Here is a 112,648-nt window from a genome sequence, read left to right on the forward strand (position 1 = left end):
TCGCGCTCCTCGCGCGACAGCTGCTTCTGGTGCACCTCAAGGCCCTCGGCAATGATGTCGGCCACCGACATGCGCGGGCTGAGCGAGCCGAACGGGTCCTGGAACACTATCTGCATGTCGCGGCGGAACGGCCGCATCTGCTTGAAGCGCAGGCCCTGGATGTCGTTGCCGAGGAACACGATCGGACCATCGGACGAAATCAGCCGGAGCAGCGCGAGCCCGAGCGTGGTCTTGCCGGAGCCGGATTCGCCGACCACGCCGAGGGTCTCGCCCTTGCGCACCGCGAGGCTGACGCCATCGACCGCCTTGATGTGGCCGACGGTCGAGCGCAACAGCCCGCGCTTGATCGGAAACCAGACCTTGAGATTGTCCGCCGACATCACGACCGCTGCGCCCGGCTGCGGCGGCGCCGGATCGGGCTTCGGCTCGGCCGCGAGCAGCGCTTGGGTATAGGCGTGCTTCGGCGCGGTGAAGACCTGCTCGACCGGCCCCTGCTCGACGATCTTGCCGTTGTTCATCACGCAGACCGTGTCGGCGATGCGGCGGACGATGCCGAGATCGTGGGTGATGAACAACAGGCTCATGCCGAGCCGCGCGCGGATCTCGGCCAGCAGCGCCAGGATCTGCGCCTGCACGGTGACGTCGAGCGCGGTGGTCGGCTCGTCCGCGATCAAAAGATCGGGCTCGTTGGCGAGCGCCATCGCGATCATCACGCGCTGGCGCTGGCCGCCGGACAATTGATGCGGATAGCTCTTGAGCCGGGTCTCCGGCTCGGGGATGCCGACCTGGCCCAGCAATTCCAGCGTTCGCGCCTGCGCCGCCTGGCCCCCGATGCCCCTGTGCAGCGACAGGATCTCGCCGATCTGGGTCTCGATGGTATGGAGCGGATTGAGCGAGGTCATCGGCTCCTGGAAGATGATCGAGATGTCGTTGCCGCGAACCTTGCGCATCTCCTGGTCGGACGCGGTCAGGAGGTCGCGGCCGCGGAAACGGATCGCGCCTGACGGATGCGATGCCGTCGGATAGGGCAGCAGCTTCAGCACCGACAGCGCGCTGACGGATTTTCCCGAACCGGATTCGCCGACCAGCGCGACGCATTCGCCGCGCTTGATCGAGAACGAGATGCCGTCGACCGCAAGCGCGCGGCCGAAGGCGACCGAGAGATCGCGGACATCGAGCAAAGGCTGGTTGATCGCGTCCATGCCTCAGCCCTTCGAGAACGTCTTGCGTGGATCGAAGGCGTCGCGCGCGGCTTCGCCGATGAAGATCAGGAGCGACAGCATGATCGCGACCGAGAAGAATCCGGTGAGGCCGAGCCACGGCGCTTGCACGTTGGCCTTGCCCTGCGACAGCAACTCGCCGAGCGAGGGCGAGCCGGGCGGCAGGCCGAAGCCGAGGAAATCCAGCGCCGTCAGCGTCATCACCGAGGACGAGACGATGAAGGGCAGGAATGTCATGGTGGCGACCATCGCGTTCGGCAGCAGATGGCGGAACATGATGACGCCGTTGGAGACGCCGAGCGCACGCGCCGCCTGGATGTATTCGAAATTGCGGCCGCGCAGGAACTCGGCGCGCACCAGCCCGACCAGCGACACCCACGAGAATAGCAGGAGGATGCCGAGCAGGATGAAGAAGCCCGGCGGCAGCACCGCCGAGATGATCAACAGCAGATAGAGCGAGGGGATCGCGGTCCAGATCTCGATCAGCCGCTGGAAGATGAGATCGGTCCAGCCGCCGAAATAGCCCTGCACGCCGCCGGCGGCGATGCCGATGATCGAGGACAGGATGGTCAGCGTCAGTCCGAACAGCACCGAGATGCGGAAGCCGTAGATCAGCCGCGCGACCACGTCGCGGCCCTGATCGTCGGTGCCGAGCCAATTGTATTCGAGGTCGCGGCAGCCGGTCAGGCCCTTCCGCTTGACCACGTCCTTGCACTGCTCTTCGGTCAACAGCCAGGTCGGCTTCGACGGCACCGCCGTCGGCGGGTCGAGGTTGCGGCTGTCGTAGGAGTAACGGATCGGCGGCCAGATCATGCTGCCGCCCTTGGCGGCGATCTGCTTCTGCAAATAGGGGTCGCGATAATCGGCCGCGGTCTCGAAGTCGCCGCCGAAGGTGGTCTCGGCATAGGTGAACACCACCGGCCAGTAGAGCCGGCCGTCATATTTGACGACCAGCGGCTTGTCGTTGGCGATGAAATTGGCAAACAGCGACGCCACGAACAGCACGAGGAAGATCCAGAACGACCAGTAGCCGCGGCGATTGGCCTTGAAGTTCTGCCAGCGTCGCTTGTTCAGCGGCGACGGCGAAAAGGCGTGGTGCGTGGCGGGCACCGTTTCGCCGAGCGGCGATTGCGTCGTGGTCTCGACCGGCTGGGGCGCGAGCATCGTCATCAGACCTCCCGCGCTTCGAAGTCGATCCTGGGATCGATCCACATATAGGCGAGATCGGAGAGCAGATTGACCACCAGTCCGACCAGCGAGAAGATGAACAACGTCCCGAACACCACCGGATAGTCGCGGTTCAACACGCTCTCGAAGCCAAGCAGGCCGAGCCCGTCGAGCGAGAAGATGGTTTCGATCAAGAGCGAGCCGGAGAAGAACGCGTGAATGAACGCGCCCGGGAAGCCTGCGATCACGATCAGCATGGCGTTGCGGAAGATGTGGCCGTACAGCACCTGGCGCTCGCTGCAACCCTTGGCGCGCGCGGTCATCACATATTGCTTGCGTATCTCGTCGAGAAACGAATTCTTGGTCAGCAGGGTCATGGTGGCGAAGGCGCCGAGCGCCATCGACACCAGCGGCAGCGTCAGGTGCCAGAAATAGTCGATAATCTTCCAGTACCAGGGGAATTGCGACCAGCCGTCCGAGGTCAGGCCGCGCAGCGGGAAGATGTTGAGGAACGAGCCGCCGGCAAACAGCACGATCAGGAGGATCGCGAACAGGAAGCCCGGGATCGCAAAGCCGATGATGATCACCGCCGAGGTCCAGGTATCGAACCGCGAGCCGTCCTGCACCGCCTTGCGGATGCCGAGCGGGATCGAGATAAGATAGGTCAGCAGCGTCATCCAGATGCCGAGCGACATCGAGACCGGCAGCTTCTCCTTGATCAACTGCAGCACGCTGACACTGCGGAAATAGCTGTTGCCGAAATCGAACCGCGCGAAATTCCAGACCATCAACGCGAACCGCTCGGGCGCCGGCTTGTCGAAGCCGAACTGCACCTCGAGCTTCTTGATGAAATCCGGGTCGAGCCCCTGCGCGCCGCGGTATTTCGAATTGATGGCCGCGCCTGCGCCCGCGCCCTGGCCGCGCTGCGCGCCGAAATCGCCGCCGCCTCCCGACACGCGCGATGTGCCGCCGGTGTCGGCGCCGTTGATCTGCGCGATGACGCGCTCGACCGGACCGCCGGGAGCAAACTGCACGACCACGAAGGAGACGAACAGGATGCCAAGCAGCGTCGGCAGCATCAGGAAGATACGTCGGGCGATATAGGCGCTCATCGGCTACTTCGCCTGCTCGAGCTTCGCGGCCTTGGCCGCATCATACCACCAGTTCTCCGGGGCGCCGACGCCCGCATATTTCGCCGGCTTCTCCGGATGCCCGAACTGGTCCCAATAGGCGACACGGTGCTTGTTAGAATACCATTGTGGCACCCAATAGCGGCCGGCACGGAAGACGCGATCGAGCGCGCGGCAGGCAAAGGTTAAGTCCGCCCGCGTCTCGGCAGCGATAGCTTTTTCGATCAATGCGTCGATCGCCGGGTTGGCAACGCCCGCCAGATTGTAGGAGCCCCTGGTGGTCGCAGCCTGGGACGAGAAGTAAGGCCTCAGGCTGTCACCCGGCGTCGCCGACATGGATATACGCTGGGTCGTCACCTCAAAATCGAAAGCCTCAACACGCGCACGATACTGCACTGCGTCGATCTGCCTGATGTTGGCATCGATGCCAAGCGGCTTGAGATTCTTGATGAAGCTGGCGTGATGCGGCTGGAAAGTCGGCTCATCTAGCAGGAACTCGATCGTAAGCGGGTCGCCGTTAGGCAATCGCCGCTTGCCATCCTTGACGACGCATCCTGCATCGTTGAGCAACTGCGTCGCCTTTCGCAGCAGTGCGCGGTCCTGTCCCGATCCATCCGACACCGGCGGCACAAAGGGCTCGCCGAACACCTCATCCGGCACTTGGCCGCGGAATGGTTCGAGCAGTTTCAATTCCTCGGGCGAAGGTAGTCCACTAGCCACCATGTCCGAATTCTGGAAAGGCGAGACGCTGCGCGCGTAAGCGTCGTACATGATGGTCTTGTTGGTCCATTCGAAATCGAAGGCATAGATTAGCGCTTCGCGAACGCGCGGGTCTTTGAACTTGTCGAGACGGGTGTTAATGAACCAACCCTGCCCACCGGACGGTGTTTCGTCCGGCAATGTCTCGCGCTTGACCCGCCCGTCCTTGATAGCCGGGAAATCGTACCGCGTCGCCCAGACACGGGACGTGAATTCCTCGCGAAACAGATAATTTTTGCCTGTGAAGCCTTCGAACGCGACATCGCGATCACGGTAGAACTCGTAGCGCACGGTGTCGAAATTGTAACTGCCGCGATTGACCGGCAAGTCGGCTGCCCACCAATCCTTGAGGCGGTTATACTCGACGTAACGATTGACCTCGAACTTGCCGACCATGTACGGCCCGGAGCCCAGCGGAACTTCGAGCGTGGACTCATCAAACTGCCGCTTCGCGTAATAGGCCTTCGAGAAGATCGGCAGACCCGCAACATAAAGCGGCACGTCGCGCGCGCGATTAGGCGCGAAGGTCACGATCACGGTGCCGTCGTCGGGCGCCTCGGCCTTCACGAAATCGCGCAGTTGCACGACGATCAACGGATGCCCCTTCTCCTTCAGCGTATTGAGCGAGAACGCGACATCCTGCGCAGTCAGCTTCGAGCCGTCGTGAAAGCGAGCCTCGGGCCGCATCGTGAAGCGGTAGGTGAGCTTGTCGGGAGAAATCGAGACCGATCTTGCGGCCAGGCCGTACATCGCGTCAGGTTCATCGCCCGCGCGTGCCATCAACGAATCGAAGGTCATCTCCATGCCCTTCGCGCCTTCACCCTTCAGGATGAACGCGTTGAACGAACTGAACGTAAAGAAGGACTGGTTGTAGGCACGGGTCGAAGGGATCATTGAGAACGCCCCGCCCTTCGGCGCCTTCGGATTGACGTAGTCGAAGATCTTGAAATCCGCCGGATATTTCAGGTCGCCGAACACCGACATGCCGTGCATCTCGGTTCCGTTGTCGGCCACTGCCGGCGCAGCACGCAAGCCTGCAGCACTCAACGCACCGATGCCGAGGCCGAGTGCGTGCCGACGGGAGAATAGCGCCATGCGCGAATCCTTGAGTTTTATGAACGCTTGAGCTTGGCCGCCTTGTCGGCGTCGTACCACCAAATCGCTGGGAACCCCGATTGTCCATATTTGGGCAACTCGGCCGGACGGCCGAAGCGATCCCAGCGGGCTGTACGGACCTTCGGGTAGTTCCATTGCGGGACGACGTAATGGTTCCACAATAACACGCGATCGAGCGCTTTCGTCGCCGCGACGAGATCTTCGCGATCCGTCGCAAAAATCACCCGCTCGATCAGCTTGTCGATTATCGGGTTCTTGATGCCGGCAAGATTGCGCGATCCGGCCGTATCCGCAGCTTTCGATCCCCAGTATTCACGCTGCTCGTTTCCGGGTGACAAGGATTCCCCCCAGGACCCGATGACGACGTCAAAATCCCAATTGCGAATCCGGTTCTCGTATTGGATTGGATCGATCGTGCGTACCGTGACCGAAAATCCGAGCCGCTCGAGTGCTGGCTTGTAAGCCAGCATGATCCTTTCGAAATTCGGATCCTCGCTCAACAATTCGATGGAGAACGGCTCTCCGCTCTTTGGATCCACGAGCTTCCTGTCTCGTACCTCGTACCCAGCCTCCTTGAGCAGACGAGATGCTTCACGGAGATTTTCGCGCACTGCTTCTGGATTGCCGCCGACCGGATTCGCATAGACCGTCGTGAACACTTCGGCAGGCACTTGATCACGCATGGATTCAAGAATCGCGAGTTCCTTGCCTTGCGGCAGCCCAGTCGCCATCAACTCCTCGGCGCCATCAAAGTAGCTAATGATGCGCTTGTATTGGCCGAAGAAGAGCAGCTTGTTGACCTCCTCGAAGTCGAACGCATAGTTCAGGGCGCGGCGAACACGCGGATCCTTGAATTTGGCGCGCCGCTGGTTCGGGACAAAGGCCTGCATGATGCCCGAACTGCGGTTCGGAAACTCTTCCAGCACCACGCGCTTGTCGGTGACAGCCGGAAAATTATAGGCGGTCGCCCATGCCTTCGCGCTGTTCTCCAAACGCCAATCGATCTGATCGCCCTTGAATGCCTCGATCGCAACCGTCGGATCCCTGAAGTATTCGTAGCGAAGTTCGTCGAAGTTATTGCGCCCCACATTGATCGCGAGATCCCGCGCCCAATGGTCCTTGACGCGCTCCAAAGTCACAGTCCGCCCTGCGACAAATTCCTTGATCCGATACGGTCCCGACCCTAGCGGCTGCTCCAGCGTTGTCGCGGAGATATCGCGTTTGCGTCCTTGGCTATCGGTGCCTTCCCACCAATGCTTGGGCAAGATCGTAAGCTGGCCTACGATCTGTGGCAGTTCGCGGTTGCCCGGCATATCGAAGACAAATTTCACTTCGCGATCACTAAGCTTCTCCGCCCTCACGACATGGCTGTAATAGGCGGAAAACATCGGGTGATGCGTCTTGAAGGCGTCGAGCGAGAAGATCACGTCTTCTGGAGTAACCGGTGCTCCGTCATGCCACTTTGCCTGAGGGCGCAGACGGTAAACGACAGAGGAGAAGTCGTCCGGGTAACTTGCTGCCTCCGCCAGCGATCCGTACTCCGTTGAGACTTCGTCGAGCGATGGCGTCGTCAGCGATTCATAAATCAAGGCGACAGCGCCCGCGATGGAGCCTTTCACACCCGAGACAACAATGTTGAAATTATCGAAAGTGCCGATTGCGATTTGCCGAACAAGGCCCCCCTTCGGTGCATCCGGATTGACGTAGTCAAATCGCTTGAAGTCAGCCGGGTATTTGACGTTACCGAAGAGCGACAGGCCGTGCCGCCACTTGAGCCCACTGGGGACGTTATCGGCGAGTACCGGCGTTATCGCTGACACGCCAGAGTTCAATCCGAGTGCCGGAGCCACTGCTGCCAGTGCGCTGCCCTGAAGGAGGTGTCGTCGGGTGATTGCCAAATCCGGAATTCCTGTTGCTGACCCCGCCTAGATGGACCTCAATATACGGCAACGGTTCGACCACTTACGTTGCTTTTTCCTAATGATAGCCGGTCCGGAACCGATCCGCTGCGGCGAAACGTCTCGATAACAACCCCTGCAACCCCAAAAGGGGGACGACCGTTCCCCATGCGAAAACGGCCAGGCATTGCCTGGCCGTTTCATCCGCATGCTTGCGCGAAGCAAATCGTTACTTCGAGGCGGTCGGGAGCGGGGCCGGGTGCTCCGAGTTCGAATTCAGATAGGCGATGATGTCGGCGCGCTCGCTGTCCTTCGGCACGCCGGCAAAGCCCATCGCGGTGCCGGGGATGAAGCCCTTCGGGTTGGTCAGGAACTTGTTGAGGTCGTCGAAGGACCATTCGCCGCCCTTGCCCTTCATCGCGGCCGAGAAATTGAAGCCACGGCCCTCGCCCTTCTTCTCGCCGACGACGCCGAACAGGTTCGGACCGACGCGGTTGGGACCGCCCTTCTCGAAGGTGTGGCAGGCCTGGCACTTCTTGGCGGCCGCGGCGCCCTTCTCGACTGAAGCGGTCTGCAACAGCTTCTCGATCGGCTCGGATGCGGCCGCAGCGGCCTCGCCGCCGCCGCCATGGGACTCTTCCTTCACAGCGATCTCAAAACCCGGCTTCTCCGGCAGCTTCGGCGCGAATTTCGCGCTGGCGGCAAAGCTCATCACCAGGACGACGATGCAGGTGCCGAGAACCGCACCCAGGATTTTGTTGAGTTCGAAGGAGTCCATTTTGGGTCAGGCTCCGGGCCTTGAATGTCGACTTCAGGCCGGGAATACGGCCGCGGGGAAAGACCTGGGAATCGGCCTTATCGCACCGCCCCAAGCAGGGTTGAGATATCGGTTTGCCCGCGCTCTGGCAACCCGTATAAACGCGCCGAATTCAACCTCCTCCCCGGCAATTTCCGCAGGCCGGACGGGCTCCGACACGAATGACCCAACCCCGTACCTTTGTGCTGATTCCGGCCCGCATGGCCGCCACTCGCCTTCCGGGAAAGCCGCTGCTCGAGATCGCCGGCGTGCCGATGATCGTCCATGTGCTGCGGCGGGCCGAGGCGGCGGGCATCGGCCGGGTTGCGGTTGCGACCGACACGGCCGAGATCGCTGCAGCGGTGAAGGCTGCGGGCGGCGAGGTCGTAATGACCCGTCCCGACCATCCGTCCGGCTCGGACCGGATTTATGAAGCGATGACGACCCTCGACCCCGACGGCCATGCCGAGATCGTGGTCAATCTGCAGGGCGATTTCCCGACCATCAGCCCCGAGACCATCCGCAGCGTGATGCCGGCGCTCGACGATCCCGCAGTCGACATCTCGACCCTGGCCTCGCGCATCCATACCGAGGAGGAGGATCAGGCCCCCAGCGTCGTCAAGGCAGTCGGCTCGCCGATCGGGCCGAACCGGTTGCGCGCGCTGTATTTCACCCGCGCCACCGCGCCTTATGGCGACGGGCCGCGCTACCATCATATCGGCCTCTACGCCTACCGCCGCGCCGCGCTGGAGCGGTTCGTGGCGCTGCCGCCCTCGCCGCTGGAGCAGCAGGAAAAGCTCGAGCAACTCCGCGCGTTGGAGGCCGGGATGCGGATCGACGTCACCATCGTCGATACCGTCCCGCGCGGCGTCGACACCCCGGCCGATCTCGAAACCGCCCGCAGAATACTTTCCAAAGCCTGACCGGCTGGTAAAAGGCCACCCATGACCAAGAAGCTGAAAATCGCGTTCCAGGGCGAGCCTGGCGCCAATTCCCATATCGCGATCGTCGAGGCCTATCCCGATGCCGAGCCGATGCCCTGCCCGACCTTCGAGGACGCGCTGGCCGCGATTTCCTCGGGCGAGGCCGATCTCGGCATGATCCCGATCGAGAATTCGGTCGCCGGCCGCGTCGCCGACATCCATCATCTGTTGCCCGCCTCGGGCCTGTTCATCGTCGGCGAATGGTTCTTGCCGATCCGCCACCAGCTGATGGCGATCAAGGGCACCAAGCTCGCCGACATCAAGAGTGTGGAGAGCCATGTCCACGCGCTCGGCCAGTGCCGCCGCGTCATCCGCAAGCTCGGCATCAAGCCGATCGTCGCCGCCGACACCGCCGGCAGCGCCCGCGACATCTCCGAGCGCGGCGACAAGAGCGTGGCGGCGATCGCCTCCCGCCTCGCCGCCGACATCTACGGTCTCGACATTCTCGCCGAGGACATCGAGGACGAGGCCCACAACACCACCCGCTTCGTGGTGCTGGCGCGCGAGGCCAAGTGGGCCACGCAGGGTTCGGGGCCGCTGGTCACGACTTTCGTGTTCCGGGTGCGCAATTTGCCCGCCGCGCTGTACAAGGCGCTGGGCGGCTTTGCCACCAACGGCGTCAACATGACCAAGCTCGAAAGCTACATGGTCGACGGCAATTTCTTCGCCACGCAATTCTATGCCGATGTCGACGGTCACCCCGATGAGCGCGGCCTCGCGTTCGCGATCGAGGAATTGAAATTCTTCTCGCGCGAATTCCGCATCGTCGGCGTCTATCCCGGCCATCCGTTCCGCGCGACTTTCAGCGAGACGCAGGATTGACGCAGTCATTCCGGGGCACGCGAAGCGTGAACCCGGAATCTCGAGATTCCGGGTTCGATGCTGCGCATCGCCCCGGAATGACGGGGTCAAGCCGCCGCCGTCTTGGCAAGCCCGAACGCCTCGGCGAGCAGGCTGTACGACTTCTTCCGCGCGGCATGGTCGTAGACCGCTGATATCACCATCAGCTCGTCGGCCAGGGTCGCCGCGATCAGCGGCTCCAGCTTCGTCATCACGGTTGCGGGGCTGCCGACGAAGAGGCGGGCGCGGTTGCGCGCGATCGAGGCGCGCTCGGCGTCGGTATAGGGATAGGCCTCTGCCTCCTCGACGCTCGGCAGCGGCAGATACTGGCCGCGGTCGCGGCGCAGCCGGTTGAGATCCATCGACAGCGCAAGCCGCTCGGCTCCAGCGTCGGTCTCCGCCGCAACAACCGCAACCGCCAGAATCGCCTGCGGCGTCGCACGCCAGCCCGACGGCTTGAAATCCGCGCGGTAGTTCGTCATCGCCGCAATTGCATCGTGAGTGGCAAAATGATGCGCGAATGCAAAGCCCATCCCGACCTGGGCCGCGAGTTCGGCGGAATAGTCGCTCGAGCCGAGCAACCAGATCGGCGGCAGCGGCGAATCATCCGGCATCGCCACCACATTGTTGTAGGGATGGCCGGGCGGGAAATCGCGCGTCTCCCACAAGGTCAGCTCGTGCAGCCGCTCGAGGAAATCATCGCCTTCGCGGCGATCGAGCCGGCTGCGCAGTGCGTAGGCGGTGGCGCCGTCGGTGCCGGGCGCGCGGCCGAGGCCGAGATCGATGCGGCCGGGAAACAGCGCCTCCAGCATCTTGAAGCGCTCGGCGACGACCAGCGGCGCGTGGTTGGGCAGCATCACGCCGCCGGAACCGACACGGATATGCTCCGTCACCGCCGCGATCTGCCCGATCATCAGATCAGGCGCCGGGCTCGCGACTGAAGCGAGGTTGTGGTGCTCGGCGAGCCAGTAGCGGACGTAGCCAAGGCCATCGACATGGCGCGCCAGATCGATGCTGTTGCGGAGCGCAGCGGCCGGCCTGGTGCCGGTGGTGACGACGGACAGGTCGAGGACGGAGAGCGGAATCATGGCCGTCAACCTAGTGTGGCGCCACGAGGCGACAAAGGCCCCGGCCGCGCAGACCAGTCCCGCGGCGGAACGCCGGCGCCGGCAGCCGTCGGCTTTGGGACGATATGCAATGATTCATCATCGTACCACGCTACCCACAATCGATTTCGCTCTCCAATCAATTGCAAATCATTTCCTTTATTTATACTTTTCAATATGTTAATGTCATTTTCGGCGAAGTCGGCGGACTGCCCACCGAATGTTCCAGATAGTCAATTTTTGCCGGTCTGCGCCACGAATGGGCAATTTCCCATATCCGATGGGCTGTTTGATCCGACGCGTTTGGCTTATCTTGGGGCCTTCATATCCAGGCCGGATGTCTGCCCTCCAGTTGCGGAGCCTTTGCGTATCATGACCGAGACCATTTCCTCCGTGCCGAACGCACCACGTGCGCCCAAAGCGCCGAAAATCTCCTTCGAGTTCTTCCCGCCGAAGACCGAGGAGATGGAGCGCAATCTCTGGGAGACCATCAATCGCCTGGCGCCGCTGACGCCGAACTTCGTCTCGGTCACCTACGGCGCCGGCGGCTCGACCCGCGAGCGCACCCATTCGACCATCACCCGCATCCTGCGCGAGACCGATCTGCTGCCGGCCGCGCATCTGACCTGCGTCAGCGCCTCGCGCGGCGAGATCGACGATATCGTCGACCGCTATCATGAAGTCGGCGTCCGTCACATCGTCGCGCTGCGCGGCGATCCGCCCGGCGGCATCGGCACGCCCTACTTCACCCATCCGGACGGCTACCAGAGTTCGGCCGAACTCGTCACCGGGATCAAGAGGCGCCACGCCGACATCGAGATCTCGGTGTCCGCCTATCCCGAGAAGCATCCGGAAGCGAAGGATTTCGACGCCGACATCGACACGCTGAAGGCCAAGGTCGACGCCGGCGCGACGCGCGCGATCACCCAGGTGTTCTTCGACAACGACCTCTACCACCGCTATGTCGACCGGGTGCGCGCGCGCGGCATCGAGATTCCGATCGTGCCGGGCATCATGCCGATGCACAATTTCAAGCAGGCGCGCAATTTCGTGACGCGCGCTGGCACCAGCGTGCCGGACTGGCTCGCCGAGAAGTTCGAGGGCCTCGACAACGACGCCGAGACTCGCAAGCTGGTTGCCGCCACCGTCGCCGCCGGCCAGGTGCAGAAGCTGTTCAAGCACGGCGTCGACACCTTCCACTTCTACACCATGAACCGCGCGGACCTCGTGTTCGCGATCAGCCACCTGCTCGGCATCCGGCCGAACGGTGCCCAGAAAGCTGCCTGACACATGTCCGTTCCCGTTTCCCCCAAGCGTAACGCTTTGCTCGCGGCTGCCCGCGAGCGCATCCTGGTGCTCGACGGCGCCATGGGCACGATGATCCAGGGCCTGCAGTTCGACGAAGCCGCCTTCCGCGGCGCGCGGTTTGCGGACTTCCACCGCGACATCAAGGGCAACAACGATCTACTGATCCTGACCCAGCCCGATGCGATCACGGACATCCACGCCGCATATCTGCGCGCCGGTGCCGACATCGTCGCGACCAACACCTTCTCCTCGACCTCGATCGCGCAGGCCGACTACGACATGTCGGACCTCGCCTATGAGCTGAACCTGCAGGGCGCCCGGCTGGCGCGCACCGCCGCCGAGCGGGTGAGCGCCGAGGACGGCAAGCCGCGCTTTGTCGCCGGCGCACTCGGCCCGACCAACCGCACCGCCTCGATCTCGCCCGACGTTTCCAATCCCGGCTATCGCGCGGTGACCTTCGACGATCTGCGCAAGGCCTATGGCGAACAGGCCAAGGGCCTGCTCGACGGCGGCGCCGATCTGCTGCTGGTCGAGACCATCTTCGACACGCTGAACGCCAAGGCGGCGCTGTACGCGATTTCCGAGATCATCGAGGAGCGCGGCATCGACGTGCCCGTGATGATTTCCGGCACCATCACTGACAAGTCCGGCCGCCTGCTCTCCGGCCAGTTGCCGGAGGCGTTCTGGCATTCGGTGCGGCACGCAAGGCCGATCACGATCGGCTTCAACTGCGCGCTCGGCGCCGAGGATCTGCGCGCGCATATCGCCGATATCGGCCGCGTCGCCGACACGCTCGTGTGTGCATACCCGAACGCCGGCCTGCCCAACGAATTCGGCCAGTATGACGAGACGCCGGACTACATGGCGCGGCTGATCGGCGAATTCGCGGCCGCCGGCCTCGTCAACATCGTCGGCGGCTGCTGCGGCACCACGCCCGACCATATCGCGGCGATCGCCAAGGCGGTCGCCCCGCACAAGCCGCGCGTGGTGCCCGAGATCGCGCCGCGGCTCAGGCTCTCCGGCCTCGAGCCGTTCACGCTGACCGACGCGATCCCGTTCGTGAATGTCGGCGAGCGCACTAACGTCACCGGCTCGGCGCGCTTCCGCAAGCTGATCACCGCCGGCGACTACACCGCCGCGCTGCAGGTCGCGCGCGACCAGGTCGAGAACGGCGCCCAGGTCATCGACGTCAACATGGACGAGGGCCTGCTCGATTCCGAAGCGGCGATGGTGACGTTCCTCAACCTCGTCGCCGCCGAGCCCGACATCGCGCGCGTGCCCGTGATGGTCGATTCCTCGAAATTCCACGTCATCGAGGCCGGCCTGAAATGCATCCAGGGCAAGCCGATCGTGAACTCGGTCTCGCTTAAGGAAGGCGAGGAGAAGTTCATCCATGAGGCGACCGTCGCCAAGCGCCACGGCGCCGCCGTGGTGGTGATGGCGTTCGACGAGACCGGCCAGGCCGACACGTTCAAGCGCAAGACCGAGATCAGCAAGCGCGCCTACGACATCCTGGTCGGCCGGCTCGACTTCCCGCCCGAGGACATCATCTTCGATCCGAATATTTTTGCGATCGCGACCGGCCTCGAGGAGCACAACAATTACGGCGTCGACTTCATCGAAGCGACGCGCTGGATCCGGGCGAACCTGCCGGGCGCCCACATCTCCGGCGGCGTCTCCAACCTGTCGTTCTCGTTCCGCGGCAACGAGCCGGTGCGAGAGGCGATGCACTCGGTGTTCCTGTATCACGCGATCCATGCCGGCATGGACATGGGCATCGTCAATGCCGGGCAGATGATCGTCTATGACGACATCGACCCCGAGCTGCGCCAGACCTGCGAGGACGTGATCCTCAACCGCGATCCCGGCGCCTCCGAGCGGCTCCTGGCGCTGGCCGAGAAATTCCGCGGCAAGGAGAAGCAGACCAAGGAGCAAGATCTCGCCTGGCGCGAATGGCCGGTCGAGAAGCGGCTGTCCCACGCGTTGGTGCACGGCATCACCGAGTTCATCGAGCAGGATACCGAGGCCGCCCGCCAGAACGCGTCCCGTCCGCTCGACGTCATCGAGGGGCCGCTGATGGCCGGCATGAACGTGGTCGGCGACCTGTTCGGCGACGGCAAGATGTTCCTGCCGCAAGTCGTGAAGTCGGCCCGCGTGATGAAGCAGGCGGTCGCCTATCTGATGCCGTTCATGGAGGAGGAGAAGGCCCGCAATCTCGCCAACGGCATCACCGGCGGCCGCAACGCCGCGGGCAAGATCGTGCTCGCGACGGTGAAGGGCGACGTCCACGACATCGGCAAGAACATCGTCGGCATCGTGCTCCAATGCAACAATTTCGAGGTCATCGACCTCGGCGTCATGGTGCCTGCCAACAAGATCATCGAGACCGCGAAGGCCGAAGGCGCCGACATCATCGGCCTGTCCGGCCTGATCACGCCCTCGCTCGACGAGATGAGCTTCCTCGCCGGCGAGTTGCAACGGCAGGGCATGAACCTGCCGCTTTTGATCGGCGGCGCCACCACGAGCCGCGTGCACACCGCCGTGAAGATCGACCCGAACTATCCGGGCGGCCCGGTCGTGCACGTCAATGACGCGAGCCGTGCCGTCGGCGTTGCCTCCTCGCTGCTGTCGGCCGAGAAGAGGCAGGCCTACGCCGCCGAGGTACGCGCCGAATACGCAAAAATCTCGACGGCGCATTTCCGCGCCCAGGCCGACAAGAAGCGGCTGAAGCTTGGCGAGGCCCGCGCCAACAAGGTCGCGATCGATTTTGCGGCGGCGCCGCCGAAAAAGCCGGCCTTCTTCGGGCTGAAGAGCTTCGACGCCTACGATCTTGCCGAGCTCGCCGACTACATCGACTGGACGCCGTTCTTCCAGACCTGGGAGCTGACCGGCCGCTTCCCGGCGATCCTCGACGACCCCAAGGTCGGCGAGGTCGCGCGCTCGCTCTATGCCGACGCGCGCAAGATGCTGAACACCATCATCAAGGAGAAGTGGTTCACCGCCCGCGCCACCGTCGGCTTCTGGCCGGCGAACGCCGTCGGCGACGACATCGAGGTCTATGCCGACGAGACGCGGAAGCAGAAGATCGCGACCTTCCATACGCTGCGCCAGCAGCTCGAGAAGCGCGAGGGCCGCTTCAACGCAGCGCTGTCCGACTTCATCGCGCCGAAAGAAACCGGCATCGCCGACTATATCGGCGGCTTCGTCGTCACCGCGGGGATCGGCGAGGATGCGGTCGCCGACCGCTTCAAGAACGCCAATGACGACTACTCCTCGATCCTGTGCAAGGCGCTGGCCGATCGCCTGGCCGAAGCCTTCGCCGAACGCATGCACCAGCGCGTGCGCAAGGAGTTCTGGGCCTATGCGCCCGATGAGACCTGGTCGGCGGACGAACTGATCCTCGAGAAATATGACGGCATCCGCCCGGCGCCGGGCTATCCGGCGCAGCCCGACCACACCGAGAAGCGGACGCTGTTCGCGCTGCTCGATGCCGAGAACACCGCCGGCGTGAAGCTGACCGAGAGCTTTGCGATGTGGCCGGGCTCGTCGGTCTCGGGCCTCTACTTCTCGCATCCCGAAAGCTTCTACTTCGGCGTCGGCAAGATCGAGCGCGACCAGGTCGAGGACTACGCCACGCGCAAGGCCATGACGGTCGCCGAGATCGAGCGCTGGCTGGCGCCGGTCTTGAACTACATCCCCTCGCAGGACGGCGCCAAGGGATCGGCGATCGCGCCCGCCGCGACGCCCGCCAACGACGCGGAGCTGGCCTCGCATCCGCAGGGCTGCACCTGCGCCGTGCATCTCGCCTGGCGCAAGAAGAAGGTGGGGGCTGGGTAGGCCTCCTCGACACGTGTCATCGCCGGGGTTGACCCGGCGATCCATCTTCAAAAACACTTCCGAAGATTGATGGATGCCCGGGTCAAGCCCGGGCATGACGTATTGGAGTGCCGTAGCCCGGATGCAGCGAAGCGTAATCCGGGATAGACTGCGACGGAACACGGACCGGCCCTGGATTTCGCTTGCGCTTCATCCGGGCTACGGGTCTGGATAGACCTTTCTTCCCTTCTCCCCTTGTGGGAGAAGGTGTCGCGGACAAAGTCCGCGACGGATGAGGGGTCTCTATCCGCGGAGACAGACCCCTCACCCGTCCGCGATGCCTTGCATCGCGTCCACCCTCTCCCACAAGGGGAGAGGGGAAGAAATGCGGGGTGCACTCCATGCAGTTCTTCTCGTTCTGGCGCTCGCTGGCGAGCTTTCGGGTGCGGATTGCGCTCAGCCTCAAGGGCGTGGCCGCCGACGTCGTCTTCGTCGATCTCGATGCGGACGCGCATCGCACCGATGCCTATCGCAAGATCAATCCGCAGATGGCGCTGCCGGCGCTGGTGACCGACGACGGCACGGTGCTGTTCCAGTCGCTCGCGATCATCAACTGGCTCGACGAGACCTACCCGAGCCCGCCGCTGCTGCCGGCAGATGCGCTCGGCCGCGCCCGGGTGCGCGGGCTGGCGCTGATCGTCGCCTGCGAGGGCCATCCGCTGCTGACGCCGCGGGTGCGGCGCTATCTCGACCGCGAGCTCGATCTGCGCGACAGCCAGCAGAACGCGTGGCGGCGGCACTGGACGGTCGAGACGCTGGCGGCGCTCGAGGGGCACCTCGCCGGCCACAAGGCGACCGGCCGGTTCTGTCACGGCGATGCGCCCACCCTTGCCGACATCTGCCTGGTCGGCCATGTCACGGCGGCGATCAACCAGCAGATCAGCCTGTCGCCCTGGCCGACCGTGAAGCGCATCCACGAGACCGCCATGGCGCTGCCGGCGTTCGCCAAGGCGCATCCGTCCGCGCAACCGGATACACCGGAAGCGATGCGGGCGAAGTAGTTTGCGGACGCGCTGCAAAGGACAGGCAGAGGCGCAAACGTGTGCGCGGTTCTCTCGATCGTCGTCCCGGCGAAGGCCGGGACCCATACTCCGCGGCGGATGTTGTGGATGGGACTCGTCGTTGCAGCACTGCTCAACAATGACCATCGGTGGTTCTGGGTCCCTGCTTTCGCAGTGACGACACCGAATGTCTGGCGTCGTCTGTGACACACTTCCGCGTTCTCGCGACATGATTTGTCCGAGCTTTGTCTTTTGCTCCGCCCTCTCTTGAACGGAGGGCGCAGGGAAAGCCGGGTGCCGATCGCACCCATGGGCCCCGAGCAATGGGTAGAAAGAGGAAGCCTGCAGGGCGTGCTCACCTCCCGCTCGCCATGTTCCGACCGATGCGATCCCTGACCGTCTGCGCGATCGCCGCCGGCGCTTCGTCGGGGATCGCGAAGCACGAGCTCGCGTTGATCTCGCAGAGCACGTAGGTGTCGGCGCCATCAGCATCGCGTGGACCGTAGAGGAAATCGGCATCCCAGATCACCGGCAGCGACGTCTCATCGATCGTCAGCGCGGCCATCATTTGCGGGATCCATTCGTCCTCCATCAACCTTCGCAGTGCCTGGAATTGCGGCGCATCGGGGCCGTGCATGATGCGCGGTCCGGGTTGGGCTTCCGGAGAATCCGGGCCTTGCGGGGGCGGCGGGATCAGGGCCTTGATCAATTGGTGCCCGAAGCCTGCGACCTTCGCTGCGCTGACATAGCAACGGATCATGCCCTCGGGCAGGCGCGGCTGGAAAGCCTGATCGATGATGCAGCCGCCCCAGCCGAAATATTGCTCGCAGCGCGCCATGAAGTCTGCCAGCGGCATCTCCTCCGGCTGGCTGCCGCGCAGCGCATGCAGCACGCGAATCGTCGCGTCGGTCTTTGGCACGGTTTCCACCTTCCAGACGCCCTGCCCGCCATTACCGCGGTTCTGTTTGAGCACGCGCGGACCACCCGCGCGCAAGCGCGAGGGAAATTCGGCGCGGAACGCATCGACCGTCGCGTATCGATGGGTGTCGGCGCCCCAGCCGAGGTGACGCGTCCGGTACAGCACGTCCTTGACGCCCATCTTGAGGATGACGTCGGGATGCGCGCTGACCCATGGTCCCTTCGCCGCGACCTCGCGCAGCAGCGGATCGAGGGCGGCGCGCGTCTTGCCCTGATGGATCGGATCGACCCAGACGAGAACGCCGTCCATCGTCAGCAATTGGTCGCGGACGGCATCGGCGAACGTCTCGTCATAGACAACGGGAACGGCCTCGATGCCCGAAGCGGCGAGCGCTTCGAAGACGCGGACGAAACGGCTGTTTTGTGGGGTCGCCTCCCGGCGCGACGCGGCGTCGCCACGCGACAGGATGGCGATTTTGCAACGACGATTTTCGGAACGAAGACGTGTGTGTGGTTGGGTGTCCATGTGAAAGCTCCACGACGGTGAATGTCGCGCAGAGCTTGGACCGAGGTCTCACGGGGAGTCTGCCTTGTCCCCTTGGGGCAAATCTAGACCACCGCGCGCAGGTTTCAAGATGGAAGTGGGGCGAAGCGGATCAGGCCACGATCCCGGATCACGCCGTGATCCCGGATCAGGCCGTGATCCCGTGCAACCCGAGCCAGCCCGTGTAGAGGCCGACGAGCACGATCAGCGCGGCCGACACGTAGGGGGCGCGATGGGCAAAGCGGCTGAAACCGGCCCAATGACGTTCGACATGACGCAGGCTGAGCGCGGCCGCAACACCGGCAGAGACCATGGTGAGCGCAAGCCCGATGCCGAAGCAAAGCACCAGCACGAAGCCGAGGCTGAACTGCTTGAGCTGGAGACAGAGCAGCAGCACGGTGATCGCCGCCGGACACGGAATCAGCCCGCCGGTCAGGCCGAACAGGATAATCTGCCATGTCGTGACGGTGCGTCCGGCAAAGCGCTTGCGGATGTCGGCGGCGTGCGCGCGCGCATGCGCGTCGTCCTCGTCGCCGAGATTCATGTGCGCATGGTCATGCTCCTCGAACAGGACTTCCACCATGTCCGCGCGCACCGAGACGCGCGCCTTGAAGGCATGCGGCTCCGGAATTTCGTCGATGCTTTCCAGATAGCCGTCCCTGTCGGCGAAGCGAAAGCGTTGCTCGCTGCCGTCGGGGCGGATCGTCACGACGTCAACGTCGCCGGCCGCCGGCAGCGCTCCGGCCTCGCTTCGCAACCGCCAGCGCGGCGGCACGCCGTCCTCGAAGACCTCGAGCGACAGCGATTGTCCGGCCAGGACCAGCTGGCGCGTTTCGTCGTGATGATGGTGATGATCGTGTTCGGCAGCCTGCTCGCGCCAGGTGCGCCAGGCCATCCAGGCCGCGATCGCGATGATGATCACCGCCGAGGCCAGTTGCAGCCAGGCTTCGCTGCGTTCTCCGGACCATTGCTGGCCGAAGTGAAGCCCGGCGAGCGCGACCAGCCAGACGATGGCGGTGTGCGAGATCGTCGCCGCCACGCCGAGCAGCGCCGCCTGCACCACCGTGCCGCGGATCGCGATGATGAAGGCCGCCATCATCGTCTTGGAGTGGCCGGGCTCGAGCCCGTGCAACGCGCCGAGCAGGATCGCACTGGGCACGAACAGCCATGCATGGGCACTGCTCTGCTGGAGCAGCTGAGACAGGTCGGTCATGGCGCTCACTTCAAATAGGTACGAACGACGTCGATCAGGTCCGCGGCGCCCTGCGCCTTCTCCGGATCCTTTTCCCGGGCAGGATCCACGACGTGGTGGCGGATGTGATCCTCGAGCAATTCCGCGGTTAGCCCGTTGATGGCGCCGCGGACCGAGGCCACCAGCATCAGCACGTCGGCACAACCAATCTCGGACTCCAGTGCGCGCTCGACGGCCTCCAGCTGGCCCTTGATGCGGCGAACCCGGCCGACGAGCTTGGACTTGTGCTTGATGGTATGCGACATGAAAGTAATATAGGGGGGTATCCTATATCGGTCAACCATGCTGTCGGCCAACCGGGGCGCGCATCGAGACATGGCGGCGGGATGTCAGCGGCGGGCGTCAGCCCATGCTGCCAGGCATGAAGCAGCGCGCCTTCGGATGACCGTCTATGTAATAGGGCCACACGATGGGTCGGCCGGACAGGTTCGGCCCGGGCACGACGGCTTCGTTGGGTACGTCAACCCACTCGCCATCGATGCGCACCCGATAATGGCCGTTCCTGGTTTCCCAGTCGACGTCGTCGATGTGCTGCGCATCCGTGCCATCGCAGCAGGGACCCTTGCTGCTATGCAAGCCCTCATACCAACCGTTCAATTCGGGGTGCTGGTGATCGTGGGCGAGAGCGCCGCCGGTTGTTGTGATGAGCAGCATAACGAGGGCAACAGGCGTCGCATGCCAACAATGACTGTCCATCAATCGGCATTGCTCCAATGAATGCAGGCGGGAGCGCGACACGTTCGCGGTGTCGGCATCTACCTGAGTTGGTCCCTGCCACCGCGCAACTCGGCAGCGAATTGTATGTTCCTATTCGCAACTCGCCGGAGATGGAGAGGTGACCCCATCGGCCTGATCCACGAACGCTTGTTCCAAGCTGCGCGATGAAGTTTTCGTGACTGTCGATCGGCGGTAGCTGCGGGATTTGGCAAAGTCAGGTTGACAGCCCGGAGATCAGGGTTTTTGATGTGGCTACGGGGATGTGCGATCTCCCCGCGAGGCGACATGCCCAAGAATCGCGTCCTGTCACCAAGGGCGCACCATGTCGTCATACACATCGATCTCATCAGAAAAATTGTCCCGTCTCATCGGCACGGCGAAGGCGCCGACGCTTGTCGACGTTCGTCTCGATGAAGACTTCGCCGCCGATCCGCGCTTGATTCCGGGCGCGGTCCGCTACTCCCATCTCGACGTCCAGGACTGGGCTTCCCGTTTCACCGGGCAGTCCGTGGTCGTGATCTGCCAGAAGGGACAAAAGCTTTCGGAAGGCACCGCCGCCTGGCTCCGCTGCAGCAACATCGCGGCCGAGATTCTCGAGGGCGGCCACCTCGGCTGGCGGGAAGCGGAGCTACCGACCGTTCCCGCCGACAAGATTCCGAAACGCGACGGGCGGGGCCGCACCGTCTGGGTGACGCGATCGCGGCCGAAGATCGACCGCATCGCCTGTCCATGGCTGATCCGCCGCTTCGTCGATCCCGCGGCCGTGTTCCTGTTCGTCACATCGGCGGAGGTCGAGGCGGTCGCCGAACGGTTCGACGCCACGCCGTTCGACATCGAGAACGTGTTCTGGAGCCATCGCGGTGAGCTCTGCACCTTCGACGTGATGGTCAAGGAATTCGGCCTCGCGACGCCGGCGCTGGAGCGGCTCGCGACGATGGTGCGGGCGGCCGATACCGCGCGGCTCGAGCTTTCGCCGGAGGCGCCCGGGCTGCTCGCCGCCTCGCTCGGCCTGTCGCGCATGTTCGACGACGACCTCGAGCAGTTGAGCGCCGGGCTGCTGCTCTACGACGCCTTCTACCGATGGTGCCGCGACGCGACCAAGGAGACGCACAACTGGCCGACCAGCAAGGTGAAGCCATGACCGACGTCGCAACGACAGCGAAAGCGCGCGGGCATGAACCCGCGCACGGCATCTCCTTCAACGAGGCGCTGCTGGTCTGGATACGCGTCGCCATCCTGAGCTTTGGCGGACCGGCCGGCCAGATCGCGGTAATGCATCGCATCCTGGTCGAGGAGAAGAACTGGATATCCGAGGGGCGTTTCCTGCACGCCCTCAATTACTGCATGCTGCTGCCGGGGCCGGAGGCGCAGCAGCTGGCGACCTATATCGGCTGGCTGCTGCATCGGACGCTCGGCGGCATCGTGGCGGGCGGGCTGTTCATCCTGCCCGGCATCTTCGCCATCATGGGCCTCAGCTATATCTACGCGGCGTATGGCAATGTCGGGTTTGTCGAGGCGCTGTTCTTCGGCCTGAAGGCGGCGGTGCTCGCCATCGTGATCCAGGCCGTGGTGCGGGTCGGCAAGCGCGCGCTGCGCAACCGGGTGATGATCGCGCTCGCGGCGATCGCCTTTGTCGCGATCTTCTTCTTCGCCGTGCCGTTTCCGCTGATCATCGGCGCCGCCGCGGTCACAGGGCTGGTCGGCGCACGTCTCGGCCGGAGCGAATTTGCGGCGATCGAGCATGGCGGCAAGAATTCCGCCGTGATCGACAGCATGCTCGGTGAAGCGGTGCCGGACCATGTCCGTCCCAACGCATCGCGCACTTTGCGGGTCGGCGCCATCTGGCTCGCGCTCTGGCTGGTGCCGGTGTTCGCCCTGCTGATTGCGCTCGGGCCCGGCGACGTGTTCACCCAGATCGCGATCTTCTTCAGCAAGATGGCGATGGTGACGTTCGGCGGCGCCTACGCCGTGCTTGCCTATGTCGCGCAACAGGCCGCCGACTATTATCACTGGGTCAGCCCGCGCGAGATGCTGGACGGGCTCGGCATGGCCGAGACCACGCCCGGACCGCTGATCATGGTGGTACAGTTCGTGGGCTTCATGGCCGCGTTCCGCGAGGCAAGCGGGCTGTCGCCGATGTTGGCCGCCACCCTCGGCGGGTTGCTCGCGACCTGGGTGACGTTCACGCCGTGCTTCCTGTGGATCTTCGTCGGGGCGCCCTACATCGAGGCGCTGCGCGGCAACAACGCGCTGGCGGGCGCGCTTTCGGCGATCACCGCCGCCGTGGTCGGCGTGATCCTCAATCTGTCGATCTGGTTCGCGCTGCACACGCTGTTTCGGCAAACATTCCCGGTGCACGGGCTAGGCCTGTCGTTCGACGCGCCGGTGCCTGCCAGCCTCGACTGGCCGGCGATGGCGCTGTCGATCGCCGCCGCGATCGCGATCTTCCGCTTCAATGCGGGGATGATCAGCGTCCTCGCCGCCTCCTGCATCACGGGCGTACTGCTGCGCCTTGTCGGCATCATCTGAGCGGAACGGCGCGCAGCTTGAGAACCTGGGGCAGCACAACACAACCAGGAGAACAACCATGCAGACACGACGACTCTCCCGTTTGATTCTCGTCCTGACGATCGCGGGCGCCGTCATGCCGGCCCATGCCCTGACGCAGGACGAACTCGTCGCAAAACTTCGCGCCGCCGGCTACGCCGAGATCAGCGAGGTCAAGTCGACGGCCGAAGGCACGACGGCGAAGGCGATGAAGAACGGCAAGCCGGTGCGGCTCGTGATCGACAGCAGCGGCCAGGTCAAGGAGCGGGACTGAGTGCCCGCGCGCGCGAAAGCCGTCAACTAATCGATGGAGTGATAATCATGATGAGAGCAATTGTGGCCCTGTGCATGGCGGTGCTGGGGCCGGGCGCAACCCTGGCAGCGCCGGCCGCCCTCGATGAGCGGCAAGACGCGGCCGTTACAATGCAAGCGGCGATGGTCCACCCGCAAGCGAGCGAGACGCTGCGCGGCGTCGTCGATCGCGTCGATGAACGCAACGACACGCTGCTCATCCGGTTATCTCCGGACCGGACCGAACCGTTCAAGGTCCAGGACGGCCTGATCTTCAATGCCGTCCGCTTCGGCGATCCCGTCGAAATCGCGGTGCAGAACATCGCCGGGTTCCGCACCATTGTCGGGCTCTCGAAGCAATAGAGCCACGATCCGAAGCATCGAAAGAGGTTCAAGGGAGCAATCCAATGCGACATACGATTTCGGCGCTGATCGGCGTCGGTGCCTGCCTCTTCGCCACCGGCGGGAGCGCGCAAAAGATCGACTGGCAGGTGTTCACCGAGCCGTTCGTCTCGTCGGCACATGCGCAGGCGATCGATTGGCAGAAGGTCGACGACATGCTGGGCAGAAAGCCCGCGGTCACCGGTGACGTGCATCGCTACGGCTTTCCGCGGAGCGATCTGACGGTGACGCTCGACGGCGTCACCATCAAGCCGGCGCTGGCGCTCGGCGGCTGGGTCGCCTTCAAACCCATGCACGACGACGTCATGGCGATGGGCGACCTGGTGCTGCTCGAATCCGAAATCAACCCCGTCATGCTGAAGATGATCGGCAACGGCCTGCAGATCACGGCCGTGCACAACCATTTGCTCGGCGCGAGCCCGGCCACCTTCTACATGCACGTCGCCGGTCACGGCGACCCGGTCAAGATCGCCGCCGCGATCCGGGATGGCCTCGCCGAAAGCAAGACGCCGCTCAAGGCCGCGGCGCCGGCCGCGCCGCCGCCGGCCATCGATCTCGATACTGCACAGCTCGATCAGATCATCGGCGTCAAGGGCCAGGCCAATGGCGGCGTCTATCAGTTCAACGTGCCCCGTCGCGATCCGATCACCGAACAGGGCATGGCGTTAAGCCCGGTTGGCCCGATGGGCGTCGCCATCGGCATCAACTTCCAACCGACCGGCGGCGGCAAGGCGGCGATCACCGGCGATTTCGTGCTGACAAATGACGAGGTCGACCCCGTCATCATGGCGTTGCGGACGCACGGCATCGACGTCACCGCGCTGCACAGCCACATGCTGGACGAACAGCCGCGCCTGTTCTTCATGCATTTCTGGGCCAATGACGACGCCGTCAAGCTCGCCAAGGGCCTGCGTGCCGCGCTCGATAAGACGGCCACGACAAAAAGTTGACCCTGGTCTCGGAGGGATCAACGATGCGAAGCCTCACGGTCATGTCCATGTGGCGCACGCTGCTCAGGAGTGCCCACGTGATGCTGCGCATTGCCGCCACGGTGCTTGCGATCGCGCTGACATCGGCTCGGCCGGCGCCGGCGGACGATGGCAAGATCGTTGTCTTTGTCTGCCTGCACGGCGTGGTGAACAGCCAGATGGCGGCGGCCTATTTCAACAAGGCTGCCCAGGAGCGCGGATCGCGGATAAGGGCGGTCTCACGCGGCATCGACCTTTATCGGTCGGTGCCGGTCAAGGTGCAGGACGGCCTTGCACTCGATGGTCTGGAGGCGGCCAACACGCCGCAACAGCTGACCATCGACGACATGGCGGCGGCAGACCAGGTGGTGGCGTTCGATCAGATCCCCGCCGAGCGGCACGGATGGGCCGACGTGACCTACTGGTCCGGCATTCCCTTGGGTATCGATGATTATGAGTCGGCCCGGGATCAGATCGTCCGGCGCATCGACGCCCTTATTCCGACGCTGGCAGCGGCAACTGAACCGGCAAGAGACAAGACGCCCCTTCAGCTCGAAACGAAGATCCTGCTCGGCGATGTCCGCGGTCGGATTGATCACCTGGCGGTCGACCTGAAGCGGCAGCGACTGTTCGTGGCCGAGCTCGGCAATGACAGCGTCGGCGTCGTCGATCTGGCTGCGCGCAGTTTGCTTCGAACCATTACCGGATTGAGCGAACCCCAAGGCGTCGGCTATGAGCCGTCGACCGACACCCTCTACGTCGCCAACGCCCGCGACGGATCGGTGCAGCTGTACGAAGCCAACGCGTACAAGGCGGCCGGGCGAATCGAACTCGGCAGCGATGCCGACAATATCCGAGTCGACGCGGCGGCCAAGCGCGTCATCGTCGGCTATGGCGATGGTGGCCTGGCAGTCGTCGACCCATCCACCCGGACCAAGGTTCGGAGCCTACCTCTTAGGGCACATCCGGAAAGCTTCCAGCTTCAGCCCGATAGTGGGCGCATCTTTGTCAATCTGCCTGACGCGCGAGCCGTCGCGGTGGTGGACGTTGCTTCCGGGAAACAACTCACCAGCTGGCCGTTGGACAAGGGCGGTAATTTCGCGATGGCCATCGATCACGAACGAAGTCGCGTTCTCCTGGCGTATCGCAGCCCAGCCGAGCTTGCAGCCTTTTCGACCGACGGCAAGGCGATTGCGGCCACCGGCACTTGCGGCGATGCCGACGACCTCTTTGTAGATGCAAAGCGCGGACGCATCTATGTGAGCTGCGGCGGTGGATATGTCGACGTTTTTGAGATTGATGGAGCGGCCTATCGACTGATCGCGCGCTTGCCGACAGCGACGGGCGCGCGAACGTCGCTCTTTGTGCCGGAGATGGATCGTTTGTTTGTTGCGGTCCGCGCGGGACCCGCGGGACCGGCGGCAATCTGGGTGTTCAAGCCAATGCCTTGAGATCGACTTTGTGGGGAGACGGCGCATGTGCAAACGTAGCCGGGGCTTTCGCAGCTGCTCTATGGGCCTTGCGCCGAGCTTCATGGTCGCCTTGGGACTGATTGCGTGGTGTGCCCCCGCCTCGGCCTATCGCCCCTTCGATGGCACCGATGCCGCCGTTGCCAAGAAGGGGGAGATGGAGGTCGAGCTGCAGCCGGCGGGACGTTTGCGCGACGAGAGCGGAACAAGCCTGATCGCGCCGGCCTGGGTTCTCAACTACGGTCTGAGCGAGGATTGGGAAGCCGTCTTCGAAGGCCAGGGACAAACGTCGCTTTCTCCGCCCGGCCCAACCAGCCTGACCGCAGCCGGGGCGTTCCTCAAACACGTGGTCGTACCCGGTAGCCTGCAGGACAAGACCGGTCCGAGCATTGCGACCGAATTTGGCGTTCTTCTTCCTGACAGTACCGGCAATTCGGGCGTTGGCGTAAGCTTGGCCGGCATTGTCTCGCAGCGCTGGGATTGGGGCACCATTCACTTGAATGCCGAGACCGCCATCACCCGCGACCATCATGGCGACGTGTTCGTGGGTGCCATCGTCGAGGGGCCGATGACGTGGACGGTGCGCCCCGTCGCCGAGATATTCTACGAGAACGAGTTCGGCAAAGAGGAGACGTTCTCGGGGCTGGTCGGGCTGATCTATCGTGTGCGCGACGACCTCAGCTTCGACATCGCGGTTCGGCATGCGCTCACAGGTGGCCATCCGGTGAACGAGACACGTGCGGGTTTGACCTTCGGCTTTCCGCTTTCCTTCTTCGAAGGTCACGCCATGCGCCAGGCGCAGCCAATTCCGCCTCGATAGCTACTGGCGGTCCCGGCTCTCTGGATGGGCGCGCCAATCGCGGCCGACCGTTTGATGTTCGTCGGGGGTGGATGCCTGGCCGGTGTGGTCCTTCTCGCCGCCTTGAGCCTTCCAGTCGCGCCCGATCTTGACGTCCTCGGCGCGACTGCGATCCTGCTCGCGGGTTGACTGCTGAGGCGGCTGGGCCTGTTGGACAGGCGTGGACTGCGCACTTGCATCGCTTCCGGCGAATGCGAAGGTCATTGCCACTACGGAGATGAACGCAACCGATGTAGAATTTTTCATGGTGTTGTCCCTTCCTCTTGCTCTGCACTAACGCTCCGTCATCGCCTTTGTTCGGAAACAACCGGGCTTTTGGCTGCACGTGGCGGTCGGAACCGGATGCTCTGCACGCGAACCGTGACGGTCAATATTTCGGCCGGTGCGAAGTGGCCCATTTGCGCGCATGTTCGATCGGAACGCGCTCAACGGCCGCGCGAACCTTCTGCGTTGCGGGCAGATTGTCCATGCGTTCCCGCCAGCGGCAGAATGCCGGGAATTTCGGATACATCGACTGCCCTTCGGCGGTGAGGCTGAAGGCGAACGTGCTCGGCAGCAGATAGAAATCCGCAATCGAGAGTTCGTCCCCGAGCAAAAAATCCTTGCCGTGCGCAAGCTGGCGCTCGGCCACCGCTAGCCCGGTCTCGACCTTGGGCAGCGCATGTGCCACGACCTTCTCGTCGGGGGCAATGCCGAGCTCCGGGAAAACCAGACGCTCATGCGTCACGTGATAGATCATGTAGGGGTAGCAATAGTTGTTAACAGCGCTGATCCACTGGTTCATGTGCGCCCGCGCCTTGATGTCTTTCGGCGTCAGCGACACGCCGCCAAAGGCTTCGTCGACATAAGCGACAATCGCACTCGTCTCGTAGACGGTGAGATCGCCGTGTTTCAGAATTGGGACACGGTTGAACGGGTGCAGCGCCAGGTGATCGGGCTTGCCCATGACCGGTTCAAGGTCGTGGAATTGGTAAGCTACGTCCTTGTGCGTCAGGATCAAGCGGACGATGTTGACAAAACTGCTGCGTGGGAAACCGTAGACGATCGGATCGGACATCCGTTTTCTCCTTTCTGATTTGGTCTCAGCGCCAGAACGGCTTGGAGACCTCGCGCAGCGCCTGCTCGCGCGTCAAGCCGAGATCGCAAAGCAGATGCGGGTCATCGGCAATCGCGCGAAGCGCGATGCGCTGAAACGGCCGGTCAAGCAAGCTCCACCATACGGGGCGCGGAGCGCCAGGCGACCTTCCTGAGCTGAATTGATGAAGTGGTGTGGCCGGGTCGGCGGCGGGCACCGGCGGGATCGACCGAGATGTATCGGTTAAAAGGACGGACACGACAGGCTCCAAATCGCTTGAAATGCTTCACGGGAGCTGTTCAATAATGGTGCGGGGCGGTTTCCCGCAAAGCATCGTTTCTCGTGCCTGCCCTAATTTTTCTCATGAAGTCGTGCGATGCGCCCACGCCTGCCGCCGCTCAATGCCCTGAAGGCCTTCGAGGCCGCCGCGCGCCACGAGAGTTTTACGCGCGCTGCCGAAGAGCTTTGTGTCACGCAGGGTGCCGTCAGCCATCAAGTGAAAGCACTGGAAGCCGAGCTCGCAATAAAGCTCTTCAACCGCGAGCGCCAGCGCCTGATCATCACAGAAGCCGGGCGCGACTATCTCGCTGTCGTGCGCGACGCGCTCGACCGCATCGCCATCGGCACCGAGCGGCTGTTGCAACGGCAGAATACCGGCGTGCTGACCGTATCGACGTCGCCGGACTTTGCGGCGAAATGGCTCGTGCACCGGCTCGGCCACTTTGTTGAGGCGCATAGCGGCATCGACCTGCGCGTCTCCGCCACGCTGCACCACGTCGACTTCGCGCGCGAGGAAGTGGATCTCGCGGTGCGCCATGGCGACGGCAACTGGCCGGGGCTTGACGCGGTGCGGCTGAGCCCGGAGCGGCTATTTGCGGTGTGCAGCCCAAAGCTGTTGTCCGGCAAGCGGCGCCTCAACAACCCCGCTGACATCCTGAAATTTCCGCTGATCCATATGGACAGTCGCGCCGACTGGAAGAACTGGCTTCAGGATGCGGGACTTGACGATGCTGCCGCCACGCATGGCCCGGTCCTCAATCGCGCCAGCATGGTGATTGATGCCGCCATCAATGGGCAAGGCATTGCGCTCGCGCGCACCACGCTGGCGGCGTGGGACCTCATCAACGGCCATCTGGCGCGGCCGTTTCCGCAGTCGCTGCCATTGTCGAAGACCTACTGGATCCTCTGTCCGAAGGCGACCGCAAACCTGCCGAAAATCGTGACGTTTCGCGATTGGTTGCTCTCGGAGGCCGCAAGCGACCTGCGCCGACTTAGAAAGCTCGGCGGAACCTCTCATCGACTGAAGTGAGTGCCGGCAGGCTTCCAAATACAGGGAACGGCCCTGCGGCCCTCGGGATTGTCGTGGGACGGACCACCCACCATGCATGGAGCCCGATCATTGCTGCAGCTGTACAGGTCGGCGACCCCCGATTGGCGGAGCATCGGCGCCGAAGTGCCGCCCGAGGTCATCTGGATCGATCTGCTCGATCCTACGGAAGACGAAAAGCAGTTCGTCGAGCGCGCGCTCGACATCCGCGTCCCGTCCGAGCGATCGTTGAGCGAGATCGAGGCGTCGAGCCGCCTGATCACCGATCATGACCGGCTCTATCTGAGCTCGCCGGCGGTGCGGCTCGACGACAACAACGAAGCCGAGATCACCAATATCGGCTTCGTGATCGGCCCAAAGGTGCTGGTCACCGTGCGGTTTGCGCAGCTGACCACCTTCGACGACGTCATGAAGCGGATCGGCACCGACAAGAGCCTGCAGAACGGCATGTGCGTGTTCACCGCGCTGCTCGAGGCCATGATCGATCGCGGCGCCGACGTGCTGGAGCATCTCGGCGCCAAGACCGACAGGCTGTCGCGGGGCGTCTTCAAGGGCGGCCTGGTGCGGAGCAAGCGTCCGGTGCGCTCCAGCCGCAGGTTGCGCGAGGCGCTGGAGAACATCGGCGAGCTCGCCGATCGCCTGGCGAAGGCGCGCGACGTGCTGCTCGGCGTCGGCCGGGTCGCGAGCTTCGCCGACGACGTCGGCAATGAATGGATCACGTCGGCATCGAAGCGCCGGCTCGAGGCCGTCACCAAGGACGTCGCCTCGCTCGGCGACTACGAGACCCGGCTGTCGGACAAGATCCAGCTGCTGCTGGACGCCGTGCTCGGCTTCATCAACATCCAGCAGAACGACCTGTTCAAGATCCTGACCATCGTGTCGGTGGTCGGCGTTCCCCCGACCATCCTGGTCGGGGTCTGGGGCATGAATTTCAAGGAGATGCCGGAGTTGAGCTGGACCTTCGGCTATCCCGTGGCCTGGGCCGCGATCATCGCCAGCGGCATCCTGCCGGTGCTCTGGTTCAAGCGGCACGGCTGGTTCGATTAAAACAAGCGAAGTTGAAACGCCGCCGCGTTATCCGCGTTGAGAACCTGCCTGCGCGTCTATAAATCTGAAGCTGCCCCACCCGCCCCTGTGGCGCGGTCATCCCCCACCGAAGAGTTCAGCCTATGCGCCCCCACATCATCTGCCACATGGGCACGTCGATCGACGGCCGGCTTCATCCCAGCCGCTTCACCAAGGCCGCCGCCGGCATCCCGGCCGACGTGCTGCGCGGCCACTACGAACGGATCCATGACGGCTTCGATGCCGATGGATGGATCATCGGCCGCGTCACCATGAACGAGATGGCCAAGGGAGCCGAGCGGCATATCGCCAACCCACTGAGGCTGCCGCGCGAGGCGCATCTCGGCAACCGTAGCGGCCGCAAGCTTGCTGTCGGCATCGATCCGTCGGGCCGCGTGCATTTCGGCAAGGACAATGTCGGCGGCGATCACGCCGTCGCGGTGCTCGGCGAACAGGTATCCGATGCGCATCTCGCCGAACTGCGCGAGGACGGTGCGTCCTACATCTTTGCAGGCACCAAGGGCGACGATCTGCCGGGCGCGATGGCGCAGCTGGCGTCGCTGTTCGGCGCCAGGACGCTGCTGCTCGAAGGCGGCGGCGGGATCAACGGCGCCTTCCTCAAGCATTGGCTGATCGACGAATTCAGCACATTGATCTTTCCGGCGGTCGACGGCGTCGCCGGCTCGCAAAGCATCGTCGACTATCACGGCCCCGACGGCGACCGCCCCGGCGCCGGACAATCGCTCCGGCTCACTCATTGCGAGACACTGGAAGGCGGCATGGTCTGGCTGCGTCACGCGGTGGAGCGCGCGCCGGATTAAGCGCGCCTATGGCTTGGGATTCTCCACCCAGCCGGTCCGGCATGCAGCAACGAAAAACGCGACGCCGCGCGCGACATGGGCGTCGATCTCGGGATCGAGCGCCTTCAGGTCGACCTCAAACAGCGCCCGGAGCAGCATCGGCACCGCGATGATGTCGAGGAACATCCGCGCCGTGGTCGGCAGGTGTTCGGGCGCGAAGGCCGGCAGCTTGCCGAGCTGGTCGGATTGCGTCAGGTCGCGCAGCAGGTGAATGCCGAGCTCGGTGCTGAGCGCGCGCGCCCTGCGGTTGACGTTGGCGGCGAGATCCGGGAAGCGGTGCGCTTCCGCGATGGCGAGCCGCATCAGGCCGATCCGGTCGGCATCGAAGCCCCAATGCAGCAGGGTCGAGGCAACGCTGGTGAGGCGCTCCTCGATGGTCGCGCCGACCGGCGGATCGGCCTTGAACTCGGCGATGCGTGCCAGGATGTCCCGCGTCACCACTTCCGTGAACAGCGCCCGCTTGTCGCGGAAGCGCGCATAAATCGTCCGCTTGCCGGAGCGCGCGACTTCCGCGATCTCGTCGATGCTCGCGCCCTCGAACCCGCGCTGCAGGAAGACCTGGCGCGCGGCATCGAGAATCCGCGCATCAACCTCGCCGGCGAGTTCCTTCGGCGGCCGGCCGGCGCGCACCTCGACCGGCATGGTTTTCGGTACGCGCGGCTTCTTCAGGGTGCTGGTGGTCATCGCATCGACCCGGGTTCGATGGGCCGGTCAGGCCGGCAATATCAGGCAATATAGCCTTATCACATCTGGTTGTAAATAGAACGATACAGTTCCGTTTCTATTGACGACGCACTGCGGCGGGACTATTTGCCGCATAGAACGGAACGGTTTCGTTCCTTTTGGCGAAGGCCTTGCAGACCTCGCCTGACAGCAGGAGCCGCCATCATGTTTGAAGACACTGTTTTGGAGCGCGACCAACCGGGGCATGAGGGTATCGAGGGGGCGTCCTCGGCTCCGGCCTCCCATGAGCCTGACCTGCCCGCGGTCACCGCGCGGGCTCCGGCGCAGGAGCATCCCGCGGGCAAGCAACCCGCCCCGCCGGCAACAATCCCGCCCGAGGTCATCGGCAAGACAACACGGCGCAGCTTTCTCCGCCGCCGTCCGGTCGTCTCCGCGATCGGCGCCGTGCTGCTCGCCGCAGCGATCGGCGGCGGCTATCTCTACATGGACTACAGCGCGCATTTCGAATCCACCGACGACGCCTTCATCGCCGCGCGGCAGTCGGCGCTGGCGCCGAAGGTCTCCGGCTACATCACCGCCGTCCCGGTCACCGACAACCAGCATGTCGCGGCCGGCGACGTGATCGCCCGGCTCGACGACCGCGACTATCGCGTCGCGCTGGCGCAGGCCGAGGCGCAGGTCGCTGCCGCGCGCGCCAGCATCGAGAATGTCGATGCGCAGCTCGACGTGCAGCAGGCGCAGATTGCTGCCAACCAGGCGCAGGTCGACCAGGCGCAGGCGGCGCTGGTGTTCGCCCAGCAGCAGGCGACGCGCTACCAGCATCTGGAGCAATCCGGCTACGGCACCGTGCAGAATTCCGAGCAGTTCACCTCGCAGCTGCATCAGCAGCAGGCTGCGCTGTTGAGCGCGCAGGCGACGCTCAACCTCGCGCAGCGCCAGGTCGAGTCGCTGAAGGCGCAGCGCAAGAGCGCGGTCGCCAACCTCGCCCAGGCCGAGGCGCAACGCGACCAGGCCAAGCTCAATCTGTCCTATACGACGGTCACCGCCGCCCAGCCGGGCCGCGTCGTCAGCCTGTCGGCCGCGGTCGGCCAGTTCGCGCAGGCCGGCACCAACCTCACGATGTTCGTGCCCGACCAGACCTGGGTCACCGCGAACTTCAAGGAGATCCAGCTCGACAAGATGCGGCCGGGCGAGAAGGTGACGATGAAGATCGACGCCTATCCCGGACGCACCATCCAGGGCCATGTCGAGAGCGTGCAGCCGGGCTCCGGCACCGCATTCTCGCTGCTGCCGGCGCAGAACGCCACCGGCAACTACGTCAAGATCGTGCAGCGCGTGCCGGTGAAGATCGTGATGGACAACCCGCCGGCCGACGTCGCGCTCGGCCCGGGCATGTCCGTGGTGCCGACGGTGCGGATCAATCCCGCGCCGTCCCTGTTCGAGCGCCTTGAGAAGTCGAGCCTCGGGAGGCTGTGATGAGTGTCGCCGCCATCGATGCCAAAGGCATTCCGGCTCCGAGCGTCACCGTCAATCCCTGGCTGATCGCCATCGTGGTCGCGCTCGCGAGCTTCATGGAGGTGCTCGACACCACCATCGCCAACGTCGCGCTGCCCTATATCGCCGGCGGCATGGGCGTGAGCGAGGACGAGGCCTCCTGGGTGGTCACCACCTATCTGGTGTCCAACGCCATCATCCTGACCGCCTCCGGCTTTCTCGCCCGCACGCTCGGGCGCAAGACCTTCTTCCTGATCTGCCTCGGCATCTTCACGGTCAGCTCGATCCTGTGCGGTTTTGCACCCAATCTGAACGCGCTGCTGCTGTTCCGTATCCTGCAGGGTCTCGGCGGCGGCGGCATGGTGCCGGTTGCGCAATCGATTCTCGCCGACGCCTTCCCGCCGGCCAAGCGCGGGCAGGCGTTCGCGGTGTTCGGCATTGCCGTCGTGGTGGCGCCGGTGGTCGGGCCGACGCTCGGCGGCTGGCTGTCCGACAACCTCTCCTGGCACTGGTGCTTCCTGATCAACGCGCCGGTCGGCGTGTTCGCGATCGCGCTGATCGCGACCGTGCTGCAGGAGCCCGCGACCGCGAAAGCCAAGGGAGCGCAGCCCCAGGACAACAGGTTCGACTTCATCGGCTTCGGGCTGGTCGCGACCTTCCTCGGCGCGCTCGAGGTGGTGCTCGACCGCGGCCTCGAGGACGACTGGTTCGCCTCGCCCTTCATCATCGCCTTTGCAGCGATCTGCGCCGCGGCGTTCGTGCTGATGATCCCGTGGGAGATGACCCGGCGCAATCCGATGATCGACCTGCGCATGGTCGCAACCCGGCAGTTCGGCGCCTGCTTCCTGGTGATGCTGGCAACCGGCGCCATCCTGCTCGCCACCACGCAATTCTTGCCGCAACTGGTGCAGCAGGATTTCGGCTACACCGCGACCTGGGCCGGCCTCGTGCTCTCGCCCGGCGGCGTCGTCACCATGATGATGATGTTCGCGGTCGGCCGGCTCGCCGCCAGGGTGCAGCCGAAATACCTGATCGTTGCCGGCGCGCTGGTGATCGCCACCTCGATGTACAGCATGACCAACGTCTACGGCGATCTCGGCTTCTGGTTCATGGCGCGCTCGCGCATGCTGATCGGCGTCGGCCTGCCGCTGATCTTCGTGCCGATCATGGCGGCGTCCTATGACGGCATTCCCGCTGGGAAGACCGACCAGGCCTCCGCGCTGATCAACGCGGCGCGCAACACCGGCGGCTCGATCGGCGTCTCGATCGTGTCCAACGTGCTGACGCATCGCCAGCAATTCCACCAGAGCCGGCTGGTCGAGCAGGTGACGCCGTCGAGCCCGCAATACCAGGACACGCTGCACCAGGTCACCGACTTCTTCGTCGCCCAGGGCAGTTCGCTGGCGCAGGCGCACAGTCAGGCGATCCAGTGGATCGGACAGCAGGTGCAGACCCAGGCCTCGTTCCTGTCCTACATGGATGCGTTCTGGGTCCTGATGCTTATCTCGCTGTCGGCGATCCCGCTGGCGCTGACCTTGCGCAAGGTCAAGCTCGGCGGCCCCGCCCCCATGGGTCATTGATCCCGGCGCGGGCATGGATGCGTTACGGCAGAATGCAAGCGTGGCGCGGCCGCGCTATCGACCGGACAGGTTCGCGCGCCACGCGCGGGCCTTCGCGGTCGTCTCCTCGACGAAACGCGTTTTGCCGTTGCGATAGGCCGCGATGTTCTCTCTTGAGGAGGCAGCAAGGGCCTGCTTGATCTCGGCGTAGGCACGGGACACCTCGGGGTGCGCGCGAAGATAGTCGCGAAACACCAGCAGCGTTTCCCAGCGCGGATTGGATGGCTCCATCACATGCAGATGATGGGTCCACGGCCCCGGAGGACCCTTGCGGAAGAACAACTCGCCAGGCAGCCACGCCGCGTATTCCGGTATGTAGGTGCAACCGAGCGCCTCGATCGGCTCGATGCAGCGCTCCCGTGCCTCCGCGAGGCTGGGGACACCGACCATCAGGTCGATGATCGGCTTCGACGGCAAGCCCGGAACCGCGGTGCTGCCGACATGCTCGATGGCCAGGGCCAGCGAGCCGAGCGCGTGCGCGATCCTCGCGCGCTCCGTCTCGAACATGGCTGGCCAGTTGGGGTCATAGTCCAGGACAACGATTGGCCCGGCGCCGTATTTCTCCATGGCACACCCTGATTGCTTGCCGCGAAGTCCCCTTCGCGAGTCAATCAAACCATGATGGGGCTAGGTTCGACCAGAGGCACGCTGCCGGTGGCCGCGCCACCACAGGCCGAAGGCGATCGTGACCGCAGCGGCCAGCGAGAACCAGGTGATGGCGTACTGCATGTGGTCGTCCTTGAGCCGCACCTTGAGCGGTCCGGGCTTCGGCGTGCCGCTGTCGGGCACCGGCGCCTCGAGGTCGATATAGAACGGCGCGACCTGTCCCCAGCCGAGCGCTTGCGCCATCGCGCGATGGTCGCGCACGAACCACAGCCGCTTCGAGATATCTTCCTTCGGCGTCAGCCGGCCCGGTGGCTCGGGAAAGCGGATATAGCCCGTGAGCTCAACCGGCGCGCCGGTGACGAGGCGGCCGACCACGCGATCCTCGAAGGCGCGATCCTGCATCGTGTTCTGGACAAAGCCGGTGTTGATCACGACTGTCTCGCCGCTGGCGAGCGTCGCCGGCAGCAACGCCCAGGTGCCGGGACCCGAAATGTCGTCGCGCACGGCGGAGCCGGAGCTGAACACCATCGCGTCAGGCTGCTTCGCATAGGTCGCGGTCAGGGTCACGCGGCGGAATTCATCCTTGGCGGAGGTCAGCGTCGGCCATGCCGACGGCGGCGGCAGCGCCTCGGTCGGCGCGGCCAGCCGCGCCTCGAGCGCTGCGATCAGCGCGTGCTTCTCGACCCGGCGCTGCAATTGCCAGAAACCGAGGGCGATAAATACCACGATCAGGATCAACGTGAAAATGCCGAAGCCGGCCGCGCTCGGCCGGCGCGTCGTCACATCATTCATTTCGGGTCGCGCTCGATCAATTGGCCTTCGGCGGCCTTGTGGTGGAATTGCAGCGCGATCAGAAGTGCCTTCATCGATCGTAGCGGCAGGATCGTGGTGACCAGGATCAACGGCAGCCACAGCGCGGCATGCACCCAGAACGGCGGCTGGTACTTCACCTCGACGATCAGCGCCGCCGCGACCACGATCGCGCCGGCCAGCATGATGACGAAAATCGCCGGCCCGTCGCCGGAATCGATGAAGGCGAAGTCGAGGCCGCAGGCCTGGCAGCGCGGCGCCAGCGTCAGGAAGCCGGAATAGAGCTTGCCCTTGCCGCAGCGCGGGCAGCGGCAGGCGATGCCGCGCAATGCGCTCTCAGTGACGGTCGGCGGGGTATCGGTCATTTGGCTCCTTCCCCTCTCCCCTTGTGGGAGAGGGTGGCGAAATCGAGCGGAGCGAGATGTAGCCGGGTGAGGGGTCTGTCTCCGCGGATGGAGACCCCTCATCCGGCGCGGATTACATCCGCGCCACCTTCTCCCACAAGGGCAGAAGGGAAACAAAAAGGGGCGGCCATTCGGCCGCCCCTTTTTAGCACGTCGGCCGGCAATTAGTGTGCGCCGTGGGCCATCGTCTCGGCGCCATGGCCCCAGACGTAGATGCAGATGAACAGGAACAGCCAGACCACGTCGACGAAGTGCCAGTACCAGGCGGCAAACTCGAAGCCGAGATGCTGCTTCGGCGTGAAGTGGCCGGCGTAGGCGCGGATCAGGCAGACCAGCAGGAAGATGGTGCCGACCAGCACGTGGAAGCCGTGGAACCCGGTCGCCATGAAGAAGGTCGCGCCATAGACGTTGCCGCCGAACGAGAACGTCGCATGGGCGTACTCATAGGCCTGCACGCAGGTGAAGAGAGCGCCGAGGATAACGGTAAGGATCAGGCCCTGCTTGAGGCCCTGGCGGTCGTTCTCGAGCAGCGCATGGTGCGCCCAGGTGACGGTGGTGCCGGAGGTCAGGAGCAGCAGCGTGTTGAGCAGCGGCAGATGCCAGGGATCGAAGGTCTCGATGCCGTGCGGCGGCCAGGTACCGGGAACGGAGCAGGCGCCCATCGCCGTGCCGGCGCCGCAGCCGAACACCGCATCGCGGGTGGCATGCACCGCGTCAGCCGGGAACAGCGCCGCATTGAAGAAGGCCCAGAACCAGGCGACGAAGAACATCACCTCGGAGGCGATGAACAGGATCATGCCGTAGCGGTGGCTGATCTGCACCACGCGGGTGTGGTCGCCCTTGTACTGGGCTTCCTTGATCACGTCGCCCCACCAGCTCGCCATCGTGTAGAGCACGCCGATGGTGCCGACGCCGAACACGATCGGGGCGGCGGAGAACATGTGGTGCATCCAGCCGATCGCGCCGAACGCCATGATGAAGGCCGAGATCGAGCCGACCACCGGCCATGGGCTCGGGTCGACGAGATGATAGTCGTGATGCTTGACTTGCGCCTCAGCCATTGCCGTCTCTCCATTCGCGTGCCGCAAGGCACGTCTTAAATCTTAAATTCCAAAACTAGCCGCCCTTGCGCTGTTCCGCCTCGCCCGCCGCCACGGGCTTCGGCGCGGCGTCGCGCACGGGGAAGAAGGTGTAGGACAGGGTGATCGTCTTCAGCGTGTCGTTCTCGCTGTCCTTGGCCAGCGCCGGATCGACATAGAACACCACGGCCATCTCGCGCTTTTCGCCCGGCGCCATGGTCTGTTCGGTGAAGCAGAAGCAGTTGATCTTCTGGAAATAGGCGCCGACCGTCAACGGCGCGACATTGTAGGACGCCTGGCCGGTGGTGGTGCGCGCCGACTGGTTGGTGACAGTGTAGTAGACCGTGACCACCTGGCCGATCTTGACGTCGATCGTGTTCTGCTCCGGCTCGAACTTCCAGGGCAGGCCCGGCGCGACGTTGGAATCGAAGCTGACCGAAATAGTGCGCTCGAGCGGCGCATCCGAAGGCACCGAGGTCGCGACCTGGGTGGTGCCGTTGAAGCCGGTGGTGCGGCAGAACCAGTTGTAGAACGGCACGGCTGCGTAGGACGCGCCGACCATCAGCACCACGACGAAGCCGCAGATCGAGGCAACCACGGCGTCGCGCGTCAGCGTGCGGCGCGTGACCTTGGCGCCCTCACCCTGCTGCGGTCCCTGGTTGGCCATCTCACTCACAGCGGCCGCACCAGCACGGCCGGCCCCTTGACGAGGGTGACGGCGAAGAACAGCACGACCAGGATGCCGAGCGCGAGCGCGATGGCGATCGAGCGCTGGCGGCGGCTCTTGAGCTGCGCCTCGGTGAGGACGATGCCTTCTGGTTCGCGTTTCTCGTCCATTGATATCCCATGCGCCCCCATCTCGCCCCCCGGCTCCCTATCCGATGAAGACAGGCGCAATCGCGCGGACCACGACCTCGGCGAGGAGGACGGCAAACAGCGCGAACAGATAGAGGATCGAGAAGGCAAACAGCCGGCGCGTGGCGCGGTTGGCAGCCGTACCCTCGCGGCGGCGATAGACTTCGATGGCCAGCCACAGCATGCCGGCGCCGAGCACCAGCGAGGTGACGCCGTAGATCGCGTCGAAATAGCCGAGCGGCCACGGCGCCAGCGCGATCGCGACCAGCACGATGGTGTAGAGCAGAATCTGCAGCCGGGTCGCGTCGGGACCGGCGACGACCGGCAGCATCGGGATGCCGGCGCGGGCATAGTCGTCGCTGCGGAACAGCGCCAGCGCCCAGAAGTGCGGCGGAGTCCAGAAGAAGATGATCAGGAACAGGAGGATCGGCTCGACCGAGAGCGATCCGGTCGCGGCGGCCCAAGCCACCACCGGCGGCAAGGCACCGGCGGCGCCGCCGATCACGATGTTCTGCGCGGTCCAGCGCTTCAGCCACATCGTGTAGACCACGGCATAGAAGAAGATGGTGAAGGCAAGCAGCGCACCCGCCACCCAGTTGACCAGAATGCCGAGTGTCATTACCGAGAAGAAGGCGAGCGTGATGCCGAACGCGGCCGCCTCGGTCTGCGTGATGCGGCCGCGCGGAATCGGCCGGTTGGCGGTGCGCGTCATCAGCGCGTCGACGTCGCCCTCATAGGCCATGTTGAGCGCGCCGGAGGCGCCGGCGCCAACCGCGATGCACAGGATCGAGGTGAATGCCAGCACCGGATGCACGTGCACCGGCGCGATCATCAGCCCGACCAGCGCGGTGAAGATCACCAGCGACATCACGCGCGGCTTCAACAGCGCGATGTAGTCGCCCACTTCGGCCTCGGAGATCCGGGGCAGCTCGATGGCGTTGTGATCGACAACCGACAAGATCAGGTCTCGCTTCTCTCAAAAGGCGCGGCGCACCCTTAAAGTGCGCCGCGTTGTCGTGGACTTACTGCACGCGGGGCAGCACTTCGAACTGGTGGAATGGCGGCGGCGAGGTCAGCGTCCACTCCAGCGTGGTCGCACCGGCGCCCCACGGATTGTTCGCGGCCTGCTCCTTGCGGACGAAGGCATCGATCACGCCGTAGATGAAGATCAGGACGCCGATGCCGGAGATGTACGAACCCCAGGAGGAGATCAGGTTCCAGCCGGCGAACGCATCCGGATAGTCGACATAACGGCGCGGCATGCCCGACAGGCCGAGGAAGTGCTGCGGGAAGAACACCAGGTTGACGCCGACGAAGGTAAACCAGAAGTGCGCCTTGGCGATCCGCTCCGAGTACATGTAGCCGAACATCTTCGGGAACCAGTAGTACCAGCCGGCGAAGATGCCGAACACGGCGCCGAGCGACAGCACGTAGTGGAAGTGCGCCACCACGTAGTAGGTGTCCTGCAGCACGCGGTCGACGCCGGCATTGGCCAGCACGACGCCGGTGACGCCGCCGACGGTGAACAGGAAGATGAAGCCGATCGCCCAGATCATCGGCGCCTTGAACTCGATCGAGCCGCCCCACATCGTGGCGATCCACGAGAAGATCTTCACGCCGGTCGGCACCGCGATCACCATCGTGGCGGCGACGAAATAGGCCTGCGTCGCCGAGGACATGCCGACGGTGTACATGTGGTGCGCCCACACCACGAAGCCGATGCCGCCGATCGCCACCATGGCGTAGGCCATGCCGAGATAGCCGAACACGGGCTTGCGCGAGAAGGTGGAGACGATCTGGCTGATCATGCCGAAGGCGGGCAGGATCAGGATGTACACTTCGGGGTGACCGAAGAACCAGAACAGATGCTGGAACAGCACCGGGTCGCCGCCGCCGTCAGCCGCAAAGAAGGTGGTGCCGAAATTGCGGTCGGTCAGCAGCATGGTGATCGCACCGGCGAGCACCGGCAGCGACAGCAGCAGCAGGAACACGGTGACCAGGATCGACCACACGAACAGCGGCATCTTGTGCAGGGTCATGCCCGGCGCGCGCATGTTGAAGATCGTGGTGATGAAGTTGATGGCGCCGAGGATCGACGAGGCACCCGCGAGATGGAGCGAGAGAATCGCGAAATCGACCGCCGGTCCCGGATGGCCCGAGGTCGACAGTGGCGCATACATGGTCCAGCCCGCGCCGACGCCGTTGGCGCCCGGCTCACCCTCGACGAAGGTGGACATCACCAGCAGCGCGAACGAGGCCGGCAGCAGCCAGAACGAGATGTTGTTCATGCGCGGGAACGCCATGTCCGGCGCGCCGATCATCAGCGGCACCATCCAGTTGCCGAAGCCGCCGATCATCGCCGGCATGACCATGAAGAAGATCATGATCAGGCCGTGCGAGGTCACGAACACGTTATAGGTGTGCGTCTCGTGGAATATCTGGACGCCCGGATACATCAACTCGGCACGGATCGCGATCGACATCGCCGCGCCGATGATGCCCGCGATCACCGCAAAGATCAGGTACATCGTACCGATGTCCTTGTGGTTCGTGGAGTAGAGATAACGCCGCCATCCGGTCGGATGGTGGGCGTGATCGTCATGGGCGTGATCGTCGTGTGTCGCTGCGCCTGTCGCCATGTTCAAAATCCTGCCTTGCAGTCCCTCTTGGACCTTGCGGTCCCGTCGCCCTTATTCCATCCGCGCCGTAAGCCGTGAGGCTTACTGCGCCGCCTGACCAGCCGAGGCGTAGGAATTCGCCGGGTTGGTCGCAAACTTCTTCTTCGCGCCTTCGACCCAGGTCGCGAATTCCTGGTCGCTCACGACCCTGACCGCGATCGGCATGAAGGCATGGTCCTTGCCGCACAGTTCCGAGCACTGGCCGTAGAACACGCCGGTCTTGGTGGCCTTGAACCAGCTCTCGTTGAGGCGGCCGGGGATCGAGTCGATCTTCACGCCGAAGGCCGGCACCGCGAAGGAGTGGATCACGTCGGCGCCGGTGGTCTGGATCCGCACCACCTTGTTGACCGGGACCACCATCTCGTTGTCGACGCCGAGCAGGCGCGGCTGCTTGTCCTTGTCGAGCAGCGAGTCGAACTCGAACTTGCCGTTATCCGGATAGGCGTAGGACCAGTACCACTGCTTGCCGGTGACCTTCACCGTGAGATCCGGCTTCGGCACGTCGAGCTCCAGGAACAGCAGGCGGAACGACGGCACCGCGATGCCGACCAGGATCAGCACCGGGATCAGCGTCCAGGCCACCTCGATCAGCGTGTTGTGGGTGGTCCTGGAGGGGACCGGGTTGGCCCTGGCGTTGAACTTCACCACCACGATGATGAGCAACGCGAGCACGAACAGCGTGATCAGGGTGATCAGTACCAGCAGGAAATTGTGAAACCAGATGATGTTTTCCATCACCGGGGTCACGCCTTCCTGCAGCGTGTGCTCCCACGGCGCCGGCTGCCCCATTTCGGCGAAGGCCGATCCCGCGGCGACAGACGCCACACCCGCCACCGCCAACCCCAGCAATTGCCTGCCCAACCGGCCAATCGACATCTTCATGCCGCTCGCGCTCCCTTGCATTATTCCCCAAAGCACCCCCGGCATGTGGCCGAAAATGCAGCACGATCCGCCCTGACAAACGGCCTTCCGGACATACCCGTCTCTGAGTCAAGGTGGGTACGGGAGCCAGATCGCTAGAACGCGTCGAAATCCAGCCTCTCAAACCATAATTCTCCGGCGCTCGCAATGCAGTAGTGGGGCCGAAAGCCATGCGCCTGCGATGAAGCTGCCGCTTGCGATTTTTCCCGCAAAATCAAGCGAAAGCACTTGGACCAATTGTCCATGCCGCTTGACAGGGGGATTACCGGATGTACCCACAGACAGGGCAGCGCACAGGAACCTGATTCGCTGCGGGCTGCCCCAATCCGGCGCGAGAATGGCTTCACGATCGCCTTCAAGGCGCCGTCATTGCGGTATCAGTCGACGCCTGAGCATGATCCGGAAAAGTGGAAACCGGTTTTCCGAAAGATCATGCTCAAACAAGAAGATGAGATCATGATTCGCTTCCGGGAAGCGCATCGTGGCGCGCGTGCTACCGGCGGCCGGACGGCCGGACCGACCGAACATCTATAAGGATCGACCCGGATGGGCGCTTCGAACATTCGTTTGACGATGGCCAGCCGGCTCGGCGGCCTCGCGATTCTGGCCCTCTGCCTCGGCCTTTCTCTTGGCCTGACCCAGCCGGCGAACGCGCAAGGCGCGGTGCGCTCGGTCCACGGCGACTGGCAGATCCGCTGCGACACTCCGCCCGGCGCCCAGGCCGAGCAATGCGCGCTGATCCAGAGCGTGGTAGCGGAAGACCGCTCCAATGCCGGCCTGACCGTGATCGTGCTGAAGACCGCCGACCAGAAGAGCCGCCTGATGCGCGTGGTCGCGCCGCTCGGCGTGCTGCTGCCCTCCGGCCTCGGCCTCAAGCTCGACAATCAGGACGTCGGCCGCGCCGGTTTCGTCAGATGCCTGCCCAATGGCTGCGTCGCCGAGGTCGTGATGGACGACAAGCTGCTCGGCCAGCTCAAGAACGCCAAGACCGCGACCTTCATCATCTTCGAGACGCCCGAGGAAGGGATTGGCTTTCCGCTCAGCCTGAATGGCCTGGCGGAGGGGTATGACAAATTGCCCTAGCGGCGCCGAGCGGCACAGGAAAGTGTAGCCCGGATGGAGCGCAGCGCAATCCGGGGCCGCCATCATCGCGGATTGACCAGTCCCGGATTGCGCTGCGCTTCATCCGGGCTACGCCATCTCAACGGACGCCGGCGTAATAGTCGAACAACGCGATCGCCTCCGTGGACAGCCAGTCCGCCTCACCCGTCATGTAGCCTTCGACCTGCCCGGTGATGCCGATCAAAAATGAGATCGGCATGCCGTAGAGCGCGAACGGCGTATCGACCTCGGCGGCGTCGACGCGCGAGACGAGACCACCGGGATCGAAGCCGATCGCGAGGTGGCGCAGCTTGAGCTGCTTGACGTAGGGCGCGACCGGCGCGCGGTTGCGATCGGTGCTGATAGCGACGACCACGAGATCGCGACGGCCGCTGGCGGCAAGGCGGTCCAGCATCGGCAGCTCGGTCCGGCACGCCGCGCACCAGGTGGCCCAGAAGTTCACCAGCACCATCTTGCCTTTGAACGCCGTGAGATCGAGCGCGCCGCCGGCGAGCGCCGGGATGGCGACCGGCGGCACCGGGCGGGCGCCTTCGACCTGCGTGAACTGATGCCGGATGGTGCCGAATTGCGGCGGTCCCGACGCTGCGCGCGCAGCTCCGGTGGGCATTGCGAGCGAGGCGCCGGCGCCAATCATGCCGGCAACGACCGCGCGGCGCGTCGGTGCGAGAGCTGACGTCATGACAAGTTCTCCGCTTGGCTTGATGGCCACATCGCTCAGGACCGGATGTAGGACCAGCCGGCTTCCTGCAATTCGATGATGCGCCCGGGCCCGTTCGGCACCAGGTCGACATGATCGAGCAGCACCAGCGGATGTCCCTCGGCGCGCTCCATGCCGAGCTTGGTGGCTTCGCAGACAACCAAGCGGATGTCGGGCGTGAGCCCCCGCACCACCCGCAGCAGATCCTTCACCGGCGAGGTATCGGCGCGCAGCATGTGGACGCCAGCATTGTAGGCGACGACCTCGATCTCGAACGGCTCGTTGCGCTCCCGATAATATTTCGGGAGGTTGAGCGCGGTCGAGATCAGCGCCCGCATCGTGGTCGGGTCGTCGCTGTTGATCGGCAGCACAACGTGGTGCACGCGCGGCTCGGGCTTCTTCGGCTCGGGCTTCGAGACCGCCGCGACCGAACCGGTGAGCAGCATTGTCGCGGCGAACGGCACCGCGAAGGCCAGCACCAGCCCGGTCACGACCGTCAGCGTGCGGCGAGAGATGCGCATCGCGCTCGCCTCACGGCGCGCTCGCGAGCAGGGCGAACTGGCTACGCTTGGCGTAGGCGACGATCACACTCAATGTCAGCAGCACGAGGGCGGGCACCGGCGAGCCGCCGATCACGAACAGATGCGTGATGGTGGCGCCGACCATGATGCAGCTCAGCAGCACGCCGCCGAACGCCGCGACCGGGGGCAGCAGGATCAGGACCGCGCCGAGCAGCTCCAGCGATCCGGTGAAATAGCGGAACCACTGACCGAGCCCAATATGCTCGAATTCCTCGACCAGCATAGGCACACCGTAGAGCTTGGCGGCGCCAGCGGCGGCAAAGGCCAAAGCGAGCAGTCCCCTGACGACCCAGAGGCTGACGGATTTCCAGCGCGACGGCGCCGCGGCAACTGCAACTGACATTGATGACTCCCGAGTTGTTCGTAAGGCCGGACCGCGGCCACCCGACCGATCGGCGGCTGGCCCGCGGCTTTCGGTGGTCTAAATTCGGGAGTAAGATGAAAAGAACAAGTAGGATGCTTTTTGTGAGGTACTATGAAAAAACTGACTATTGAGCCCGCCGAGCCTCCGATGGCGTCCGAGCCGTGCAACGGCGACCTGTCCGCGCAATTTCATCGCGCGCTGTCGGTGCTGGCCGGGAAATGGAAGGGCGACATCCTCTGGCAATTGGTCGAGCGCAAGCGGCGATTCGGCGAGCTGCGCCAGTCGATCCCCGGCGTAACCCAGCACATGCTGACCACGCAGCTGCGCGATCTCGAGGCCAACGGTCTCGTCAAGCGCACGGTCTATCCCGAGGTGCCGCCTCGGGTTGAGTACGAGATGACGCCGTCCGCCAAGGCGCTCAAGCCGGTGTTCGACGAGCTGTACCGGTGGGCGCAGGAGCATGGCTTTCCGACCTCGGCACAAGGCACCGCGCAGCCGAAGCCGCAATCGGCCGATGCAGCCGAGCGCGAAAGCCAGCCGCGGAAGGCGGATCGGCGCTCAAGGTGATGACGACAAGGTGACGAGCCCGACGGGGCACTGTGATCGACCGCATAGCCGCAGGCACTCCCGGTTTGCCACCCCAACCACTATCTTTGATGATCGCCGTCCGGGCCTGAACCGGGACCGGTACAGGTTTCCGGGTTGTAAGATGAGTTTTCCGCTCGTCTCTGCTTCAATCCCCCGAAATCCTTGGCTTCCGGGTTCCCCACTGGCAATCAGTTGCGCTTCAGGCAAGGATGACGAGGAATCGCCAAGCAATCGCATTGCGTCGGAGTGACCATGACCAATCCCGCCACGACCTCCCTGCTCGACCGCGCCAATCTAGACCGCGATGCTGTCCGCCGCGAGGTGTCCCGCGGCCTTGAAGGCGCCGACGACGGCGAGCTGTTCCTGGAGTTCGGGCAGACCGAGGCGCTGGTGTTCGACAACGGAAGGCTGAAGCAGGCGACCTATGACACCTCGCAGGGCTTCGGCCTGCGCGCGGTCAAGGACGACGCGGTCGGCTATGCGCATTCCTCCGACGTCTCGATCCCGGCGCTGATCCGCGCCGCGGATGCGGTCGCGGCCGTGCGCGGCGGCTATGCCGGCACTTTCGCCGCGGCGCCCGCCCACACCAACATCAAGCTCTATGGCGACGAGAACCCGCTGGACGGCCCGGCGTTCGAGGCCAAGGTCAAGCTGCTCGGCGAGATCGACGCCTATGTCAGGGACAAGGATCCGCGGGTGCGTCAGGTCTCGGCCAGCCTCACCGCGACCTGGCAGGTGGTCGAGATCCTGCGGCCCGACGGCGAGAGCTATCGCGACATCCGCCCGCTGGTGCGCGTCAACATCTCCGTCGTCGCCGGCCAGGGCGACCGCCAGGAGAGCGGCAGCAAGGGCTATGGCGGCCGCGAGGGCTATGCGCGCTTCATCGAGACCAAGGCCTGGCGCGACGCCGCCGACGGCGCGCTGCACGAGGCGCTGGTCAATCTCGAGTCGGTGCCGGCGCCCGCCGGCGAGATGGACGTGGTGCTCGGCGCCGGCTGGCCCGGCGTGATGCTGCATGAGGCCGTCGGCCACGGGCTCGAGGGCGACTTCAACCGCAAGCAGACCTCCGCCTTTGCCGGCCTGATGGGCCAGCAGGTCGCCGCCAAGGGCGTCACCGTGGTCGACGATGGCACCATGGCCTCGCGCCGCGGCTCGCTCTCGATCGACGACGAGGGCACGCCGACCAACCGCACCGTGCTGATCGAGGATGGCATTCTGGTCGGCTACATGCAGGACCGCCAGAACGCCCGGCTGATGGGCATGAAGCCGACCGGCAACGGTCGTCGGCAGAGCTATGCCCATGTGCCGATGCCGCGCATGACCAACACCTACATGCTGTCGGGCGACCGCGACCCGGCCGAGATCATCGCCTCGGTGAAGAACGGCATGTACGCCGCCAATTTCGGCGGCGGCCAGGTCGACATCACCTCGGGCAAATACGTGTTCCAGTGCACCGAGGCCTACAAGATCGAGAACGGCAAGCTCGGCGCGCCGCTGAAGGGCGCCATGCTGATCGGCAACGGACCGACCGATCTCCACAGGATCACCATGATCGGCAACGATCTTGCGCTGGATACGGGAATCGGCACCTGCGGCAAGAACGGCCAGGGCGTGCCGGTCGGCGTCGGCCAACCGACGCTCAGGATGGAACGGATTACGGTCGGAGGAACGGGCGCTAGTGAGCAGCGGAAACGAAGTCGTGACGGCCAAGCCGACCAGCTGGCGCGGGCAGGCCGTGCAACTAGCCGCGATCGTGGCCGTCGTGTTCCTCGCCAAGGGCGCGATCGCCGAGCCGTTCTACGTGCCGTCGGGATCGATGGAGCCGACGCTGCTGATCGGCGACGCGCTGGTCGCCTCGAAATATCCCTATGGCTACGGCGCGGCTTCGCTGCCGATCCAGATCACGCTGCCGGAAACCGGCCGCGTGTTCGGCGAGACGCCGAAGCGCGGCGACGTTGTCGTGTTCCGCTGGCCGGGCGACCGCTCGCAGGCCTGGGTCAAGCGCGTGGTCGGGCTGCCCGGCGACCGCATCCAGATGCGGCAGGGTCAGCTCTTCATCAACGATCATGCGGCGACGCTGAAGCCCGACGGCACCGGCTTCGCCGAAGACGATCGCGGCGGCGGCGAGGAGGCGTATCGCTACATCGAGACGCTGCCGAACGGCGTCAACCACGCGATCTTCAAGATTCGCGACAACGGCCGGCTCGACAACACCCAAGAGGTGACGGTGCCGCCGGGCAAACTGTTCGTGCTCGGCGACAATCGGGACAATTCCGCCGATAGCCGCGTGCCGGTGCGCGACGGCGGCGTCGGCCTCTTGCCGATCGACAATCTGATCGGCCGCGCCGACGCCGTGGTCGGCTCCTGGGACCTCGGCATCCGCAGCCAGCCGGTCTGGACCTGGCTCTCAGGCTTCCGCCTCGCGCGCTTCTTCACCTCGGTGCAGTAGACGCGTAGCCCGGATGGAGCGCTGCGCAATCCGGGATCTCCCACTCGGCAAGATGTCCCGGATTTCGCTTCGCTCCATCCGGGCTACATTCCTTGCGGGATGATAGTCGTGACCTTCGACGACATCAGGCACATCGCGCTGGCATGGCCGGAGGTCGAGGACGGCTCGTCCTATGGCACGCCGGCGCTGAGGGTGCGCAACAAGATGCTGGTGCGGCTCAAGGAGGACGGCGACAGCCTGGTGATGCCGGGCGTGCCGCCGGAGGAGCGCGACGTGCTGGTCGAGCATCAGCCCCAAGTGTTCTACTTCACCGATCACTACCGCGACTACCCGACGGTCCTGATCCGCCTGTCGAAGGCCAAACGTCACACCGTCGAGCCCTTGCGGCGCCGGCACTGGCGCACGCTGGCGTCGAAGAAGGCGGTCCGGGACTACGACGCGACCGCCTCGTCGTGACGCAGGACGAATTCCTCGCAGCCGCGCTGCGCAACCCGGCCAATCAAGCCATCACCGACGAGTTGTACCGCCTCGGCTTGCCCGATGCGTGGCTGGTCGCCGGCTGCCTGGTGCAGACCGTGTGGAACGTGCTGACCAGCCGGCCGCTCGATCATGGCATCAGCGACCACGACATCTTCTATTTCGATCCGGATACCTCATGGGAGGCCGAGGACGCCGTGATTCGCGAACTCAAGGCACGGCTTGGCCATCTCGGTGTCGCGATCGAGGTGCGCAACCAGGCCCGCGTCCATCTCTGGTATCCCGACAAGCACGGCCTGCCCTACCCGGCGCTGTCGCGTTCGATCGACGGCATCGATCGCTTCCTCACCGAAAACACGCAGATCGGCATCCGCCGCACCACGCGCGGCTACGACGTCTATGCGCCGAACGGTTTCGATGATGTCGCCGGCATGATCGTGCGGCCGAACCGAACCGCGAACTTTTCGCCGGCGAACTATGCGACGAAGGCGGCGCGCTGGAAGGCGCTCTGGCCCGAGATCACGGTGCTGGCGGCGGAGTAGCCTGTCGTCGCTTCGTAGCCCGGATGAAGCGCAGCGAAATCCGGGGCAGGCCCGTCCGCGGTGAGCGCGGTCCCGGATTGCGCTTCGCTCCATCCGGGCTACAGAATCAACGCACCACGCCCGACGTGAACCCCGCCTTGCGGCGCGGCGGCTTGATCTCTTTCTTCAGGAAGCAATGCGCGTCGCGGCCGGCATAGCCGGGCCGGGCGTAGGTCCAGGCGCGGCACTTGTTGTCGGCGGTGCAGGCGGCCTGGCAGGCCTCGTCGCCGTCGCTGCTCTTCAGCTCGAAATTCTTGTAGTCGCCGCCGAGCCGGTCGATCGAGGTTTCGATGGCGCCGTTGCGCGGCTCGACCACACCCGCGCCGCGCACCCCGGAGACGCAGCAGACGTTCTGCACCCGTGGCGGCACGGTGCTCTTCAGCCAGCACACCGCCCCATTATTGGCGTCGGTCGGATAGTTGAAGCTCCAGGCGCGGCAACGGCGGTCACGCTCGCAGGTCAGCGCGCAATCGGCCGGATCGCCCGTCGTCACCGGCGCGTTGAGATAGTCGCCGCCGGGGCGGTCGAAATTGGTCTGCGCCAATGCCGGGCGCGCGACGACCGCGGCCGCAAGGACCGCAAACATCACCACACACGCCCTAAAGTGGCGGCCTATCCCCATGAGATTGCTTTCAAATTCGCGCAGCCCCGCGCGTTTAGCGGGGAGTCATTTGAACGCCATGAACCTGTACGGCGGATGAACGGCGGGTGCGACACCACCGCCGTTCGCGCGCGCCTCACGCCCGGATCGGATCCAAGCGGGGACTAAAAGGCGTATTCCTGATAGGCCGGTTCCACCGAGCCCTTCCAGGGACCGTTGAACTTCTCCAGCATCTCCTCGGCCGGCGAGCGGCCGGCCTCGATGATGCGCTCGAGCGGTTCGAGGAAGCGGCTCTCGTCGCGTCCGAGATGATCGATCCGGCCGCGCCGCCGCAATCCGGCATGCGACAGGATCAGGCACTCCTTGGCGATCTCGAACAGATAGCGATCCTTGATCCGCGACTTGAAGCCGAAACGCGGCACGTCGTCACGCAGCGCCTGCCGCTCCGGCGCGGTCCAGTGGCGGACGATGTCCCAGGCGGCGTCGAGGCTGTCATTGTCGTAGAGCAGCCCGACCCAGAACGCCGGCAGCGCCGGCAGCCGGCCCCACGGCACGCCGTCGGCGCCGCGCATTTCGAGGTAACGCTTCAACCGCACCTCGGGGAAGATCGTCGAGAGGTGATTGGCCCAGTCCGACAAGGTCGGGCGCTCGCCCGGGAAGGCGGCATTCTTGCCGGCGAAGAAATCCCGGAACGAGGAGCCGGAGACGTCGATATATTCCTCGCCGCGCTTGACGAAATACATCGGAACGTCGAGCGCGTAATCGACATAGCGCTCGAAGCCCATGCCGTCCTCGAATGCGAACGGCACCATGCCGCTGCGCGCATTGTCGGTGTCACGCCAGATCTCGGAACGGAACGACAGGAAGCCGTTGGGCTTGCCTTCGGTGAACGGCGAGTTGGCGAACAAGGCGGTCGCGATCGGCTGCAGCGCCAGCGACACCCGCAGCTTCTTCACCATGTCGGCTTCGGAGGAGAAGTCGAGATTGGTCTGCACCGTGCAGGTCCGGAACATCATGTCGAGGCCGTATTTGCCGACCTTCGGCATGTAGTTTCGCATGATCTTGTAACGCCCCTTGGGCATCATGGGGATCTGCGCGCGCGACCAGGACGGCGTCATGCCGAGGCCGAGGAAGCCGATGCCGAGCGGGGTTGCGATCTCCCGCACCTGCGCCAGATGCGCCATCAATTCCGACTGCGTCTGATGCACGGTTTCGACCGGCGCGCCCGACAGTTCGAACTGCCCGCCGGGCTCGAGCGAAATCGCGCCGCCGCCGGTGACATCATAGAGGCCGATGATGTTGCCGCGCTCCATGATCGGCTCCCAGCCGAGCAAGAGCTTCATGCCCTCGAGCAGCGCGCCGATGCCCTTGGCGCCTTCATAGGGCACGGGCTGATGGCCCTCCAGCGTGAACGGAGTCTTCTCGTGCTCGGTGCCGATCCGGAATTCGGACTCAGGCTTCACGCCGGCTTCAAGCCACGCCACGAGTTCGTCGCGCGACTGCAGCGGCGTCATGTCGATCTGGTCACGCGCCATAGATAATCCAACTCAAGGGCGCTTCGATCGAAGGCGCGCGGTGGCAGGGACATCCGCGAGCCACAACGGCTGCGGATGATGGAATCAGCAATATCATCGGGCAGGCACGCCGTCTCGCGCAGGCGCAGCCTTGCTGTCAGCCTTGGTCTCGTTCTTGACGTCGCCTTTGGCGTCGCCGCAGGCGCAGCCGAGCCGGTCGAGCAGGCCGCACAGCCTGGTTGCGTCGGCGTCGGATAATTTCGAGCCGACATGCTTGTCGATCGCGGCGGAATAGGCGTTCCACATCCGCTTCTGCAGCTCGCGTCCAGCCTCGGTGATCTCGACGAACTGGCCGCGCTTGTCGATCTTGCATTCGCGGCGGGCGGCGAGCCCCTCGTCGACCAGCTTGTCTATGAGCCGCGAGGTCGAATATTGCGGGATCAGCATCTGGCGCTCGAGCTCGACCGGGCGCAGCTCGCCCGACGGCGCGCGGGACAGCTCGAGCAAAGCGTCATACCAGGCGAGCGGCGGAAAACCGGCCTTCTTCAAATCCTGCTCAACGCAGTCCAGCACCCGGCTCGGCACCCGCATCAGGCGGATCCAGGCGGCCGTCGCCTCGCTCGATAGCTTGCGTTTCATGGTCTAGCTCATAGGGTCCCGGCACCGACTGTACCGCACTGAATGCATCTGCATCAATCTTGACTATTTCATGCAGGCGCATGTAGGCAATCCCTCTCCGGACGCCAAGAACAAGGGAAGGAATACCCCTATGAAGCTTTATTACACCCCCGGTGCCTGCTCCCTCTCCCCCCATATCGCCCTGCTCGAGGCCGGGCTGCCCTACGACCTGGTCAAGGTCGATCTCCGCGCCAAGAAGCTCGAAAACGGCGACGATTTCCTCCAGGTGAACCCCAAGGGCCAGGTGCCGGCGCTGGCGCTGGATACCGGCGAGATGGTCACCGAGGGGCCGATCATCATCCAGATGATCGCCGACAAGGCCGCCGACAAGAAGCTGGCGCCGGCGCGGGACTCCAACGAGCGCTACAAGCTGCTCGAATGGCTGAACTACACCACGACCGAGCTGCACAAGAATCTCGGCCCGATGTTCTCGCCCGTGCTCGCCGACGACGCCAAGGCCTTCTTCAAGGACCGCGCCATGGGCAAGTTCAAATATGTCGAGAGCCAGCTCGCCGGACGCGATTATTTGATGGGCAACCAGTTCACGGTCGCCGACGGCTACCTCTTCACCATGATCATGTGGGCGCAGGATCGGCTCGGCTTCGACTTCTCCGGCCTGCCGAACGTGACCGCCTACAAGGCCCGCGTCGCGGCGCGCCCGAAGGTGCAGGAGGCGCTGAAGAAGGAAGGCCTGCTCAAGGCGGCCTGAGCTCGCTCACAGCGACCGCGATAGAGCCGGGTCGGCCGATCCGGCTCTTTTTTTTGTGGGTTCGCCGATCCTCTCTCTCGACACCGGAGGCGGAACGTCTCAATTTAACCTGCATTAAAGCGATTAATACTAAGTCGGTGTAGTTCCGGCTGAGGGCGTGGCCGTCCTTGTTCGCGCGATCCAACTGACCGACTATGACCTGCGGCGCGCCCTCCGCTCCAACTGGTCTAAAAATGTGACGATCGCCTTTACCCTTTTATTGACCAGCACCCTGGTTGGGCTGGCAACCAGTTTGTACTTTCGGGTTTGGACATTGATGCTGGAGTCGCCGCTGGTCGCGGTGCTCGCGGCGATCGTGCTCCAATCCGACGGCTTCTCCTTTGCCACCGGCGCTCCGATCGTCGTCGCCTGTCTCGCGTTCAACCAGTTCGCCTATCTCGCTGGCGCCTTGCTCTCTCCGGAGACTGACGGCTCAATGGCGGAAGAAATTGACGGCCTGCCAGACCGTCGCGGCGAGCACAATATCCGCGGCCAGAACGAGTAGCGCGAGGCCGGCCCATGACGGGCCTTTGCCCCGCAGACGCAGCGGCTTCCGCCACCGCGATGACCGCAAGAAAAACAAGGAATCCTTCGCCGCGATCTCCGCGGCACCTTCCTTGAACGCAGAACTCATCGCACGACACCCTCACGCTGATCGTCGCCCCGGCGATCGACGAGCAAGAGTGATGCCAGCAGCGTGGTGCCAGTGGGGAACGAGCGTGGCGGGACTTTGACGCGCATGACCGTCGCGCAACAGGATCAAGTCGGATCGATGACCGGCTTGATCCTGCGCGAGTTCGCCCCAGAAGTTTACGCCGCCTGCTTCTTCGGCGGGAAGCGGCCGTAGAAGGTTTCGCCCTTGGCGGCCATCTCCTCGAGCAGCTTCGGCGGCGTGAAGCGCGAGCCGTACTTCTTCTCGAAGCTGTGGCAGAGTGCGACGAAGTTCTTGGTGCCCATGAAGTCGATGTAGGACAGCGCGCCGCCGGTGAACGGCGCGAAGCCGAAGCCGAGGATCGAGCCGACATCGGCCTCGCGCACGTCGGTGATGACGTGATCCTCGACGGTGCGCGCGGCCTCCACCGCCTGCACCACCAGGAAGCGCTGCTTCAACTCCTCGACGCTGAGCGTGTCGGGATCGAGCTGCTTGGGCTGCAGATTGGCGAGCCCCGGCCACAGGCTCTTCTGGCCCTTGCCCTTCTCGGGATAGTCGTAGAAGCCCTTGCCGTTCTTGCGGCCGAAGCGGCCCTGCTTCTCGACCATCTCGACCATCAGCTTCTTCTGCGCCTGGTCGATCGCGTTGGGGCCGAGATCGGCCTCGGTCGCCTTGGTGATCTTCAGGCCGAGATCGAGCGCGACCTCGTCCTGCAGCGACAGCGGCCCGACCGGCATGCCGGCCATCTTGGCGGTGTTCTCGATCATCGCCGGCGGCACGCCCTCGAGCAGCATCTCGTTGCCCTCGGAGATGTAACGCATCACGCAGCGGTTGGCGAAGAAGCCACGGGAGTCGTTCACCACGATGGGCGTCTTGCCGATCGCGCGGACATAGTCGAGTGCGGTCGCCAGCGCGACGTCGCCGGTGTTCTTGCCGAGGATGATCTCGACCAGCATCATCTTCTCGACCGGCGAGAAGAAGTGGATGCCGATGAACTTGCCCTGATCCTTGAACTCCTCGGCCAGCGAATTGATCGGCAGGGTCGAGGTGTTGGAGGCGAAGATCGCGCCCGGCTTCAGCAGCGGCTGGGCCTTGGCATAGGTATCCGCCTTGACCTTGCGATCCTCGAACACCGCCTCGATGACGAGGTCGCAGTCCGAGATCACGTTGTAGTCTGATGTGGCCGAGATCCGCGCCAAGATGGCATCGGCCGCGTCCTGCTTCATCCGTCCCTTGACGATCAGGCCGTCGACCACGGTCTTGGCGTGGCCCTTGCCCTTGTCGGCGCTTTCCTGGTCGCGATCGACCAGCACGACGTCGATGCCGGCCTGCGCCGAGACATAGCCGACACTGGCGCCCATGAAGCCGGCGCCGATCACGGCGAGCTTCTTGACCTTGGTCGGCGGCACGCCCGCCGGGCGGCGGGCGCCCTTGTTCAGTTCCTGCATCGACAGGAACAGCGACCGGATCATCGCCGCCGCTTCCTTCGAGCGCAGCACCTTGGTGAAGTAGCGCGACTCGACCCGCAGCGCGGCGTCGATCGGAAGCTGCAGGCCCTCATAGACGCAGCTCATGATGGCGCGCGCGGCCGGATAATTGTCGTAGGTCTCGCGGCGATAGATCGCGTTGCCGGCCGGGAACATCTGCATGCCCATCTTGGAGAAGACGGGGCCGCCGGGCAGCTTGAAGCCCTTCTCGTCCCACGGCGCGACCGCCTTGCCGCCGCCCTTGATCCAGTCCTTCGCGGCCTTGATCAGGTCGGCTGCCGGCACCACCGCGTGAATCAGGTTGAGTGCCTTGGCGCGGGTGAGATTGACCGCCTCACCCTTGAGCAGCAATTGCATCGCGTCCGCCGGCTGCACAAGACGCGGCACGCGCTGGGTGCCGCCGGCGCCGGGGAACAGGCCGACCTTGATCTCGGGCAGGCCGAGCCGGGTCTTCGGGTTCTCGGCCGCGACGCGGTAGTGGCAGGCCAGCGTGATCTCGAAGCCGCCGCCGAGCGCAAGGCCGTTGATCGCGGCGACCCACGGCTTGCCCGAGGTCTCGATCGCGCGGAACGACTGCGACATCTGGCGGCTCTGCTCGAACAGCATCTGGTTCGCGGCTTCCTCGCCCTTCTCCTTGAAGAGCTGCGCGTAAGAGTGGTTCATGCCCTCGAGCATCGAGAGGTCGGCGCCGGCGCAGAACGCCTCCTTCGCCGAGGTGATCACGACACCCTTGATCGCAGGATCGCTGGTCGTCTGCTTGATGATCTCGCCGATCTCCTGGGTCGAGATCTCGTCGAACACGTTCATCGAACGATCAGGGATGTCCCAGGTGACGAGCGCAATGCCGTCGGCGTCGACGTCGAACTTGAAATTCTTGTAAGCCATGTTGCTCGCTCCCCTCGCCTCAGACGCGCTCGATAATGGTGGCGGTGCCCATGCCGCCGCCGATGCACAGCGTCACGAGCGCGGTTTCCTTGTTGGTGCGCTCGAGCTCGTCGAGCACGGTGCCGAGGATCATCGCGCCGGTCGCCCCTAACGGATGGCCGAGCGCGATCGCGCCGCCATTGACGTTGATCTTGGCGTTGTCGATGTCGAACGCCTGGATGTAGCGCAGCACCACCGAGGCGAAGGCCTCGTTGAGCTCGAACAGGTCGATGTCCGACTTCTTCATGCCGGAGCGCTCGAACAGCTTTTCGGTGACGTCGACCGGGCCGGTCAGCATCATCGCGGGCTCCGAGCCGATATTGGCGAATGCGCGGATCTTCGCCCGCGGCTTCAACCCGTGCTTGGCGCCCGCCTCCTTGCTGCCGAGCAGCACGGCGCCGGCGCCGTCGACGATGCCGGAGGAATTACCGGCGTGATGCACGTAATTGACCTTCTCGACCTCGGGATGCGACTGGATCGCCACCGCGTCGAAGCCGGCCATCGCCGCCATCGCCGCGAAGGACGGCTGCAGCTGCGCCAGCGACTGCATCGTCGTGGTCGGGCGCATGTGCTCGTCCTTGGCGAGGATGGTCAGGCCGTTGACGTCCTTGACCGGCACCACCGACTTGCCGAAGCGGCCCTCGTCCCAGGCCTTGGCCGCGCGCTGCTGGCTCTGCACCGCGTAAGCGTCGACGTCGTCACGCGAGAAACCGTATTTGGTCGCGATCAGATCGGCCGAGATGCCCTGCGGCATGAAATAGGCCGGCACCGCCATCGAGGGATCCATCGGCCAGGCGCCGCCGGAGGCGCCGATGCCGACGCGGCTCATCGATTCCGCGCCGCCACCGATCACGAGCTCATGCTGGCCGCTCATGATCTGGGCTGCGGCGAAGTTCACGGCATCGAGGCCGGAGGCGCAGAAGCGGCTGATCTGCACGCCCGGCACCTTCTCGCCGAGGCCGGCGTTCAGCGCCGCGAAACGGGCGATGTCGGAGCCGGCCTCGCCGACCGGATCGACCACGCCGAGCACGACGTCGTCGACGGAATCCTCGGGAAGATTGTTGCGCTCCTTGAGCGACTTCAGCGGCACCGTGGCGAGCGCCAGCGCGGTGACCTCGTGCAGCGCGCCGTCGGCCTTGCCGCGGCCGCGCGGGGTACGAACGTGATCGTAGATGTATGCCTCAGGCATGACGCCCTCCTTGATATGAGGATCATAATATATACGGAAGGACACGCCGCCGCAGCAGTGCGGCGGCAATTTTTCAAGGCTTTCTTGTTTGACGCGTTTTCTTCACGCGAACCGGTCTCCACTTCGCTGGAAAACGCTTCAGAACGCTTCCGCGGCCAATTCCATCGTGGTGGCGCTGCCGCTCTGGATCCGGGCCAGATGCACGGCGGTCTCCGGCAGCAACTTCTCCATGAAGAAGCGGCCGGTCACGAGCTTGGTGTTGAGGTACGGCGTGGTGCCGGCGGCGGCCTTGTCCTGCGCCACCTTGGCCATCTTCGCCCACATGTAGCCGAGCGCGACGAGGCCGAACAATTTCATGTAGTCGGTCGCCGCGGCGCCGGCATTGTCGGGCTTGGCCAGCGCGTTCTGCATCAGCCAGCCGGTGGCCTGCTGCAGATGGCCGAGCGCGGTGGAGAGCGGGGTGATGAACGGCTTCATAGCCTCGTCGGCACCATGCTCCTTGGCGAAAGCGCCGACCTCGCCGAAGAACGCCATCGCGGCACGGCCGCCGTCGCGCGGCAGCTTGCGGCCGACCAGGTCGAGCGCCTGGATGCCGTTGGCGCCTTCATAGATCATCGCGATGCGCGCATCGCGCACGAACTGCTCCATGCCGTGCTCGGCGATGTAGCCGTGGCCGCCGAACATCTGCTGCGCCGAGACCGTGTTGGCGAACCCGGTGTCGGTCAGGACGCCCTTCAGCACCGGCGTCATCAGGCCCATGTGATCGTCGGCAGCCTGGCGATCCCCAGCGTCGTTGGAGCGGTGCGCGACGTCGCTCTTCAGCGCGGTCCACACCACCATGGCGCGCGCTGCCTCGTTGAAGGCGCGGATGGTGAGCAGCGTGCGGCGCACGTCGGGATGCACGATGATCGGATCGGCCGGCTTCTCGGGTTCCTTCACGCCGGTCAGCGAGCGGCCCTGCAGGCGCTCGCGGGCATAGGCGACCGCGTTCTGATAGGCGACCTCGGACTGCGCGAGGCCCTGCACGGCGACGCCGAGGCGAGCCTCGTTCATCATCACGAACATGCCCTGCATGCCCTTGTTCTCTTCGCCGATCAGCCAGCCGGTGGCGTTGTCGTAGTTCATCACACAGGTGGAATTGCCGTGGATGCCCATCTTGTGCTCGATCGAACCGCAGCTGACGCCGTTGCGAGCCCCGAGCGAGCCGTCGGCATTGACCAGCACCTTCGGCACCACGAACAGCGAGACGCCCTTGATGCCGGCCGGCGCGCCTTCGATGCGCGCCAGCACCAGATGGATGATGTTCTCAGTGAGGTCGTGCTCGCCGGCGGAGATGAATATCTTGGTGCCCGTGATCTTGAAGCTGCCGTCGGCCTGGCGCACCGCCTTGGTGCGGAGCAGGCCGAGATCGGTGCCGCATTGCGGCTCGGTCAGGTTCATGGTGCCGGTCCACTGGCCGGCGACCATCTTCGGCACATAGGTCTGCTTCTGCTCGGGGGTGCCGTGCACCAGCAGCGCCGCGGTCGCGCCCATGGTCAGCCCGCCATACATCGAGAACGCCATGTTGGCGGAGATCTGGAATTCGTTGACCGCCTGCGAGAGCGTCACCGGCAGGCCCTGGCCGCCGAATTCCGTCGGCGCCGAGAGGCCGAGCCAGCCGCCTTCGGCGACCTGCTTGAAGGCGTCCTTGAAGCCCTTCGGCGTGGCGACGCTGCCGTCGTCATTGCGCTTGCAGCCTTCGAGATCGCCTGTGCGATTGAGCGGCTGCAGCACCTCTTCGCTGAGCTTGGCGGCCTCGCCGAGGATCGCCTCGCGTACATCGGCCGAGGCATCGGTGAAGCCGGGAAGATTGCCGTAGCGGTCGATCTGGAAAACGTCGTTGAGCAGGAAGCTGACGTCTTCGACGGGGGCTTTGTAGGTTGGCATGCTGGTCTCCCGGCTGGCACGTGGCCGCATATGCGACGGACGCTGCGCAGCGTGTCCTTGGGTTGTTGGAGCGGACCTTATCCGGTTCCGGAGGTCCGCGGCAGATGCTATCGCGACTGTGATTGCGAAGTTGCGCCGCTTTGCTTCATCAACTCCTCGCCCATCATCCGATGCAGCAGGTTGATCGCCTTGAGCGGACGCACCATCACCTTGAAATGCGTGATCCGGCCGTCACCATCGAATGTGATGATGTCGACGCCGTTGAGCTTGATGCCGTCGATCTCGTTCTCGAATTCGAGCACCGCGCCGGCGTCATTGCGCCACTCGCCGAGATACTTGAAGGTCGGGCCGCCGAGCACCTTGGCGGCGCTGGTGAGATATTTGAAGGTGATGTCGCGGCCGCGCTGCGGCGTGTGCACGACCGGGCTTTCGAACACCGCGTCGGGATGCAGCAGGTCCCACAGGGCGGCGGTGTCGTGGGACTTCATGTAGGCGTACCACTTGTCGAGGCCCGGCTTGCTCATTCGGACGTCTCCTGCGGCGGGGTTAAGAAGCCTGGACATCGGCGCACGCGACAGCGGCACGCCGATCACCATATGCATATTGACGCATATGCACACTAACGCATAAAGTCAAGCGAACTTCAGAATGACCTTTTGGGGAACTGAGATGGAGGTGGGCGTTGGCACTCGGTGACGCAATCCTTGCCTGCCTCACGGAACGTCCGATGACGGGCTATGAGCTCGCCAAGACGTTCGATGCGTCGATCGGCTTCTTCTGGAAGGCCGACCATCAGCAGATCTACCGGGAGCTCTCGCGGCTGCGCGACAAGGGGCACGTCCAGGGCCGCGAGGTGGTGCAGTCCGGCAAGCCCAACAAGCTGGTCTATACCCTGACCGCCGAAGGCCGCGCGGCACTGAAGCACTGGGCAGCGCGCCCGAGCGTGCCGCCCTCGATCAAGGACGACCTTCTGGTCCGGCTCTATGCGCTCGACTGCGTCGACATCGAGCCGCTGCGCAACGACCTGATGGCGCGGCTGGAGCATCATCGCGATCGCTATGAGCGCTACGAGCGCCTGCTCAACAAGCGCTTTCCCGACGGCACCGCGCCGCCGGCCGATGTCGGCAAGATGCTCAGCCTGCGCCTCGGCATGCGCCATGAGCGCATGGTGGTGGAATGGTGCGAGGAGGCGCTCGACGCGCTCTCGGCGATGTCCGGCCGCAGCAACGTGCTGCCGCTCGACGACGGCAAGCGCGAAAGCAACGGCTAGAAACAAATCTCCAACCTCCCCTTGAAAAGGGGAGGTCGCTTTGCTCGCAGAGCAAAGCGGGTGGGGATCATCGCTCTCCACACGCAGCAGTGTGTGCGGCAAACCCCCATCCCGACCTTCCCCTTTCAGGGGGAAGGAGAAGAGGAGCAGCACCGCAGGGCATTGTCCTGATCCGGCGCAACAGGTTCCCGGATTCCCTAACTTTAGCGCCCGTCGGCCGCATTCCTTAACCCGTTATTTACCGTGACGGGAAAAAGTCAGCAGCTGAGGCAGACGCCCGGCGCAGAATTCGATTGTCTCTTAACGAGAATGCGCGGGGAGGCTGCGGGCGCAGGGTGTAGCGCCGGAGTCGGGACCGGACGGAATCATGAATTCGCGCGTATCGTGGAGTGTTGACGGCATCGATCCCTCCGTCCGCGACAGGGCCGAGGCGGCTGCGCGCCGCGCCGGCATGTCGTTGAACGACTGGCTCAACTCCACCGTCGGTGAACCGAGCCCGCCGGATTGGCGCATGGAGCAACGGCAGCCGATGCCGAGCCGGGAAAGCCGCGAGGTCGCCGATATCCACCAGCGGCTCGACGCCATCACCCGGCAGATCGAACAGATTGCAAAGCCTCTGACGCGCGCCGAAGCGGTGCGCGCCGAAGTGCCGCGCGGCCAGCCCGCCGTCGCGCGACAGCTGAACGACGCGATTTCGCGCCTCGATGCCCGGCTGTCGCAAATTTCGCGACCGCAGCCGGCGCGCGAGCCGCAGCCACAGCCGATGCGTGAGTCGCAGATGCAGCGCGAGCCGCAGATGCATGACCGGCAACTGGAGGAGAGGCTGCGCCAGGCGGAGGCGGTCGAGCGCGCCGCAGCCCAGGTCTATCGCCCCTCGCCGCCACTGAGCCCGGCCTCGTTCGATTTCGCGATCGCGGAGATCGCCGCGCGCCAGAACGAGCTCGACGTATCAGCGCAACGCCAGATGCCGCCGCGCGGCGCGCCGCCGATGCCGCAATCGGCGCCGCCGATGGCCGCCTATGCGCCACCGCCACCTGCCGGGCCCGACTTCTCCTCGCTCGAGCGTCAGCTGCTCAAGATCACGAGCCAGATCGAGGCGCTGCAGCGGCCCGACCATATTGAACAGTCGATCGCGGCCTTCCGCGGCGAGCTTGCGGAAATCCGCCAGGCGATCACCGAGGCGATGCCGCGCCGGGCGATCGAGTCGATCGAGAACGAGATCCGCTCGCTGCATCACCGGATCGACGAGCTCCGCCAGGAGGGCCGCAACGGCCAGGGCCAGGCGATCGCCGGCATCGAACGCGCGCTGTCGGAGATCCGCGAGTCGCTGCGCACGCTGACGCCCGCCGAGCAGCTCACCGGCTACGACGAGGCAATCCGCAATCTCGGCGCCAAGCTCGACATGATCCTGCGCGCCAACGACGATCCGTCGACGGTGCATCAGCTCGAGAGCGCGATCGCCGCGCTGCGCGCCATCGTCTCCAACGTCGCCTCCAACGACGCGCTGCTGCAGCTCTCCGGGGACGTGCATGCGCTGGCCGCGAAGGTCGACCAGCTGTCGCAGATGTCGCGCGCCGAGACCCATGGCGATGCCTTCGCCGGGATCGAGCAGCGCATTGCCGCATTGGCCTCGACGCTGGAGACCCGCGAGCGGCCGGCCGGCTACGACAACACCGACGCCATCGAAGGCGCCCTGCGCTCGCTGTCGGAGCGGATCGACCGTCTGCAGGTCGGCAACGACAGTTCGTCGGCATTCACCCATCTCGAGCAGCGCGTCTCGTATCTGCTCGAGCGCCTGGAGTCCGCCGACCAGCGCTCCGGCAATCTCGGCCGGGTCGAGGAAGCGCTGCATGACATCATGCGGCACCTCGAGGCGCAGCACGCCCACATCGCCTCGCTCGCCGACGCCGCCCGCAACGTCAACACCTCCTCGCCGCAGCCGATGATGGACAGCGGCATCGTCGACATGGTGAAGCGCGAGCTGTCCGACATCCGCTTCAGCCAGTCGGAGACCGACCGCCGCACCCAGGATTCGCTGGAGACCGTTCACAACACGCTCGGCCATGTCGTCGATCGTCTCGCGATGATCGAGAACGATCTGCGTACGGTGCGCACCGCGCCGCCTGCTCCCGCGCCGGCCGAACCGCGGATGGAAGCTCCGCGGATGGAAATGCCGCGCGCGGCGATGTCGCAGCCGGTCGCGCAGCCCAAAGCTGAAGCGTACAAGCCTGAATCGTACAGGCCCGAATTGCCCAATCCTGCGCTGGCGCAGGAGCACTTCATGTCCGCGCCGCGCGAATTCCATGCCGCGCAGCCGGTCGAGAGCGCGCCGCCGCCGCCGCCGCTGCCGCCGCGTGCGATCAGCGAGATCCTCGAGCCGCATGCGGCGTCCGCACGCGCCGCGATCGCGCCGGACCTGCCACCGGATCATCCGCTCGAACCGGGTACACGCCCCTCCGGCCGCGGCGCTTCGCCGTCGGAGCGGATCGCGGATTCCGAGCGCGCGATCTCTGATCTTCCCGCCGGCAAGAAGGAGCCGGTCTCGACATCGAGCTTCATCGCCGCCGCACGCCGCGCCGCGCAGGCCGCTGCCGCGCAACCCGTCAACGAGAAGGCGGCGCGCGCCGCGAGCAAGGCTGCAGCCAAGGCCAAGGAGAAGGCCGACAAGGCCGCGAAGGCGGCTGCCGCCAAGGCCGGCACGGCCGCGGCCGGCGCGACGGCGACTGGCGCGCCGGAGGCGCAGCCTTCGACCATCACCTCCAAGATCCGTTCGCTGCTGGTCGGCGCGAGCGTGGTCGTGATCCTGCTCTCGACCGCCAAGATGGCGATGAACCTGCTCGACACCAGCTCCGCGCCGCAGGTGCCGACGATCGAGCACAGCGAGCCGGCCACGCCGCCCATGCAGCCGCCTGCCGAGAATTCCTTCGCGCCCGCCCCGGCTGCGCCGTCCGGCGGACCCGGACCGTCAGTGCCCGGGCCGTCGATGACCTCGCCGACCCCGCTCGGCCGCCAGTCCAACAATACTCCGGCGCCGAACACGCTCGACAGCGCGCAGGTGACGATCCCACCGGCAATCGCGCCCGCACCCGCCGCCGCGCCTGAGCCGACCGCGGCGCCAACAGCCGCCGCCAACGACGTCACCGGCACGATTCCGACCGCGCCGCCGCTCGGCGGCAAGCTCGCCATGGTCCAGATCCCGGCGGGCGAGAAGCTGCCCGATGCGATCGGTGGTCCGGCGCTGCGCAGCGCCGCGATCAAGGGCGATGCGGCCGCGGCCTATGAAGTCGGCGTCCGCTTTGCCGAGGGCAAGGGCGTGACCACCAATGTCGACGAAGCCGCCAAATGGTATGCCCGCGCAGCGCAGGCCGGCGTGGTGCCCGCGATGTTCCGGCTCGGCACCTTCTACGAGAAGGGCCTCAGCGTGAAGCGCGACTTCGATGTGGCACGACGCTACTACGTGCAGGCCGCCGAGCGCGGCAACGCCAAGGCGATGCACAATCTCGCCGTGCTCGACGCCGATGGCGGCGGCAAGGGCGCCGACTACAAGAGCGCCGCGCAATGGTTCCGCAAGGCGGCCGATCGCGGCGTTGCCGACAGCCAGGTCAATCTCGGCATCCTCTATGCCCGCGGCATCGGTGTCGAACAGAACCTCGCCGAGTCCTTCAAGTGGTTCAGCCTCGCGGCCGCGCAGGGCGACGCCGACGCCGGCCACAAGCGCGACGATATTGCCAAGCGGCTCGACCCGCAGTCGCTGGCCGCAGCGAAGCTGGCGATCCAGACCTTCACCGCCGAGCCGCAGCCGAGCGATGCGGTCAACGTGCCGGCGCCTGCCGGCGGCTGGGACGGCGCGGCCGCGCAGCCCGCCGCGGTGAAGTCGGTCAAGCAACCCTCGAAGCGGACCGCGGCGCTCGCCGCTCCAGCTCACTAGGTTCGAGACGGCTGCGGCGCCCTGACGGCGCCGCTGTCCTATACCTCAGGCCTTCGGCCGTGTAGACAGGCGCGCAGTTCCGCGCCGTCGGGGCGCGCGTTCCGGAGGGTCAGGCTTGTCTGTCCACGATCGCCAGGATGATGGAACGGGCCACCGTTCCTCGCCGACCGGTCCCCGCGTGGCGCCGCCGCGGCAGGCGCCGTCTCCATTCGCTCCGCGCCCTTCGGCCTCGCCTCCGCCGACGCCGCAAGGGAACGTGGCATCGCCGCCCCGCGCGTTCCGGTTCTCGCTCTGGTCCATCATCATCTTCGTGCTGCTGCTGTCGAGCGTCGCCATCCAGGCTTACCGGGACCTGTCGACGCCGGGCGCCTGGGACTTCTGGCGCGAGACCTACATCGCGGCCAGCATGACGTCCGCGGTGATTCCCGACGTCGACATCGACGGATCAGGCCGCGGCCGGCGGGCGCTTGCGATCAGCGGCAAGATCGGCTCGGCCAGCGCGAGCTGGTTCCGCGACCGGCTCAGCGAGGCGCGTCTCGCACCGGGCGACGTCGTGCTGCTGTCGTCGCCGGGCGGCGCGCTGAACCAGGCCGCGATCATGGGCGAGGTCATCCGCACGCGCGGGCTCGTCACCGCGGTCGCCACATCAGATGCCTCGGGCAAGCTACGCCCCGCGTCCTGCGCCAGCGCTTGCGTCCTGGTCTATGCCGGCGGCCAGACCCGCTATGGCATCGCGGGCTCGCGGCTCGGCGTGCATCGCTTCACGACGAGCACGCCCGTCAGCGATCCCCTCGCCGAGGCCCAACGCATCCAGGGCATGGTGCTGGGCTACGTGACCAAGATGGGCGTCTCTTCCGGGATCGTCGAGGCGATGTCGCAAACCTCCGATATCCGCTGGCTGAACCCGAAAGAAGCGCTCGCGCTGAACCTGATCACCAAGCCGGTCGATCGGCCGTGAGGCGACACAGGCGTCATTAATCTGAATTATCAACCACGTCCGCAGACGGCGGCCAGGTGCGGCGAAAAATGCCCCCGGGAGCGGATTCTTTAGTCCCTCCCCCCGCCGATTTCAGTTATGCAAGAACGCGGCAATCGACCCGCGTTCGCCTGCGTCTTGCGCGCCGACCGGATTCGTTCAGCCGGAGAATGCCCGACCAGAACGACATCACGCCGTGATGCGGCCTTGTGCTGCCGAACTCGCGGCGAACCGACAAGAAGCGACGCGCGTGCAGCTCTACCTCCCGATCGCCGACATTCCGGTCAATGTCTTCCTCATCCTGGCGATGGGCGCGGCGGTTGGATTCGTCTCCGGCATGTTCGGCATCGGCGGCGGCTTCCTGATGACGCCGCTGCTGATCTTCGTCGGCATCGCGCCCGCTGTCGCGGTCGCCTCCGTCGCCAGCCATATCGCGGCCTCCTCGTTCTCCGGTGCCATTTCCTATTGGCGCAGACGCGCGATCGATCCGCTGCTGGCGGCGGTGCTCCTGGTCGGAGGCACTCTCGGCACCACGTTCGGGGTGTGGACCTTCACCTTCCTGCGCTCGCTCGGCCAGCTCGACCTGATGATTGCGCTGTCCTACGTCATCCTGCTGACGACGGTCGGCGGGCTGATGTTCTGGGAAGGTTTGCGCGCGATGCTGCGCGTCCGCCGCGGCGGTCCGATCGCGCTGCGCAAGCCCGGCAGCCATGGCTGGATCCACGGCCTGCCCCTGAAGCTGCGCTTCAAGCGCTCCAAGATCTATCTCTCCGTCATCCCGGTGGTCGTGGTCGGACTCGCGATCGGCTTCATCGGCGCGGTGATGGGAATCGGCGGCGGCTTCATCCTGGTGCCGCTGATGATCTATGTGCTGCGGGTGCCGACCTCGACCGTGATCGGCACCTCGATGGTGCTCACCCTCGTCACCATGGTGTTCGCAACCATGCTGCACGCGGTGACCAACCATCTGGTCGACGCCGTGCTGGCGCTGATCCTGATGGTCGGCGGCGTCACCGGCGCGCAGTTCGGCGCCCGCGCCGGCCAGAAGATCCGCGGCGAGCATCTGCGCCTGCTGCTCGGCCTGCTGGTGCTCGCGGTCGGCATCCGCTTTGCGGTGGAGCTGGTGATCCGGCCGCAGGACCTCTACAGCATCCGCGAAACCGGCGGAGCCCCGCCATGAGGCTGCGCGCGGCGCTCGCGATCATCGGTCTCGCCGCCGCCAGCCTGGCGGCCGCGCCCGCTCATGCCGAGCGGCTGATCGTGTCGGTCTCCAACCACCGCGTCACAGTGACGCCGAACTATTCCGGCGGCGAGCTCGTGCTGTTCGGCTCGGTCGAGAAGGACGACAAGACGCCGGCCAATCGCAACAATTACGATCTCGTCGTCACGGTGTCCGGCCCGCGCGCCGACATGGTGACGCGGCGCAAGGAGCGCAAATTCGGCATCTGGATCAACACCGACTCGCGCCAATTCCTGCAGGTGCCGGGCTATCTCGCGCTGTTCTCGAATCGCCCGTTCGACCAGATCGCCTCGCCCGAGGTGCAGCGGCGGCAGCAGCTCGGGCTCAACAACGTGCTGCTGATGCAGCGGGTCGGGCCCGACTATGCCGACGTGGTGCCAAACGACCCGTTCCGCAGCGCCTTCGTGCGGCTGCGCTCCGAGCACGGGCTGTACCGTGAGGCGACCTCGGCGGTGACCTTCCTGACCCCGACCCTGTTCCGCACCGGCATTCCGCTGCCGGCGGAGGTGCCGATCGGCACCTATAATGTCGAGATCAAGCTGTTTTCCGACGGCGCGCTGGTGACCAAGGCCGAGACCGCGTTCGAGATCGTCAAGGTCGGCTTCGAGCAATTCGTCGCCACCACCGCGCGGCATAACGGCCTTGTCTACGGCCTGATCACCGCGTTCATGGCGCTGATGACCGGCTGGATGGCCTCGATCGTGTTCCGCAAGGATTGATCTAGCCAGCCCTGCTTTGCAATGCGCTTTCGAACGCGTCGCTGAGGATCGAGAGGCCAAGATCGATCTCGTCGTCGCTGATCGTCAGCGGCGGTGCAATGCGGAATACGCTGCCCATGCCGGGCAACTGAGCGATGTTGGTGCTCAGTCCAAGCTGCATGCAGCGCTGAGAGACACGCGTTCCGAGCGCTTCGTCAGGCTCCTTGCTGTAACGGTCGCGCACGATCTCGATGCCCTGCATCAGCCCCCTGCCGCGCACGTCACCGATGCATTCGAACCGGTTCTGAAGTGCGAGGAGCCCGTCCCTCAGCCGCGCGCCCGCTATCCTGGCGCGCTCGACCAATCTGTCGCGAAGGATGATCTCGATGACCTTCAGCCCGACCGCGGCCGGCATCGGGTCCGACACATGCGTCGTGTAGAACAGGAAACCGCGTTCGTGACACCGCTCTTCGATCTCGCCGGTGGTGATGACCGCAGCCAGAGGCAGCCCGGCACCGAGCGTCTTCGACAAGGTCAGGATATCAGGCACGACGCCGTCGCGCTCGAAAGCGAACATGGCGCCGGTTCTGCCGAGGCCGGTCTGCGCCTCGTCGATGATCAGCAGCATGCCGCGTGCCCGGCACAGCTCCTTCAACTCAGCAAGGTAGCCTTCAGGCAGATCGATCAGCCCGCCGGAGCTGAGGATCGGCTCGGCGATCATGCAGGCAAGCGAGCCGGTCGATTGGCGATCGATCAGATCGAAGGCGTAGGCCAGCTCGGCCCGCCAGTCGGCCGCGTTGCCGAAGCGCGGGCGATAGGGGTTCGGCGTCGGGATCGCGAGCGAGCCGACCGGCGCCGGACCATAGCCCTTGCGGCCGGCCGAATAGGTCGTTCCGGCCGCGCCAGACGTCATTCCGTGCCAGGACTGTGCGAACGCGACGGTCTCGAAGCCGCCGGTGGCGAGCTTGGCCATCTTGATCGCAGCTTCATTCGACTCGCCGCCGGTGCTCAGCAGCATGACGCGATCAAGCCCCGGCGGCAGCAGGCCCGCGAGCTGCTCGGCCAGCGCGACGACCGGGCGCGTCAGCATGCCGCTGCAGAGATGGTCGAGCCGTTCGGCATGCTCGCTGATGGTCTGGACGATCTCCGGGTGACCGTGACCGAGCACGGCGCTCATCTGCCCGGACGTGAAATCCAGGATGGCCCGGCCGTCGGCGTCATAGACGAAGGACCCGGAGGCGCGCTCGATGATGACGGGAGCGAACGTCCCGCCATAGCGAATGAGGTGCCGCCGCGCGCGATCCCAAAAGGATTTGTCGTCATTTCCGGCCATGCCCGCTCCTTGCTGCTCGGTTGCAGCGATCAAAGAACCCTCGCACCACATCTTATGCGCGCGCGAGGGCAATGACATTGCGATTTGAGATGCATTTCAGCCCTTCTTCTGCAAACAATTGCGCAAAAGATGGAGAATGCGAAAGAAATGGGAACCGCGATCGTGATTGACGAGATCGACCGAAAAATCCTCGACGTGCTGCAGGTCGAGGGGCGCATCACGAATCTCGAGCTGGCCGAGCGGATCGGCCTCTCGTCCGCCCCCTGCCTGCGACGCGTCCGCACGCTCGAAGAGGCCGGCGTCATCAATTCCTATGTGGCGCTGGTGGACCCGACGCGGGTTAGACTCGGATTCGACGTGATCGTCGAGGTCCGTCTCAAGCAACAGAACAGGGAATCCTTCACGCGCTTCGAGCGGAAGGTAATCGACCTTCCGGAGGTCGTCGAATGTTGCATGATTGCCGGCGATTGGGATTACTCGCTACGGATCGTGTCCTCGGACCTCGCGCGCTACCAATCGTTCATCCTCGACCGCCTTATGCATCCGGATAGCGACGTCGCGAGCTACCGCACGACGATCATCCTGCGAAAGGTCAAATCGACGACCAAGATCGATAGCTCGCTGTTCGGCGAGGGTTGAGGAGTTCGAACAAGCTACAGCAGGAAGCCGATCCCCATCGCGATCACGCTGAGCGCCATCGCGCCGGTCGAGAGCCAACCGAGCCAGTACAGCCATCCGCGGACCACAAAGCGGTCCATGACGTCCCGGCGGCGGGCCATGAACATCAGCAGCACCATCACGGGCACCGCGAGCACGCCGTTGACGACCGCACTCCAGTACAACGCCGCGATCGGATCGATCGGCGTGAAGTTGAGCGCGATGCCGATGCCGCCCGACAGCGCCAGCACCGAATAGAACGCGATCGCCTCCTTCGGCCTGCGCGTCAGCCCAACCCGCCATCGCCGGCCCTCGCCGACCGCATAAGCCGTCGCACCCGCGAGCACCGGAATCGCCAGAAGGCCGGTGCCGACGATGCCGAGCGCGAAGATCACCTCGGCAAACGGCCCGGCGATCGGGCGCAGCGCCTCGGCGGCCTGCGCCGAGGTCTGGATGTCGGTCTTGCCGGTGGCGTGCAGCGATGCGGCGGCGGTGACGATGATCGACAATGCGATCAGGTTCGAAAACGCCATGCCGGTGATGGTATCGGCGCGGATGCGCGAGAATTCGTGCTGGGCGCCGTAATGCCGTTCGATCAGCGGATGCTTGGTGGCGTCGACCCGCTGCTCCTCCGCCTCCTGCGAGGCCTGCCAGAAGAACAGATAGGGCGAGATCGTGGTGCCGAGGATCGCAACGATGGTCGTGAAATAGTCGGCGCTCCAGCTGATGCGCGGCAGCAGCACGCCGGCCAGGGCCTCCATCCACGACACCTTGGCAAAGGCGAGCGCCGCGACATAGGCGAACAGGCTGAGCGTCAGCCATTTCAGGATCGTGACGTAGCGCCGGTAGTTCATGAAGATCTGCGCGGCCACCGAGGTCACGCCGAACAGCACCACATAGAGAATGGCCGGACCGCCGATCAGAAGCTTTGTGGCATCGGCCATGGCCGAGAGGTCGGCCGCGATATTGATGGTGTTGGCCATCGACAGCAGCGTCACCACGACGGCGAGCAGCCAGCCTGGATAATGCCGGCATACATTGCCCGCGATGCCATGCCCGGTGACGCGGCCGACCCGCGCCGAGATCTCCTGGATCGCGCTCATCAGCGGAAACGTCAGCAGCATGGTCCAGCCAATGCCGTAGCCGAGTTGCGCGCCGGCCTGGCTGTAGGTGCCGATCCCCGAAGGGTCGTCGTCGGAAGCGCCGGTGATCAGCCCGGGTCCGAGCGTCTTCAGGACACGGCTGAAACTGAATGGCTGGCGCCGAGGCTTCGCCGCCGGCGCATCGTCATGTTTGTCGTGTGGTGGGATCGTCCCTTGCCGCGTCATGTCCGGTTCCAGCCGTCTGACAACGAGCCGGATACCGGCAAGGTTCCTGAGGCGAACCTACGGCTCGATGACCGTGGCGATGCCGGGCTCGAGGATGCGCAGACGGCGGCCGAAGCCGAGCGCATCGAAGCTCGCGCGCAGGTCGCTCGCGCTCTGCCGGAAATGCGCCCAGCCGTCGGTATGAACCGGCACGATCACCGCGTCCGCAAAGGCGTGCGCGGTTTCGATCGCGTCATTGGTGTCCATGGTGAGATGGAAGGGGCCGCGGGTTTGCGCCGCGCCTGCGAACGGCAGCACCACGCCGCAGTCGAAGCGCCGCGCGACCTCGGCGACGCCGTCGAACCAGGTGGTGTCGCCGCTGACATAGACCGGACGGCCGGGCTTCGCCGGCTCGACCACGAAACCGATGACGTCGCCGGACAATGGCTCGATCCCCGCCGGCCCGTGCCGCGCCGGCGTCGCAGTGATGGTGAGCGTCCTACCGCCTTTCGTCAGTGTGGTCCTTGCCCAGGGCGCAAAGCCCTCGGCGTTGCCGCCAAGCCGCCTGGCGCCGGCCTCCGTCGTCAGCACGCGCTTCACGCCTTTAAGGAAATCCCGGCCGGAATGGTCGAGATTATCGGAATGCTGGTCGTGGCTCAGCAGCACCGCATCGATCGCGCCGACATCGCGCGCGCCGAGCGCGGGGCCCGTCAGCTTCTCCAGTTTCACATGCGGCAATTGATACTCGCCGGGCGCATCGAAGGTCGGATCGGTGAGCAGGCGGAACCCGTCGATCTCGATCAGGGCGGTGGGACCTCCGATCAGCGTGATGGTGATGCTCACGTCATACTCCTGTTGGCCGCCGCTGCCGCCGGGCGGGTCACCAGGTAAATGCCGAGCGCCACCGGAACGATCCCGAGCAGGTCGCGAAATTCGACATGCTCGCCGAGCACGAGATAGGCGAACAGCATGCCGAGCGGCGGCATCAGGAAGTGATAGGCGCTTGCGGCGGTCGCACCACACACTTTCAGGAGATGAAACCAGAGCAGATACGCAAGGATCGAGCCGCCGAGTACGAGGAAGGCGAAGGCGCCGGCAAGCCGCATGCTGGGCACGATGTCGCTGACGCTGGAGAGCATGAAGGCAAACGGCATCACCGCAAGGCCGCCGGCGATGTTCTGGATGCCGTTGCCGATCCACAGGCTGCCCTTCGGCGCCAGCAGCTTGAACAGCACGGTGCCGGCGACGATCGAGGCGATCGAGGCCAGCGTGAACAGGATGCCATGCGGGCTGTCCGATCCGACCGACATGCGATGCCAGACGATGAAGGCGACGCCGACGATGCCGAGCACGAGACCAATCACCTTGCGCAAGGTCATGCTCTCGCCGAGGAACAGCGCTGCCAGCATGGCGGTGAACACCGGATTGGCCGAGACGATCAGCGCGCCAAGTCCGGCGGAGACCGTCTTCAGGCCGGTATAGCCGAGGCCGAGATAGAGCGCGTTGTTGGCGACGCCGAGCACGGCGAACACCGCCGCATCGCGCCAGGTGAGATCCCATTGGTCGCGGCGCAGCCAGGAGATGGCGAGGATCAAGACCCCTGCGAGCGAAAACCGCGCGGCGAGCAGGATCAGCGGCGGGCAGTCGGTGACGCCGATTTTGCCGGCCACGAACGCGTAGCTCCAGAGCAGGCAGAACAGGGCAATCAGCAGCGGCAGGGTATTGAAGCGGGCGCGGGAGGCGGCCATCGAGGTAGCGGCGGACATGGGCGAATTCTCCTTCGGCCATGATATAGGCCCGCGCCTTGATATTTGGAAATTAAATGATAGACTGACGTGCAGTGGATTTCCAAATGGAGGCTGCCATGCTCGACCTGGAGCTGTTGCGCAGTTTCGTCTCGGTGGTCGATGCCGGCGGCTTCACCCGCGCCGGAGAGCGCGTCCACCGCACGCAGTCGACGGTGAGCCAGCAGATCAAGCGCCTGGAGGAGGATGTCGGCCAGCCGCTGTTGATCCGTAGCGGCAAGGACGTCACCCCGACGGAAGCCGGCGAGCGGCTGTTGACCTATGCGCGGCGGCTATTGTCGCTCGCCGAAGAGGCCCGTGACGTGCTCTCGCGCCCCGGCAGCGAAGGCGCGATCCGGATCGGCATCACCGAGGATTTTGCCGCCTACCGGCTGACAAAGCTGCTCGCCACCTTCGCGCGCAGCCATCCGAATCTGCGGCTCGATGTGCGCTCCGGGCAGAGCCTGTTCCTGTACCGCGATCTCGAACGCGGCGATCTCGATCTGGCGCTGATCAAGCGCGCCGCCAATGAGAAGGGCGGCATCGCGGTCTGGCCTGAACGGGTGCACTGGGTCACCAGCAAGGGCCACCCGCGCGATACGACGGCCGGCTCGGTTCCGCTGATCGGTTTCGCCTCGGGCTGTCTCTACCGCGCCCGCGCCATCCATGCGCTGGAGAGCGCCGGCCGCAACTGGCACATGGCCTACACCTCCTCCAGCCTCGCCGGCATCCAGGCCGCGGTCGCCGCGGGCCTCGGGCTCAGCATTTTGTCTGAGATGTCGATCCAGCCCGAGCATCGCGTGCTGACCGCAAAGGACGGCTTTGCGCCGATCGACCGCACCGAGGTCGCCCTCGTCGCCGCCCCCGAGGCCAGCCCGGCGACATTGCGGCTGGCGGATCGGCTCGCGGAGTATTGCGAGAGCGTGCAGGCGAAGGCGGCTTAGGCGAGGTCGCGCAACAATCTCTGCTGTCGTCCCTGCGAAATCAGGGACCCATAACCACAGGGCTGTGTTGCTGAAGCAAGCTGTGGCCCAATCGTCGCACAACAACGACGATCGGTGGTTATGGGGCCCGGGTCGCGCTTCGCTTGCCCGGGACGACACCGAGAATGATGGCAGCTTGGAATAAGCTGGTCGGCGATCGCTAATAACACCGCGACGCCACGAACGCGTGGACGCGGTTGTCGCCGAGCACATGGGCCATGAAGCCGGGCGATCCGAAAATCCGTGTGAACGCGGCGTCGCGGATGCTCAAGCCGCCGGTGTAGGCGCCGAACGCCGGCATCACCGCGCGCTCGCCGTCACAGGCGAAGCAGCGGCGCTCGATCGAGCGGCCGCGGGTCGGCACCCGCGCCTTGGGGTGCAGGTGTCCGGCGATCTCGCCGGCGGCGCCGGTCGGCTCATGGCGGAACACGATCGGACCGATCGCGACTTCGGTCGCGACCACGCCGCCGAGATCGGACGGCAGCGCCGGATCGTGATTGCCCGAGATCCAGATCCAGTTGCGCCGCAGCTGCAACGCCGCGAGCGCCTCGCGGTCCGGATTCGACAGGCGTTCATGCGCATCGCGATCGTGAAAGCTGTCGCCGAGCGCGATCACCTGCCGCGGATCGTGCCGCGCGATGACAGCAGCGAGCCGGCTCAGTGTCGCGACCGTGTCGTAGGGCGGCAGCAGCACGCCGCGGCTGGCGAAGCTCGAGCCTTTTTCCAGATGCAGGTCGGAGACCACGAGCAGGCGCTGCGCTTCCCAGAACAGCGCGCCGGAGAAATCCGCCACGAAGCCGACATCCGCCACCGTGACCCTCGAAACGCGCATGTCGTCACCGTCTCGCAAAGCTAGCGCGCTTGCCGTCACGTCCTGTTCCCCAGAGTAGCAGCGTTACGTCGTCGCCTCCCGCACGAGTTCCTCGGCCGCCTCGGCCAGGAGCTCGTCGGATGCTTCGCCATAAACTGACTCGCGGCCGATTTCCAGCAGCGCGGGGACGGCAAGCGGAGAAACGTGGTCGAGGTCCTTGTGGGTGATTCGGCCGTGGATGCGCGAAAGCATGTCGCTGAGACGGCGAAGATCGAGCAATCCCGTGGCGGCATCGCCGCGCGCGGCGCGCAGCAGCACATGATCGGCCTGGTGCTTGCGCAGCACGTCGTAGATCAGGTCGGTCGAGAACAGCACCTGGCGGCGCGACTTCTCCTCGTCGGTGAAGCGTCGCGCGATCAGGCCGGAGATGATGGCGCAGTTGCGGAAGGTGCGCTTCATCAGCGCCGATTCCGCAAGCCACGCCTCGAGGTCATCGCCGAGCATGTCGGGATCGAACAGCGCGTTGAGATCGAGCTTGCCGTGCCGGATCATGAAGGAGAGATCGCCGACACCCCAGACCGCAAGCGCATACTCGTTGGCGACGAAGCCGAGCGGACGGGCGCGGGCGCGCTCCAGCCGGCGGGTCAGCAGCATGCCGAGCGTCTGATGCGCGAGCCGGCCCTCGAAGGGATAGCAGACCAGATAATGGCTGCCGCCGCGCGGAAAGGTCTCGACCAAGAGCTCGCGCACCGCCGGCACACGCGAGAATTTTCGCTGCAGCGACAGCCAGTCGTGCACCTGATCCGGCAATCCGTTCCAGGCGCGGCTGTTGTCCAGCAGCTTGCGGACGCGTTCGGCAAGATAGGTCGAGAGCGGGAACTTGCCGCCCATATAGGACGGCACTTTTGCATCTTTATCATTGGTGCGGGAGACATAGACCTGGTCTTCAACCAAGGCCTCGTAGCGCACCACCTCACCGCCAAAGACAAAAGTGTCGCCGGGCACGAGGCCCTCGATGAAGACCTCCTCGATCTCGCCGAGCATCCGGCCGCCGCGCGCGATCGCGCCGGTCGATCCGCTACCGCCGGCGCGCGAGCGCACCAGCCGCACCTTCAGCATGGTCTCCTCGACAATGGTGCCGACGTTGAGACGATAGCTCTGCCGCACCTTGGGATTGGTGACGCGCCAGCGGCCCTGCTTGTCCTGCTTGATGCGCGCGAAACGCTCATAGGTCTTCAGTGCGTAGCCGCCGGTGGCGACGAAATCGACGACATCGTCGAAATCGGTGCGTGCGAGCGATGCATAGGGCGCTGCGGTCCGGACCTCATCATAGAGCTCATCGGACAGAAACGGCTTGCCGCAGGCGCAGCCGAGCACGTGCTGGGCCAGCACGTCGAGCGCGCCCGAGCGCAGCGGCGGCGTGTCCTGCGCATTCTCGGCGATGGCGTCGATCGCGACACGGCATTCCAGCACCTCGAAGCGGTTGGCCGGCACCAGCACGGCGCGGGAGGCCTCGTCGAAGCGGTGGTTGGCGCGGCCGATCCGCTGCATCAGCCGCGAGGAGCCTTTCGGCGCGCCGATATTGATGACGAGGTCGACATCGCCCCAATCGACGCCGAGATCGAGCGAGGAGGTGCAGACCACGCCGCGCAGCTTTCCGGCGGCCATCGCGTCCTCGACCTTGCGGCGCTGCGCGACGTCGAGCGAGCCGTGATGCAGCGCGATCGCCAGCCCATCGTCATTCATGCGCCAGAGATCCTGGAACAGCATCTCGGCCTGGCTGCGGGTGTTGACGAACACCAGCGTGGTCTTGTTGCGCTTGATCAGCTCGTAGACCTCGGGCAGCGCGTGGCGCGCGCTGTGGCCGGACCACGGCAACCGTTCCCGCGTGTCGAGCATCTCGACCACCGGCGGTGCGGCGCCGCTGGCGGTGACGACGTCGGCGGATGCATTCTGGCCACCGGGCTGCGGCACCAGGAAGCGCGCGAGCTGCTCCGGCTCGGCGACCGTCGCCGAGAGGCCAATAGCGCGTGTCTGCGGCGCGATGGTCCAGAGCCGCGCAAGTCCGAGCGACAGCAGATCGCCGCGCTTGGAGGTGACGAGCGCATGCAGTTCGTCGAGCACGATGCGCTTCAGCGAAGAGAACAGGAACGGCGCGTCGTCGGACGCCAGCAGCAGCGCCAGCTGCTCCGGCGTGGTGAGCAGGATGTCCGGCGGATAGCGCCGCTGCCGCTGCCGCCGCGACACCGGCGTGTCGCCGGTGCGGGTCTCGATCCTGATCGGCAGCCCCATCTCGGCGACCGGCGTCTCCAGATTGCGCGCGATGTCGACCGCGAGCGCTTTCAGCGGCGAGATGTAGAGCGTGTGCAGCCCGCCACTGCGGCGAACGCCGCGACCGGTGGAGATGAGGGCTGGGCGAACCGTCTTCGATTCAATTTCGTCGCTTGCGAGATCGTCGGGCTCCCTCCCCCTGAAAGGGGGAGGGCTGGGGTGGGGGTCAGCCGCTTGCTCCGTGCCCGCGGCTGACCCCCACCCGTCCCGCTCGGTTGCGCTAGTGCGCCCCCGAGCGTGCCGACCTCCCCCTTTCAGGGGGAGGTAAGAGTTCTTGCCCTGCCCCTCTCCACTCAACTCCACCAGCGTCGGCAAGAACCCCGCCAGCGTCTTGCCCGCTCCGGTGGGCGCGATCAGCAGCGCGGAGCACTGCTCGCGCGCTTTCGCCAGCAGCGCGAGCTGATGCTCGCGCGGCGACCAGCCGCGTGAGGCAAACCAGTCGCGAAACCGGCGCGGCAGGAGATCGGCCGTTTCCGACGGCGGAACGGAAAAGAGATCGAGCGTCGACACGCCCAAGAGGTAGGTGGTTCAGGCGGTTTCGTCGAGGGCGGAGCGGAAATGGCGGCAGGTGGCAGGACTACCAGCGCGCTCCGTGCGCTGCGAAGCGCCTGGATGTCACCTCGTCCCGCCTGTGGGGAGAGGCATAGGCCGCCCTTGGCGGCCGTTCAAAGAAACGCCGAAGCGAAGCTTCGGCTATGTCGCATCGCCAGATGCGATCCGGGTGAGGGGGTACAGGTCTTACAACTCGCACCGCCTCGCGGAGGGAAGCCCCTCACCCCGCCCTCTCCCCGCAAGAGCGGGGCGAGGGGGACGAGAGAGCGAGGCTTACCCAACTACTCCGTCATCGGCTGGTCGGAAAGGTCCCAATCCTTGCCGTTGAAGATCGAGACATAGAGCGTCTTCATCGGCGTGTAGTCGTCGGGCGTGTAGCTGTAATTGATGCCATCAAGGAAATAGGGCGAGTGGAAACCGGCGAGCGTGGTGGCGTGCTTCAGCACGTTGGCGCGGGTCAGGTCGTCGCCGCAGCGGCGCAGGATTTCGCCCATCGTTGCCGCCTGGCCGTAGCCGGCGAAGGCGATGGTGTTGTCAGGGTCGATGTTCGGCAGGTACTTCTTGCGCAGCTCCTCGAACGCGATCACGTCCGGATCCTTCTCGTAGCGGGGTACGCCGACTTCCTTGTTGTAGCGAATCGCGACGATGTCCTTGGCGTTCTCGAGGCCCGCGGCGCTCAGGATCGAGCGACCGGTCGAGCCCGCCGACAGCAATTGCAGCGGCTTCCAGCCGAGTTCGGTCACCTTGCGGATCGACTGCGACGTCGCCTTGCCGGTGGTGATGTTGTAGAAGACGTCGGCGCCCGACTTCGAAAGATTGATGAGCTGCGAATCGACCGTCGGATCGGTGAGATCATAGGTCTGCTCCATGATCACCTGTGCCTTGCCGCCGGCATCGGCCAGCACCTTCTTGAACGGCCCGAGGAAGTCGCGGCCGAAATCATCGTTCTGGTAGAGGATACCGACCTTGGCGTTCGGCTTCACGCTGACGACGTGCTTGGCGAGAACGCGTGCCTCGGTCGGATAGAGCGGCAGGCCCGCCATGGTCCATTTGAAATTCTTCGGGTCGTTCCACTTCGAGGCGCCGGTGTTCAACAGCAGTTGGGGAACGCCCTTGGAATTGAGGTATTTATGCACGGAGGTCTGCGGCGCGGTGCCGAGCGAGCCATACAGCGCCAGCACCTCCTCCTGCTCGACCAGGCGGCGCGTCGCCTCGACGCATTTCGGCGCGCTGTAGGCGTCGTCCATGGTGAGGAATTTCACCTTGCGGCCGTTGATGCCGCCCTTGTCGTTCAGCATCTGGAAATAGGCTTCGCCGACGCGGCCGAGCACACCATAGAGCGAGCCGGGGCCGGAATGCGGCACGGTCTGGCCGAGCTTGATCTCGGTGTCGCTCGCACCCGGATCGTACTTCTTGTCGGCGGCCCGGACGAAAGGCGCGGGCAGCACGGACACGGCGATCACAGACAATGCGGTGGCGCCGAACTCGCGCCGTGTATGCTTTTTCATTATTTCTCTCCCTGAGGCGAAAAGCTCTCGCATTCCGCCCTGCGCCGGGCAAGCGCGAAGTCACAGCTTTGCGGCGCAATGCCGCGTCACGGCAAATGCGTAGCGTGTAGACTCAAGTTTGAGTGCGAGGCGGTGCTCTCTTCCCTTCTCCCCTTGTGGGAGAAGGTGGCTCGCATCGAAGATGCGAGCCGGATGAGGGATCTCTATCCGCGGAGAGAGACCCCTCACCCCGCTTCGCTGCGCGAAGCGACCCTCTCCCACAGGGGGAGAGGGTGAAAAGCGTCACGGCTTCACAGCCACGGCGACGAGTCCGGGTGCCGGGATATTGTCTTCATTGCGCGCCGAGAGATCGTCGAGCTGGGCCAGCGTCAGCCCCGCGGCAGCGATGGAGTCGCGCACGTAAGCTGCGCTGTGGGCGTAGCGCAGTCCCTCGCCGATGATGACGCCTTCGCCGTCATGGGTCTCGGCCGTGAAGGCGAGCACGCCGCCCGCCACCAGGACGCGGCTGGCCTCGGCGAGCACCGGCGCGAGATCGGCGACATAGACCATCGCATCGGCGGCCAGGATCAATTCGGCGCTGGCCTCGCGTTTGGCCGAAACGGCCTTCAACATGTCGTCGACCTCGAGCTCGGCATAGAGGCCGGTGGCGCGCGCCTTGTCGATCATGCGCGGCGACAGGTCGATGCCGATGAAGCGATCGACATGCCGGGCGAATGCGCCGGCCGCCAGCCCGGTGCCGCAGCCGAGATCGATCGCACGCTTGAAGAAGGCCGGTTTCTTTGCGCCCGCACGCACCGACAGAACCGCCTTGAACAGCAGTGCCGGGCCGCGATAGCCGAGATCGCCGACCAGCGCGGCCTCGAAGCGCGGCGCATATTGATCGAACAGCGTCTGGACATAGCCCGGCGGCATCGCGCTGACGGCCTCGACGCCGAGCTGCATCAGACGAAGGCCGGCGCCATGCCGGTCTTCGGGATCGGCGTCGCGCGCGCCGCGGAACGCTGCGATCGCGGCCTCGCGCTGACCGAGCTCCAGGCGGATCTTGCCCAGCGTGTACCAGGCCGACGGGAATTTCGGCACAAGCTCGATCGCCTGTTCGAGCAGCTCGGCGGCGGCCGGCAGATCGCCCTTCAATTGCAGGTCGCGCGCGAACTCGTAGCGGCGGTCGGCGACGAGGTCGCCGGAGGACAGAAACAGGCGGGGGGCCATTCGCTTTAAGGAACCAATCTCGGCCGGGTCCGGCCATCCATCAAAGCACGGACTTTTTCCGGAGATGGATGCACGGGTCAAGCCCGCGGATCCGGCTAAACATCGCAGATCGAGCGCCTATATAGGGACGATGCGTCCGCAAGACATCCTGATGCCCGTCCCGGCCGGGCTTTGCTGCAAGCCCGGCGGCTTCCACATCGATCCTGTCAGGCCGGTCGAGCGGGCACTGATCACCCATGGCCATTCCGACCATGCGCGGGCGGGCCACGGCGCTGTGCTCGCGACCCAGGAAACGCTCGACATGATGCGGCTGCGCTACGGCGAGAACTTCGCCGGCTCTGTGCAGGCGATCGCCTATGGCGAGGAGATCAGGCTCGGCGACGTCACGGTGACGTTTCATCCCGCCGGTCATGTGCTGGGCTCCGCCCAGATATCGGTCACCTGCAAGGACACCCGCATCGTCGCCTCCGGCGACTACAAGGATGCGCGCGACCCGACCTGCGCGCCGTTCGAGCTGGTGCCCTGCGACGTCTTCATATCAGAGGCGACGTTTGGATTGCCGGTGTTCCGCCATGGCGATGCCGCCGGCGAAGTAAACAAGCTGCTGGCCTCGGTCAAACTGTTCCCGGAGCGCGCGCATCTGGTCGGCGCCTATTCGCTCGGCAAGGCGCAGCGCGTGATCGCGCTGCTGCGCGAGGCCGGCTACGACGCGCCGATCTACCTGCATGGCGCGATGGAGAAGATCACTTATTACTATCAGGAGCGCGGCATTGCGCTCGGCGAGCTCCGGCCCGCGCGCGGCATGAAGAAAGCCGAGCTTGCCGGCACCATCACGCTGGCGCCGCCAAGCGCGACATCCGATGTCTGGACGCGCCGCTTTCCCGATCCAGTCACCGCATTCGCCTCGGGCTGGATGCGCGTGCGCGCCCGGGCCAGGCAAGGCGGCGTCGAGCTGCCGCTGGTGATCTCGGATCATGCCGATTGGGACGGGCTGACGGCGACGATCGCCGCCACTGGTGCAGGCGAGATCTGGGTCACCCACGGCCAGGAAGATGCGCTGGTGCATTGGTGCAAGACCAGGGGCCTTGCCGCGCGGCCGCTCGATCTGGTCGGCTATGGCGACGAGGATGAAGGCGAGACGGCCGCACTGACCGGCGAGGCCCAGCCCGCCGGCGAGGCGGAAACATGAACCGTTTTGCCGAGCTGCTCGACCGCCTCGCCTACGAGCCCGGCCGCAACAACAAGATCAAGCTGCTGGTCGCCTATTTCCGCGAGACCGAGGACCCCGACCGCGGCTACGCGCTGGCGGCGCTGACCGGCGCGCTGTCGTTCAAGCACGCCAAGCCGGGCCTGATCCGCGACCTGATCACCGAACGCGCCGATCCGGTGCTGTTCGGCTACTCCTATGATTACGTCGGCGACCTCTCGGAGACGGTCGCGCTAATGTGGCCGAAGGCGGAGCTGCCGGGCCACAACAACCCGCCTCCCCCGACGCTGACTGATGTCGTCATCACGCTGCGCACGCTCGGCAAGGCCGAGCTGCCGGCGCAGCTGGCGCGCTGGCTGGACGAGCTCGACGAGACCGGGCGCTGGGCGCTCTTGAAGCTCGTCACCGGCGCGATGCGGATCGGGATCTCGGCGCGGCTGGCGAAGACCGCGGCGGCGGCGCTCGGCGACAAAGACCCGCACGAGATCGAGCTGCTGTGGCCGGGCCTGTCGCCGCCCTATCTCGACCTGTTCGCCTGGCTCGAGGGCCGCGGAGACAAACCGGTCAACCGCGACCCTGCGCCGTTCCGCCCGGTGATGCTGGCGCACGCGATCGAGGATAGCGATTTCGCCAATCTCGACGCCGCCGATTTCAGCGCGGAATGGAAATGGGACGGCATCCGAGTGCAGGCGGTGTCCGGCCGCGATGCGCGCGGGCACGTCCAGGCGCGGCTCTATTCGCGAACCGGCGAGGATATCACCGGCAGCTTTCCGGATCTGGTGCCGTCGCTGTATCTGCCCGGCGCGATCGACGGCGAGTTGCTGGTGCTGCGCGACGGCCGCGTGCAGACCTTCAACGTGTTGCAACAGCGGCTGAACCGCAAGGTCGTTTCGCCGAAGCTGATCAAGGAATTTCCGATCCACCTGCGCGCCTACGACCTGCTCGGCGACGACGAGAACGATCTGCGCGAGCTGCCCTTCACCGAACGCCGCGCGCATCTCGAAGGCTTCATCGCCAAGCTGAATGATCCGCGCATCGATCTGTCGCCGACCGTCCCGTTCGCGAGCTGGGAAGAGCTGGCCGCGGCGCGTGCCGATCCCAAGAGCGCCGGCGCCGGCGACGATGCCGACGCGGTCGAAGGCGTGATGCTGAAGCGGCGCGACGCGCCCTATCTGCCTGGACGGCCGAAAGGTCCGTGGTGGAAGTGGAAGCGCGATCCGCACATCATCGACGCGGTGCTGATGTATGCCCAGCGCGGCCACGGCAAGCGCTCGTCCTATTACTCCGACTATACGTTCGGGGTCTGGACCCATGGCGATGATGGCGACGAGCTGGTGCCGGTCGGCAAGGCCTATTTCGGCTTCACCGACGAAGAGCTGTTGCAGATCGACCGCTTCGTCCGCCGCAACACCACCGAGAAGTTCGGCCCGGTGCGCCATGTCGTGCATGAGCCTGATCAGGGGCTGGTGTTGGAGGTCGCCTTCGAGGGCTTGCAGCGCTCGCCGCGGCACAAATCCGGCGTCGCGATGCGCTTTCCCCGGATCAGCCGCCTGCGCTGGGACAAGCCGCCGCGCGAAGCCGACCGGCTGGAGACGCTTGAACGGATGTTAAACTCCATGACAGGAAGTTAAATCCCAAGCGTGCATGGCAGCCATTGATCGCGGCGCGCGGGTTTCCCATGTGCACCGCCGTGACCTATAATGCGGGCGATTCCGTTAGACCTCGGTTCTGATGGGATCAGAATCGAGGTCTAGGTTTTGTTTTGACGCGTTTTCTTCACGCGAACCGGTGCCCACTTCGCGCGAAAACGCTATTGGAGGCAGCAATGCCAAACGACATCCGGGACTTGCCGGCCGGCCGGAGTGACGGCCTGTACCGCTTTCTCGGCGGATCGCCGCTCTCTGTGGCGTTCCGGTTGATTTTGCTGTCGATTCTGGTCGGTGTCGTGCTCGCCGCGATCGGCCTCGATCCATGGAACATCCTCAACAGCATCCGCAGGCTGTTCCAGAGCATCTGGGATTTCGGCTTCGATGCGATCAACTGGGCCTGGCGCTACTTCCTGCTCGGCGCCGTCATCGTGATTCCGATCTGGCTGTTGTCGCGGCTGTTCGGCGCGCCGCGCGGCCGCTGATCTCAGGGAGTTCGCAGCCGATGCAATTGCGATTTGTCGGCTGCGGCGATGCATTCGGCTCCGGCGGCCGCTTCAACACCTGTTTCCACGTCAGCAGTGCGCGCAGCAATTTCCTGATCGATTGCGGTGCCTCATCGCTGCCGGCGATGAAGCGGCTCGAGATCGACCGCGACGCGATCGACCTGATCCTGATCACGCATTTCCATGGCGACCATTTTGCCGGCCTGCCGTTCTTCCTGCTCGACGCGCAGTTCTCCCGCCGCACCCGGCCGCTGGTGATCGCAGGGCCCGAAGGCATCGAAACGAAACTGCCTGCGGTGATGGAGGTGATGTTCGAGCATTCCTCCAAAACCAAACAACGCTTCGATCTATCCGTCGTTACGCTGGCGCCGCGCGAAACGCGCAGCTTCGGCGAGGTGACCGTGACGCCCTACCCTGTCGTGCATGGCGAGTCCGGCGGGCCGTTCCTCGCGTACCGCGTCGAGGCGGAAGGCCGCATCATCAGCTACAGCGCCGACACCGAATGGACCGACGCGCTGATCCCGGCGGCGCGGGACGCCGACCTCTTCATCGCCGAGGCCTATACCTACGACAAGATGGTCAAGAACCATCTCAGCCTGAAGACGCTGGAAGCGCATCTGCCGGCCATCAACGCCAGGCGCGTGGTCCTGACCCATATGAGCGACGACATGCTCGGCCGCGTCGACCACCTGCCCTACACGGCGGCAAGCGACGGCATGGTCGTGGTGTTCTGACCATGCACGCCTTGTCGGCTGCCCCTCCGCCATCGCATTGCTCTGAGAACAATTCCGGCATGGCCGCGCGACGGATGTCGCGATAGAAGCGTATATTCCTTGCAACTGTAGCCATGCACGCACCCGTCCACCCCAAGATCACGACGCGCCAGGTGTTCACCATCGCCGGCCCCGCGATGGTCGCCAACCTGACCACGCCGCTGATCGGCATCGTCTCGACCACCGCGATCGGCCGCCTCGACGATGCCGCGCTGCTCGGCGGCGTGGCGATGGCCTCGGTGATCTTCGACTGCCTGTTCTGGCTGTTCGCCTTCCTGCGCATGAGCACGCTGGCCTTCACCGCGCAGGCGCAAGGCGCCGGCGAGATCAAGGAATATGCCGCCATCCTGGTGCGCGGCTTCATCGTCGCCGGCCTGATCGGCGCGGCGCTGATCGCGCTGCAGGTGCCGCTCGCCGCGGTCACGTTCCAGCTGATGGGCGGCAGCGACGGCGTCACGCGCGCGGCCAAAGCCTATTTCATGATCCGGATCTGGTCGGCGCCGCTGGCGCTCGCCAATTACGTCATCCTCGGCTGGCTGGTCGGCCAGGCCCGCGCCAATCTGGCGCTGGCGCTGCAGATCGTGATCAATTTGATCAACATGGCCGCGACCGTGCTGCTGGTGCAGGTCTACGGCGCCGGCATTGCCGGTGCCGCGATCGCCGCCGTGCTCGCCGAGACCGCCGGTTTCGCCGCCGGCATCGTGGTGGCGTGGCGGATCTCGCAAGGCGGCTTCGCCGTTCCCGCGGCGACGCTGTTCGACCGCGCCAAGCTGATGCGCATGCTGGCGGTCAATCGCGACATCATGGTCCGCACCGCGGCGCTGATCGTCGTGTTCCTGTTTTTCACCGCCAAGGGCGCGCGCGAAGGCGACGTGACGCTGGCGGCGAATTCGGTGCTGAACAATTTCCTGCTGGTCAGCGCCTTCTTCCTCGACGGTCTCGCCAATGCCGCCCAACAGCTGTGCGGCCGCGCCTTCGGCGCGCGCGATCCACGCGGCTTTTCCGATTCGACCCGGCTGGTGTTGCTGTGGGGCATCGGCTTTGCGCTGGCGGTGTCGGTGCTGTTCGCGCTGTTCGGACCGGCGCTGATCGATCTGATGACGACCAGCGACGACGTGCGCCGCTATGCGCGCGAGTTCCTGCCGTTCGTGATCCTGGCACCCCTGCCCGGCGTGTTCGCGTTCGGCTTCGACGGCATCTATGTCGGCGCCACCTGGGCGCGCGAGATGCGCAATCTGATGCTGGCCTCGCTTGCGATCTTCCTCGCCACCTGGTGGGCGCTCAGCTCGTTCGGCAACACCGGCCTGTGGATCGCGCTGCTCGGCTTCTACGTCGCGCGCGGCGGCCTGCAGGGCCTGCGCTATCCGGCGCTGCTCAGGAAGACGTTCAAGACGGCGTAAGTCCGTAACCCGGATGCAGCGAAGCGAAATCCGGGGTCTGCATCCGCGGGAAGTCCGTCCCGGATTGCGCTTCGCTTCATCCGGGCAAGGTCGGGATGGGGGTCAGCCGCAGGCGACGCAGCTCATGGAGAGAGCTGATCCCCACCCGCTTTGCTCTGGCGAGCAAAGCGACCTCCCCTTTTCAAGGGGAGGTTAGGGCGCAGCCGGATTTCGCTTCATCCGGGCGACGGACAACTACCTCACCGGCCAGTCCTCGGCCGTAATCGTCGCAGCATCGGCGCCGACGATTTCCGACAGCGAGTCGCGGCCGGTGCGCAGCAGGGTCGAGGACAGATCGCGCTTGATGTCGTCGACGAGGCCGAGGCCCTTGTAGACCAGCGAGGAATAGAGCTGGATCAGGCTGGCCCCGGCGCGGATCTTGGTCAGTGCCGCGCCGCCGCTATCGATGCCGCCGACGCCGATCAGCGGAAACGCGCCTTCGACACGGACATACGTCTCGGCCACCATCCGCGTCGACAGCCGAAACAGCGGACGGCCCGATAGGCCACCCTGCTCCTTGGCGCGATTCTCCTCGCGCAAGGTCGAGGGACGCGCCAGCGTGGTGTTGGCGACGATCATGCCGTCGACGCGCCGCGAGCGGGCGATGTGCACGACGTCGTCGAGCTCGGCCAGACTCAGATCCGGCGCGATCTTGAGCAGGACCGGCGAGTCGCCGGCGTTCTTGCGCACGCGCTCGCGGGTGTCGATGACCCGCGCCAGCAGATCGTCGAGCGCCGCCGATTGCTGCAGATTGCGCAGGCCCGGCGTGTTCGGCGAGGAGACATTGACGGTGAAATAGCTGGCGACCGGCGCAAACGTCTCGATCAGCTTCACATAATCGGTGGCGCGGTCGGGCGAATCCTTGTTGGCCCCGACATTGACCCCGACGATGCCGCCGACGCTGGCGCGCGCGGCGAGCCGCCGCAGCACGACCTCCGCGCCGTCATTGTTGAAGCCCATGCGGTTGATGACGGCCTCGTCGCGCTCCAGGCGAAACAGCCGCGGCCGCGGGTTGCCGCCTTGCGGCTTCGGCGTCACCGAGCCGATCTCGACAAAGCCGAAGCCGAGCCGCAGCAGCGCGTCGGGCACCTCCGCGCTCTTGTCAAAGCCCGCCGCCATGCCGATCGGATTTGGAAAGTTGAGTCCGAAGGCGCGCACCGCGAGCTTGGGATCATCCGGCCGCTGCCGGATCGGCGGCAGCAGCTTCAGGCCCTGGATCGCCATGCGATGGGCATCCTCGGGATCGAACCAACGCAGCAGCGGCAGCGAAAAGGCGTCGAAGGCACGGATCACGGCTTGAGCTCCGGAACGTCGTGGCCACCGTCGGAGCGCGCGCGCAGGTCGAGGATCTCGGTGACGGCGCCGAGGTCGAGCTCGCCATAGAGATGCGGGAACAGCTCGTCATTGCGCGACCGCTCCCAGCGCAGGGCATCGCCCAGCGCATCGGCATCGACCGCGACCAGGAACAGGCCGGTTTGCCCGTGGTAGTGCTTGCGCGCGGTCTCGGCCACCTGGGAGGCGGTGGAAAAATGGATGAAGCCGTCGCGTTTGTCGTCGGCACTGCCCCGGTACACGCCCTGCCGCTCAGCCTCGCGCCAGGCCGAAGCGGGGGTGATTTTGTAGATCATCGGCACGGGCCGGCCTTCCCTTTTGTCCTTGAGTCCCTTGGGGTTTTATCCGGATTTGAGGGGAAATGCCCCAGACGCCATCTGGCGAGCGAGGGACCGTATCGGCGGCGCCGGCGCAACTCAAGCGGTGCCGGGGCACATCGGCCGACAGATTTGCGAAAACGCCAAGTTTCAGGCAATAATTCCTACCATCCGGGATACCCTCGATGGCCAAACAGCCCAAAGCCACCCGACCGCTGACCCACGCGCAGGTCTGGGCCGCGCTCGACCGGCTCGCCGAACGCTCCGGCCTGTCGCCGTCGGGCCTTGCCAAACAGTCCGGCCTCGACCCCACCACCTTCAACAAATCCAAGCGCGTGACCGGCGACGGGCGCGAGCGCTGGCCTTCGACCGAATCGCTCTCCAAGGCGCTGGCCGCGAGCAATGCCAGCATGGAGACCTTCGTGCAGTTGCTCGGCGATGGCGCGCGCGGCGGACAGTCGGTGCCGCTGATCGGCTTCGCGCAGGCCGGAGCCGGCGGCTATTTCGACGACAGCGGCTTTCCCGCCGGCAAGGGCTGGGACGAAGTGGCGCTACCGGCGACATCAGACGAACACGCCTATGCGCTGGAGATCGAGGGCGACTCGATGAAGCCGGCCTATCGCGAAGGTGACATCATCGTGGTGTCACCCGCGACCGCGATCCGCCGCGGCGACCGCGTGGTGGTGCGCACGACCGGCGGCGAGGTGATGGTGAAAGAATTGAGACGCCGCACCGCCAAGATGCTCGAACTCGCATCGCTCAATCCGGAGCACCCCGACCGCATGCTCGATGCCGAGGAAGTCGCGTGGATCGCACGCGTGGTGTGGGCGAGCCAGTAGCCGCGGCGATTCAGTCGCCACCATCGTCGTCCCGGCGTAGGCCGGGACCCATAACCACCGCTGATTGCGCTTACGCACGCTGGGGCCACAGCCTGCCCTAACAACCCAACCCTGTGGTAATGGGTCCCGGCCTTCGCCGGGACGACAGCGAATATGTTGCACGATCTGTTTCGCAGGGGCGACGGTGGAGTTTGACACGAATTACGTCGCGTAGTCCGGTTCCTTGCGATCCAGCATCCGCTTCAGCGCATCGAAATGCCGCTGCGCCGGGGACGGGCCGTTGTAGAGATGGTCGTCGCGGAAATCGCGCTTGGTCTTCTCCACCACATGCTGCGGCAATTGCTTGAGCGGCTGCTGGGTCCACATCGCGTAGATCTGCACCTGTGCGGCGCGCTCGATGTAATAGAGCCGGTCATAGGCATCGGCGACCGTCTCGCCGACGGTCGAGATGCCGTGATTGGCCATGAACAGGATGGTCTTGTTGCCGATCACCCTGGCGAGCCGCGCGCCTTCCTCTGGATCAAGCGCGGGGCCGGTGTAGAGATCGTCATAGGCAATCGCCTCCGACAGCCCGACCTCGGTCTGGCCGATCTCCTTGATCCGCGGATCCTCGAGCCGCGTCAGCGCGCTCGCATAGGGCATGTGGGTGTGGAACACCGCCTTGGCCTGCGGCAGCGCCTTGTGGATCGGCGCATGGATGCAATAGCAGGAGCGCTCGACCTCACCCTCGCCGCGCTTCACCTCGGCATCGTCGATGCCGACCTCCATGAAGGAGGATGCTGTCACCTCCGACCAGTGCATGCCGAACGGGATCTGGTAGTAGCGGTCGGTGCGGCCGGGCACCACCAAGGTGAGGTGGTTGAAGATACCTTCCGAAAAGCCGTGGATGTAGGCGAGCCGATGCGCCGCCGCGAGATCGACCCGCGCCTGCCATTCCTCGGCGCTCGAACTGTCCTGCAGCGATGTCGGCGAAACCCTGAACTGCATGCGCATGCTCCCGTCTGTGCCGGCCTCTCGGCGGAGGCCGTGCTGATTTTATGGATACAAGTGTAGCGCAATCCGGCGCCAGGCTCCGGTGAAATTGCCGATGCCTGCTATCCGAATTTTGCGGGCTCGGCGTCATTATGTGATGATGCGCTGCGAAGACCGCGGATCGGCGGCTTCGTTGGCTGCGGCGGAAAGCCACATGAGCGGCCTGCACTTTCCAGCCCAACGTAACACACTCCGCAAAGCCCAGAGTTACGCAATGACAGGACCATCCGACCGCAAGACCATCGCCATCGTCGGCCTCGGCAGCATCGGCGGCATCATCGCCGGCCTGCTGCGCGCGGTCGACAAGCATGACGTGATCGCCTGTGTCCGGCGGCCGCTCGATCGGCTCACGGTCGAGCGGGCGGAGGGCACGGTGGAAGTGCCGCTGCGCGCCCTCACCGATCCGGCAGCGGCTACGCCGGTCGACTGGGTGTTGTTGTCGACCAAGGCGCAGGACACGACGTCGAGCGCGCCCTGGCTGCAAAGGCTGTGCGGGCCGCGGACGCGCGTCGCGGTGCTGCAGAACGGCATCGGCCACGCGGAGCGGCTGGCGCCATTGGTCGGCGCCGCCACGGTCGTGCCGACCATCGTCTATTACAACGGCGAGCGGCTGGCGCCGGATCGCGTCCGTTTCCGCCGCGCCGGCGAGCATGAATTCGCGGTTGCCGATGACACAGACGGGCGCGCGTTCGAAGCGCTGCTGGATGGCACGGCGATGCGCGTGCGGCGCTCCGCCGATTTCACCACGCGGGCGTGGCGCAAGCTTCTGCTCAACGCGGTCGCCAATCCGATCACCGCGCTCACCTTGCAGCGGCAGGCGGTGTTCCGCCGCGCGGACGTCAGGGCGTTGTGCCGCGCCATCCTCGAGGAGGCCGCGAATGTCGGCCGCGCCGACGGCGCACAGCTCGCGCCCGACGAGGCCGAGCTGATGCTGGCGACGTTGTTGACCTATCCGCCGGACGCCGGCACCTCGATGTATTTCGATCGTGTCGCGGGACGCCCGTTCGAAGCCGACGCTCTCACCGGCGCGATCGTCGCGGCCGGCGAACGGCACGGCGTGCCGACGCCGCTCAACGGCCTGCTGCTGACGCTGTTGCGCGCCACCAGCGACGGCCTGCGCGACGCGGCGCAGGCCGAGCGGCGATGAGCGGCGCGATCCCTACGACGACCGCGCCAGCGCGCCGTCGATCATGTTGACCGCGTTCTGCACGCCGTAGACCGCGACGAAGGAGCCGAAGCGCGGGCCCTTCTCCTGGCCGAGCAGCACCTGGTAGAGCATGTTGAACCAGTCGAGCGAGACGCCGGGACGGCCGTCCTTGCCCTTCCTGACCATGTCGAGGAACGGCTCGCGGCGGCCGATCTCATAGACCACGTTCTGGATGTCTTCCGCGGTCGCGTTCGCCGGCATGTTGGCGAGCGCATCGCGCAGATCCTGCAGCGCGGCGCGCTCTCCGTCGGTCGGCTCGCGGAACTGCTTGGTCGGCGCCACGAAGTCGCGATAGTAGTTGATGGCGTAGCCGACCATCGCATCTAACTTCGGATGGGTCTGCGGCGTCACGCCCGGACGATAACGGCCGATGAAACCCCACAGCGTCTCGGCATTCTCCGCGTTCGACGACGACACCAGCGTCAGCAGCAGCTGGAAGGTGACCGGCATGTCGGCCTGCGGCGGCTTGCCGGAATGGATGTGCCAGACCGGATTCTGCAGCTGCTGCCGCGCTTCCTGCCGCGTGAAGCCGTCGAGGAATTGCTGGTAGTCGTCGACATTGCGCGGGATGACGTCGAAATAGAGCCGCTTCGCCGCCTTGGGCTCGCGATACATGAACAGCGACAGCGATTCCGGCGAGGCATAACGCAGCCATTCGTCGATGGTCAGGCCGTTGCCCTTCGACTTCGAGATCTTCTGGCCCTTCTCGTCGAGGAACAGTTCGTAGTTGAAACCTTCCGGCGGCGTGCCGCCGAGCGCCGAGCAGATCTTGCCCGACAGCTTCACCGAGTCGATCAGGTCCTTGCCGGCCATTTCATAGTCGACGCCGAGCGCGTACCAGCGCATCGCCCAGTCCGGCTTCCATTGCAGCTTGCAGCGGCCGCCGGTGACAGGAACCGTGACGGTCTCCTTGCTTTCGGGGTCTTCATACGAGATCGTGCCGGCCTTGGCGTCATGCGCCGTCACCGGCACGTAGAGCACAAGGCCGGTGCGCGGACAGATCGGCAGGAACGGCGAGTAGCTTGCCGCCCGCTCCTCGCGCAGCGACGGCAGCATGATCGCCATCACCTTCTCGATCCGCTCCAGCATGCGCAGCAGCGCGGCATCGAATCGGCCGGAGGTGTAGTACTCGGTCGAGCTCGCGAACTCGTAGTCGAAGCCGAACTGGTCGAGAAAGGCGCGCAGCCGCGCATTGTTGTGCTGGCCGAAGCTCGGATGGGTACCGAACGGATCGGGCACCTTGGTCAGCGGCTTGCCGAGATGCTGCTCCAGCAGCTCCTTGTTCGGCACGTTGTCCGGCACCTTGCGCAGGCCGTCCATGTCGTCGGAGAAGGCGAGCAGGCGCGTCTTGATCTTGTCCTCGGTGAGCACGCGGAAGGCGTGGCGCACCATCGTGGTGCGCGCGACTTCGCCGAACGTGCCGATATGCGGCAGGCCCGACGGGCCGTAGCCGGTCTCGAACAGCACCTCGTCCTTGGGATTTTTCTTCAGCCGCGCCACAATCGCTTTCGCCTGCTCGAACGGCCAGGCGTTGGATTGTTCGGCGAGCGCCCGCAGGTCGCTCGGGCTGGCAGAAGGATCAATCACGGACATTCCTCAGGTTCTCTCCAAAAAGGCCGCGAAAACTAACGCTTTCGCGGCAAAATGCAAAACGACGGGACGTTTGTCGTCATTCCGGGGCGATGCGCAGCATCGGACCCGGAATCTCGAGATTCCCCGGGGTGCAATTGCACCCCTGAGGTCTGGTCCTACGGACCATCCCGGAATGACGAACTCAGAACGGGCTGACCGAGAAATAGCGCAGCCACAGATCGGTGAAGCGGCCTTTTTCCCAGATCCGGAACAGCGCCCAGTTCAGCGACTGCCGGAGCAGGTCGTTGCCCTTGCGGACGGCGATGCCGACGCCCTCGCCGAAATAGCGGCTCTCGACAAAGGGGCCGCCGGCAAAGGCGCAGCATTCGGCGGAATCGGTGCCGTTGATCCAGAACGCGAGCGAGATCGCATCGCCGAAGATGAAGTCAACCTCGCCGCGACGCAGCGCCGCGCGCAGCGCGTCGTTATCCGGATAGGAATGGATCTCGGCGTCGGTGAACATCGCCTTGAGGTAGGCCTCGTGCGAGGTCCCGGCGATGACGCCGACCTTCTTGCCCTCGAGATATTCCGGGCGGATTTCCGGCATCGCGTTGTCACGGCGCGACACGAAGCGGGCCGGCGCGCGGTAATAGGGATCGGTGAAATCGACCTTGGCGCGCAGCTGCGGCGTCACGGCCATCGACGCGATGATGGCGTCGCCCCGGTTGGTCGCCAGGGCATCGATCAGGGTCTCGAAGCGGCGCATCTGGATGGTGCAGGTGACCTTGATCTCGTCGCAGAGCGCGCGCGCCAGGTCGACGTTGAAACCGGCCGGATTGCCGTCGGGACCGGTGAAATTGAACGGCGGATAGTCGGTCTCGGTCAGAAAGCGGATCACGGTGAGGCGCGACAGGTCCGGGCGGTCCGGCCGGCGCCGCGGGTCCCAGAAACCCGGCACCGCCTGCGGCGCGGCCTCGGCGGCGGCCTTGGGCGGCAGGGTCGGGGCCGCCTGGGTTGCCGCGGGGGCCGCAGGCGCTGCCTGCGGTGCAGCCGGCGCCGAAGGTGTCGCTTGTGCGGGGGCCGCCTTGGTGGGCGGAGCCGGAGCAGGAGCCGTCTTGGCTGCCGGCGCCTGTGCGGGGGGTGTCTGTGCAATTGCAGGGTACGCCAAGGCCAGCAAGGCGGCCGCGATCATGCCCGCGGCCAGGCGAAGCTGGCGCGAACGGACGGCAAAGGGCTGGACAGGCGGATTTGGCATAACCGGCAATTTCAGGAAATTGAACGGCTTATAGCCGAATCGGCGCCTGAAGCGAGCGCCGATTGGGTTAATTCTGAACCGGAAATGGCGATCAGAGGTACCGTTTGAGATCGGCCGCCGCTTCTTCCGGCGTCCGTTTCAGATTGAACGGCGCGACGAAATGACCGTCGCGGTCCATCAGATAGATCAGCGCGGTGTGGTCCATCGTGTAGTCGCCATCCTTCAGCGGCACTTTCTTGGCGTAGACACGATAGCTCGACAGGACCTTGGCGATCGCGGCGGGATCGCCGGTCAGGCCCTTGAGGTGCGGATCGAAGCTCGACAGGTAATCCTTCATTGCGGTGGCGGTGTCGCGTTCCGGATCGACCGAGACGAAATAGGCATTCACGCGATCGGCGTCCTTGCCCATCGCCTTCAGGACCTCCGAGATCTCGAACAGCGAGGTCGGGCAGATGTCCGGGCAATGGGTGAATCCGAAGAAAATCAGGGTCGGCTTGCCCTGGAGGTTCTTGTCGGTAACGGTCTGGCCGGACTGGTCGGTGAGCTGGAACGCCCCGCCGATCGCGGCCGGCGCGGCAACGGTGCGCAAGCCGCCGATCGCCCACAGCATGAGGAACAGGCCGACCGCCAGACTGCCCGCGAAGGCAGCGAAGATCACCAATGGGCGCGTGGTCCGGGGCATGATGCGAGGGCGTCCTTGTCAGAAGCAGGCGGAGATGCCGGCCGTGATCATTTCGAAAAACACCGCGGTCCCGTAGTGGAACCAGAGCGCGGCAGCGGCAAGCAGGGCCAATCCGCCGATACCGGCCGCACCCCACAGGATCGCAGACGCCACCCGGGTCTGTGGAGCCGTTACGAGCTCGGATCGGGTGGAGATCGGCTGAACCATGAGGCTGAGATAAGCCGGGTTCCGGCAGGCAGCAAGCGCAATGGCGCCCGCAGGCCGTCAAATGATGGCGAGCTAATCCGGTGCCGGCGCGTTCATGCCCTGGCGTCTGCCGAGGCCAATGGCCGACGAGGGTCAAACAGAGAAGCAGCCGGAGCTTAGTGCGCGGGCTTCGGCGCCGAGGCCTGGGCGTTGAGATAGCACGGCTTGTACAGCGCCTGCAGTTGCTTGCCGCGCAGGAAGATCATGCGCCGGGTCAGGCCACCACGCCCCGAAATCCATCTGCGTACCGCCGGCGGATACATCAGGTACAGCATATGGGTGGCTTCGGGATTGGGGACCGGACGGCCGTTATCGCCGTAATCCCAGGCTGCGTGGAAGCCGAGGCTGGCGTGCGAGGTCACACAGATCCGGTCGTGAGGAACCTTGCCGAGCACGATGGTGCAGGCCGAGGCACACAGCCCGTCGATGATGACCGTCTCGCCCGAAGTCCGCAGGTCCTGATACCTGTCGACATAGACGCCGATCTTGCCGCCGCGATCGTCGGCGATCCTGACTACAGCTTGAGACACCCCCATTCCCGCCAGCAGGAGAACCGCAGCGAGCAACCCCGTCATCAACTTCATTTTGGCCAGCCCCAGTCGAAACCGAATCTGTTTGGTCTGTGATGCAAGACAATCGTGAGCGTGTTGCGCGCGCGTATTTTTGTCCAGACGAGCGAAGCCGGTCAAAACAAATTCAAATTGGGTGTTGCGCGCACGCTGCAGTGGGACTGGGGAAAGGTCCCAAACTGGAACAACGCGGCGCACGTGCTTGGTGCTCCGCCGCCACAGGCAAGGTCCATTTGGCGTTGACCGCACTCAATGAGGCGGTCTTGAATCTCGGCAGGACGGGGACCTGAACATGGCTGACGATGCAGATGTGATCGTGATTGGCGCGGGGCTTGCCGGTCTCGTGGCCGCAACCGAGATCGCCGACGCAGGCAAGCGCGTCATCGTGCTCGACCAGGAAGGGGAACAAAGCATCGGCGGCCAGGCCTTCTGGTCGTTTGGCGGCCTGTTCCTGGTCGATTCGCCGGAGCAGCGCCGGCTCGGCATCAAGGATTCGGTCGAGCTCGCATTACAGGACTGGATGGGCACCGCCGGTTTCGATCGCGAAGAGGATTACTGGCCGCGCAAATGGGCCGAGGCCTATGTCGCATTCGCTGCGGGCGAGAAGCGCGACTGGCTGCGTGCCATGGGCCATCGCATCTTCCCGGTGGTCGGCTGGGCCGAGCGCGGCGGTTACGACGCGATGGGCCATGGCAATTCGGTGCCGCGCTTCCACGTCACCTGGGGCACCGGACCCGGCATCGTCGAGCCGTTCGAACGCCGCGCGCGCGAAGCCGCGAAAAGCGGACGGCTGGTGTTCAAGTTCCGCCACCGCGTCGATGCGCTCAGTGTCACCAACGGTGTGGTCGACGGCGTCAGCGGCGCGATCCTGGAACCGAGCTCGGTCCAGCGCGGCAAGAGTTCCTCGCGCAACGCCGTCGGCGATTTTTCCTTCCGTGCGCCTGCGGTAATCGTCGCGTCCGGCGGCATCGGCGGCAATCATGATCTGGTGCGGCAGAACTGGCCGAAGCGGCTCGGCGAGCCGCCCAAATTCATGATCTCCGGCGTGCCCGAACATGTCGACGGCCGCATGATCGGCATCACCGAGGCGGCGGGCGGCCGGCTGATCAACCGCGACCGCATGTGGCACTATGTCGAGGGCATCCGGAACTGGAACCCGATCTGGCCGCGTCACGGCATCCGGATCCTGCCGGGTCCGTCGTCGCTGTGGTTCGACGCGACGGGCAAGCGGCTGCCAGCGCCGCTGTTCCCGGGCTCCGACACGCTCGGGCAACTGCACTACATCATGGGCACCGGCTACGATTATTCGTGGTTCATCCTGACCCAGAGCATCATCAAGAAGGAGTTCGCGCTGTCCGGCTCCGAGCAGAACCCCGACCTCACCGGCAAGAGCTGGCGCATGACGATCAAGCGCGCCACCAACAAGGGCGCGCCGGCGCCGGTGGAGGCGTTCAAGCAGCACGGCGCCGACTTCATCGTGCGCGACAATCTCGCCGATCTCGTCGATGCCATGAACAAGCTCGCAGGCAACGATCTGTTGCAGCTCGACGCCATCAAGGCGCAGGTCGAGGCGCGCGACCGCGAGATCACCAACCCCTACGTCAAGGATGCGCAGGTCATGAACCTGCACAATGCGCGGCGCTATATCGGCGACAAATTGGTCCGCACCGCGAAGCCGCACCGGATCCTCGATCCCGAGCACGGCCCGCTGATCGCGGTGAAGCTCAACATCCTCACGCGCAAGACGCTCGGCGGGTTCGAGACTGATCTCGAGTCGCGCGTGTTCAGCAACGATCACCAGATCATCCGCGGCCTCTACGCGGCTGGCGAAGCCGCCGGCTTCGGCGGCGGCGGCGTGCACGGCTATCGCTCGCTGGAAGGCACGTTCCTCGGCGGTTGCCTGTTCTCGGGCCGCAACGCGGGACGTGCGGCGGCGAAGGCGGTGAACTGAGGCGTGCTACTCCGAGATCCAGTCGTTGGCCCGCCGGCGTGAACCGGCGGGCTTTTCAGCGGAAGTTCCCCGAGCCGTGTTGCGATCAGGCCGTCTTGGTGAAAAGCGTCAGGATGCCGTTGGTGAGATTGACCGCGACAACTTGTGCCGAGCTGAGGCCCTTCGCCTTCAGCGCGGATACCGCTTCTTCAGACGCGTCGATGGAACCGCGAAGGTTCCGCAGGTCGTCTTCGCTTGCCTTTGCCACGACAGCCTCGACCTTCGACCGGGCGTCGGGCTTGAGTTCCTTGATGTCCACGACCTGTATGCTCCGGATGGCATTGGGCTGGTCAGATTGAGCCTGCGGCATCGCCTTCGGTTGCGTTCCCTGCACCTGCGCCCAGGCAGGTGTTCCAAGCGAGAGCGCCGCAACGATGACGGATGCCGTAGAGATACGGATGTGCATGAGCATTCCTTGTGTTGATTGCCCCCAACATCCCGCGAGAACGCACTCTCCTCGCTTAAGGTTCCGGCCGGAAATCCGTTCGTCGCAGGGGCGCTGCCAAAATATCGAAAACAACCCCATGCAAAGTAGCCGGCGGTAGCCAGCGTTCGACCAGACAACTGTCCGTAGCGGGTGAAGATGTCGTGTTTTTGTAGCTCGTGATCTGTCGCCTTCGTGTCTGATTTGCAGGGGAGCCGGAAGGCGGGGACGGCTTTCCCTGATTGATCATGCCACGGCTGTTGTGGCGGTTTTAGCCCTGTGGGTGAGTTTCTTTGTTCGACTTGAAGCCCGTTTCTCCGTCCCGACCCGCGCTTTCTCGACGGCGGCGCGCGCAGGAGCGGTCAAGGACGCGCGCTTGCGCGCCCGCCAGGGCTTGTCCTTGACGGCTCCGAGCACGCCGCCAGGCTGAAGCGCGTCGGGGCTGATCTGCTGTCCGTCAGGCGCAAACCTCGCCAATCGATGCGGTCCAAGGAACACGCTGACGGTGCCATCGGGATACTCATGGAGCCGCACCAAGGCCTTGACGAAGTGAGGTCTGAGCCGGCTCTGCGGCAACTGCAGCCGCCGACCGTTCCATGCAACGGTATTGTCGTTGGCGACGGTTCGCTCCTCGATCACGCACAGCGCCTCGCGCCAGGCCTCATGCCGGTCGGCCACGAATGCCGTGCCTTCCTGTTCGGGCTTGATCGCAAACGCGGCGTTGTGCCCGGGGATGTAATGCGCCTTCAGCCACGCGTTGGCAGCCTCAACCGTCGTGATCCCGGCAAGCCGCAGCTCCTTCGGCAGCCGGTCCTGCAAGGTGCCGAACACCCGCTCGGAGCGCCCGCGCGCCTGCGGCGAATAGGCTGCGATATGCTCGATCCCAAGATGCGACAAAGCCCGTCCCACCTGGGTTTGTTGCGTCTTCGAGACCTTCTCGCCAGCTTTTGGGGTCAGGAAATAATGGCTGCCGCGGTCGGTGTAGAGCGCGCAGAACAGGCCATGCTCGCCAATCACTTCGCGCAAGGCCTGGAAGGTCGAGGCCGTTCCTTCTTCCTCGACCAGCACCATCGAGTAGATCTCGCTGGTCGCATCGTCCATCGTGACGATCAGGTCCCTCGCGGGCAGGCCTTCGATCCAAACGTGGCGCGATCCGTCCTGGTGCAGCAGCATGCCCCGAAGCGGCCGCCGCGGCCGCTTCTTGCGGTGCGCCGAACGCTTCGGAGCCTTCCGCACCAGCCCCGCCGCGTGCAGCGCCAGCTTCGTCACCGTATAGCCCAGCACATAGTCGTGCCGCTTTTGCATCTGCTCGTGGAAGTGCTTCACCGTGAAGTCCGCGTACTTGTCCCGGTACAGCGCAAGCATCCGTTCCAGCTCCTCCTCCGGCGCCCGCCGTGGCGAACGACGCCCCAGCCGGCGGTCGACAAGCCCGTCGTCGCCCTCCGCCTCATAGCGCTCCGCCCAGCGTTGAAACGTCCGAACACTGATCCCAAGAACCTCCGAAGCTGCCTCCTGCGTCAGTTCCTTCGCCTCCGTCCGATCCAGCAAATCTGAAAACCGCATCCGTCGTACACCCTCGTGAATGGATGCCGTGCCCATCGTGCCCCCCTTGTTCCGGAGCACCGAAAACACGACACTTCACGAGCTACAAACAGGCGACAGATCACGAGCTACTGACACGTTCGACCAGACAACTTGACACGTCCGGCAACTCAGGGGTATTATTCTAATATTCCGAAATTGCGCATTCCTGCTCTAGTCCGCCTCCGCGCTGAGGAAGCGGACGCCGAACGTATCGGCGTTGGCTTCGCCCCAATCGTAGAGTTCCTGCAGCATCGGCTTCAGCATCTCGCCGCGCTTGGTCAGGCAATAGCGCGAGGAGCCGCCGCCGCGCTCCTGCCTGACGAAGCCTGAATTGCAGAGATCGCGCAGGCGCTCGGTCAACACCTTGTCGCTGAGCTGCGGGATGTCGTGGCGCAATTCGCCATAGCGCATCGGCCGGACCTTGAGCCGGCTCAGGATCACCGTCTTCCATTTGCCGCTGAGCTGATCGATCGAGAACTCGACCGGGCAACCATATTTGCGCTTGGTCTTGCGGATCATTGCAACTCTCCCGCGGCACTTTCCATCTGGTTCGTTGAGAGCCGCCATCGATCCATCTAAGCACGCATTGCACGGGTTGGGCGAGTTCAGGGATCATTGCAAGGCATGACAGACGACAATTCCGCCCAAGGTCCAAGCGACAAGCAACAGCCGCGCAAGCGCATCGTCGTCAGACGCAACGGGCCCTACGAACCGGGGCCCGGCATTCCGATCGTCGATCATCTCGGCGTGCCGATCGCAACAGAGGCCCCGGTGCGGCTCTGCCGGTGCGGACAGTCGCAGACCAGGCCGTTCTGCGACGACAGCCACGTCGCGCGCGGCTTCACCGACGCCGGGGATCCGCGGCGCGCACCGGACAGGCTCGACGTTTATGCCGGGCAGCAGGCGTTCGTGTTCGACAATCGCGGCACCTGCGCACATTCCGGCTTCTGCACCGACCGCCTTAACTCGGTGTTTCGTCTCGGCGAGCAGCCTTTCATCGCAGCCAGCGGGGCGCGCCTCGACGACCTCCTCAACGCAGTGCGCAGATGCCCGTCGGGCGCGCTTGGCATCGGTATCGGCCCCAAGCGTGACGCCAGCCTGTCCGACGTCAGCCGGCCGCCGCAGATCGAAGTGTCGAAGGACGGCCCTTATCGCCTCACCGGCGATGTCGAACTGGTCGATGAGGATGGCGCGCCGATCACACAGAACGCGGGCGCGTCGCAAGAGCATGCCAGCCTGTGCCGCTGCGGCGCGTCGCTGAACAAGCCGTTTTGCAGCGGCATGCACTGGAGCGTCGCATTTCGCGATCCCGTTCCCGATCCGATGCGCGAGCCGACGCTGTTCGAATGGGCCGGCGGCTATCCGGCGCTGCTCGACATGACGCGCATCTTCTACAGCCGTTACGTGCCGGAAGATCCGCTGCTCGGCCCGCTGTTCGCCGAGATGTCGCCGGACCATCCCGAGCGGGTGGCGGCGTGGCTCAGCGAGGTGTTCGGCGGCCCACGCTTCTACGCCGAGCGCTATGGCGGCTATCGGCGGATGGTGTCGCAGCATATCGGCAAGGAGATCCGGCCGGAGCAGCGCGCATTGTGGGCGACCTACATGGTGCAGAGCGCCGACGATGCCGGCTTACCGAGCGATCCGGAATTCCGCGCCGCCTTCGTCGCCTATATCGAATGGGGCTCGCGCATCGCGGTGGAGAATTCCGGCGCCGGCGCGACACCGCCGCCGAACATGCCGGTGCCGCGATGGTGGTGGGTCTGCAACGCAACGCCCGCTGCGCGGCCGTCCGCAACGGCGAGCGATGCGCAGGCCGCGAACGAGATCAGCGTGGCACTCCCCGGTCCCGACGAGGCCGTGCAGTTCGAGCAGCACATCCGGCCGTTGTTCCGGCCGATGGACCGCAGTTCGATGCTGTTCGCCTTCGATCTCTGGAACGAGGCGGATGTCGCCAGGCACTGCCAACAAATCCTGGCACGGCTCAAGGCCGGGACCATGCCCTGCGATCGCGCCTGGCCGGCCGAGCGAGTGGCACTGTTCGCGCGCTGGGCGAATGGGCAGAATCCGCCGACCTGATTGCGCCGAGCCGATCTCGGAGCAATTTCGAGCGATTTCGGTGAACGGCGCTGCAAATTGTGCAGTGGCGGCGCTCGCTCTGGCAGGTTAGACAGTGCCCGCCATTCAGTGGAGACCCAAATGAGCATTCAGCGTTTCGAAACCGGCCCGCGCATGAGCCAGGCCGTCGTGCACGGCAACACCGTCTATCTCGCCGGCGTCGTCGCCGGCAAGGCCGCGGGCGGCAGCGTCACCGACCAGACCAAGGACATCCTGGCGATCATCGACGGCCACCTCGCCAAGGCCGGCACCGACAAGTCGAAGCTGCTCAGCGCGACGATCTACATCACCGACATGAAGACGTTCCCGGAAATGAACGCGGTGTGGGACGGCTGGGTCTCGCAGGGCAACACCCCGGCCCGCGCCACCGTCGAGGCCAAGCTGGCGGCGCCGCAGTACAATGTCGAGATCATGGTTGTCGCGGCGAAATAGACGCGACGCACGTCATCCAAAGGATACCGGATGCCCCGGATTGCAAAGCGCAATTCGGGGCATTTTCATCTAGCACTCACGCGCTGATCCGCGCTCGCTCGCCCGCAGCCTCACCGAGATCGGACTGAAGCCAGCGGGCAATCCGGCGCCATGAACCGGCGAGAGCCTTGCAGCCCATGAACAGTCCGAGGTGACCACACGGCTCGGTATGGCATTGCAGCCACGCGGGCGGCGTGGCCAAGAGCCGCGCTGTCGCAAATGCCTGGTCGGGCGGAACAACGATGTCGTTCTCTGCGGCGAGCAGGAAGACGGGCTGCTTCACGGCAGCGAGATCGACCTTGCAGCCAAGCGCAACGAAGTCTCCAGCCGCGATCCGGTTCTGGCGAAAGATCCAGTCGGTCACTTCGAGGTAGTAGGTGCCCGGCAGATCGAGCGTCTCGTCATTCCAGCGCGTGAAGCGATCGAGCAACGCCCGCGCATCCTCCGAATTGCGGTCGAGCCGCCTCTGCAGCGCCGCTTCCGCGTCACGCATGGTGAACGGGATGCTCCAGGCCTGCAGCATGTGCTTGCCGCTGATGATCCCATCCCCCTGACGGACCAGCGCCTCGAAGCCTTGCGATGGAAGCGAGGCGACCATCCGGGAAAGCTCCGACGGTACCGAGACGTCGACCGGGCTGCCGGCAAGCACAAGCCGCCGTACCTTGCCGGGAAAGCGCGCCGCATAGAGCAACGACAGCCAGCCGCCCTGACAGAGACCTGCAAGGTCGACCGGCGGCCCGATCGTGTCGACGGCCACGTTGAGATCGGACAGAAAGGTGTCGATCGAGAAATATCGCATCTCCGGTGCCGCCGAGCGCCAATCCGTGAGATAGAGACGCGCAACGCCGGCCTTCTGCAACGCCTCCATCAGGCTGTGGCCGGGGGCAAGATCCGCAATCTGCGCGCGATGCAGCGCATAGGGCGCGCAGACCAGCAGCGGCCGGCCTTCGGCCGCTCTCGAGAAATCCAGCAGGCACATCGACGGCAGCTGAAGCGCGACCGAATGGGCTGTCGTCCAGGGCAGCGCCGCCGCTTCGCCCGGCGAATCCGTGGGCTCGGGCGGACGGTTAGGGTACCACTGCGAGTATATGTCCAGCGCCAATCGCGCGGCTTCAAACGGCCATAGCCAGGCGTCCTGCGCCCAGCCGGTGCTCGCACTTCGATCCGATCGATCCGTCTTTTCGGGCAAGCTCATTCACCGATTGATCGCTACCGGGATGGTCTGGCCAACGCGGGTCACCTTCACGCCGACAAATTCAGGTCGGATCAGTTTACGCCAAACCGGCTGGAGCGGCAGCCACGCCGGGATGTCACGATCTCGCGACCCCGGCGCCGCTTGCTGCCAAGCAGCAAACGTCCGTAGTTGCAACGGACTAAAGCGCGATGAGATTGGGTTGAATCATCATCGCGCTTTAGCTCCTTGTTTGAGCACGATCTTTTCGGAAAACCGCTTCACACTTTTCCGGATCATGCTCTAGGCGGCGCGTGCCGTGCCCTTCTCCGCCTCGAGCTTGCGCGCGAACAGCCAGCGGAAATAGGTCAGCGGGGCATCGGCGCCGATCGCGAGCAGCTGATAGTCCGGATCGGCGTCGAACACGCGCTGCTGCGCCTCGATGATATCCTTGTCCTCGTTGAACCCTTCCTCGAGGCTGTGCCGCAGCGACAGCGCAATGTTCGGATTGTCGATGTCGAAATCGTGCAGATAATTCCAGAAGAAGTGCGTGGTCGAGCGCGTCTCCGGCGTCATGAACTGCGCGTTGCGATACGACCGCGTGCCCGGAACCTGGACGCCCTTCTCGACGCCCTGCCCCGCCGGCGCAAACGTGGTGTCGAGCGTGAAGATGCCGGGCACGATCATGCGGCCGATATTGCGGCGGTCGATCTTGTCGGTTTTGTTCGAGATCACCTTCTTGTGGTAGGGCGGCGGCTCGGCGCCCATGTGCCAGCGCTCGACACGGAAACCGTCGTCCAGCTTCTCGATCGCGACCGGCTTGGTCTTGTAGGCGTATTCCTCGGAGCCGCCGAGCGTGTTGGTGTGCACGAAGGCGAGATGCGCGAAGTCGCTGAGGTTGTCGACAATCAGGAGCCAATTGGCCTTGTAGTGCATGTAACCCGGCAGGCCGCGCCATCTGGGATCCTCGAGCGGCGGATAGTCGAGGATCAGTTTCGGATCGGCCTTCTCCGGATCGCCGGTCCAGATGAAGATCAAATTGTAGCGCTCGACCACGGGATAGCTGCGCACGCCGAGCTTCGCGGGGATCGTGTCCTGGCCGGGAATCTGGATGCATTTGCCGTCGGCAGCGAACTTCATGCCGTGGTACATGCACCTGATGTCGTCGCCCTCGATGCGTCCCATCGAAAGCGGCGCGGCGCGATGACAGCAGCGGTCGTCCAGCGCGACGACTTTGCCGCTCGACCCGCGATAGAGCACGATCGGCCGTTCCAGGATGGTGCGCGCGACCATCTTGCCGTCGATCAGTTCGTGATTCCACGCCGCCACGTACCAGGTGTTGCGCAGGAAAATTCCGTCGTCAGCCATCTCACCCTCCCGATGCAAGATTTGGTTGCGACGAGGTTAGGTGATTGCGGTCACCGGGATAATCCGATTTGGCTGGACACACTGTACCGGTGGATGGACAATCGGCCATGGAGTGGCGCGACTGGGAGCTGTTTTGCGAGGTTGTCGAGCATGGCGGCTTCACCGCGGCCGCGCGCGTGCTCGGCCATCCCAAATCGAGTCTCAGTGCTGCGGTGCAGCGTCTCGAAGCCAATCTCGGGCTGCGGCTGATCGAGCGCACCACCCGGCACCTGCGGCTGACCGATTCCGGCGAGACCATCTATCGCAAGGTGCGCCCGCTGTTCACCGCGCTGCACGACACCCACAGCGAGGCGTTGGCGATGTCGAGCGCGGTTGCGGGCACGCTGCGCATCAAGGCGCCTTATGAATTCGGCGCGCATCATGCGGGACCGGTCGCCTGCGCGGTGATGGGCCGCTATCCCGAACTCGCGATCAGGATCGATGTCGAGCATGACATCGTTAGTCCGATCGCCGAGAACTACGACATCGTATTTGCGATGCTGGAGGCACCGCTGCCGTCGGCCGGCATCGTGATCCGCCGCGTCTTCACGCTCGAGCGCGGCCTGTTCGCGGCACCCGCGCTGCTGGAGAAATTCGGCGAGCCGCGCACGCTGGATGATCTGAGAAAGCTGCCGCTGCTCACCGGCCCCAGCGATCCGCCATGGGCGATCACCGCTCCCGGCGGCGCGGTCGAGCATCTCGCGGTCGATCGCGCGCGCCTGACCAGCTCGAATGCCCATGTCCGGCTGCAGGCCGCGCTCGCCGGCCATGGCGTGCTGCGGGTCACCGCCAGCTATACCCGCGCCGTCGTCGCGGCCGGCGAGTTGCGGCGGCTGCTGCCCGATCTTGCCTGCGAGCCGCTCAACGTGCATGCGCTGTTGCCGGCGCGGCAATTTGTCCCGGCGAAGGTGCGCTGCTTCCTCGATGCGATGGAGGCGCATGCGCGCGGGGATCCGGAGGCCTATATCAGGCCGTAGCGGTCTTTTTGGCCGATCACCATTTTCCCGGGAACCTGCACGGCCGGTCGGCATCCAATGATATTATTCCGCCAACAGTGAGGGCGACCCGCCATGCGCCAGGCCCATGTAACGTCCCTGCCGCCGACCAGCTCGGGCGATGCCGAGCTGGTGCAACGCGCGCTCGCCCGCGACGAGGCCGCAATCCGCGCCATCATGCAGGCGAATAATCGCCGGCTGTTCCGGCTGGCGCGCGGCATCCTGCGCAACGACCACGAGGCCGAGGACGTGGTTCAGGACGCCTATGTGCGCGCCTTTACCCATCTCGACCAGTTCCGCGGCGACTCCAGCCTGTCGACCTGGCTGTCGCGGATCGCAATGAACGAGGCGCTCGGCCGCCTGCGCCGCAGGCACAGCAGCGTCGAATGGTCCGATCTGCCGAAAGGCGCTCCTGAAGCCCAGATCATCCAGTTCCCCCTGTCGTCAACGGACGATCCGGAAAAATCCATGGCCCAGCGTGAGATCCAGCGCGTCGTCGAGCACGCGATCGACGAGCTGCCCGAGGCGTTCCGCCTCGTCTTCATCACCCGCGTGATCGAGGGCATGAATGTCGAGGAGACCGCTGAGATCCTCGGCCTCAAGCCGGAAACCGTGAAGACCCGCCTGCACCGCGCCCGCACCATGCTGCGCGACAATGTCGAGCGGAAGATCGGCCCCGTCGTCATGGAGGCGTTCCCCTTCGCGGGCAAGCGCTGCGAGCGATTGACCGAGGCGGTTCTGAAACGGCTCCGCGCCACGGCCTGAAGTTTTCGGGAACCTCTGCTCGCCCGCACCATCCAACCCCTGTGCAAGCAACGACGCGCCGCGCGCTACGCCCGGCTCAACAGGAGTTTCAAACCATGTTCGTTCGATTGGGTATCGCGGTCGCCGCGCTCAGCCTCCTCAACTGCGCTGCGCTGGCGCAGGGCGCAAAGCCGACCGATCCGCAGATCGCGCACATCGCCTATACGGCCGGTGTGATCGACATCAATGCCGCCAAGCAGGCGGAAGAGAAGGCCTCCAACAAGGAGGTCAAGGCGTTCGCCAAGGACATGGCGCGCGACCACGAGGCGGTGAACAAGCAGGCGCTCGACCTCGTCAAGAAATTGAAGGTGACGCCGGAGGACAACGACACCAGCAAGGCGCTGTCGAAACAGGCGGCCGACAAGCTCGCCGAACTCGGCAAGCTGAAGGGCGCCGCCTATGACAAGGCCTATATCGACAACGAGGTCGCCTACCACAAGGCCGTCAACACCGCGCTGGAGACGCAGCTGATCCCCTCGGCCAGCAATCCCGAGCTGAAGGGCCTGCTGCAAACCGGCCTGAAGATCTTCCAGGGCCACCAGCAGCATGCCGAACATGTCGCGGCCGGCCTGAAGTAAGGAGGCGCGCGATGTTGCCAGGACGCTGTCTCGCAACGCTGGCTTTGCTCGCGCTCGGCGCGATGGCCGTCCCGGCGCATGCGGCGACCATCCAGATCGTGATGGAGAATCTGGTGATTTCCCCGGCCGAGGTGTCGGCCAGGGTCGGCGACACCATCGAATGGGTCAACAAGGACGTGCTGGCGCACACCGCCACCCGCGAAGAACGGTGACTTCGACGTGACGATCGCGCCGAAGAAGACGGTCAAGTCGGTCCTGACCAAGGCCGGCACGGTCGACTATTACTGCCGCTACCATCCCAACATGAAGGCGGTGCTGACGATCGCACCATAGCCCGCGCGATGACCTCAGAGGTAATCGATCGGCGCACGCGAACCTTCGATAGTCCGGACCGCCGTACAGTCCGGCACTATCGAAGGAGAGCACCATGACCGACCATGCCACCATCGCCCGCCGCTATATCGATCTCTGGAACGAGCGGACGCCGAGCCGGCGCCGCGAGATGCTGAGCGAGAACTGGACCGCCGATGCGCGCTATATCGATCCGCTGATGAGCGGCGACGGCCATGAGGGCGTCGACGCGCTGATCGCCGGCGTGCAGCAGAAGTTTCCGGACTTCCGCTTCAAGCTGATCGGGGAGCCGAACGGCTTCGGCGACCATGTCCGGTTCTCCTGGGGCCTTGGCCCTGACGGCATCGACAGCCCGATCAAGGGCACCGACTTCGCCATGCTGAAGGACGGCCGGATCAGGAGCATCACCGGCTTCCTCGACCAGGTGCCGGGCGCCTGAGGCCTTCCTCAGGCAACCGCGACCTATATCCTCTCGTCATTCCGGGGCGCTTTCCACGCCGGCGATGTCGCTGACAGAGCGTTTTCGAGCGAATGGATCCCAGGTTCGCGTCAAGAAAACGCGTCAAAACAAAGAATAGAGAGCCCCGTTCCGATTCCATCGGAACGGAAAAGGCTCTAGTCTTCCCGAAACACAGGGAGGACGCCATGAAGGCAGATTACGCCTTCGAGACTTCTGTCGTCAGCGACATCACGCCGGCGCTGCTGGCGATGGGCCGCGACATCTTTCCGCAAGCCCTGATCGGCGCGCTGCGCCGCGTCGCCGGGGTCGGCCATTGCATGGTGTTCTCGTTCACCGGCCCGCGGACCGCCGCGTGCCTGCTCGATGTCGGCAACATCCCGACCGGGCGCGACCTCGGGATCGCCTATTCCGAACATTTCCATCAGGCCGACCCGAACCGCGATGCGGTGTTCGAGGGGCGGACGCAGGCTGCGCCGATCGTGCTGCCGAACTTTGCCCGCCGGATGTACAGCGACGGCTACCGCAAGATCTTCTTCGACGACTCCGACATCGTCGACAAGTTCGCGTCCGCGATCTGGACCGGCGACACCTGCTTCTATGTCAACTTCTACCAGATCACCGCGCAAGGCCGCTTCAGCCGCGAGCAGATCGCGCGCCTGGCCGCGGTCGCGCCGGCGTTGACGGCGGCCGTGGCGCGGCATTTCCAGCGCGACCCGGCAGCGGATGTTGATCCGATCGAGCGGTTGAAGACCCTGTTTGCAACCGCCGAGCCGCTCGCCAGGCTGACGGGGCGCGAGCAGGAGGTCTGCCTGCGCATCCTCTCCGGCCTCAGCTCGGAAGCGATCGCCGCCGAGCTCGGCATCGGGCTGCACTCCGCCCTCACCTATCGCAAGCGCGCTTATGACAAGCTCGGCATCTCCTCGCAGAACGAGCTGTTCGCGATCGCGCTGCGCCTGATGGCGTCGGCGCGTCAGTTGAACTGAGCGCGCTCCAGGCGATGGTCTCCCGCTGTCCCCAGCGGTGGGGACAGACGGGCCGCGCCGCCCGGCCTATGCTCGGTCCGAAAACCCGAGGCCAAACCGAGATCACGTCGTGAGCACCGCGCCCCATTTCAATATCGACGTCCCCGCCTTCTGGCAGGATCCCTACCCGGCGCTGGCGCGTATGCGCAAGGAGGCGCCGATCGCCTTCGTGCCGCAACTCGGCAGCACGCTGCTGTGCAGCCGCGACGACATCTTCATCTCCGAGAAGCAGATCGACGTGTTCTCGTCGCACCAGCCCGAGGGGCTGATGAACAAGCTGATGGGCCACAACATGATGCGCAAGGACGGCGATGCGCACATGAACGAGCGCAAGGCGATCTTTCCGGCGATCTCGCCCAAAACCGTCCGATCGCACTGGACCGCGCAGTTCGCAGCCCACGCGACGCGCATCCTCGACAAACTGAAGCCGGACGGCGTGGTCGATTTCGTGCAGGCGTTCGCGCTGCCGTTCTCGGCCGAATGCCTGAAGTCGATCACCGGCCTCACCAACATGCGCTTCCAGGACATGAACGCGTGGTCGCAGGGTATGATCGACGGCATCGCCAATTATGTCGGCGATCCCGCGATCGAGGCGCGCTGCCATGCGGCGACCTCCGGGATCGATGCCGCGATCGACGACATGGTCCCCAGGCTGCGCAAGACGCCCGACCTCAGCCTGCTCGGCGTGATGCTGCAGACCGACATGCCGATGGAGAGCGTGCGCGCCAATATCAAGCTTGCGATCTCGGGCGGCCAGAACGAGCCGCGCGATGCGATCGCCGGCACGGTATGGGCGCTGCTGACTCATCCCGACCAGCTTGCGCTGGCGACGAGCGGCACGATCCCGTGGCTGCAGGTGTTCGAGGAATATGCGCGCTGGATCTCGCCGATCGGGATGTCGCCGCGGCGGATCGCAAAGCCCTGGACGATCAGGGACGTCGCATTCGAGACCAATGAGCGCGTGTTCCTGATGTTCGGCTCGGCGAACCGCGACGAGAAGCACTTCGACAAGCCCGACGCGTTCGATGTGCGCCGCGACGCCAGCAAGAGCATCGCGTTCGGTGCCGGTCCACATTTCTGCGCCGGCGCCTGGGCCTCGCGCGCCATGGTCGCCGACGTCGCGCTGCCCGCGATCTTCAAGCGGCTGAAGAATCTGCGCCTGATCGAGCACCAGCCGGCGCGGATCGGCGGCTGGGCGTTCCGCGGCCTGCTGGATTTGCCGGTGACGTGGGACGCATAGCCCCCGTTACCGTCCCCAGCGCAGCACGACCGGATCGAGTGTCCGCGCGATCTCGATCAGCCCCGCGCGCGTCGCCGGATGCAGCGGTTGCAGCGGGTGGCGCACTGCATCGGACTTGATGACGCCGCCCTCGCGCATCAGCACCTTGCAGGCCTGCAGCCCGCATTGCCGGTTCTCGTAATTGATCAGCGGCAGCCAGCGCGCATAGGCCTGCACCGCCTCGTCGCGCCGGCCGGCGAAGAACGGATCCATGATCTGGCGGATGCCGTCGGGATAGCCGCCGCCGGTCATCGCGCCGGTGGCGCCGGCATCGAGATCGGCCATCAGCGTGATCGCCTCCTCGCCGTCCCACGGCCCCTCGATCTCGGCGCCGCCCTTCTCGATCAGGCCGCGCAGCTTGTTCGCCGCCATCGGCACCTCGATCTTGAAGTACCTGATATTGGCGAGCTCCTTCGCCATCCGCGCCAGGAAATCGACCGAGAGCGGCGTGCCCGCGACCGGCGCGTCCTGGATCATGATCGGGATGTTGATGGCATCCGACACGATCCGATAAAACTCATAGATGGCTGGCTCGCCGACGCGGAAGGTCGCGCCGTGATAGGGCGGCATGATCATCACCATCGCAGCCCCGGCGGCTTCCGCCTCGCGGCTGCGCGCGGCGCAGACCGCCGAGGAGAAATGCGTGGTGGTGACGATGACGGGAATGCGGCCGGCGACATGCTCGAGCACCGTATGCATCACGGTCTCGCGCTCGGCGTCGGTCAGCACGAACTGCTCGGAGAAATTGGCGAGGATGCAGATGCCGTGGGAGCCGGCGTCGATCATGAAGTCGACGCAGCGCCGCTGGCCATCGAGGTCGAGATTGCCGTTGGCGTCGAAGATGGTCGGCGCCACGGGGAAGACGCCGCGATAGGGGCGCTTTGCGACTGATGTCATGATAACGACCTCCCAGGTTGTTGTCGGATTTTCTTGTCAGCTCTGGCGGAACGGCAGCGGCGGGCCATCGAGCCGGCGCAGGCCCGGCTCGCGGCGCTCCAGCCACCAACCATACTGCTTCGGCCAGGACGCGAACACCTCGCCGCCTGCACCGCCGAGCGCGAGCTCGGCGTGCAGCGGCCAGTTCGGATCGAACAGCGCCTCGCGGCCGATCGCGACCAGGTCGGCCTGGCCGTTGGTCAGGACATCTTCTGCCTGCTGCGGATGCAGGATGAGGCCGACCGCGATGGTCGCAATGTCGGCGGCGCGGCGGATCTCATCGGCATAGGGCACCTGAAAGCCGTAGCCGCGCGGAATCCGCGCCGCGGTCGCCGAGCCGAGCAGGCCGCCCGACGAGCAATCGATCAAATCGACACCGCGCGCCCTGGCTTCGCGGGCGAACGCGACCTGGTCCTCGAGCGTCAGGCCGCCGTCGATACCGTCGACCGAGGAAATCCGTACCGACAGCGGCCGCTCCGCCGGCCAGGCCGCGCGCACGGTCTCGATGATCTCGAGCGGATAGCGCATCCGCCCGGCGCGATCGCCGCCATAGGCATCGGTGCGGCGGTTCGACAATGGCGAGAGGAATTCATGCAGCAGATAGCCATGCGCGCAATGCACCTCGACGAATTCGAAGCCGGCCTCCACCGCGCGCAAGGTGGCGCGCCGCCATTGCTCACGCAGCGCGGCGAGTTCGGCCGCGTCGAGCGCGTGCGGCATCAGCCAGCCGTCTTCCATCGGGATCGCGCTCGGCGCCACCGTCCGCCACGGCAGATCGCCGCGGCCGCGGTCGGCCTCATCGAGGGCGGCATTGCCGTACCAGGGACGCTGCATGCTGGCCTTGCGGCCGGCATGCGCGAGCTGGATCGAGGGCACTGCGCCATTGTCCTTGAGGAAGGCGGCGATCCGTTCGAGCGGCGCGATCTGCTCGTCGTTCCAGATGCCGACGTCGCCATGGGTGATGCGGCCCTCCGCGGTCACCGCCGCAGCCTCGACCATCACGAGCCCGGCGCCGCCCTGGGCAAATTTACCAAGATGGACAAGGTGCCAGTCATTGGCCAAGCCGTCGGTTGCCGAATACTGGCACATCGGCGAGATCAGGATGCGGTTTCGGGAGGTCACGCCGCGAAGCGTGATCGGCTGAAACAGAAGCGGCTGCGACATCGGGACCTGCGGGACGGTGCTGGCGGGAGAAATCGTGGCGGAAAGCTAGGCGGCGCGCCCCGGGATCGCAAGTCATGCCGCGGCGCAGGCGGCAAGACCTGCACGCATGCAGCACTTGCGGAGCGGCGCGATCTGCAAAACCGGCAACATCTGCCGCAGAAAATTTCCCGGCTGGTAGACACTTTCGGTCATCCCCGGGTCACGTCACGGATCGCAATTCGTCGCGGACATCCCTACATTGCCGGCATGAAGAAAATCGGATTCCTTTCGTTCGGGCACTGGACGCCCTCGCCGCAGTCGCAGGCCCGCTCGGCCGCGGATGTGCTGCTGCAATCCATCGACCTTGCGGTCGCGGCCGAAGAGCTCGGCGCGGACGGCGCGTATTTTCGCGTCCATCACTTCGCGCGCCAACTGGCCTCGCCGTTCCCGCTGCTGGCGGCCGTTGGCGCCAGGACCAGCCGGATCGAAATCGGCACCGCCGTGATCGACATGCGCTACGAAAATCCGCTCTACATGATCGAGGACGCCGGCGCGGCCGACCTGATCGCGAGGGGACGCCTGCAACTCGGCATCAGCCGCGGCTCACCCGAGCAGGTGATCGATGGCTGGCGCTATTTCGGCTATCAGCCGGGCGAGGGCGAAACCGATGCCGACATGGGCCGGCGTCATGCCGAGATCTTCCTCGACATGCTGCGCGGCCAGGGATTTGCGCAGCCCAATCCACGGCCGATGTTTCCCAATCCTCCCGGCCTGCTGCGGCTCGAACCACTCTCGGAAGGCCTGCGCGAGCGCATCTGGTGGGGCGCCGGCTCGAACGCCACCGCGGTGTGGGCGGCGAAGCTCGGGATGAACCTGCAAAGCTCGACGCTGAAGAACGACGAGACCGGAGAGGCTTTCCACGTCCAGCAGGCCGCCCAGATCCGGGCCTATCGTGCCGCCTGGAAGGAAGCCGGGCACACGCGCGAGCCGCGGGTCTCGGTGAGCCGCAGCATCTTCGCGCTGGTCGACGATCGCGACCGCGCCTATTTCGGCAACGGCCAGGAGGAAGACCAGATCGGCTTCATCGACGAGAGGACGCGCGCAATCTTCGGCCGCGGCTACGCCGCCGAGCCGGACAGGCTGATCGAGCAGCTCAAGACGGATGAGGCGATCGCAGAGGCCGATACCTTGCTTCTGACCGTCCCCAATCAGCTCGGCGTCGATTACAACGCGCATGTGATCGAGACGATCTTGACCCAGATCGCGCCCGCTTTGGGCTGGCGCTGAATCTATCGCACAACGTCAGCGATACTCGCCCGGCGCGCAGCCTCGTCACATCGAGCAGGACCGGATAAGGACCCGCGCCGGCCGTCTTCTAGGGGGCTGTTGAGAGGGAACGGCCAGGCGCGGGCTTGAACCGACCGTTCTCGCCGGAGGTCGGTCGGCTCTATTCGACCAATGCCGGAACCCGCGACATCGTTCCGGCG

Annotated in this window: 106 protein-coding genes and 2 pseudogenes (1 of these 108 cut by a window edge); 51 read left to right on the plus strand and 57 right to left on the minus strand. The window is 65.1% G+C overall.

Features of this window, described 5'->3' with window-relative positions; all coding sequences use genetic code 11:
- The 6 genes from ACVWZM_RS13785 to ACVWZM_RS13810 form a co-directional block, all read right to left on the minus strand.
- Positions 1-1,202: the 5' portion of an ABC transporter ATP-binding protein gene (locus tag ACVWZM_RS13785; RefSeq protein WP_456783360.1), read on the minus strand. The gene continues 424 nt to the left of window position 1, outside the view; the window shows 1,202 of its 1,626 coding nt (coding positions 1-1,202); the start codon lies at positions 1,200-1,202; its stop codon lies off the left edge, out of view.
- A gap of 3 nt (positions 1,203-1,205) precedes the next feature.
- The gene (locus ACVWZM_RS13790; RefSeq protein WP_057016108.1) at positions 1,206-2,390 is read right to left on the minus strand and encodes an ABC transporter permease; all 1,185 of its coding nucleotides are present in this window, start codon (positions 2,388-2,390) and stop codon (positions 1,206-1,208) included.
- Complete coding sequence (locus ACVWZM_RS13795) at positions 2,390-3,499, minus strand: microcin C ABC transporter permease YejB (protein WP_057016107.1); 1,110 nt, start codon at positions 3,497-3,499, stop codon at positions 2,390-2,392. Before ACVWZM_RS13795 ends, ACVWZM_RS13790 begins: the two co-directional genes overlap by 1 nt.
- 3 nt (positions 3,500-3,502) lie before the next feature.
- The gene (locus tag ACVWZM_RS13800) at positions 3,503-5,371 is read right to left on the minus strand and encodes an extracellular solute-binding protein (protein WP_316395972.1); all 1,869 of its coding nucleotides are present in this window, start codon (positions 5,369-5,371) and stop codon (positions 3,503-3,505) included.
- Positions 5,372-5,388: 17 nt separating this feature from the next.
- A complete protein-coding gene (locus ACVWZM_RS13805; protein WP_057016105.1) occupies positions 5,389-7,290 on the minus strand; it encodes an extracellular solute-binding protein in 1,902 nt (633 codons plus the stop codon).
- A 229-nt stretch (positions 7,291-7,519) separates the two neighbouring features.
- Complete coding sequence (locus tag ACVWZM_RS13810; RefSeq protein ID WP_028342300.1) at positions 7,520-8,068, minus strand: c-type cytochrome; 549 nt, start codon at positions 8,066-8,068, stop codon at positions 7,520-7,522.
- 200 nt (positions 8,069-8,268) lie between these two features.
- Here ACVWZM_RS13810 and ACVWZM_RS13815 point away from each other — a divergent pair, with 200 nt between their 5' ends.
- Positions 8,269-9,009: a 3-deoxy-manno-octulosonate cytidylyltransferase gene (locus tag ACVWZM_RS13815; protein WP_456853540.1), complete on the plus strand. Its 741-nt coding sequence runs from the start codon at positions 8,269-8,271 to the stop codon at positions 9,007-9,009.
- Between the two features lie 21 nt (positions 9,010-9,030).
- Complete coding sequence (locus ACVWZM_RS13820) at positions 9,031-9,891, plus strand: prephenate dehydratase (protein ID WP_076824865.1); 861 nt, start codon at positions 9,031-9,033, stop codon at positions 9,889-9,891.
- Positions 9,892-9,977: 86 nt separating this feature from the next.
- On the opposite strand, the gene ACVWZM_RS13825 is transcribed toward ACVWZM_RS13820, so the two are convergent.
- The gene (locus tag ACVWZM_RS13825; protein ID WP_057016103.1) at positions 9,978-10,997 is read right to left on the minus strand and encodes an LLM class flavin-dependent oxidoreductase; all 1,020 of its coding nucleotides are present in this window, start codon (positions 10,995-10,997) and stop codon (positions 9,978-9,980) included.
- A gap of 390 nt (positions 10,998-11,387) precedes the next feature.
- Here ACVWZM_RS13825 and metF point away from each other — a divergent pair, with 390 nt between their 5' ends.
- The 3 genes from metF to maiA all read left to right on the plus strand — a co-directional run bounded on the left by metF (position 11,388) and on the right by maiA (position 17,200).
- On the plus strand, positions 11,388-12,302 hold the full coding sequence (metF, locus tag ACVWZM_RS13830) for a methylenetetrahydrofolate reductase [NAD(P)H] (RefSeq protein ID WP_057016102.1): 915 nt from the start codon (positions 11,388-11,390) through the stop codon (positions 12,300-12,302).
- Between the two features lie 3 nt (positions 12,303-12,305).
- Complete coding sequence (gene metH, locus ACVWZM_RS13835; protein ID WP_456853542.1) at positions 12,306-16,160, plus strand: methionine synthase; 3,855 nt, start codon at positions 12,306-12,308, stop codon at positions 16,158-16,160.
- A gap of 380 nt (positions 16,161-16,540) precedes the next feature.
- The gene (maiA, locus tag ACVWZM_RS13840; protein ID WP_316398134.1) at positions 16,541-17,200 is read left to right on the plus strand and encodes a maleylacetoacetate isomerase; all 660 of its coding nucleotides are present in this window, start codon (positions 16,541-16,543) and stop codon (positions 17,198-17,200) included.
- Between the two features lie 355 nt (positions 17,201-17,555).
- Here maiA and ACVWZM_RS13845 read toward each other — a convergent pair whose 3' ends face one another.
- The 4 genes from ACVWZM_RS13845 to ACVWZM_RS13860 all read right to left on the minus strand — a co-directional run bounded on the left by ACVWZM_RS13845 (position 17,556) and on the right by ACVWZM_RS13860 (position 20,610).
- Entirely contained in the window at positions 17,556-18,644 is a 1,089-nt protein-coding gene (locus tag ACVWZM_RS13845) for a Cj0069 family protein (protein ID WP_456853544.1), read from the minus strand.
- 166 nt (positions 18,645-18,810) lie between these two features.
- Positions 18,811-19,875, minus strand: coding sequence for a nickel/cobalt efflux transporter (locus ACVWZM_RS13850; protein WP_229191810.1), 1,065 nt, complete (start codon positions 19,873-19,875; stop codon positions 18,811-18,813).
- Positions 19,876-19,880: 5 nt separating this feature from the next.
- On the minus strand, positions 19,881-20,159 hold the full coding sequence (locus ACVWZM_RS13855; RefSeq protein WP_016847064.1) for a metal/formaldehyde-sensitive transcriptional repressor: 279 nt from the start codon (positions 20,157-20,159) through the stop codon (positions 19,881-19,883).
- A 97-nt stretch (positions 20,160-20,256) separates the two neighbouring features.
- On the minus strand, positions 20,257-20,610 hold the full coding sequence (locus ACVWZM_RS13860; RefSeq protein WP_233475790.1) for a hypothetical protein: 354 nt from the start codon (positions 20,608-20,610) through the stop codon (positions 20,257-20,259).
- Positions 20,611-20,953: 343 nt separating this feature from the next.
- Between ACVWZM_RS13860 and ACVWZM_RS13865 the strand changes: the two genes are divergently transcribed.
- From ACVWZM_RS13865 to ACVWZM_RS13895, 7 genes are all read left to right on the plus strand, one after another.
- On the plus strand, positions 20,954-21,772 hold the full coding sequence (locus ACVWZM_RS13865) for a chromate resistance protein ChrB domain-containing protein (protein WP_456853546.1): 819 nt from the start codon (positions 20,954-20,956) through the stop codon (positions 21,770-21,772).
- Entirely contained in the window at positions 21,769-23,160 is a 1,392-nt protein-coding gene (chrA, locus tag ACVWZM_RS13870) for a chromate efflux transporter (protein WP_456853548.1), read from the plus strand. Before ACVWZM_RS13865 ends, chrA begins: the two co-directional genes overlap by 4 nt.
- A gap of 58 nt (positions 23,161-23,218) precedes the next feature.
- Entirely contained in the window at positions 23,219-23,452 is a 234-nt protein-coding gene (locus ACVWZM_RS13875) for a hypothetical protein (protein WP_057016095.1), read from the plus strand.
- A 74-nt stretch (positions 23,453-23,526) separates the two neighbouring features.
- Positions 23,527-23,832, plus strand: a complete 306-nt coding sequence (locus tag ACVWZM_RS13880) for a hypothetical protein (protein WP_057016094.1) — start codon at positions 23,527-23,529, stop codon at positions 23,830-23,832.
- 44 nt (positions 23,833-23,876) lie between these two features.
- Positions 23,877-24,821 carry a DUF1259 domain-containing protein gene (locus ACVWZM_RS13885; protein WP_456853550.1) on the plus strand — a complete coding sequence of 315 codons (945 nt, stop codon included), beginning with the start codon at positions 23,877-23,879 and terminating at the stop codon, positions 24,819-24,821.
- Positions 24,822-24,844: 23 nt separating this feature from the next.
- The gene (locus ACVWZM_RS13890; protein ID WP_456853552.1) at positions 24,845-26,290 is read left to right on the plus strand and encodes an arsenate reductase/protein-tyrosine-phosphatase family protein; all 1,446 of its coding nucleotides are present in this window, start codon (positions 24,845-24,847) and stop codon (positions 26,288-26,290) included.
- A gap of 25 nt (positions 26,291-26,315) precedes the next feature.
- The gene (locus ACVWZM_RS13895) at positions 26,316-27,128 is read left to right on the plus strand and encodes a hypothetical protein (RefSeq protein WP_456853554.1); all 813 of its coding nucleotides are present in this window, start codon (positions 26,316-26,318) and stop codon (positions 27,126-27,128) included.
- On the opposite strand, the gene ACVWZM_RS13900 is transcribed toward ACVWZM_RS13895, so the two are convergent.
- The 3 genes from ACVWZM_RS13900 to ACVWZM_RS13910 all read right to left on the minus strand — a co-directional run bounded on the left by ACVWZM_RS13900 (position 27,129) and on the right by ACVWZM_RS13910 (position 28,375).
- Complete coding sequence (locus ACVWZM_RS13900) at positions 27,129-27,413, minus strand: hypothetical protein (RefSeq protein WP_456853556.1); 285 nt, start codon at positions 27,411-27,413, stop codon at positions 27,129-27,131. It lies immediately after the preceding gene.
- 121 nt (positions 27,414-27,534) lie between these two features.
- Complete coding sequence (locus ACVWZM_RS13905; protein ID WP_456853558.1) at positions 27,535-28,224, minus strand: glutathione S-transferase family protein; 690 nt, start codon at positions 28,222-28,224, stop codon at positions 27,535-27,537.
- Between the two features lie 25 nt (positions 28,225-28,249).
- The gene (locus tag ACVWZM_RS13910) at positions 28,250-28,375 is read right to left on the minus strand and encodes a hypothetical protein (protein WP_456853560.1); all 126 of its coding nucleotides are present in this window, start codon (positions 28,373-28,375) and stop codon (positions 28,250-28,252) included.
- A gap of 243 nt (positions 28,376-28,618) precedes the next feature.
- Between ACVWZM_RS13910 and ACVWZM_RS13915 the strand changes: the two genes are divergently transcribed.
- The 3 genes from ACVWZM_RS13915 to ACVWZM_RS13925 all read left to right on the plus strand — a co-directional run bounded on the left by ACVWZM_RS13915 (position 28,619) and on the right by ACVWZM_RS13925 (position 31,455).
- Positions 28,619-29,551 (plus strand): transcriptional regulator GcvA, encoded by a 933-nt coding sequence (locus ACVWZM_RS13915; RefSeq protein WP_456853562.1) that lies wholly within the window; start codon positions 28,619-28,621, stop codon positions 29,549-29,551.
- A 90-nt stretch (positions 29,552-29,641) separates the two neighbouring features.
- Positions 29,642-30,616, plus strand: a complete 975-nt coding sequence (locus ACVWZM_RS13920; RefSeq protein WP_229191814.1) for a magnesium transporter CorA family protein — start codon at positions 29,642-29,644, stop codon at positions 30,614-30,616.
- Positions 30,617-30,738: 122 nt separating this feature from the next.
- A complete protein-coding gene (locus ACVWZM_RS13925; protein WP_168858835.1) occupies positions 30,739-31,455 on the plus strand; it encodes a dihydrofolate reductase family protein in 717 nt (238 codons plus the stop codon).
- A gap of 6 nt (positions 31,456-31,461) precedes the next feature.
- Here the strand turns inward: ACVWZM_RS13925 and ACVWZM_RS13930 are convergent, their stop codons facing one another.
- Positions 31,462-32,178, minus strand: a complete 717-nt coding sequence (locus ACVWZM_RS13930) for a TetR/AcrR family transcriptional regulator (protein WP_456853565.1) — start codon at positions 32,176-32,178, stop codon at positions 31,462-31,464.
- Between the two features lie 204 nt (positions 32,179-32,382).
- Here ACVWZM_RS13930 and ACVWZM_RS13935 point away from each other — a divergent pair, with 204 nt between their 5' ends.
- Complete coding sequence (locus ACVWZM_RS13935; RefSeq protein WP_371852174.1) at positions 32,383-33,654, plus strand: HlyD family secretion protein; 1,272 nt, start codon at positions 32,383-32,385, stop codon at positions 33,652-33,654.
- Positions 33,654-35,252 carry a DHA2 family efflux MFS transporter permease subunit gene (locus ACVWZM_RS13940; protein ID WP_456853567.1) on the plus strand — a complete coding sequence of 533 codons (1,599 nt, stop codon included), beginning with the start codon at positions 33,654-33,656 and terminating at the stop codon, positions 35,250-35,252. The genes ACVWZM_RS13935 and ACVWZM_RS13940 overlap by 1 nt, the downstream gene beginning before the upstream one ends.
- 54 nt (positions 35,253-35,306) lie before the next feature.
- On the opposite strand, the gene ACVWZM_RS13945 is transcribed toward ACVWZM_RS13940, so the two are convergent.
- The 9 genes from ACVWZM_RS13945 to coxB all read right to left on the minus strand — a co-directional run bounded on the left by ACVWZM_RS13945 (position 35,307) and on the right by coxB (position 42,605).
- Positions 35,307-35,858: a GrpB family protein gene (locus ACVWZM_RS13945; RefSeq protein WP_456853569.1), complete on the minus strand. Its 552-nt coding sequence runs from the start codon at positions 35,856-35,858 to the stop codon at positions 35,307-35,309.
- A 60-nt stretch (positions 35,859-35,918) separates the two neighbouring features.
- A complete protein-coding gene (locus ACVWZM_RS13950) occupies positions 35,919-36,689 on the minus strand; it encodes an SURF1 family protein (protein WP_456853571.1) in 771 nt (256 codons plus the stop codon).
- Positions 36,686-37,072 carry a DUF983 domain-containing protein gene (locus ACVWZM_RS13955; protein WP_026191934.1) on the minus strand — a complete coding sequence of 129 codons (387 nt, stop codon included), beginning with the start codon at positions 37,070-37,072 and terminating at the stop codon, positions 36,686-36,688. The genes ACVWZM_RS13950 and ACVWZM_RS13955 overlap by 4 nt, the downstream gene beginning before the upstream one ends.
- Positions 37,073-37,275: 203 nt before the next feature.
- Positions 37,276-38,172: a cytochrome c oxidase subunit 3 gene (locus ACVWZM_RS13960; protein ID WP_057016083.1), complete on the minus strand. Its 897-nt coding sequence runs from the start codon at positions 38,170-38,172 to the stop codon at positions 37,276-37,278.
- Positions 38,173-38,227: 55 nt separating this feature from the next.
- Positions 38,228-38,857 carry a cytochrome c oxidase assembly protein gene (locus ACVWZM_RS13965; RefSeq protein WP_076832349.1) on the minus strand — a complete coding sequence of 210 codons (630 nt, stop codon included), beginning with the start codon at positions 38,855-38,857 and terminating at the stop codon, positions 38,228-38,230.
- A 5-nt stretch (positions 38,858-38,862) separates the two neighbouring features.
- Positions 38,863-39,027 carry a hypothetical protein gene (locus ACVWZM_RS13970; RefSeq protein ID WP_028334632.1) on the minus strand — a complete coding sequence of 55 codons (165 nt, stop codon included), beginning with the start codon at positions 39,025-39,027 and terminating at the stop codon, positions 38,863-38,865.
- A gap of 37 nt (positions 39,028-39,064) precedes the next feature.
- Positions 39,065-40,003 carry a heme o synthase gene (locus ACVWZM_RS13975; protein WP_028334631.1) on the minus strand — a complete coding sequence of 313 codons (939 nt, stop codon included), beginning with the start codon at positions 40,001-40,003 and terminating at the stop codon, positions 39,065-39,067.
- Positions 40,004-40,067: 64 nt separating this feature from the next.
- A complete protein-coding gene (gene ctaD, locus ACVWZM_RS13980; protein ID WP_057016079.1) occupies positions 40,068-41,684 on the minus strand; it encodes a cytochrome c oxidase subunit I in 1,617 nt (538 codons plus the stop codon).
- A gap of 81 nt (positions 41,685-41,765) precedes the next feature.
- Positions 41,766-42,605: a cytochrome c oxidase subunit II gene (gene coxB, locus ACVWZM_RS13985; RefSeq protein WP_026191935.1), complete on the minus strand. Its 840-nt coding sequence runs from the start codon at positions 42,603-42,605 to the stop codon at positions 41,766-41,768.
- A 282-nt stretch (positions 42,606-42,887) separates the two neighbouring features.
- On the opposite strand from coxB, the gene ACVWZM_RS13990 reads away from it, so the two are divergent.
- Both ACVWZM_RS13990 and ACVWZM_RS13995 read left to right on the plus strand, forming a co-directional pair.
- Positions 42,888-43,178, plus strand: a complete 291-nt coding sequence (locus ACVWZM_RS13990) for a hypothetical protein (RefSeq protein WP_156436115.1) — start codon at positions 42,888-42,890, stop codon at positions 43,176-43,178.
- Positions 43,179-43,190: 12 nt separating this feature from the next.
- Positions 43,191-43,727 carry an invasion associated locus B family protein gene (locus ACVWZM_RS13995; RefSeq protein WP_253625069.1) on the plus strand — a complete coding sequence of 179 codons (537 nt, stop codon included), beginning with the start codon at positions 43,191-43,193 and terminating at the stop codon, positions 43,725-43,727.
- 118 nt (positions 43,728-43,845) lie between these two features.
- On the opposite strand, the gene ACVWZM_RS14000 is transcribed toward ACVWZM_RS13995, so the two are convergent.
- Genes ACVWZM_RS14000 through ACVWZM_RS14010 form a run of 3 tightly spaced genes read right to left on the minus strand, consistent with a single transcriptional unit; the run spans position 43,846 to position 45,387 of the window.
- Complete coding sequence (locus ACVWZM_RS14000; protein WP_253625070.1) at positions 43,846-44,445, minus strand: TlpA family protein disulfide reductase; 600 nt, start codon at positions 44,443-44,445, stop codon at positions 43,846-43,848.
- Between the two features lie 35 nt (positions 44,446-44,480).
- Positions 44,481-44,984, minus strand: a complete 504-nt coding sequence (locus ACVWZM_RS14005; RefSeq protein WP_229191376.1) for a DsrE family protein — start codon at positions 44,982-44,984, stop codon at positions 44,481-44,483.
- Positions 44,985-44,994: 10 nt separating this feature from the next.
- Positions 44,995-45,387 carry a DoxX family protein gene (locus ACVWZM_RS14010; protein WP_057016074.1) on the minus strand — a complete coding sequence of 131 codons (393 nt, stop codon included), beginning with the start codon at positions 45,385-45,387 and terminating at the stop codon, positions 44,995-44,997.
- A gap of 132 nt (positions 45,388-45,519) precedes the next feature.
- On the opposite strand from ACVWZM_RS14010, the gene ACVWZM_RS14015 reads away from it, so the two are divergent.
- The 5 genes and pseudogenes from ACVWZM_RS14015 to ACVWZM_RS14035 all read left to right on the plus strand — a co-directional run bounded on the left by ACVWZM_RS14015 (position 45,520) and on the right by ACVWZM_RS14035 (position 49,464).
- A complete protein-coding gene (locus ACVWZM_RS14015; protein WP_082653702.1) occupies positions 45,520-45,975 on the plus strand; it encodes a winged helix-turn-helix transcriptional regulator in 456 nt (151 codons plus the stop codon).
- Positions 45,976-46,248: 273 nt separating this feature from the next.
- Positions 46,249-47,670 (plus strand): annotated as a pseudogene (gene tldD, locus ACVWZM_RS14020) (metalloprotease TldD); the annotation flags it as partial.
- A gap of 4 nt (positions 47,671-47,674) precedes the next feature.
- Positions 47,675-48,445, plus strand: a complete 771-nt coding sequence (lepB, locus tag ACVWZM_RS14025; RefSeq protein ID WP_016847099.1) for a signal peptidase I — start codon at positions 47,675-47,677, stop codon at positions 48,443-48,445.
- Between the two features lie 108 nt (positions 48,446-48,553).
- Positions 48,554-48,901, plus strand: a complete 348-nt coding sequence (locus tag ACVWZM_RS14030) for an MmcQ/YjbR family DNA-binding protein (RefSeq protein WP_076832832.1) — start codon at positions 48,554-48,556, stop codon at positions 48,899-48,901.
- Positions 48,898-49,464 carry a nucleotidyltransferase family protein gene (locus ACVWZM_RS14035; protein WP_168858476.1) on the plus strand — a complete coding sequence of 189 codons (567 nt, stop codon included), beginning with the start codon at positions 48,898-48,900 and terminating at the stop codon, positions 49,462-49,464. The genes ACVWZM_RS14030 and ACVWZM_RS14035 overlap by 4 nt, the downstream gene beginning before the upstream one ends.
- 106 nt (positions 49,465-49,570) lie before the next feature.
- Here ACVWZM_RS14035 and ACVWZM_RS14040 read toward each other — a convergent pair whose 3' ends face one another.
- The 3 genes from ACVWZM_RS14040 to ACVWZM_RS14050 all read right to left on the minus strand — a co-directional run bounded on the left by ACVWZM_RS14040 (position 49,571) and on the right by ACVWZM_RS14050 (position 52,257).
- On the minus strand, positions 49,571-50,125 hold the full coding sequence (locus tag ACVWZM_RS14040) for a PAN domain-containing protein (RefSeq protein WP_076832364.1): 555 nt from the start codon (positions 50,123-50,125) through the stop codon (positions 49,571-49,573).
- 143 nt (positions 50,126-50,268) lie between these two features.
- Positions 50,269-51,639, minus strand: coding sequence for a glutamate--cysteine ligase (locus tag ACVWZM_RS14045; protein WP_076832366.1), 1,371 nt, complete (start codon positions 51,637-51,639; stop codon positions 50,269-50,271).
- 93 nt (positions 51,640-51,732) lie between these two features.
- Entirely contained in the window at positions 51,733-52,257 is a 525-nt protein-coding gene (locus ACVWZM_RS14050; protein WP_016847103.1) for a MarR family winged helix-turn-helix transcriptional regulator, read from the minus strand.
- Between the two features lie 130 nt (positions 52,258-52,387).
- Here ACVWZM_RS14050 and gstA point away from each other — a divergent pair, with 130 nt between their 5' ends.
- Together gstA and ACVWZM_RS14060 are read left to right on the plus strand one after the other, a co-directional pair.
- Complete coding sequence (gene gstA / locus ACVWZM_RS14055) at positions 52,388-53,005, plus strand: glutathione transferase GstA (RefSeq protein ID WP_057016067.1); 618 nt, start codon at positions 52,388-52,390, stop codon at positions 53,003-53,005.
- Between the two features lie 157 nt (positions 53,006-53,162).
- On the plus strand, positions 53,163-53,549 hold the full coding sequence (locus ACVWZM_RS14060; RefSeq protein ID WP_229191373.1) for a hypothetical protein: 387 nt from the start codon (positions 53,163-53,165) through the stop codon (positions 53,547-53,549).
- A 305-nt stretch (positions 53,550-53,854) separates the two neighbouring features.
- Here ACVWZM_RS14060 and ACVWZM_RS14065 read toward each other — a convergent pair whose 3' ends face one another.
- The 4 genes from ACVWZM_RS14065 to ACVWZM_RS14080 form a co-directional block, all read right to left on the minus strand.
- Positions 53,855-56,068 carry a 3-hydroxyacyl-CoA dehydrogenase NAD-binding domain-containing protein gene (locus ACVWZM_RS14065; RefSeq protein WP_456853574.1) on the minus strand — a complete coding sequence of 738 codons (2,214 nt, stop codon included), beginning with the start codon at positions 56,066-56,068 and terminating at the stop codon, positions 53,855-53,857.
- A 19-nt stretch (positions 56,069-56,087) separates the two neighbouring features.
- Positions 56,088-57,296, minus strand: a complete 1,209-nt coding sequence (locus tag ACVWZM_RS14070) for an acetyl-CoA C-acetyltransferase (RefSeq protein WP_283065077.1) — start codon at positions 57,294-57,296, stop codon at positions 56,088-56,090.
- A gap of 138 nt (positions 57,297-57,434) precedes the next feature.
- On the minus strand, positions 57,435-59,222 hold the full coding sequence (locus tag ACVWZM_RS14075) for an acyl-CoA dehydrogenase C-terminal domain-containing protein (RefSeq protein ID WP_057016064.1): 1,788 nt from the start codon (positions 59,220-59,222) through the stop codon (positions 57,435-57,437).
- Positions 59,223-59,329: 107 nt separating this feature from the next.
- Positions 59,330-59,746 carry a nuclear transport factor 2 family protein gene (locus tag ACVWZM_RS14080; protein ID WP_076832836.1) on the minus strand — a complete coding sequence of 139 codons (417 nt, stop codon included), beginning with the start codon at positions 59,744-59,746 and terminating at the stop codon, positions 59,330-59,332.
- A 158-nt stretch (positions 59,747-59,904) separates the two neighbouring features.
- Between ACVWZM_RS14080 and ACVWZM_RS14085 the strand changes: the two genes are divergently transcribed.
- The 5 genes from ACVWZM_RS14085 to ACVWZM_RS14105 all read left to right on the plus strand — a co-directional run bounded on the left by ACVWZM_RS14085 (position 59,905) and on the right by ACVWZM_RS14105 (position 67,355).
- The gene (locus ACVWZM_RS14085; protein ID WP_057016062.1) at positions 59,905-60,492 is read left to right on the plus strand and encodes a PadR family transcriptional regulator; all 588 of its coding nucleotides are present in this window, start codon (positions 59,905-59,907) and stop codon (positions 60,490-60,492) included.
- A gap of 367 nt (positions 60,493-60,859) precedes the next feature.
- Positions 60,860-64,420 (plus strand): hypothetical protein, encoded by a 3,561-nt coding sequence (locus ACVWZM_RS14090; RefSeq protein ID WP_456853576.1) that lies wholly within the window; start codon positions 60,860-60,862, stop codon positions 64,418-64,420.
- Positions 64,421-64,535: 115 nt separating this feature from the next.
- On the plus strand, positions 64,536-65,378 hold the full coding sequence (locus ACVWZM_RS14095; RefSeq protein ID WP_456783346.1) for a hypothetical protein: 843 nt from the start codon (positions 64,536-64,538) through the stop codon (positions 65,376-65,378).
- A 268-nt stretch (positions 65,379-65,646) separates the two neighbouring features.
- Positions 65,647-66,576 (plus strand): sulfite exporter TauE/SafE family protein, encoded by a 930-nt coding sequence (locus tag ACVWZM_RS14100; protein WP_076832838.1) that lies wholly within the window; start codon positions 65,647-65,649, stop codon positions 66,574-66,576.
- Positions 66,573-67,355, plus strand: coding sequence for a TIGR02186 family protein (locus tag ACVWZM_RS14105; RefSeq protein WP_168858471.1), 783 nt, complete (start codon positions 66,573-66,575; stop codon positions 67,353-67,355). The genes ACVWZM_RS14100 and ACVWZM_RS14105 overlap by 4 nt, the downstream gene beginning before the upstream one ends.
- Before the next feature lies 1 nt (position 67,356).
- Here ACVWZM_RS14105 and ACVWZM_RS14110 read toward each other — a convergent pair whose 3' ends face one another.
- A complete protein-coding gene (locus tag ACVWZM_RS14110) occupies positions 67,357-68,667 on the minus strand; it encodes an aspartate aminotransferase family protein (protein WP_456853578.1) in 1,311 nt (436 codons plus the stop codon).
- Between the two features lie 147 nt (positions 68,668-68,814).
- Between ACVWZM_RS14110 and ACVWZM_RS14115 the strand changes: the two genes are divergently transcribed.
- The gene (locus ACVWZM_RS14115; protein WP_076832842.1) at positions 68,815-69,306 is read left to right on the plus strand and encodes an Lrp/AsnC family transcriptional regulator; all 492 of its coding nucleotides are present in this window, start codon (positions 68,815-68,817) and stop codon (positions 69,304-69,306) included.
- A 14-nt stretch (positions 69,307-69,320) separates the two neighbouring features.
- Here the strand turns inward: ACVWZM_RS14115 and ACVWZM_RS14120 are convergent, their stop codons facing one another.
- The 3 genes from ACVWZM_RS14120 to ACVWZM_RS14130 are packed head-to-tail and all read right to left on the minus strand — an operon-like array spanning position 69,321 to position 72,397.
- Complete coding sequence (locus ACVWZM_RS14120; protein WP_076832379.1) at positions 69,321-70,652, minus strand: NRAMP family divalent metal transporter; 1,332 nt, start codon at positions 70,650-70,652, stop codon at positions 69,321-69,323.
- Between the two features lie 57 nt (positions 70,653-70,709).
- A complete protein-coding gene (locus ACVWZM_RS14125) occupies positions 70,710-71,474 on the minus strand; it encodes an MBL fold metallo-hydrolase (protein WP_456853580.1) in 765 nt (254 codons plus the stop codon).
- On the minus strand, positions 71,471-72,397 hold the full coding sequence (locus tag ACVWZM_RS14130; protein WP_456853582.1) for a DMT family transporter: 927 nt from the start codon (positions 72,395-72,397) through the stop codon (positions 71,471-71,473). Before ACVWZM_RS14130 ends, ACVWZM_RS14125 begins: the two co-directional genes overlap by 4 nt.
- Before the next feature lie 98 nt (positions 72,398-72,495).
- Between ACVWZM_RS14130 and ACVWZM_RS14135 the strand changes: the two genes are divergently transcribed.
- Complete coding sequence (locus ACVWZM_RS14135; protein WP_076832845.1) at positions 72,496-73,359, plus strand: LysR family transcriptional regulator; 864 nt, start codon at positions 72,496-72,498, stop codon at positions 73,357-73,359.
- A 199-nt stretch (positions 73,360-73,558) separates the two neighbouring features.
- Here the strand turns inward: ACVWZM_RS14135 and pdeM are convergent, their stop codons facing one another.
- From pdeM to ACVWZM_RS14155, 4 genes are all read right to left on the minus strand, one after another.
- On the minus strand, positions 73,559-74,230 hold the full coding sequence (pdeM, locus tag ACVWZM_RS14140; RefSeq protein WP_076832388.1) for a ligase-associated DNA damage response endonuclease PdeM: 672 nt from the start codon (positions 74,228-74,230) through the stop codon (positions 73,559-73,561).
- A gap of 63 nt (positions 74,231-74,293) precedes the next feature.
- The gene (locus tag ACVWZM_RS14145; RefSeq protein WP_456856693.1) at positions 74,294-77,050 is read right to left on the minus strand and encodes a ligase-associated DNA damage response DEXH box helicase; all 2,757 of its coding nucleotides are present in this window, start codon (positions 77,048-77,050) and stop codon (positions 74,294-74,296) included.
- 323 nt (positions 77,051-77,373) lie between these two features.
- A complete protein-coding gene (locus ACVWZM_RS14150) occupies positions 77,374-78,600 on the minus strand; it encodes an ABC transporter substrate-binding protein (RefSeq protein WP_456853584.1) in 1,227 nt (408 codons plus the stop codon).
- Between the two features lie 282 nt (positions 78,601-78,882).
- Positions 78,883-79,809: a methyltransferase domain-containing protein gene (locus ACVWZM_RS14155; protein WP_456853586.1), complete on the minus strand. Its 927-nt coding sequence runs from the start codon at positions 79,807-79,809 to the stop codon at positions 78,883-78,885.
- 130 nt (positions 79,810-79,939) lie between these two features.
- On the opposite strand from ACVWZM_RS14155, the gene ACVWZM_RS14160 reads away from it, so the two are divergent.
- The 5 genes from ACVWZM_RS14160 (at position 79,940) to ACVWZM_RS14180 (ending at position 85,341) form a co-directional block, all read left to right on the plus strand.
- Positions 79,940-80,998 (plus strand): ligase-associated DNA damage response exonuclease, encoded by a 1,059-nt coding sequence (locus tag ACVWZM_RS14160; protein ID WP_253625083.1) that lies wholly within the window; start codon positions 79,940-79,942, stop codon positions 80,996-80,998.
- Entirely contained in the window at positions 80,995-82,647 is a 1,653-nt protein-coding gene (locus ACVWZM_RS14165; protein ID WP_168858461.1) for a cisplatin damage response ATP-dependent DNA ligase, read from the plus strand. The genes ACVWZM_RS14160 and ACVWZM_RS14165 overlap by 4 nt, the downstream gene beginning before the upstream one ends.
- 194 nt (positions 82,648-82,841) lie before the next feature.
- Positions 82,842-83,147 (plus strand): DUF6460 domain-containing protein, encoded by a 306-nt coding sequence (locus tag ACVWZM_RS14170; protein WP_028334595.1) that lies wholly within the window; start codon positions 82,842-82,844, stop codon positions 83,145-83,147.
- 20 nt (positions 83,148-83,167) lie between these two features.
- On the plus strand, positions 83,168-83,902 hold the full coding sequence (locus ACVWZM_RS14175) for an MBL fold metallo-hydrolase (protein WP_168858460.1): 735 nt from the start codon (positions 83,168-83,170) through the stop codon (positions 83,900-83,902).
- A gap of 113 nt (positions 83,903-84,015) precedes the next feature.
- Positions 84,016-85,341 carry an MATE family efflux transporter gene (locus ACVWZM_RS14180; RefSeq protein WP_456853590.1) on the plus strand — a complete coding sequence of 442 codons (1,326 nt, stop codon included), beginning with the start codon at positions 84,016-84,018 and terminating at the stop codon, positions 85,339-85,341.
- A 234-nt stretch (positions 85,342-85,575) separates the two neighbouring features.
- Here ACVWZM_RS14180 and ACVWZM_RS14185 read toward each other — a convergent pair whose 3' ends face one another.
- Positions 85,576-86,673, minus strand: a complete 1,098-nt coding sequence (locus ACVWZM_RS14185; protein ID WP_456853592.1) for a quinone-dependent dihydroorotate dehydrogenase — start codon at positions 86,671-86,673, stop codon at positions 85,576-85,578.
- Positions 86,670-87,014, minus strand: a complete 345-nt coding sequence (locus ACVWZM_RS14190) for a DUF952 domain-containing protein (RefSeq protein WP_028334591.1) — start codon at positions 87,012-87,014, stop codon at positions 86,670-86,672. The genes ACVWZM_RS14185 and ACVWZM_RS14190 overlap by 4 nt, the downstream gene beginning before the upstream one ends.
- A gap of 200 nt (positions 87,015-87,214) precedes the next feature.
- Here ACVWZM_RS14190 and ACVWZM_RS14195 point away from each other — a divergent pair, with 200 nt between their 5' ends.
- Complete coding sequence (locus ACVWZM_RS14195) at positions 87,215-87,868, plus strand: S24 family peptidase (protein WP_456853594.1); 654 nt, start codon at positions 87,215-87,217, stop codon at positions 87,866-87,868.
- Between the two features lie 201 nt (positions 87,869-88,069).
- On the opposite strand, the gene ACVWZM_RS14200 is transcribed toward ACVWZM_RS14195, so the two are convergent.
- A complete protein-coding gene (locus ACVWZM_RS14200) occupies positions 88,070-88,855 on the minus strand; it encodes a class II aldolase/adducin family protein (RefSeq protein WP_225642150.1) in 786 nt (261 codons plus the stop codon).
- Positions 88,856-89,114: 259 nt separating this feature from the next.
- Here ACVWZM_RS14200 and ACVWZM_RS14205 point away from each other — a divergent pair, with 259 nt between their 5' ends.
- Entirely contained in the window at positions 89,115-90,047 is a 933-nt protein-coding gene (locus tag ACVWZM_RS14205; protein WP_456853596.1) for a 2-dehydropantoate 2-reductase, read from the plus strand.
- A 12-nt stretch (positions 90,048-90,059) separates the two neighbouring features.
- Here the strand turns inward: ACVWZM_RS14205 and ACVWZM_RS14210 are convergent, their stop codons facing one another.
- The 5 genes from ACVWZM_RS14210 to ACVWZM_RS14230 form a co-directional block, all read right to left on the minus strand.
- Positions 90,060-91,700: a lysine--tRNA ligase gene (locus tag ACVWZM_RS14210; protein WP_456853598.1), complete on the minus strand. Its 1,641-nt coding sequence runs from the start codon at positions 91,698-91,700 to the stop codon at positions 90,060-90,062.
- A 181-nt stretch (positions 91,701-91,881) separates the two neighbouring features.
- Positions 91,882-92,934, minus strand: coding sequence for a transporter substrate-binding domain-containing protein (locus tag ACVWZM_RS14215; RefSeq protein ID WP_253625090.1), 1,053 nt, complete (start codon positions 92,932-92,934; stop codon positions 91,882-91,884).
- Positions 92,935-93,025: 91 nt separating this feature from the next.
- Positions 93,026-93,616, minus strand: coding sequence for an SCO family protein (locus tag ACVWZM_RS14220; protein ID WP_057016042.1), 591 nt, complete (start codon positions 93,614-93,616; stop codon positions 93,026-93,028).
- 18 nt (positions 93,617-93,634) lie between these two features.
- A complete protein-coding gene (locus tag ACVWZM_RS14225) occupies positions 93,635-93,769 on the minus strand; it encodes a hypothetical protein (protein WP_276486903.1) in 135 nt (44 codons plus the stop codon).
- Between the two features lie 209 nt (positions 93,770-93,978).
- On the minus strand, positions 93,979-94,446 hold the full coding sequence (locus tag ACVWZM_RS14230; RefSeq protein WP_057016040.1) for a hypothetical protein: 468 nt from the start codon (positions 94,444-94,446) through the stop codon (positions 93,979-93,981).
- Positions 94,447-94,723: 277 nt separating this feature from the next.
- Here ACVWZM_RS14230 and ACVWZM_RS14235 point away from each other — a divergent pair, with 277 nt between their 5' ends.
- Positions 94,724-96,382: an FAD-binding dehydrogenase gene (locus ACVWZM_RS14235; protein WP_456853601.1), complete on the plus strand. Its 1,659-nt coding sequence runs from the start codon at positions 94,724-94,726 to the stop codon at positions 96,380-96,382.
- An 85-nt stretch (positions 96,383-96,467) separates the two neighbouring features.
- On the opposite strand, the gene ACVWZM_RS14240 is transcribed toward ACVWZM_RS14235, so the two are convergent.
- From ACVWZM_RS14240 to ACVWZM_RS14250, 3 genes are all read right to left on the minus strand, one after another.
- Positions 96,468-96,827: a hypothetical protein gene (locus tag ACVWZM_RS14240; protein WP_076832857.1), complete on the minus strand. Its 360-nt coding sequence runs from the start codon at positions 96,825-96,827 to the stop codon at positions 96,468-96,470.
- 264 nt (positions 96,828-97,091) lie between these two features.
- Complete coding sequence (locus tag ACVWZM_RS14245) at positions 97,092-98,408, minus strand: ISNCY family transposase (RefSeq protein WP_456852136.1); 1,317 nt, start codon at positions 98,406-98,408, stop codon at positions 97,092-97,094.
- Between the two features lie 192 nt (positions 98,409-98,600).
- Positions 98,601-98,948, minus strand: a complete 348-nt coding sequence (locus ACVWZM_RS14250; RefSeq protein WP_456853603.1) for a winged helix-turn-helix transcriptional regulator — start codon at positions 98,946-98,948, stop codon at positions 98,601-98,603.
- Positions 98,949-99,053: 105 nt separating this feature from the next.
- On the opposite strand from ACVWZM_RS14250, the gene ACVWZM_RS14255 reads away from it, so the two are divergent.
- Positions 99,054-100,505: a CDGSH iron-sulfur domain-containing protein gene (locus ACVWZM_RS14255; protein ID WP_456853605.1), complete on the plus strand. Its 1,452-nt coding sequence runs from the start codon at positions 99,054-99,056 to the stop codon at positions 100,503-100,505.
- Positions 100,506-100,625: 120 nt separating this feature from the next.
- On the plus strand, positions 100,626-100,976 hold the full coding sequence (locus ACVWZM_RS14260; protein ID WP_076832423.1) for a RidA family protein: 351 nt from the start codon (positions 100,626-100,628) through the stop codon (positions 100,974-100,976).
- Between the two features lie 76 nt (positions 100,977-101,052).
- On the opposite strand, the gene ACVWZM_RS14265 is transcribed toward ACVWZM_RS14260, so the two are convergent.
- Positions 101,053-102,210, minus strand: a complete 1,158-nt coding sequence (locus tag ACVWZM_RS14265; protein ID WP_456853607.1) for an alpha/beta fold hydrolase — start codon at positions 102,208-102,210, stop codon at positions 101,053-101,055.
- A 279-nt stretch (positions 102,211-102,489) separates the two neighbouring features.
- A complete protein-coding gene (locus ACVWZM_RS14270) occupies positions 102,490-103,554 on the minus strand; it encodes an aromatic ring-hydroxylating dioxygenase subunit alpha (RefSeq protein WP_456853609.1) in 1,065 nt (354 codons plus the stop codon).
- Positions 103,555-103,622: 68 nt separating this feature from the next.
- Between ACVWZM_RS14270 and ACVWZM_RS14275 the strand changes: the two genes are divergently transcribed.
- The 7 genes and pseudogenes from ACVWZM_RS14275 to ACVWZM_RS14305 all read left to right on the plus strand — a co-directional run bounded on the left by ACVWZM_RS14275 (position 103,623) and on the right by ACVWZM_RS14305 (position 109,043).
- The gene (locus ACVWZM_RS14275; protein ID WP_456853611.1) at positions 103,623-104,570 is read left to right on the plus strand and encodes a LysR family transcriptional regulator; all 948 of its coding nucleotides are present in this window, start codon (positions 103,623-103,625) and stop codon (positions 104,568-104,570) included.
- Between the two features lie 93 nt (positions 104,571-104,663).
- Entirely contained in the window at positions 104,664-105,353 is a 690-nt protein-coding gene (locus ACVWZM_RS14280; protein WP_076832431.1) for an RNA polymerase sigma factor, read from the plus strand.
- Positions 105,354-105,448: 95 nt separating this feature from the next.
- Entirely contained in the window at positions 105,449-105,970 is a 522-nt protein-coding gene (locus tag ACVWZM_RS14285; protein WP_057016034.1) for a DUF4142 domain-containing protein, read from the plus strand.
- Between the two features lie 11 nt (positions 105,971-105,981).
- Positions 105,982-106,303: pseudogene (locus ACVWZM_RS14290) on the plus strand (cupredoxin domain-containing protein).
- A 94-nt stretch (positions 106,304-106,397) separates the two neighbouring features.
- Positions 106,398-106,760, plus strand: a complete 363-nt coding sequence (locus ACVWZM_RS14295; RefSeq protein WP_438077114.1) for a nuclear transport factor 2 family protein — start codon at positions 106,398-106,400, stop codon at positions 106,758-106,760.
- A 206-nt stretch (positions 106,761-106,966) separates the two neighbouring features.
- On the plus strand, positions 106,967-107,764 hold the full coding sequence (locus ACVWZM_RS14300) for a helix-turn-helix transcriptional regulator (protein WP_456853614.1): 798 nt from the start codon (positions 106,967-106,969) through the stop codon (positions 107,762-107,764).
- 109 nt (positions 107,765-107,873) lie between these two features.
- Positions 107,874-109,043 (plus strand): cytochrome P450, encoded by a 1,170-nt coding sequence (locus tag ACVWZM_RS14305; RefSeq protein ID WP_456853616.1) that lies wholly within the window; start codon positions 107,874-107,876, stop codon positions 109,041-109,043.
- A 6-nt stretch (positions 109,044-109,049) separates the two neighbouring features.
- On the opposite strand, the gene ACVWZM_RS14310 is transcribed toward ACVWZM_RS14305, so the two are convergent.
- Together ACVWZM_RS14310 and ACVWZM_RS14315 are read right to left on the minus strand one after the other, a co-directional pair.
- A complete protein-coding gene (locus ACVWZM_RS14310) occupies positions 109,050-109,979 on the minus strand; it encodes a dihydrodipicolinate synthase family protein (RefSeq protein ID WP_229189394.1) in 930 nt (309 codons plus the stop codon).
- Positions 109,980-110,015: 36 nt separating this feature from the next.
- On the minus strand, positions 110,016-111,182 hold the full coding sequence (locus ACVWZM_RS14315; RefSeq protein ID WP_456853618.1) for an NADH:flavin oxidoreductase/NADH oxidase: 1,167 nt from the start codon (positions 111,180-111,182) through the stop codon (positions 110,016-110,018).
- Between the two features lie 246 nt (positions 111,183-111,428).
- On the opposite strand from ACVWZM_RS14315, the gene ACVWZM_RS14320 reads away from it, so the two are divergent.
- Positions 111,429-112,448: an LLM class flavin-dependent oxidoreductase gene (locus tag ACVWZM_RS14320; RefSeq protein ID WP_057016030.1), complete on the plus strand. Its 1,020-nt coding sequence runs from the start codon at positions 111,429-111,431 to the stop codon at positions 112,446-112,448.
- Positions 112,449-112,648: the final 200 nt, after the last annotated feature.

Source organism: Bradyrhizobium sp. USDA 4501, from assembly GCF_054062115.1.

Excerpts from the sequence above, each read along its gene's own strand:
- ACVWZM_RS13855 (WP_016847064.1), bottom strand. The coding sequence starts at position 20,159 with ATGTCGCATACCATCAAGCACAAGTCCAAGCTCGTCGGCCGGGTTCGC.
- ACVWZM_RS14120 (WP_076832379.1), bottom strand. The coding sequence starts at position 70,652 with ATGACGCGGCAAGGGACGATCCCACCACACGACAAACATGACGATGCG.
- ACVWZM_RS13895 (WP_456853554.1), top strand. The coding sequence starts at position 26,316 with ATGTGCAAACGTAGCCGGGGCTTTCGCAGCTGCTCTATGGGCCTTGCG.
- pdeM (WP_076832388.1), bottom strand. The coding sequence starts at position 74,230 with ATGCGCGTTTCGAGGGTCACGGTGGCGGATGTCGGCTTCGTGGCGGAT.
- ACVWZM_RS14180 (WP_456853590.1), top strand. The coding sequence starts at position 84,016 with ATGCACGCACCCGTCCACCCCAAGATCACGACGCGCCAGGTGTTCACC.
- ACVWZM_RS14150 (WP_456853584.1), bottom strand. The coding sequence starts at position 78,600 with ATGAAAAAGCATACACGGCGCGAGTTCGGCGCCACCGCATTGTCTGTG.
- ACVWZM_RS14160 (WP_253625083.1), top strand. The coding sequence starts at position 79,940 with ATGCGTCCGCAAGACATCCTGATGCCCGTCCCGGCCGGGCTTTGCTGC.
- ACVWZM_RS14310 (WP_229189394.1), bottom strand. The coding sequence starts at position 109,979 with ATGACATCAGTCGCAAAGCGCCCCTATCGCGGCGTCTTCCCCGTGGCG.
- ACVWZM_RS13970 (WP_028334632.1), bottom strand. The coding sequence starts at position 39,027 with ATGGACGAGAAACGCGAACCAGAAGGCATCGTCCTCACCGAGGCGCAG.
- ACVWZM_RS14050 (WP_016847103.1), bottom strand. The coding sequence starts at position 52,257 with ATGAAACGCAAGCTATCGAGCGAGGCGACGGCCGCCTGGATCCGCCTG.
- ACVWZM_RS14320 (WP_057016030.1), top strand. The coding sequence starts at position 111,429 with ATGAAGAAAATCGGATTCCTTTCGTTCGGGCACTGGACGCCCTCGCCG.
- ACVWZM_RS14245 (WP_456852136.1), bottom strand. The coding sequence starts at position 98,408 with ATGCGGTTTTCAGATTTGCTGGATCGGACGGAGGCGAAGGAACTGACG.
- ACVWZM_RS13900 (WP_456853556.1), bottom strand. The coding sequence starts at position 27,413 with ATGAAAAATTCTACATCGGTTGCGTTCATCTCCGTAGTGGCAATGACC.
- ACVWZM_RS14065 (WP_456853574.1), bottom strand. The coding sequence starts at position 56,068 with ATGGCTTACAAGAATTTCAAGTTCGACGTCGACGCCGACGGCATTGCG.
- ACVWZM_RS13995 (WP_253625069.1), top strand. The coding sequence starts at position 43,191 with ATGGGCGCTTCGAACATTCGTTTGACGATGGCCAGCCGGCTCGGCGGC.
- ACVWZM_RS14240 (WP_076832857.1), bottom strand. The coding sequence starts at position 96,827 with ATGCACATCCGTATCTCTACGGCATCCGTCATCGTTGCGGCGCTCTCG.
- ACVWZM_RS14045 (WP_076832366.1), bottom strand. The coding sequence starts at position 51,639 with ATGGCGCGTGACCAGATCGACATGACGCCGCTGCAGTCGCGCGACGAA.
- ACVWZM_RS14070 (WP_283065077.1), bottom strand. The coding sequence starts at position 57,296 with ATGCCTGAGGCATACATCTACGATCACGTTCGTACCCCGCGCGGCCGC.
- ACVWZM_RS14010 (WP_057016074.1), bottom strand. The coding sequence starts at position 45,387 with ATGTCAGTTGCAGTTGCCGCGGCGCCGTCGCGCTGGAAATCCGTCAGC.
- ACVWZM_RS13880 (WP_057016094.1), top strand. The coding sequence starts at position 23,527 with ATGGCGGTGCTGGGGCCGGGCGCAACCCTGGCAGCGCCGGCCGCCCTC.
- chrA (WP_456853548.1), top strand. The coding sequence starts at position 21,769 with ATGACCGACGTCGCAACGACAGCGAAAGCGCGCGGGCATGAACCCGCG.
- metF (WP_057016102.1), top strand. The coding sequence starts at position 11,388 with ATGACCGAGACCATTTCCTCCGTGCCGAACGCACCACGTGCGCCCAAA.
- ACVWZM_RS14110 (WP_456853578.1), bottom strand. The coding sequence starts at position 68,667 with ATGGCCGGAAATGACGACAAATCCTTTTGGGATCGCGCGCGGCGGCAC.
- ACVWZM_RS14155 (WP_456853586.1), bottom strand. The coding sequence starts at position 79,809 with ATGGCCCCCCGCCTGTTTCTGTCCTCCGGCGACCTCGTCGCCGACCGC.
- ACVWZM_RS13810 (WP_028342300.1), bottom strand. The coding sequence starts at position 8,068 with ATGGACTCCTTCGAACTCAACAAAATCCTGGGTGCGGTTCTCGGCACC.
- ctaD (WP_057016079.1), bottom strand. The coding sequence starts at position 41,684 with ATGGCGACAGGCGCAGCGACACACGACGATCACGCCCATGACGATCAC.
- ACVWZM_RS14210 (WP_456853598.1), bottom strand. The coding sequence starts at position 91,700 with ATGTCCGTGATTGATCCTTCTGCCAGCCCGAGCGACCTGCGGGCGCTC.
- ACVWZM_RS14090 (WP_456853576.1), top strand. The coding sequence starts at position 60,860 with ATGAATTCGCGCGTATCGTGGAGTGTTGACGGCATCGATCCCTCCGTC.
- ACVWZM_RS13795 (WP_057016107.1), bottom strand. The coding sequence starts at position 3,499 with ATGAGCGCCTATATCGCCCGACGTATCTTCCTGATGCTGCCGACGCTG.
- ACVWZM_RS13945 (WP_456853569.1), bottom strand. The coding sequence starts at position 35,858 with ATGGAGAAATACGGCGCCGGGCCAATCGTTGTCCTGGACTATGACCCC.
- ACVWZM_RS13885 (WP_456853550.1), top strand. The coding sequence starts at position 23,877 with ATGCGACATACGATTTCGGCGCTGATCGGCGTCGGTGCCTGCCTCTTC.
- ACVWZM_RS13890 (WP_456853552.1), top strand. The coding sequence starts at position 24,845 with ATGCGAAGCCTCACGGTCATGTCCATGTGGCGCACGCTGCTCAGGAGT.
- ACVWZM_RS13845 (WP_456853544.1), bottom strand. The coding sequence starts at position 18,644 with ATGGACACCCAACCACACACACGTCTTCGTTCCGAAAATCGTCGTTGC.
- ACVWZM_RS14255 (WP_456853605.1), top strand. The coding sequence starts at position 99,054 with ATGACAGACGACAATTCCGCCCAAGGTCCAAGCGACAAGCAACAGCCG.
- ACVWZM_RS13860 (WP_233475790.1), bottom strand. The coding sequence starts at position 20,610 with ATGGACAGTCATTGTTGGCATGCGACGCCTGTTGCCCTCGTTATGCTG.
- ACVWZM_RS14075 (WP_057016064.1), bottom strand. The coding sequence starts at position 59,222 with ATGCCAACCTACAAAGCCCCCGTCGAAGACGTCAGCTTCCTGCTCAAC.
- ACVWZM_RS14250 (WP_456853603.1), bottom strand. The coding sequence starts at position 98,948 with ATGATCCGCAAGACCAAGCGCAAATATGGTTGCCCGGTCGAGTTCTCG.
- ACVWZM_RS13935 (WP_371852174.1), top strand. The coding sequence starts at position 32,383 with ATGTTTGAAGACACTGTTTTGGAGCGCGACCAACCGGGGCATGAGGGT.
- ACVWZM_RS14200 (WP_225642150.1), bottom strand. The coding sequence starts at position 88,855 with ATGCAGTTCAGGGTTTCGCCGACATCGCTGCAGGACAGTTCGAGCGCC.
- ACVWZM_RS14220 (WP_057016042.1), bottom strand. The coding sequence starts at position 93,616 with ATGCCCCGGACCACGCGCCCATTGGTGATCTTCGCTGCCTTCGCGGGC.
- ACVWZM_RS14260 (WP_076832423.1), top strand. The coding sequence starts at position 100,626 with ATGAGCATTCAGCGTTTCGAAACCGGCCCGCGCATGAGCCAGGCCGTC.
- ACVWZM_RS14000 (WP_253625070.1), bottom strand. The coding sequence starts at position 44,445 with ATGACGTCAGCTCTCGCACCGACGCGCCGCGCGGTCGTTGCCGGCATG.
- ACVWZM_RS14165 (WP_168858461.1), top strand. The coding sequence starts at position 80,995 with ATGAACCGTTTTGCCGAGCTGCTCGACCGCCTCGCCTACGAGCCCGGC.
- ACVWZM_RS13815 (WP_456853540.1), top strand. The coding sequence starts at position 8,269 with ATGACCCAACCCCGTACCTTTGTGCTGATTCCGGCCCGCATGGCCGCC.
- ACVWZM_RS14280 (WP_076832431.1), top strand. The coding sequence starts at position 104,664 with ATGCGCCAGGCCCATGTAACGTCCCTGCCGCCGACCAGCTCGGGCGAT.
- ACVWZM_RS13790 (WP_057016108.1), bottom strand. The coding sequence starts at position 2,390 with ATGACGATGCTCGCGCCCCAGCCGGTCGAGACCACGACGCAATCGCCG.
- ACVWZM_RS13820 (WP_076824865.1), top strand. The coding sequence starts at position 9,031 with ATGACCAAGAAGCTGAAAATCGCGTTCCAGGGCGAGCCTGGCGCCAAT.
- ACVWZM_RS14265 (WP_456853607.1), bottom strand. The coding sequence starts at position 102,210 with ATGAGCTTGCCCGAAAAGACGGATCGATCGGATCGAAGTGCGAGCACC.
- ACVWZM_RS14300 (WP_456853614.1), top strand. The coding sequence starts at position 106,967 with ATGAAGGCAGATTACGCCTTCGAGACTTCTGTCGTCAGCGACATCACG.
- ACVWZM_RS14205 (WP_456853596.1), top strand. The coding sequence starts at position 89,115 with ATGACAGGACCATCCGACCGCAAGACCATCGCCATCGTCGGCCTCGGC.
- ACVWZM_RS14215 (WP_253625090.1), bottom strand. The coding sequence starts at position 92,934 with ATGCCAAATCCGCCTGTCCAGCCCTTTGCCGTCCGTTCGCGCCAGCTT.
- ACVWZM_RS14315 (WP_456853618.1), bottom strand. The coding sequence starts at position 111,182 with ATGTCGCAGCCGCTTCTGTTTCAGCCGATCACGCTTCGCGGCGTGACC.
- ACVWZM_RS14135 (WP_076832845.1), top strand. The coding sequence starts at position 72,496 with ATGCTCGACCTGGAGCTGTTGCGCAGTTTCGTCTCGGTGGTCGATGCC.
- gstA (WP_057016067.1), top strand. The coding sequence starts at position 52,388 with ATGAAGCTTTATTACACCCCCGGTGCCTGCTCCCTCTCCCCCCATATC.
- ACVWZM_RS13905 (WP_456853558.1), bottom strand. The coding sequence starts at position 28,224 with ATGTCCGATCCGATCGTCTACGGTTTCCCACGCAGCAGTTTTGTCAAC.
- ACVWZM_RS14285 (WP_057016034.1), top strand. The coding sequence starts at position 105,449 with ATGTTCGTTCGATTGGGTATCGCGGTCGCCGCGCTCAGCCTCCTCAAC.
- ACVWZM_RS13865 (WP_456853546.1), top strand. The coding sequence starts at position 20,954 with ATGTCGTCATACACATCGATCTCATCAGAAAAATTGTCCCGTCTCATC.
- ACVWZM_RS13915 (WP_456853562.1), top strand. The coding sequence starts at position 28,619 with ATGCGCCCACGCCTGCCGCCGCTCAATGCCCTGAAGGCCTTCGAGGCC.
- ACVWZM_RS13925 (WP_168858835.1), top strand. The coding sequence starts at position 30,739 with ATGCGCCCCCACATCATCTGCCACATGGGCACGTCGATCGACGGCCGG.
- ACVWZM_RS13955 (WP_026191934.1), bottom strand. The coding sequence starts at position 37,072 with ATGACCGATACCCCGCCGACCGTCACTGAGAGCGCATTGCGCGGCATC.
- coxB (WP_026191935.1), bottom strand. The coding sequence starts at position 42,605 with ATGAAGATGTCGATTGGCCGGTTGGGCAGGCAATTGCTGGGGTTGGCG.
- ACVWZM_RS14130 (WP_456853582.1), bottom strand. The coding sequence starts at position 72,397 with ATGTCCGCCGCTACCTCGATGGCCGCCTCCCGCGCCCGCTTCAATACC.
- ACVWZM_RS14115 (WP_076832842.1), top strand. The coding sequence starts at position 68,815 with ATGGGAACCGCGATCGTGATTGACGAGATCGACCGAAAAATCCTCGAC.
- ACVWZM_RS14015 (WP_082653702.1), top strand. The coding sequence starts at position 45,520 with ATGAAAAAACTGACTATTGAGCCCGCCGAGCCTCCGATGGCGTCCGAG.
- ACVWZM_RS14040 (WP_076832364.1), bottom strand. The coding sequence starts at position 50,125 with ATGGGGATAGGCCGCCACTTTAGGGCGTGTGTGGTGATGTTTGCGGTC.
- ACVWZM_RS14105 (WP_168858471.1), top strand. The coding sequence starts at position 66,573 with ATGAGGCTGCGCGCGGCGCTCGCGATCATCGGTCTCGCCGCCGCCAGC.
- ACVWZM_RS14235 (WP_456853601.1), top strand. The coding sequence starts at position 94,724 with ATGGCTGACGATGCAGATGTGATCGTGATTGGCGCGGGGCTTGCCGGT.
- metH (WP_456853542.1), top strand. The coding sequence starts at position 12,306 with ATGTCCGTTCCCGTTTCCCCCAAGCGTAACGCTTTGCTCGCGGCTGCC.
- ACVWZM_RS14005 (WP_229191376.1), bottom strand. The coding sequence starts at position 44,984 with ATGCGCATCTCTCGCCGCACGCTGACGGTCGTGACCGGGCTGGTGCTG.
- ACVWZM_RS13990 (WP_156436115.1), top strand. The coding sequence starts at position 42,888 with ATGCCGCTTGACAGGGGGATTACCGGATGTACCCACAGACAGGGCAGC.
- ACVWZM_RS13850 (WP_229191810.1), bottom strand. The coding sequence starts at position 19,875 with ATGACCGACCTGTCTCAGCTGCTCCAGCAGAGCAGTGCCCATGCATGG.
- ACVWZM_RS14295 (WP_438077114.1), top strand. The coding sequence starts at position 106,398 with ATGACCGACCATGCCACCATCGCCCGCCGCTATATCGATCTCTGGAAC.
- ACVWZM_RS14270 (WP_456853609.1), bottom strand. The coding sequence starts at position 103,554 with ATGGCTGACGACGGAATTTTCCTGCGCAACACCTGGTACGTGGCGGCG.
- ACVWZM_RS14170 (WP_028334595.1), top strand. The coding sequence starts at position 82,842 with ATGCCAAACGACATCCGGGACTTGCCGGCCGGCCGGAGTGACGGCCTG.
- ACVWZM_RS14230 (WP_057016040.1), bottom strand. The coding sequence starts at position 94,446 with ATGAAGTTGATGACGGGGTTGCTCGCTGCGGTTCTCCTGCTGGCGGGA.
- ACVWZM_RS13965 (WP_076832349.1), bottom strand. The coding sequence starts at position 38,857 with ATGGCCAACCAGGGACCGCAGCAGGGTGAGGGCGCCAAGGTCACGCGC.
- ACVWZM_RS14195 (WP_456853594.1), top strand. The coding sequence starts at position 87,215 with ATGGCCAAACAGCCCAAAGCCACCCGACCGCTGACCCACGCGCAGGTC.
- ACVWZM_RS13950 (WP_456853571.1), bottom strand. The coding sequence starts at position 36,689 with ATGAATGATGTGACGACGCGCCGGCCGAGCGCGGCCGGCTTCGGCATT.
- ACVWZM_RS13875 (WP_057016095.1), top strand. The coding sequence starts at position 23,219 with ATGCAGACACGACGACTCTCCCGTTTGATTCTCGTCCTGACGATCGCG.
- maiA (WP_316398134.1), top strand. The coding sequence starts at position 16,541 with ATGCAGTTCTTCTCGTTCTGGCGCTCGCTGGCGAGCTTTCGGGTGCGG.
- ACVWZM_RS14080 (WP_076832836.1), bottom strand. The coding sequence starts at position 59,746 with ATGAGCAAGCCGGGCCTCGACAAGTGGTACGCCTACATGAAGTCCCAC.
- ACVWZM_RS13800 (WP_316395972.1), bottom strand. The coding sequence starts at position 5,371 with ATGGCGCTATTCTCCCGTCGGCACGCACTCGGCCTCGGCATCGGTGCG.
- ACVWZM_RS13825 (WP_057016103.1), bottom strand. The coding sequence starts at position 10,997 with ATGATTCCGCTCTCCGTCCTCGACCTGTCCGTCGTCACCACCGGCACC.
- ACVWZM_RS13930 (WP_456853565.1), bottom strand. The coding sequence starts at position 32,178 with ATGACCACCAGCACCCTGAAGAAGCCGCGCGTACCGAAAACCATGCCG.
- ACVWZM_RS14175 (WP_168858460.1), top strand. The coding sequence starts at position 83,168 with ATGCAATTGCGATTTGTCGGCTGCGGCGATGCATTCGGCTCCGGCGGC.
- ACVWZM_RS13960 (WP_057016083.1), bottom strand. The coding sequence starts at position 38,172 with ATGGCTGAGGCGCAAGTCAAGCATCACGACTATCATCTCGTCGACCCG.
- ACVWZM_RS13940 (WP_456853567.1), top strand. The coding sequence starts at position 33,654 with ATGAGTGTCGCCGCCATCGATGCCAAAGGCATTCCGGCTCCGAGCGTC.